The following is a 115,343-nucleotide window of genomic DNA, read 5'->3' as shown; positions in this document are numbered from 1 at the left end:
AAGCGTCTGGATCTGCTGATCGTAGTGAACCAAATGCTGACCGGCTTCGACTCGAAGTGGGTCAACACGTTGTACTGCGACAAACTGCTGGAGTATGAAAACATCATCCAGGCGTTCTCACGTACGAACCGACTGTTCGGGCCAGACAAACCGTTCGGCACCATCCGCTATTACCGCAGCCCGCACACGATGAAGCGAAACGTGGAGGCCGCGGTGAGGCTCTACTCAGGTGACAAGCCTATCGGTCTCTTTGCCGACCAACTTCCCCGGAACCTGGAGCGCTTGAACGACTGCTTCACCGAGATCGGCGCCATCTTCAGCGCGGCGTGCATTACAGATTTCGCCAAATTGCCCGACGACTTGGCGGCGCGGGCAGCTTTCGCCAAACAGTTCAACCAGTTCAGCGCCATTCTGGAAGCCGCGAAGATTCAGGGCTTCACCTGGGACAAGACAGTCTATGAGTTCGATCCTGAGCCCAAGCAGTCGATAGGGGTGACGATCACTCAGCAGCAGTACCTCACACTGCTGCAGCGCTACAAAGAACTGGGAGCAGGCGGTGGTGGTGCCGGTGAAAGCATCCCATTTGACATTAACAGCCACATCACCGAGATCGACACCGGCAAGATTGACGCCGACTACATGAACTCGCGCTTTGCAAAGTACCTCAAAGAGTTGCAGGATGGCGACGGGCCGTCTAAGGAGGCAACTTTAACCGAGCTGCATCGGTCTTTCACGTCGCTTTCGCAGGAGGATCAGAAGTTCGCCGAGATCTTCTTGCATGACATCCAGCGCGGCGACGCGCAAATCGATTCGTCGAGAACCTTTCGTGACTATCTGACGGACTACAAGATGGCGGCCAAGGACAAAGAAGTGGCGGCTATTGTCTCAGCTTTCGGGCTGGATGCTTTGAAGCTGATTGCTTTGATGAGCACTCATCTCACGGAGGCAAATCTCAATGAATATGGTCGATTTGATGATCTTAGGGACACAGTAGATCAGGAAAAGGCTAAGGTTTACTTTGAACGCCTTGAAGGTCATTTACTACCGAATTTCAAGATTAGGATCAGGACTGCTAAGGTTTTGAGTGAGTTCCTCCTACACGGGACCGTGGAAAAAGGTATTGATGCCGGAGAACTCTAACTAGCGTTTAATAAAATGGTCAGTCGTTCACCCGGTGTACGGTTGAGAACAAGGCAAGCACTCGGCCGCGCACAGTTGTGATGTGCCGCAACTGGGATATAAGAATCGGTGAATAAATTTTCCGAACGATGAATGGTAGCCCATCGACCTTGACCTTATATTTCTAGGACTTCGGTGTCTACTAACTGCAAGAACGTCGTCGTGGCTTGCGCACTGGCCCAGCATTTCATCGCGAGCGAATCAGCAGGGTTGACAAAACAGTGTGTTTAAGGGGGTGACGACAATGTCTTTCTGTCACCCCTCTAAGTCAGCTCGTTTCGTCACCCCTTGTGTGAGCGGTTTCTCCGGGCGTCGCTGCATCATTGATGGGTGACAGAGACAATGGGAAGTCAGGGTCAGGTCTGACATTGAGACACGACCTCAACAATACAACCGCTCCGTCGCCAATTAACGGAGCGTACTAAGCCTCAATAGCCAGTGGGCACGCACCGCGCGCCCTCGGCGCGCAGGGCTGTCGCCTTCGGCGACAGCAAAGTGGCGATTCGGAGAGGGCTGGGCGAGTACGCCCAGCCCTTCGAATCCCCCACGCAGGGCCCGCAGGGGCCCTGCTTCTCTCCGCGAGGCAACAAAAAAAGGCCACCCGAGGGGTGGCCTTTTCTTTGTTTCCTGGCGGAGAGAGGGGGATTCGAACCCCCGGTAGGCTATGAACCTACACACGCTTTCCAGGCGTGCGACTTAAACCACTCATCCATCTCTCCTGATGGCGCTCGTGTATCCACGAAGCCGCCTATTATAGCAAGGATTCTCTTCTATACAAGACCCGTCATGCCCGGCCAGCGCCGGCGCCAAGGACGCAGCACGTGGCGAACAGGATTCACCTGCGTCCCAACTTCGTCCTCGCCCACCAGCCCACGCCGCTTCAGATGGCGCAGCGCCACTTGTACCGCGGACTTGGACAGGCCGGTCTTGATGGCGATAGTCTGCAGGCTCGCGGGCACCTAGTCCCGGCCAAGCGTCTCCGTGCTGTGAAGCAGGAACAAGTAAACGATGAACGCGGCAGGACGACGGTCATGGCCGATCAGGTCCGGCATCAGGACCTCGAACACATAGGCATCAAGCGTGGACTGGCGGGTAGTCATGATTACTATAATCGTTAAAATTACATAGACAACCCAGTCTGCCACGATAATGCCCGTCATGACAACCACGCCAGAACGCCCATGATCACCCAACTGAAATTCGTCAGCATCCCCGTCTCCGACCAGGACCGCGCCCTCGCCTTCTACACCGAACAGCTCGGCTTCGACATCGCAACCGACCAGCCCATGGGCCCAGGCAAGCGCTGGATCGAGCTGCGCATCGCCAGCTCGGGCACGCGGGTCGTTCTGTTCACGATGGATGGCCAGGAAGACCGCATCGGTACCTTCTTCAACGGTGCCTTCGCCTGCGATAACGTCGAAGCGACCTATCGCCAGCTAAGCCAGCGCGGCGTCGAGTTCATCGAACCGCCGACCGCGCAGCCGTGGGGCACCTTCGCGAAGTTCCGGGATCCGGATAGAAATACGTTTGTGCTGTCATCGTCATGACGGATCACACGCGCTTGCCTGCAAGCCTGGTTTGAACGCGCCGGCGAGAGACTCGCCCACCCCACCCGCATAGATATGCCGCCATCGTGCGGCATTGTCGTTTTTGGCGCGCATTTTCGCGGTTTTGCGCAAGCGGCGCCGGCGGGCCGATGTTATCGTTGCGCGGATATAACTTCTCTGAATCTATACGCCGTGAAACGCAAAGCCCTCTACTCCATCGTTTTCGCCATCGCCGCGGTTGGCGCTGCCGCCGGTAGCTGGATCGTCAGCCTCCAATCGCCATCCGCACCCGCCGCTAGCGCACCGGCCAGCCCGGCGCTGGATGTCAGCACCATGTCGGCCGACATGCGGACCCTGCTCGCGTCCTACCGCAAGATCATCGTGCTGACGCAGGATGAAGCGACCTTGCCGGCCGACGAACGCGCCCAAGCCAACCGTGTGGGCCAGCAGCTGTTCCACGAGAACCAGGAGCGCATCGGCAAGATCGACGCGGCACTGACCCAGCTGGTCTCCTCGCCCAGCCCTGCCCGTTTCGATGCGCTCGGCACCCTGCTCGACTACATCGAATCGGGCGAAGGCCTGTATGACGCGGACCGCCTGGCCTTCCGCGAGCTGATGCAGTCATTGCTGGCCCAGGTGGCAAAGGATTCGTCGCTTCCGGCAATCAAGCTGCACAAGCGCATCTCGGAAGACCTCGACGCGCTGGCCGAGATCGAGCGCAACTACGAGAAGGAGATCCGCGCAGTGTTCGGGCGCTTTGAATCTCGCTCGATCATCCTCAAGCGCGAGAAATGGGACAGCTACGTCGCCTACCTGAAAACGCTCTACCAGCGCGAGCGCATCCTGAAGGAATATGGGGTCGTCATGCCCTACCCGGCCAAGCCGGAGCCGCAGGGGCCGTCCCTGCCTTCGCCGCCGGGCAAGGAAGAGGAAGAGATCTTTGGCAAGACGCTACCGAAGAAGACCGTCGTTCTCACCTTCGACGACGGCCCGCACCGCCGCTACAGCGACGAGATCGCCGCCATCCTCAAGCAATACAACGCCCCCGCGATCTTCTTCAGCGTGGGCCGCAACATCGGGTCGATCGATGCGCAGGGCAAGGCCAAGCTGGGTGGCGGTGCGGACGTAATGCGCAGGCTCAAGCAGTCTGGCTACACCCTCGCGAACCACAGCTTTTCGCACGCCCAATTGTCCAAACAGTCGGGCGACAACCTGAAGGCGGAAATCCTGAGTACGGACACCCTGCTCAAGGCGGTCGATCCGCAGCGCTCTTCGCTGTTCCGTTTCCCGTATGGCGCGCGCAACCGCGAAGGCATGCAGGCGCTGGAAAATGCGCAGCTCAAATCGATGATGTGGAATATCGATTCGCTCGACTGGGCCGATCCGGTGCCCTCGTCCATCGCCGACCGCGTGCTGCGCACCGTCGACAAGGAAGGCCGCGGCATCATCCTGTTCCACGACATCCATGAGCGCACCGTCAAGGCCCTGCCGGCCATCCTTGATCGCCTGATCGCCGAGGGTTACCAGTTCGCGGGCTGGGAAGACGGGAACTTCAAGGTATCCGGCGCCTCCTCCCCTGCGCCGGTGCAGCGCTCGGCCGCGGCCGGCTATGCCAATTCGTGGGCGATCGTGGTCGGCATCGACAAGTACCAGAAATGGCCGCAGCTCCAGTACGCGGTGCGCGACGCGGAAGGCGTGGGCCAGATGCTGGTGCAGAAGTTCGGCTTTGCGCCACAGCGCGTGATCACGCTCAAGAATGAACAGGCAACGCGGACCGGCATCCTGGCCGCCTTCCACGACAAGCTCGCCCACGGCAACCTGCAGCCGAACGACCGCATCTTCGTGTTCTTCGCCGGCCATGGCGCCACGCGCAAGCTCAGTTCCGGGCGCGACCTCGGCTACATCGTCCCGGTCGACGCCGATCCGAACAACCTGGCGACCGACGCGATTCCGATGACCGAAATCCAGAACATCGCGGAAAGCCTGCCCGCCAAGCACGCGCTGTTCGTGATGGACGCCTGCTACAGCGGCCTGGGCCTGACGCGCGGGGCGGCGAATGCGTCCTTCCTGCGCGATAACGCGAAGCGGCTGGGGCGCCAGATGCTCACGGCCGGCGGCGCCGACCAGCTGGTGTCGGATGGCGGGCCGAATGGGCATTCGGTGTTCACCTGGACGCTGCTGCAGGGGCTGGGCGGCAAGGCGGATTTGAACGGCGACAGCATGATTACCGGCACCGAGCTGGCAGCCTACGTGGCGCCGGCGGTGTCGAGCGTGTCGCAGCAGACGCCGGCGTTTGGGAGTTTGCCGGGGTCCGAGGGTGGCGAGTTCGTGTTTGAACTGCCGGAAGAGAGCGAGTTCCTCAATACCGGGACGGCGCAGCTGTCGAACGATGCGATTGCGCTCAATACCAAGCTCGATGCGCAGGCATCGGCGCCTTCCACGACCGTGGTGGTGAAGGATTTGCAGGGCGGTGAGACCAAGATCACGGCGCCGGCGGCGGTGCCGGTATCGGCCCGCCAGCAGGCGCAGCGGGCCAATGACCAGGGCCTGCTGCTGTACAAGGAGAAGCAGTATGCGGCGGCGGAGGCGCAGTTTACCGAGGCGCTGAAGCTGCGGCCGAACTTCGCGCTGGCGGCGAATAACCTGGGGTTTGTGTTTTACAAGCAGGACAAGTTCAGCGAGGCGGCGCGCTGGTTCGAGAATGCGGTGAAGATGGATCCGTCGCGGGCGATTGCGTATATGAACCTGGGCGATGCGTACTCTCGGGCGGGGGAGAACGGGAAGGCGAAGGGGGCGTACAAGACTTACCTGGAGCTGGCGCCGGGGGGGACGCAGGCGGGGTATGCGAGGCAGCAGATGGAGAAGTTATAAGCAATGGCCCTGACATTACGTGGATTCGTTAGTACCTCTACCCTTTGAGTCGTCATGCGCGCCACTGGCGCCCATGACTCCCGGCGCAGGCCGGGATCCAAGTCCGTCGCGCAGAGGTAGCGCGCGAGTTCACCGTTGGCGACTGCGGAAAAAACTTGGGTTCCGGCCTGCGCCGGAACGACGTGCGTGTTATGTGGTTGAATGAAGAGCTGTTGGTTCGCTACTCGTGCAGCACAACGCAAAATAAAAAACGCCCGCTCCTCTCGCGAGGAAACGGGCGTTTCTCTTGAATCCGACCAGTCTTAAGCAGATTCCTTCAACTGCTCCAGAATCGCCGGATTCTCCAGCGTCGACACATCCTGCGTAATGGTCTCGCCCTTGGCCAGCACACGCAGCAAACGGCGCATGATCTTGCCCGAACGCGTCTTCGGCAGGTTGTCGCCAAACCGGATCTCCTTCGGTTTGGCGATCGGGCCGATTTCCTTGCCCACCCAGTTACGCAATTCCGTCGCCAGCTTCTTGGCATCTTCCCCGCTCGGGCGCGCCTGCTTCAGCACGACGAAGGCGCAGATCGATTCGCCGGTGGTCTCGTCCGGCTTGCCCACCACGGCCGCTTCGGCCACCAGCGGGTGTCCCACCAGGGCCGATTCGATTTCCATCGTGCCCATGCGGTGGCCCGAGACATTGAGCACGTCGTCGATGCGGCCGGTGATGGTGAAGTAGCCGGTGTCCTTGTTGCGGATCGCGCCGTCGCCGGCCAGGTAGTATTTACCACCCAGTTCGTCAGGGAAGTAGCTGGTGCGGAAGCGGTCGGGGTTGTTCCAGATGGTGCGGATCATCGACGGCCATGGACGCTTGACGACCAGGATGCCGCCCTGCCCGTTCGGCACGTCGGCGCCGGATTCGTCGACGATGGCGGTCATGATGCCCGGCAGCGGAAGCGTGCACGAGCCCGGCACCAGCGGCGTCGCCCCCGGCAGCGGGGTGATCATGTGGCCGCCGGTTTCGGTCTGCCAGAAGGTGTCGACGATCGGGCAGCGCTCTTCGCCCACGTTCTTGTAGTACCACATCCAGGCTTCCGGGTTGATCGGCTCGCCCACCGAACCGAGCAGGCGCAGGCTGGAGCGGTCGAAGTTCCGCGGGTGCACTTTCGGGTCGACGTCGGAGGCCTTGATGAGCGAACGGATCGCGGTCGGTGCGGTGTAGAAGATGGACACCTTGTGCTTGGCGATGGTTTCCCAGAAGCGGCCGGCGTGCGGGAAGGTGGGCACGCCTTCGAACACGACCTGGGTGGCCCCGACGGCCAGCGGGCCGTAGGCGATGTAGGTGTGGCCGGTAACCCAGCCGATGTCGGCGGTGCACCAGAACACGTCGTCCGGCTTGATGTCGAAGGTCCACTTCATGGTGAGCGCGGCCCACAGCAGGAAGCCGCCGGTGGCGTGCTGCACGCCTTTCGGCGTGCCGGTGGAGCCCGAGGTATAGAGGATGAACAGCGGGTGCTCGGCGTCGACCCATTCCGGCTCGCATTCGGCGCTCTGACCATCGACCAGCTCGTGCAGCCAGGTGTCGCGGCCTTCCTGGAAGGCGATGTTGCTGCCGGTGCGTTTATAAACGATGACGTCGCGGATGGTGGTGATGCCGCCCAGCGCCAGCGCCTCGTCGACGATGGATTTCAGCGGCAGCGATTTACCGCCACGCAGTTGCTCGTCGGCGGTAATGACGGCCACGGCGCCGGCGTCGATGATGCGTTCGTGCAGCGACTTGGCCGAGAAGCCGCCGAACACCACCGAATGGGTGGCGCCGATGCGGGCGCAGGCCTGCATGGCGGCCACGCCTTCGATCGACATCGACATGTAGATGATGACGCGGTCGCCCTTCTTGATGCCGCGGGACTTGAGGCCGTTGGCAAACTTGCAGACGCGCGCGTGCAGCTCGCGGTAGGTGGCGCGCGTGACGGTGCCGTCGTCCGCTTCGAAGATGATGGCGGTCTTGTCGGCGTTGCCGTTCGTCAGGTTGCGGTCGAGGCTGTTGTACGAGGCGTTCAGCTGGCCGTCGCCGAACCACTTGTAGAACGGCGCATTGGATTCGTCGAGGGTGCTGGTGAAGGGCTTGTGCCAATCGATGTTTTCGCGCGCCAGGCGCGCCCAGAAGCCTTCGTAGTCGCTGGCGGCCTCGGCGCACAGCTTATCATAAGCTTCCATGCCGGAAATCGCGGCCTTGGCGGCGAACGCGGCCGGCGGTGCGAACACGCGGCTTTCCTGCAGGGTGAATTCTTCAGTCTTGGACTCGTTCTCGGCCATTGTCGTCTCCATAATAGTAAGGTTTTTACTGGACACCTTAGGGGCGCTCGCTTACTGAGCCCTTACACCAGGCTTCTCATGAAGTGCCATTCTACCAACCTTGCTGCAAAGCGGCGAAGAACCGGCAAGGGCGCGGCGACGGGTGTAAAATGCTCGGCTGTATTTGTCCCCGCATCCCTGGAGTCAACACCCGATGGCGCAGTCAATCCCCCCGAACGAAGTCAAAAAGCTTACTCCGCTCAACAACCTGATTTTCGCCAGCCGCTGGCTGCAGTTGCCGCTCTACCTCGGCCTGATCCTGGCGCAGTGCGTCTACGTATTCCACTTCTGGGTCGAACTCAAGGACCTGATCGGCGCTGCGATGGGCAACGTCGCGTCGCTCCAGCACATCCTGGACGCCGTCACCGTGCCGGGTGCACCGCGTCCGACCAAGCTGACCGAAACCACCATCATGCTGGTGGTGCTGGGCCTGATCGACGTGGTGATGATCTCGAACCTGCTGATCATGGTGATCGTCGGCGGCTACGAAACCTTTGTCTCGCGCATGCACCTCGAAGGCCACCCGGACCAGCCGGAATGGCTGTCGCACGTGAATGCCTCGGTGCTGAAAACCAAGCTGGCGATGGCGATCATCGGCATTTCGTCGATTCACTTGCTGAAAACCTTCATCAATGCGGCCAACTATCCGAATACGGACACGATGATGTGGCAAACGCTGATTCACTGCGCCTTCCTGGTGTCGGCCATCGCAATCGCCTACACCGACCGCATCGTCATGACCACGCACGCAAAACATTAACTTCCCCTGATCGAGAACTTCCATGGCAACCGTTATCACCCAGAGCGACCTCATCGAATCGGTCGCGGCAGCCCTCCAGTACATCAGCTACTACCATCCGGCTGACTATATCCAGCACCTGGCGCGCGCGTATGAGACCGAGCAAAGCCCGGCCGCAAAAGACGCCATCGCCCAGATCCTGACCAACTCGCGCATGTGCGCGGAAGGCAAGCGCCCGATCTGCCAGGACACCGGCATCGTCAACGTGTTCCTGAAGATCGGCATGGGCGTGCGCTTCGAAGGCTTTACCGGCACCGTCACCGACGCCGTCAACGAAGGCGTGCGCCGCGCGTATGCGTTCGAGGACAACAAGCTGCGCGCCTCGATCGTGGCCGACCCGCACTTCGAGCGCAAGAACACCAAGGACAACACCCCGGCCGTGGTCCACATGGAACTGGTCGAAGGCGAGACCGTCGACGTCAAGGTTGCGGCCAAGGGCGGCGGTTCGGAAAACAAGACCAAGTTCGTCATGCTCAACCCGTCCGACTCGCTGGTGGACTGGGTCATGAAGACCGTGCCGCTGATGGGCGCCGGCTGGTGCCCGCCGGGCATGCTGGGCATCGGCATCGGCGGCACCGCCGAAAAGGCGATGCTGATGGCCAAGGAATCGTTGATGGAAGACATCGACATGTACGAGCTCAAGCTGCGCGGCCCGCAAAACAAAACGGAAGAGCTGCGCATCGAACTGTGCGACAAGATCAATGCGCTGGGCATCGGCGCCCAGGGCCTGGGCGGCCTGACCACCGTGCTGGACGTCAAGATCAACATGTACCCGACCCACGCGGCTTCGAAGCCGGTGGCGATGATCCCGAACTGCGCCGCTACCCGCCACGCCCACTTCGTGCTGGACGGCTCGGGCCCGTCGTACATCGAACCGCCGGCGCTCTCTACCTGGCCGGACGTGCAGTGGATGCCGGACACCGAGAAATCGAAGCGCGTCGACCTGAACACCCTCACGAAGGAAGAAGTCGCTTCGTGGAAGCCGGGCCAGACCCTGCTGCTCAACGGCAAGATGCTGACCGGCCGCGACGCCGCGCACAAGCGCATCCAGGACATGCTGTCCAAGGGTGAGCAACTGCCGGTGGACTTCACCAACCGCGTGATCTACTACGTCGGCCCGGTCGACCCGGTGGGCAGCGAAGTCGTCGGCCCGGCAGGCCCGACCACCGCGACCCGCATGGACAAGTTTACCGACATGATGCTGGAACAGACCGGCCTGATCTCGATGATCGGCAAGGCCGAGCGTGGCCCGGCGGCGATCGAATCGATCCAGAAGCACAAGTCGGCCTACCTGATGGCGGTGGGCGGCTCGGCCTACCTGGTGTCGAAGGCGATCAAGTCGGCCACCGTGGTCGGTTTCGCCGACCTGGGCATGGAAGCGATCTACGAGTTCGACGTGACCGACATGCCGGTGACCGTCGCCGTGGACTCCACCGGCACCTCGGTACACAACACCGGCCCGAAGGAATGGTCGGCCAAGATCGAATCGCTGAAAGGCATTCCGGTCAACGCACTGTGATGATGCGTGGGCGGGGTTAATACCCGCCCATGTTGTCGACCATGACAACTCCCCTCTTCCTCCCTGGCGCCCCGGTCGGTATTTTTGATTCGGGCGTCGGCGGCTTGTCGGTGCTGCGCCATATCCAGGCGCAACTGCCGGACGAACACCTCCTGTATTTCGCCGATACCAGCTTCGCGCCCTATGGCGACAAGCCTGAACACGTGGTCATCGAGCGCGTGCTGGGCGTTGCCGCCTTCCTGGTGGCGCGCGGCGTCAAGGCGCTGGTGGTGGCGTGCAACACGGCCACCGTGGCCGCCGTGCGCGTGCTGCGCGAACGCTATCCCCACATGCCGATTGTCGGCGTCGAACCGGGCCTGAAACCCGGCGCCGCCGCCACCCGCAATGGCACGGTGGGCGTGCTGGCCACCGAGCGCACGCTGGCCGGGGATAAATTCCTGCTGCTGCGCGACCAGATCGTGGAAGCCAGCGGCGCACGCTTCCTGCTGCAGCCCTGCGTGGGCCTGGCCGACCAGATCGAGTTCGGGGAATCTGGTGCGCCGGCGCTGGACGCGATGCTGGAGGGGTATATCGCGCCGCTGCTGGCCCAAGGGGCCGATACCCTGGTGCTCGGGTGCACCCACTACCCGCTGGTGCAGGCGTCGATCGAGCGGGTGATCGAGCGGCATACGTGCGCCAGGGTCGCCCTGATCGACACCGGCGAGGCGGTGGCGCGCCAGCTGGCGCGGCTGCTCGAGGCGGAAGGGCTGCTGCGGATCCCTGGTGGCGAGGCGGCGCGCCTGGACGGGTTCACCACGGCCAGCGCGGCGGCGCTGTCGGCGGCGTTTGCCGGCCTGCTGGGGCAGGATCCGCCTGTGAACGAGGTGGAACCCGGCGCTCACCTCCCCGGCTCATCCGCACCGCACAATTAAATTTGCCAGTTGGTGAAGACCTTTGTATAATCTTGTTCTGTCGCAGCAACAACGCGGCAAATCAGTAAGTCAGTGGTGGCTGTAGCTCAGTTGGTAGAGTCCAGGATTGTGATTCCTGTTGTCGTGGGTTCGAGCCCCATCAGCCACCCCAAAAATTCAAGCATGAGCCCAGTCCTGTGACTGGGCTTTTTGCTTTTCGGGCGTCGCCATCCTGGCATCGCCGTGACTCCCCTCCCCTCGTAATCGCCAGCTGCCGGCCTCTCCCAAAGGCGCTATTCCGTCGCAAATTGGCAACGTTTCCAGAATTATTTTCTGCGCGCTCAATCAGGTTATCCCAGCACTTAAAAACAGCGGCAAAACGTTTTCTCCCATAGCGCCTTCTTGTGGGCGCCGCCCCTACCAAAGGACGGGCTAAGGGCCGCATTTCAGTCTAGTTAAGCGTTTTCCTAAATCTGTTGACTTTGCTTCATCTTCTGTCTAGGATTTGCTCAACCACAAAAAATATTCAGGAGACGATGCATCATGCGCCACTCCCTGCCCCAGGTTTCTGCCCTACGCACCCTCGGCGCGCTGGCCCTCGGCCTCGCGTTCGCCAGCGCCGCCAGCGCCGCGACCGACGAATCCACCGCCAAACTGATCAGCCGCAGCATGAACGCTGCTTCCACCCAGTACAGCGGCATGCTGGCCAGGGTCCAGCCGAAACCCGGCTTCCCGCGCACAGTGGAAAACGGCGACGTGAAGCAAGTGGAGGTGAAGGACTGGACCTCCGGTTTCTTCCCCGGCTCGCTGTGGTACCTGTATGAAGCCACCGGCAACAAGACATGGCGCGCCGCCGCCGCCGACTACACCGCGCGCATGGCGCCGGCCAAGTTCGACAAGTCGCACCACGACCTCGGCTTCATGCTGGGAGCAAGCTACGGCAACGGCTACCGCCTGACCAGGGACCCGGCCTACCGCGACGCCCTGCTGGCCGGCGCCACCACCCTGGTCACCCGCTTCAACCCGAAGGTCGGCAGCATCCAGTCCTGGGAGCTGTGGAAGAACAGCAGCTGGGCCTTCCCGGTCATCATCGACAACATGATGAACCTGGAGCTGCTCACCTGGTCGTCGCGCGCGTCGAACGAACCGCGCTATCGCGAGGTCGCCATCCTGCACGCGGACACGACGCTCAAGCACCACTTCAGGCCCGATAACTCGAGCTACCACCTGGTCGATTACGACCCGCAGACCGGCGCGGTGCGCGCCAAGGTGACGGTGCAGGGCAATGCCAACGAATCGGCGTGGGCGCGCGGCCAGGCCTGGGGCCTGTACGGCTACACGATGATGTACCGCGAGACCAGGAAGCTTGAATACCTGCAGCAGGCGCACAAGATTGCCGCCTTCTTCATGGACCACCCGCGCCTGCCCGCCGACAAGGTGCCTTACTGGGACTTCGACGACGCCGCCATTCCCGCGGCGCCGCGCGACAGTTCGGCCGCGGCCATCACGGCGTCGGCCCTGCTGGAACTGGCCGGATTTTCCGACAAGGCCGCGGCGCAGCGCTACCGCGCCTTTGCCGAAGCCCAGCTGCGCAGCCTGGCCTCCCCGGCCTATCTGGCGGCGCCGGGCGAAAACGGTGGCTTCCTGCTGATGCACGCCACCGGCCACAAGCCGGCCGGCAAGGAGATCGATGTGCCGCTGAATTACGCCGATTACTACTTCCTGGAAGCGCTGCTGCGCCTGAAGGCGACGCTGCCGAAACACTGACGGATCCGGCCGGAGCGCGGGATCAGCTGCCACGGCAGCCGCTACCCGGGCCCGGCCTCTTTTTAGAAAATCAAGGAGACAAGCTTGGACAAGAACAGAACCGAAGGCCGCATCATCGCCGTCAAACCGCTGGCGGCCGTGGTCGCGCTGGCCGTCGCGCAGTGGGCAGTGCCCGTCTATGCGCAGGAAGCACAAGAAGCGCAACCGGACCCGAACAAGCTGCAGTCCGTGATCGTCACCGCCAACAAGCGGGTCGAGAAGCTGGAAAGCGTGCCGATGGCGATCTCCGTCATCTCGGAAGAGGAGCTGCAGCGTAACAACGTGCGCGAGATCGAGGACATCGTCGCCCTCACCCCGTCGCTCACGCAGGCTTCCGGCACCACCGCCGCCAACAACGCGCTGTTCATGCGCGGCATCGGCACCGTCTCGGTGGGCATCGGCGTGGAATCGGACGTCTCGGTGATCATCGACGATATCCCGATCGCGGTGCAGTTCCAGGCCTTCCGCGACCTGGCCGACGTGGCCCGCGTGGAGGTGCTGAAAGGCCCGCAGAGCACCCTGTTCGGCAAGTCGGCGGTGGCCGGCGCGATCAATATCGTCACCAAGCCGATCAGCGGACCGATGGTCTACCGCGGCAGCGCCTACTACACCAACGACCACGAGTACCGCCTGGCCGCCTCGATGGGCGGGCGCCTGACCGAGACCTTCGGCATCCGCATCGCCGCCAACAAAAGCGACATGCCGGGTAACTTCACCAACCTGACAACCGGCGAGAAGGTCAACGGCTCGTCCGGCAAGACCATGATGGCGAAGATTTCCTGGACCCCGATCCGGAACCTCGACGTCGACATCATGCCGCAGTATAACGAGCAGACCAACACCCGCGGCGTGACCGCGGTGAACGGCTTCTATCGCACCACCGGCAGCGCGGCCGCCGGCAACCTGACCCGGGTCCCGGTCGACATCAACACCGCTTACATGAACGGCAACCCGCTGCTGCCGGCGTCCCTGGTGCTGGCAGGGATCGACCCGACCGACCCGGGCAACCGCCTGGTGCGGCGCGACTTCCCGACCGGGATCAGTTCGAAGACCACCGGCACCGGCCTGAAACTGTCTTACACGCTGCCGAACGACGCGACCCTGATGTCGATCTCGTCCTACCAGCGCTACAAGGCCAACGACTCGCGCGACCAGGATTTTACCGACCAGCCGACCATCGCCCGTCCGGGCGAGACCAAGCTCACGGTCGGCAACAACCAGTTCGGCACCTACGACATCCGCTCAAAGACCCAGGAATTGCGCCTGGTCTCGCCGGACAACAACGGCCTGCGCTACGTGGCCGGCCTGTGGTGGGCGCGTAACGAAATCGACCGCCACTTCATCCGCGGCTTCTGCGTGGCGCCGACCCGCTGCGCATCGAACTCGCCATCGAGCCCGACCAACTACTACACCGACATCTATAACGTCAACAAGGCGGCGTTCGGCCAGGCCACCTGGGACTTCGCCCCGACCTGGACCCTGGTGGCCGGCCTGCGCCGCAACCTGGAAGAATCGGGCTTCAACTACGAGCGCAACTTCTTCACCGACCAGCTGGACCGCTCCACCTTCGTCCCGGGCCCGGTCGGCGTCGACGTGTTCGGCAGCAGCGGCAACGAAGACTGGTCGACCACCGGCAAGCTGAGTATCCAGAAGCAGATCAACCGCGACCTGATGGTCTACGCCATGACCGCCACCGGCCACAAGGGCAAGGCCTACGACGTAACCAGCGGCCTGCGCGCCTCGGCCGCCTTCCCGGTGGACCCGGAAACCAGCCGCACCTATGAGCTGGGCACCAAGGCGAACCTGTTCAACAATCGCATGTCGGTCGCCGCCGTCGTCTACAAGACCGACTTCGAGCACTACCAGCAGAACACCTCGTTCGTGCTGCCGAACGACCCGACCATCTACACCCAGCTCAACTCGATCCCGAAACTGCGCACCAAGGGCTTCGAGCTTGACGCCAACCTGCTCATCACCCCGAACTGGTCGATGAACGCCGCGCTGGCCTACACCCGCCCGAGCATCGAAGACTGGAAGAACGGTCCCTGCTACCAGGACAACACCAACCCGGCGATCGGCACCACTGGCCTCGGTGAAGGCGGCTCGCTGGGCGGCTGGAACCGCAACTGCTTCCCGATCCGCGCCGGTTCCACCACCGGTATCCAGGACCTGTCGGGCGGGATCTTCCCGGGCACGCCGAAGGTCAAGGTGAATATCGGCAGCCAGTACGACCTGCGCTTCACGTCGCTGCCCTTCCGCGCCTTCATCAATGGCAACGTGCGCTACCAGAGCGATTACCAGACCGCGATCAGCAACGATCCGCGCGCGGTCAACAACGCCTACACGATTGCAGACCTTGGCTTTGGCATCCGCCAGAACAAGGACCTGTGGCGCCTGAGCTTCCGCGTGAACAACCTGTTCGACCGCTTCTACATCCCGAACGCGAACGCCAGCGGCCCGAGCTTCCGCGCCGGACCGACGTCGACCTCGCCGAGCATCACGGTGGACAGCTGGGTGCCGCCGCGCGATGTGTTCCGCTACTTCAGCGTGAAACTGGATGTGAAGTTCTAAGCGCGCGTTGATGTGATGTGAAGAAGGGCGGCCAGTTGGCCGCCCTTTCTCGTAGGGCGGACGGCATAGCCGTCCACCCTACGAGAAAAAGCGCCTTCCGCGTGAACGCAAGGCGCCGTGATTGGCAACAACGCGGGAATTCAGTCCTTGTAGATCGGCCCCGCCAGCACGAAGGGCCCGCCCTGGTAAGTGGCGGCGATGTCGTCCGCCGCCGGCCGCACGCTGCTGGCCGGGAAGCGCTCGGCGAATTCGCTCGAGCTGCGCTGCGGCGCGTAGCCCAGGTGCGCAGCCAGGCGGTTGTCCCACCAGCGAGTCTTGTTATCGGAAACACCGAACGTGATCGTGTGGCCGACCTTGGGCGTGAACAGCGCGCAGCGCACCAGTTCCACCAGGTCGTCGTGGGCCAGGAAGGTGACCATCATGCGGGCGTTGCGCGGCTCTTCGAACGAGGAGCCGATGCGCAGGCAGACGGTCTCGATGCCGAAGCGGTCGTAGTAGTAGCGCGACAGCGCCTCGCCGAAGCACTTCGAGACGCCGTAGATGCAGTCCGGGCGCAGCGGCGCGCCGGCGTCGATGACTTGCGTGGTGGGGTAGTAGCCGACCACGTGGCTGGAACTGGCGTAGATCACGCGCTTGATGCCCTTCTTGTGCACCGCCTCGTACAGGTGGTGCAGGCCGACGATGTTGGCCTGGACGATGTGGTCGATTTCTTCTTCCACCGAGACGCCGCCGAAGTGTAGCACCGCGTCGACGCCGTCGAGCAGGGACAGCACGGCATCGCGGTCGGCCAGGTCGCACAGCATCACCTCTTCGCCCGGACCGGCCGGTGCGATCACGCGCACGTCGGAGAGGCGCACGATATCGGCCCAGGGCTTGATGCGCTCGCGCAGCATTGTTCCCAGGCCGCCTCCGGCGCCGGTGAGCAGCAGACGGTGGAAGGGCTTGCGCGGTGTCGCTTCGTTCATGGATGGGCTCCGGTGTGAGTTAAACGTTTAACTCAAGTATAGCCGAACCAGCCCTTGCGTCAATGCCGATACTGCCTGAATTGATGCAAGCTGCCCCCGCAGGCCGTCATCTTTTACCGGTGCACGCGTGATAAGATGCTCTGTCAAATAACGATTACCCGATCATGAAAAGCTCCGCCCCGACCATCCGCGACGTCGCCGCTGCCGCCCAGGTGTCCACCGCCACCGTTTCCAAGTACATCAACGGTGCCCAGCGCTTCTCGCCCAAGGTCGAGGCGGCGCTGGACGTGGCCATCGCCAACCTGGGCTACAAGTCCAACCCGCTGGCCAAGTCCATGATCACCGGGCGCACCAACACCATCGGGCTGTCGGTGCTGGACATCACCAACCCGCACTTCAGCTCCATCCTGAAAGGCGCCAACCGGGTCGCGCACGACCATGAATTCTCGGTGCTGCTGGTCGATACCGAAGAGACCCCGAGCCGCGAGCGCCGTACGCTGGAAGAACTGAGCCGGCGCGTGGACGGCATGATCGTGTTCTCGCGCCTGCGCGAAAAGGACATGGGCTGGATGGCCGACATCGACAAGCCGCTGGTGTTCTTCGGCTCCCTCAACGAGCTGCCGATTCCCACCGTGGCCAGCGACGACCATGGCGGCGCCTTCATGCTGGCCCAGCATCTGCGCATGCTCGGGCACAAGCGCATCGCCTACCTCGGCTTTTCCAAGTCGCGCCGCGACGAGGAACGCCTGGGCGGCATCTATGAATGCCTGAACGCGGCCGGGATGGAACTGGCGGTGTTCGATGGCGAGGCGCCGTCCAGCGCCGAGGGCGAACGCATGTGCTCGAGCATTGTGCTGGGCGCCAGCCGCCCGGATGCCGTCATCTGCTACAACGACCTGATGGCGCTGGGCTTCATGAAGGAGGCGGCCAACCTGGGCCTGTCGATCCCGCGCGATCTGTCGGTGGTCGGCTTCGACAATATCCCCTACGGGAAGTATGTGAGCCCGGCGCTGACCACGGTCGACCTGCAGAGCGAGCGCATGGGCGCCACCGCCATGACCAAGCTCTTGGCGGTGATCCGCGGCGAGCCGGTCGAGAAGCTGACCAAGGTGGCGCCGCAGCTGGTGCTGCGTGCCTCGACCCTGGCTAGATCTTAACGCCGCTGCCACACAATCTGGCCCAGCAATACTTTACATTCCGGGAACGTTGCCCTATGCTTAGGAAAACGTTTAACAAACCCGGAGACCCCATGCGCCACGCCCTTCCCCTGCTGGCGGCAGCATCCCTGCTGGCCGCCCCCGCCCATGCCACGCCGCCCCTGCAGCGCAGCGTAGCGCAGGCTTACCCGCAGCTCGAGACGCTGTTCCAGAAGCTGGTAAAGGAACGGGAAGGCACGACCATCGAAGGGCGGGAATCGTTCAAAGCCAAGGACAAGTTCCTGCCCGGTAAAGTGGCGACCGGGCTGGCCGACCTGCTGCTGCACCTGCCGAAGGACGACCCGCGCCTGCCCGGCATGCTGCGCGACTATGCCGACCTGGCCGACCTGACCGTCGGCATGGACAACGAGACCTGGGGCATCTATTACTACATCGGCGCGCTGCACCGCCTGAAGCAGGCCGGCCTGCTGGAACGCGCGGTGCGCCCCGCTACGCTGGACAAGCTGCGCAAGCAGCTCGACTGGCGCAGCTTCGTGCGGGTGCCCAGCTACGAGCTGGTGAGCCTGCCGACCAACTACTATGGCGTGGCCTTCAGCATCGCGCGCCTGCGCATGCTGATGGGCTGGGAAGACACCGCCGGCAGCGAGGTCCTGCTCGACAAGATGATGAAGCACTACGCCGCCTATTCAGGCGAGTACGGCTTCAGCGACGAGACCGACGGCCAGGGCCGTTTCGACCGCTACAGCATCCTGCTGGCAGCCGAGATCTGCGAGCGCTTCATCGAGACCGGCCTCGAAGTCACGCCCGAACTGAAAGCCCTGCTGCGCCGCTCGGCCGAAGTCGCGCTGAACAGCGCCACCGCCGACGGCACCGGCTTTACCATGGGCCGCAGCCTGGGCCCGTACGGCGAGACGGCGATGCTGGAAATCCTGTCGACTGCCGCCTACCTGGGCGTGCTCAGTCCCGAGGAAAAGGAGTACGCCTACGCCTACTCGGCGCGCATCGCCGAGCGCTACATGCGCTTCTGGTACAACCCGGCGATGCGTTCGGTCGACATGTGGAATGGCGGACGCCGCACCGATACCTACCGCGGCAAGCACCGCATCCTGGGCGAGAACTTCTCGCTGCTGCACCAGCTCATCGCCACCAACGAAATGTGGAACAAGGCCGGCATGAAGGACGTCGTGCCGCGCAAGGACCTGGCAGCCTGGCTGGAACGCACCCGCCCCGCATTCAGCCTGACCCGCTTCGCGCGCGGCGAACATGACCGGGCGCTGGCCATCTGGCGCGACAAGGGCCATGTGTTCAGCCTGTCGGTGATCAACGGCGGCCAGAGCCAGCATGCGAACAGCCCGTATTACCCGCTGCCCTTCGCCCACAACATCGTGGCCGGCGTGGCCGACAGCGGCCATGCGCACCCGCAGCTGATGCCCAAATTTACACTCGCCGACGGCAGCGAACTGATGGCCACCGCATGGATGAAGGACATCCAGGCCGCGCCGCGCGGTCGCGGCCAGGTGCTCAGCTATCGCCAGGATGCCTTGACCCTGCTGGGCAAGAACCTGCCGGTGAAGGATGCGCGCATCCGCGTCGAGACCGAATACAGCCTGCAGCCGGGCGCCATCACGCGCACCGACCGCTACACGCCGAGCGCACCGCTCGAGGTGTCGAAGCTGACGCTGGAATTCGGCTCGTTCTCGAGCGGCGCCACCATCGAGGGCGGCAAGGTGCGCTTCAAGGAAGGTGCCGTGCAGGCCTTCGAGGTGGACGGACTGGCGGCATGCACGGCGCAGCCGGCGGCGGGGAGCGAGCTATATCGCGCGCCCTACGGCCAGATGAATACCGTGGTGAGCTGCAGCAGCGGCCCGTTCAGCATGCGCGAGCCCCTGGTGGTCAGCTGGACCATCCGCTACCAGTAAGCCGGACAGTCTCTCTATGCGGGGGGTCTCCCGCTTTTGCCCGGACCTGCGGCCCTGCCGCGGTCCGGGCACTTTTTTTTACCGCGTGGTAAAAAATCAGCCGCGTGGCTGGCCCCGCAGGTGTTCCAGCGGATTGGCCAGGCTGCGGTCGCCCCCCATGCGGGCGTCCCAGTTGTTGGCCGGCGGCGCGGCGCTGGACAGCGGCTGCGGCGCATGGCGGTCGTGGATCGCGATCCAGCCCGGCATGCGCGACGGCCGTTCCTGCGCTACGCCGGCCATGCGCTCGAACACCGCCGGGTCCTGGATGCCGTCGGCCGAGAAGCGCAGCAGCCGCTCCAGCGCCGGGTGCTGCACATCGAGGATCGAGGCCATCATGACCAGTGGCGCAGCTGCGTACAGGTGGTAATGCAGGGCCTTGGCGGCGCGCGCCATTTCCAGCGGCAGCGCGCCGTCCGGCTGCACCTGCAGCATCGCATCGTCGAACACCTTGCGGCCCCAGGCCAGGTAGCGCGCGTCACCGGTGACCGCGCCGACCGCGGTTACGGCCAGCCCTTCCCAGTAATAGTGGTTGTTGCGCACGCCCTTGTGCGCGTCCGAGTGGGCGATGGTGGCGTCGGCCAGGCTGCGGAACCAGGCTTCGATGGCCTGGCGCTGGGCCGGCGCAGCCGCCGCCCGCACCCGCGCGTAGCTCAGGGCCAGGCCGCCCAGGGTCCACTTGCGGGTGTAGTAGGACTGGTTGGTCGTCATCTTGCCGAGCAAGGCGCCCTGGTCCGCCCAGGCTTGCAGCCAGCCGAGCGCGCAGCGGGCCTCGGCCGGGTCCTGCTTGCGCTGCCAGGCGTCGGCGGCGCGCGCCACCACTTCCAGGTAGTCGTTCACCGGCTTCACCGCCGCCTCGTTGCGGGCCTTGAGCACCGGGTCGATGATCGAGCTGCGTGCGTCCGTGTAGTAGCGGTTGGCGTCGATGTCGCGCACCGGGGGTGGCGGGGCTTCGCAGGCCAGGGCGCTGCCCTGCCCCAGGGCCAGCAGCAAGGCTGCGGCGATGCCGGAGATCCGGCCATGAAAGCGGCTGTTTGAAATGGGGTGATGACAAGGCATCCGGGTCTCCTTGGAAAACGTTTAACCCATTCTAGTCAGATTGGCACGGCGAGTAAACAACGGTAGAGTGAGGCAGCTCCTCCTTCACCCGTCCAGATCCTTCCGATGAAACTGAAAGCATCCTTCTTCCCCTGGCTCGTCCTCGTTTTCTTGCTCACCAACCTGGTCCACGAATCCGCCCACTGGCTCATGGGCGCGGCATTCGGCTTCGAGATGCGCTTCGGCCTGAACGCCGTCAGCTACCTGTCGGCCACCGAGCCCTGGCAGCGGGCGCTGGCCGACGGCGCCGGGCCGGTCGTGACCATCATCCAGGGCATCGTCGCTTACCTGCTGGTCATGCGCGGCGGGTCGGCGCGGGTGTTCGCCTTCCTGTACGTGGCCTTCTTCATGCGCCTGGTGGCAGGCCTGGTCAGCGTGATGCATCCGAACGACGAGGCGCGGGTGAGCCTGTTCCTGGGGATGGGGAAGTGGACGCTGCCGGTGCTGGTGGCGGCCGGCCTGGCCGTATTGGTGGTCAAGGGCAGCCGGCGGCTGCAATTGACGTGGAAGGACCAGCTCGCGTGCTACGCGGTGGCCTCGCTGGCCGTGACGGCCATCGTCGGGCTGGATCGCTTCATGCGCTGACGCGCACGCCGCCCGCCAAAGCAAAAACCCGCCAATTGGCGGGTTTTTTCGCTGCGGCCTCGCCCACGCTATCTGCGTGGTGCGCGCCGTCAATCAGGCTGGCTGATTAGATCGCGCGGATATTGCCGGCTTTTTCGCCTTTAGGACCCGTCGAGCGCTCGAACGAAACGCGCTGGTTTTCGGCCAGGCTCTTGAAGCCTTCCGACTGGATGTCCTGGAAGTGAGCGAACAGGTCGCCACCGCCTGCATCAGGGGTGATAAAGCCGAAGCCCTTGGAGTCATTAAACCATTTGACGGTGCCAGTTTGAGTAGTCATTTTACATTCCTTGTATTTGCATGGGCAAAAACGCCCGGGTGCACATCCGACCAAGAGGGGGTGAAACAGGAGGACATCAAACGGGACCGCCGAACGGCGAGACTGGAGAGAAAGACCAACAATAACAACGACTTGATGTAGTGCGAGATGGAAGATACAGGCTTTTCTGCGATTCACCTAATTATTTCGGATTTCATTTCATTTCCGTGCATTCAGGCGCATTTCGATGAATACGGAGAATGACTGTTAATATGAAGAAACCCATCCGATGCAATTCTGCGGATCTGGGGCATATAAGGTGTTAATGACTACATATCGATTGGGCAGTTTCATACGCGAGAATATGGAGCCGATCCTCCAAGCCTGGGAAGATTTCGCACGTACTATTGAACCACCAGCCCTGACGATGGACGACACCGAGCTGCGCGACCACGCGCGGCAAATGTTGCTGGCCATTTCGTCCGACCTGGGGACGCCACAATCGGACATCGAACAGGATGCCAAGTCTAAGGGGCTCGGCGAGCGTGGCGAGGGCGAAAGTGCTGCTGAAACCCACGCCGAAGCGCGCCTGCTGTCCGGCTACACCGTGGTGCAACTGGTGTCCGAATACCGCGCCCTGCGCGCCAGCGTACTGACCTTGTGGGCCGCCAGCATGCGCGACGACCAGCCCACCGACATGAACGACGTGACGCGCTTCAACGAATCGATCGATCAGGCGCTGGCCGAATCGATCGCGCGCTACGAAACCATGGTCAAGCAGTCCCAGAACATGTTCCTGGCGATCCTGGGCCACGACCTGCGCAATCCGCTCGGCACCGTGGTCACGGGATCGAGCTACATCATGCAGTCCAACGATATCCCGCCCAAATACGTGCTGGTGGCGACGCGCATGTTCAACAGCGGCAAGCGCATGAGCAAACTGATCAATGACCTGATCGACTTCACCCGCACCCACCTCGGCCCCGGCATCCCGATCCGGGTCAAGCAGGGAAGCCTGGTCGCGCTGTGCGACGAGGTCGTGAACGAGCTGCGTACCTATCATCCGGAAAAGCTGATCGAACTGCAGGCGCCGCCGCAGCTGGACGCGATTTTCGATGAAGCCCGGATTGCCCAGGTCATGTCGAACCTGATCGGCAATGCGCTGCAGTACGGTAATGCGGAGGTGCCGGTGCGGGTCCATCTGAAGGCCGCAGGCGACGATATCGTCATCACGGTCAACAACCATGGCGCCCCGGTGGCGCCGGACAAGCTCGGCGCGATCTTCGACCCCATGGTCCGTATCGCCGCCAACGCCAGCAGCGACTACACCGAACGCACCAGCCTGGGCATTGGCCTGTTCATTTCGCGTGAAATCGTCCACGGCCACGGCGGACACCTGCGCGTAGCCTCGGATGAGGTCGACGGCACGACCTTTACCCTGACCATGCCGCGCCTGCCGGCAGGCTTCCAGTCGGCGGACGCGGCCGCGGCCGCGGCCCGATGAGCGCGCACCCAGCGCGGATGCACAAGATCCTGGTGGTCGACGACATGGCCGACCTGGCCGATATTGCCGCCTCGCTGCTCAGCTACCATGGGTTCGACGTCATCGTCGCGTATTCGGGCGCTGAAGCGCTGCGGATGCTGGCCAGCCCGGCCGGCGCCGGGGTCGACGCCGTGTTCTCCGACGTCATGATGCCGGGGATGAACGGGCTGGAACTGGCGCAGGCCGTCGGCCGGCTCTACCCGGGGATCAAGCTCGTGCTGACTTCGGGCTTCACGGCGCCCGACCTGCTTGCCGCCAGCGGCGCCAGCTATCCTTACGCCGCAAAACCCTACGCGATCGACACCGTCATCGGTTTGTTGCGCGGCCCGGACGTTTCCAGGGGCCCTATCGCGCACTAATGGTTACAGCGTTCTCGCGCTGCGCCGTGCTCGACTTTTTCATGCACGATGGCTATTCTCAAGGCTCCGGCAATCTCAGCGCCGCCAGCGGCCTTATTGATGACCCACAACCAGCCTGCCCATACCCCGATTACCCGCCTGCGTGCGAAGAAGCGCCCTGCCGTGCGCTATGCGATCCGGCTGCTGGCCCTGTTCTGCGTGCTGCTGGCGGCGGCGCAGGCCTGGAGCGCCTGGTCCTCGCGCCAGAGCCGGCTGGCCGAGAATGCCGCGGCCACGTCGAACATGGCGGGAGCACTGGCTGCGCAGGCCGAGAGCACCATCCGGATTGTCGATACGGTCCTGGCCGGCGTGGTCGAGCGTGTCGAGCACGATGGCATGGCGCCCGTCTCCGCCGACCGCCTGCGCGCCCATATCCACACCATGGTCAAGGAAGTGAAGGAATTGCACGGGCTGTTCGTGTACGGGGCCGATGGGAGCTGGCTGGTATCCTCGAATCCGCTGCAAATTGCCGGCAACAATGCCGACCGCGAATATTTCCAGTATCACTTGAACAATCCCGGGCGGGGCCTGCACGTCGGCACGCCGGTGCGCAGCCGCTCCACCGGGGTGTGGGTCCTGCCGGTGTCGCGCCGCCTGCAGCATCCTGACGGCAGCTTCGCAGGCGTGGCGCTGGGAACGATCCGGATCGACTTCTTCGCCGACCTGTACGACAGTTTCGACGTCGGCAAGGACGGCGCCATCCTGCTGGGTCTCGACGACGGCACCGTGGTGTACCGGCGGCCCTTCAATGAAAAACTGATCGGCAGCAGTATCGCGGGCGGCCCGATTTTTCAGCGGTACAAGACTTACGGCCCGGTGGGCACCGCCACCGCGCGTTCCAGCATCGACGGCGTGGTGCGCCTGTACAGCTACCGCAAGGTGGACCAGCTCCCGATGCTGGTTTCCACGGCCCAGTCGAAACGCGAAATCCTGGCCGAGTGGCGCCAATCGACGCTGCTGATGTCGGCCGCGACGCTGCTGGTTGTTATCCTGCTGGGCATGGTGGGAGCACGGCTGGTGCGCCAGATCATGATCCGGGACGAGCTCGAGGACGCCTTGGTAATTGCGAAGGAGCACTTGCAGGCGCGCAACCAGGAATTGACGGTGCTGGTCACCAAGGACGGGCTGACCGGCATCGGCAACCGTCGCCATTTCGAGGACATCCTGCGGCTGGAACTCAACCGCGCCAGGCGCACCGGTGCCCCGTTGTCGCTGGTGCTGGTCGATGTCGATTTTTTCAAGAAGTACAACGACCGCTACGGTCACGTGAGCGGCGACGACTGTTTGCGCCAGGTCGCCGGCGCCCTGCGCAACAGCCTGGCGCGCCCGAGCGACCTGGTGGCCCGTTATGGCGGCGAGGAATTCGCGGTGCTGCTGCCGGCCACCGGCCAGGTGGGCGCCCGCTACGTGGCGGAACGCCTGCGCCTGGCCGTCATGGACCTGAACATCGTGCACGCCGAGAGTCCTTTCGGCATTGCGACCACCAGTGCCGGCGCCTGTACCTACCATGCGGCGCCAGGCGAGGACGGCAGTCCGGAGAGTTTCGTGCGCCAGACCGACGCCCTGCTCTACCGCGCCAAGGCGAATGGCCGCAACCGTGTATGCAGCGACCTCGACAGTACTGGCGAGGCGCAGGCGCCATCCCTTGCCATGTGACGAAAAAAAACCGCCTGCAAAGCAGGCGGTTTCGGTCAAGCCGCGAACCCTTGATTAATAGCGGTTCGGATTGTTCGGACGGGCATCGTGGCGGTTCGGGACGCCGTCGCCGTCACGGTCGCGACGCACCACACGGTCGGCACGGTCGCCGCGCTGCCAGCCGCCGCGCTCGAAGTACCAGCCATTACGGTCCTGGCGCCATACTGGCTGCTGGTAGACGTAGCCGGCACGCACACGCTCGTGGTGGCCACGTTCCCAGGTGTAGCGGCGGCCGTTCCAGACCCAGTGGCCAGGCACCCACTCGTAGCCGCGGCGTGCGGCCGGGATGGCTTCGCGGCGCGGGGCCGGCGGCGCCTTGTGCACCACGATCACTTCAGTACGGCCCTGAGCCTGGACCTGGGCCGGTGCGAAGGCGGCGGTGCTGATCAGGACTGCGGCGGTAGCGGCGAGAATGCTTTTCATGGTGATTCTCCTTCTTGGTTGTGTTGAAACCACTATAGCCAAGCCCATCCGCGCACGATTGAATTGAAAGAACTTCTTACAATCGATACATGCTGTGATGAAAATGTAACGTCACCATGAAAAAAACAGCCGGCGTAGGCCGGCTGCTTTTCTTTACTGCAGGAAAAACCGGATTAGTCCAGTTTCCACGCGTAGTCGACCTTGGTCCAGGTAGCCGCTGGTGCGCCATCCTTGGTGCCCGGCTTGAACTTGCACGACGACAGGCCTTTGAGAGCTGCCTTGTCCAGGTTCTTGAAGCCGCTCGACTTTTCCAGCTTCGATTCAGCGACGGTACCGTCAGCGCTGACCAGGAACGATGCCGAGGTGGTGCCCTGCTCTTCGTTCATCAGCGATGCCTTCGGGTATTCGACCGAGCACTTCTTCGGGTCGAACGAAGCCGGCACTTCGGCTGCGAAGGTGGCGCCGGCTGCGGTGGCGAGGGTCATTGCTGCGATCAGTTTCATGGTCAGGTTTTTCATTGGTTTCCCCATCAAGGTTTTGTTTAAGTTGGCAGTCTCTACTGCTGCCAGCCCGGAGGCCGGCACTTTCTCTCTCTTAGAATTCTTCCCACTCGTCGTTACCGGCGGTGGCTGCTTTCTTTGGCTTGGCCGGCGCGGCAGGTGCATCGTGCGATGCCGCTGCGGCTGGCTTCTTTACGACCGGCTTTTTGAGGGCCGGTGCCGGGCGCTTCGGTGCTGCCGGGCGCACCACGACGGCGGTGCTGGTTGCTGCGACCGGCGCCGGGGCGTCGGCCTGTTGCTCACCCTCGGTCAGCTTGAAGATGCTGACGACGCGGGTCAATTCACTTGCCTGGTCTTGCAGGCTCTGCGCTGCGGCAGCGGCCTCTTCGACCAGCGCGGCATTCTGCTGGGTCATGCTGTCCATCTCGATGATCGACAGATTGACCTGTTCGATCCCGGCGCTCTGCTCGGCGCTGGCGTTGGCGATTTCGCTCATGATGTCGGTCACGCGCTTCACGCTCGCCACCACTTCATCCATCGTCACGCCGGCCTGGCCGACCAGCTTGCTGCCGCGCTCGACCTTCTCGACCGAATCGCCGATCAGGGTCTTGATTTCTTTCGCCGCTGCAGCCGAACGCTGGGCCAGGTTACGCACTTCCGATGCCACCACCGCGAAGCCGCGGCCCTGTTCACCGGCACGGGCTGCTTCCACCGCGGCGTTCAGCGCCAGGATGTTGGTCTGGAACGCGATGCCGTCGATCACGCTGATGATGTCGGCGATCTTGTTGGCCGAAGCGTTGATCTCGCCCATCGTGCCCACCACCTGCGACACCACTTCGCCACCCTTGAGCGCCACGTTCGACGCGGTTGCGGCGAGGGAGTTGGCTTCACGGGCATTGTCGGCGTTCTGCTTGACGGTCGAGGTCAGTTCTTCCATCGCCGAGGCGGTCTTTTCCAGCGAGCTGGCCTGCAGTTCGGTACGCGAGGACAGGTCGATGTTGCCGGCCGCGATTTCACGCGAGGCGGTGCCGATGGTCTCGGTGCCGCGGCGCACCTGGTCAACGATGCCGACCAGGCTGTTGCGCATTTCTTTCATTTCAACCAGCAGGCTGCCGCGGTCCGACGAATCGGTCTCGATGGCGATCGACAGGTCGCCATGGGCGATGCTGCTGGCGATGCTGGCGGTGTAGGCTGGCTCGCCACCCAGTTGCTTGCGCAGGCTGCGGCTGATCACCCAGGCCGCCGCCATGCCCATCCCGACTGCCACCAGCAGCAGGACGATCATGAAGTTACGGGCATTGACGAACTCGGCTTCCGCATCGGTCTTGCTCTGGGCGTTCTGCTTGTCTTCCAGGGCGGCCAGCTGGTCCAGTGCTTCCGTCCACTTCTTTTGCACCGGACGCACTTCGCGGATCATGACGCGGGTGGCGTCCATCGCGTTATTGGCCAGGTACAGTTCCGACGCCTTCTGGATCGCCGGCATTGCTGCGCCTTCGAATTCCTTGATCTGGCCCAGCAGCGCCTTTTCCTTGTCGCTCGCATGGGCGGCGAAGATCGCCGACAGCTTCTTCTGGGCTTCGTCGTATTTGCGGGTCTGTTCCTTGAACTTGACCATTTCCGGTTCCATGTCGGCCGGGTCGGTCATCAGGGTCAGGACGCGCAGCGAGGCAACGCGTTCGCTGACGTTGTTGCGCATGTCGATCACGAGGCCGGTGCTCACGTTGCTCACGCTAATCACCTGGTCAAGGCGGTCCTGGATCTGCGACATGCGCAGGATACCCACCACCGTGACGGCGACCAGCAGGACCAGCACCAGCGCAAAACCGAGCGCGAGGCGGGTACCGACCTTCAACTTGTTCAAAAAAGCCATTCGTGTTCTTCCCTGTATCTATTGATTGAATTCGCCCGGATCGCTGGCGCCGTGCGACGCATCACGCACCGTATGCAGGATGCGTTTATTTCCGACAGGATAAATCAAAAATTCTGCCCGGAAAGTCACAAATCGACTGCAGCACCCGAACTGTTTCAGCTCAACAACAGAATTGATGTGACTCAATGTGTGGGGAGCGGAAGAAATTATCTCTTTAGACTTGCCATTGGGCAAGCTTTGCACGTCTTGGTACTATGTTTTGAACAACAAACTGTATCTATTTGCCGACAAGAAACACAAAAGGCGCACCGAAGTGCGCCTTTTGGCAGAGAAAACTGACGACTCGTCTAGGCTGCGACTGGCATGCGCGCTGCCGCTTCCAGCAGCAGGGCCGGGTCGGCGCCCGCCAGTTTTTTCGGGTCGGACAACATCTGGCGGAACGCGCGCGCGCCGGGCAGGCCGGTCATGATGCCGAGCATGTGGCGTGTGACGCTGTTGAGCTTCATGCCATGCTGGCCGTACTGGCGCAATTGCTCGGCAATGTAGGGGACCATGGCTTCCAGCACCTGCTGGCGGGTCTTCACGGGCGCCGATGCGTCGCCATAGAAGCGCCGGTCCCAATCGGCCATCACCCAGGGGTTGTGGTAGGCCTCGCGGCCCAGCATGACGCCGTCCACGTGCTCCAGGTGCAGGGCGATCTCGTCATCGGTCTTGATGCCGCCGTTGATCAGGATTTCGAGCGCCGGGAATTCGCGCTTGAGCTGGTAGGCGATCTCGTAGCGCAGCGGCGGGATTTCGCGGTTTTCCTTGGGCGACAGGCCCTTGAGCACGGCATTGCGGGCATGCACGATGAAGGTCGTGCAGCCGGCGTCCGCGATGGTGCCGACGAAATCGCGCACGAAACCGTATTCCTCGTTGTAGTCGATGCCGATGCGGTGCTTGACGGTGACGTCGATCGACACCGCGTCGCGCATCGCCTTGACGCAATCGGCCACCAGCTGGGGCTCGCTCATGAGGCAGGCGCCGAACGCGCCCTTCTGCACCCGCTCGGATGGGCAGCCGCAATTGAGGTTGATTTCGTCGTAGCCCCACTGCTGGCCCAGCTTGGCGCTCTTGGCCAAGTCCACGGGGTCGCTGCCGCCCAGCTGCAGAGCGACCGGGTGTTCCACCTTGTCGTAGCGCAGGTGGCGCTCGACGTCGCCGTAGACCAGGGCGCCGGTGGTGACCATCTCGGTATAGAGCCATGTGTGGCGCGTGATTTCGCGGTGGAAGACGCGGCAGTGGCGGTCAGTCCAATCCATCATGGGGGCGACGGAGAGGCGGCGCGATGGCGTTACTGCGGGCGCGGTGGAAGACAGTTCGAGAGACATGGGTGCGGATGCTTGCGCGGCGGCCGGGCAGCGCGGAAAGAAACGAAGGGCGACATGATAGAACAGAATGTGCGAGCGTGCTGCGCGGTGGAGAAGCTTCAGCCAGCCAAACGCCTCGCTGGAGGGTCCAGACGAGAGGTGTCGGGATCCATGCTGGTGGGTGGCCGCAGGCACTTATGGCTGAGGCCGTGTCTAAATGTCAAACCTGACCCCGGATCCCTGCTGGTGGGTGGCCGCAGGCACTTATGGCTGAGGCCGTGTCTAAATGTCAGACCTGACCCCGGATCCCCGGATCCACGATCAACAACCTGCGCGTGCTGCACTACCTCGGCAAGGAACTGGGCGCCGGCCAGGAGCAGAAGAACGCCTGGTACCGCCATTGGGTCGGCCTCGGGCTGGCCGCCCTCGAGCGCCAGCTCGCCGGCAACCCGGCGACAAGCCTGTTCTGCCACGGCGACACGCCGACCATGGCCGACTGCTGCCTGGTGCCGCAGCTGTACAACGCGCGCCGCTTCGACTGCGACTTGTCGGCCTATCCCACCATCGCCGCGATCGAGGCGCGCTGCGCCGCCCTGCCGGCGTTCGACGCTGCGCGCCCGGAACTGCAGCCGGACGCCGACTAGGCGGCCGGCTTACCACCTCAGGCCGGCACGATGTCGAGCACCGGCACGGTCAACGTGGTGGGCTACACGGTGGCGGCGCTGGCCTTTGTCGCACTGGCCACGGTGGCTGGCGGCGACTACGCGGCGCTGCTGGCGCTGACGATGGTCGACGGCATCATCGGCCGCAGCGACAATCCGCACCGCATGTTCGCCTATACAGGCGTGGCGGTGGCGGTATTCGGCATCGTGGTGCTCGGGAGCGGACCGGCCATCATCGGCCAGGCCGGCGGTACCGCCTTGTGGTACGTGTTCGCCGGCGTGATGGGACCGGCGGCCGTGCTGGCGCTGGTGGCGTTTCCGGCCTGCACATGGTGCTGGTGCTGCTGGTGACCCAGGTCGCGCGGCTCGAGGTGTACGCGCCCGTGGTGGCGATCCTGACCGCGCCCATGCTGTTCGTGCACACCTTCCTGTTCGGCCTGGTGGCCCGCCTCGACCCGAGCGGGCGCGCGGTGGCGGCGATCTTCTTTTTCACGGATCCGCAGCATCCGCTAGCGCGGGCGGCTGTGTCGGGCAAGGCATTTGCCAAGCTGTGCAAATTTTCTCGAGGTCGGCGCAACATTCTCAGTACGCGGAAAGGCCACCCGATTTACAATCGCGAATAATTTCCGCACAGAAACCGATCCAGCACCATGACCCAACCTGCCCGCCCGGCCGCCCCCGACCCGCTCGCCCAGCACCGCCTTGCGGTGCAGCGCAACCCGCGCGACGCCAATGCCCACGCCCTGCTCGGGTTGTCGCTGCTCAAAGCGCGCCGCCTGGAAGACGGCGTCGCCAGCCTGCGCCGCGCGCTCGAACTGAACCCGAAGGCGCGCGGCATCCACGCCGTGCTGGCCGCGGCCCTGTTCGAACTGGAGCGCTTCGAGGACGCGGCCGGCGCCTACCGCAGCGCACTGCGCTTCCAGGACGATGCCGACCTGCACCAGGGCCTGGCCGATGCGCTGCTGCGCCTTGGCCGGACGGACGAAGCCGAGCCGGCCGCGCGCCGCGCGGTAGCGCTGGCGCCGGGCAACACCGGCTGCCTGCTCAGCCTTGCCGCCGTGCTGCACAAGGACAAGAACATGGAAGAGACCGTCCTTGTCCTGCAGCAGGTGCTCGCGCTCGAGCCGGACAATTTCGACGCCCGCGCCGATCTGGGCAACCAGTTGTACCAGCTGCACCGCCATGAAGAAGCCGCGGCCTGCCTGGGCGCCGTGCTGGAGCAACGCCCCGACAACCTGGCTTCGGTCATCCGCCTGGCCCAGTCGCACCGCGTCCTGAAGCGTTTCGCGCAAGCCGTCGAAGGCTTCCGGCGCGCCGTCGCGCTGGCCCCCGACCGCATCGACCTGGTGGTCGACCTGGCCAATACCCTGCGCTCGGACGGCCAGCTGCCGGAAGCGGCCACCCTGCTGCAGGGCGCGCTCGCGCTGGAGCCGGACAACGTGGAGGTGCTGCACGCCATCGTCGGCCTGAGCTTCGGCTTGGGCGAGTGGGAAGAGGCGCTGCGGCTGGCGCGCCGGGCGCTCGAGCTGGCGCCCTCGCCGGCGGCCCACAGCGTGATGCTGTTCATCCTGAGCCACTACTGCATGGACGCCGGGGAACTCACCCGCGAGCACTTCGCCTACGGCCAGCGCTGGGAGCCGGAGTTGCAGGCCCTGCAGCAGCCGCACGCCAACGACCGCGATCCCGAGCGCAAGATCCGCGTCGGCTTCGTTTCGGCGGACATGTACGAGCATGCCGTGACCCGCTTCGTCACGCCCGTTTTCGACGAGCTGCGTGGGCACGAGCGCGTCGAGCTGTATGTCTATTACAACAACAACGTCCACGACGCCATGACCGCGCACCTGCGCGCCTGCACCACGGGCTGGCGCTCGATCTCGCTGGTCGACGACGCCAGCGCCGAGCGCATGATCCGCGAAGACGGCATCGACATCCTGGTCGATCTGTCCGGCCACTCGTCGCTGAACCGGCTGCCGCTGTTCATGCGCAAGCCGGCGCCGGTGCAGCTTACCTGGATCGGCTATGCCGGCACCACCGGGATGCGGACGATGGACTACATCGTGTCCGACCCGTTCGTGCTGCCGGCCGGGCGCTACGACGACCAGTACACCGAACGGGTGCTGCGCCTGCCGCTGGCGGCGCCCTTCCTGCCCGACCCGGGCGCGCCGCCCGTCAACGAGCTCCCGGCAGCGCGCAACGGCCACCTGACCTTCGGCAGCTTCCACCGCGCGAGCAAGCTCAGCCGGGAAGTGATCGCCCAGTGGGCCAGGCTCCTGCATGCCGTCCCGGACGCGAAAATGCTGCTCGGCGGCCTGCAGCCGGGGGTGGACGACGTGCTGGTCGACTGGTTCGCCCAGGAAGGCGTGCCGCGCGAGCGCCTGCTGCTGCGCCAGCGCACCAATGTGCACGGCTACCTGAAGCAGCACTACGAGGTCGATGTCTGCCTCAGCCCCTTCCCCTACAGCGGCTCGACCACCATCGGCCACGCGCTGTGGATGGGCGTACCGACGCTGGCCACCGTCGGCGCCACCAACCCGAGCCATGCCGCGGTGTCCTTCCTGGCTCACCTGGGGCTGCGCGATTTCATTACCGAGGACGAAGACACGTACGTGAAGCTGGGCGTGTTCCTGTCGCAAAACACCGGCGCCCTGGCCGCGATGCGCGCCACGATGCGCGAGCGCTTCGTCAATTCGGTGCTGGGCTACCCCGGCGTGACGGCAGCCGGCCTCGAGCACGGCCTGCGGCTGGCGTGGCGGCGCTGGTGCGCCGGCCAGCCGGCGGCCGACCTGCAGGTGCGGCTGGCGGACCTGGCGCAGGCGCCGGCCTGACAAACGCCGGTACGCATGCGCGCCGCATGGACAGTCCGACAAGGTTTCACGGCCCTGGAAAACATTTCAAATAATTTCCTTGCGGAACTTAATGCCGGAGTGAAAGCTGTCGCCTTGTACTTGTGAGAGCGAGTGACGCACTCGAAACCGAATACACTAATCAGGAGCCCACCATGCTGAGCCTTCACACCAACAACGCTGCACTGTCCGCGCAAAACTCGATCAGCCGCACCCAGAGTTCGCTGTCGACCTCGATGACCCGCCTGTCGACCGGCTACCGCATCAACTCGGCAATGGACGACGCTGCCGGCCTGCAGATCGCATCGCGCCTGAAAGCCCAGACCTCGGGCATGAGCGTCGCCATGCGCAACACCCAGAACTCGACCTCGATGCTGCAGACCGCCGAAGGCGCGCTGGACGAAGTCGGCAACATGCTGGTCCGCATGAAAGACCTGGCCACCCAGTCGGCCGATGCTTCGTCGACCGCCGACGACAAGAAGGCCATGCAGGCCGAATACGACGCACTGGGCCTGGAACTGGGCAACGTGCTGAAGAACACCACCTTCGGCGGCACCAAGCTGCTGGTGGCCGGCACCGTCGCGTCCTCGATGACCTTCCAGATCGGCGCATCGTCGAGCGAAACCATGGCCGTCAACCTGGGCACCGACATGACCTCGATGGTGACCGACGTGACCTCGGCGACCGTCAACTACGCATCGGCCGCGACCGGCACCGAACTGACCAGCACCGCCAACGCCTCGATCGCCAAGCTCGACACCGCGCTGGCATCGGTCAACAAGGTCCGTTCGGGCCTGGGCGCTGCCGCCAACCGCCTCGAGCACGTGTACAATAACTTGTCGAACATCAGCACCAACAGCAAGGCAGCAACCGGCCTGATCATGGACGTGGACTTCGCCAGCGAAAGCGCCAACATGACCTCGAACCAGATGTTGCTGCAAGCCGGCACCGCCATGCTCAAGCAGTCGAACAGCATGTCGTCGATGGTGATGTCGCTCCTGCAGTAATGGTCTTCTCCCCGGGCTCGTCCAGCCGGGAATAGCCAAGGGCCAACCGTACGCGAGGTTGGCCTTTTTCGTTTGTCCTTCCTACCGAGTCGACCATGGTCAGCATCGTCTCCCCCGCTTCCGCCCTCCCCGCGCTCCTGCCTGTCACCCAGCCGCTGCCCAATGGCAGTACCGGCAACCTGGGCGTGCTGCCGGCTGCCGCCGCGCTGGCCGCCGCCGAGGCCGAACTGGCCCTGCCGGTCTCGCAGGCGCTGGCCGCCCCGCCCCAGGCCGCCGCGGCGGACGCCGCCGACCAGGCCGCGCTGCGGCCGGACCAGGTCTTCATGGCACGCCAGATGGGCTTTCCGGCACTCGACGGGCGCAGCCTGGCGTCGAGCTGGCGTTCGATGGTGCGGACCTACGGCGACCAGCAGGCGCGCCGCGACCTCCAGGCACGCGCCGGCACCATCGCGCCGATGCAGCTGGCGGCCGGCCAGCAGGGCCAGGTGCTGGCGCCGGCCGATGCCCGCGTGCTGCCGGCCGACGCCTGGCGCTTCACGGTGCATGCGGGCAGCGCGCAGGCGCACCACCTCGAAATCGTGGCCGAAGACCAGGACCAGCCGCCGGGACGGCGCAAGCGCGCCCGCTTCGGCCTGCGGCTCGAACTGAGCCTGGCCGACGGCACCCGCATCGTCGTGCAGGTCGAACCGGTGCCGGGCGGGATCGTGCTGGAACTGTGCGCGCCCGACGCCCCGGCGCTGGCGCGCCTGCGCGAACTGCAGCCGATGCTGGAAGCGGCGGTGGCCCAATCGGGCATGCAGGTGCTGCGCTGGCGCTTCCGCGATTCGCTCCCGCCCGGGAACGTGCACGCGGCCCTGGCGGCCAGCGAAGCGGCGAGCGCCCTCAGCCTGCCGGTGTTCCGCGCGCTGGCGGAAATGGCGCTGCTGCTGCCGCTCGGCGCCAAGGCCGAGGACGCGGCCTGACTCAGCCGGGCGGAGCGGCCGGGCGCAGCAGCGCCGCGGTGCCGTGCAGGGCCAGCGGCATCGCGCGCGCCCAGCGGTTGGCCGACAGCGAGAAGCCCAGCGCACGCACCTGGTGGTACCAGCCGGCCGGCACATACAGCATGTCGCCCGGCCCGACGATACATTCGATCATCGAGGCCTGGCGCGCCAGCGGGAAACGCGCGAAATCGGGCGCTTCCGGGTCCACCGGGGAACCGAACAGCACGGGATTGGCTTCGCGCGTGTAGAGGAAGGCGTCGTGGTGGGGCGGGACCAGGAAGATGCGCTTGCTGCCCCAGACCTGGGCGAAGATATTGTCGTCGAAGTCGCAGTGCAGCGGCGTCACCGTGCGCGCCGGACCGATCCAGAAGCGGGGCGGTCCCATCTTCGCAAAGTAGCCGGGCCAGTGGCACAGGCGGTTCAGTTCGCGCAATTCGAGGTTGCCGACGTAGGGCGGCAGCTCCCCTTCCCCGGTAACCAGGCCGAGGTAGTCGGCCATCGCCATGTCGCGCATGGCGCGGTCGCGCGCGAAGGCGGTGTTGACGTAGTCGCCGATGCGTGCCCGCACCGGCACGGCGCCGTACTGCTCGCGCAGCACCTGCGGGGTGAGGGCCGACAGCGGCCAGCGGTCGACGATGCCGGTCATGACGAAGGGCAGCCCCTGGGCGGCGCGGGCCAGGAATGCGGCAGCCGTCGGGCGGCGCACGCGCGCGACCTCGGCCAGCGCCGGCAGCGCGCGCGACGCCGCGCGCACCGCATCGCGCATCGCCCCGATCGAGCTCACGCCGCGCACCAGCGCGTCGCGCGCTTCCTGCGCGCGCCGGCGCGCGGCCGGGTCGTCGTGCCCGGGCAGGTCGGCTGGCCGCGGCGGCAGTTCCGGGCGGCGCAGTGTCGGTTGGTCGGCCATGGGCGCTAGCTTTCCAGCCAGCCGCGGCACGACTGGCGAAAGTGCGCGATCTTGGCTTCGGAGGCGGCCGGGTAGGCCAGCGGCGCCGGGCTCCAGCTCGATTTCGGCACCCGCCGGCAGACCTCGTGGTCTTCCTCGAAGACCTTGCGGTTGATCCCGGCGGTCGAGGCGAACAGTGGCGCGAGCAGCTGGGCGCTGCGTTCGTTGGCCAGGTGGGCGCCCAGCAGCCGGCTGCTGAAGTGGGTTTCCTCGGCGCCGCCCGCAGCCGGGAAGAAGTGCTGCAGCGAATACGAATAGCCGAAGGTCGACGAGATCATCGTGAACGGGAACAGGTAGATGCTCATGTAGCCGTCGTAGCCGTAGTCGATCGCGAAGTGGCGCCTGAGCCCATGCAGCTGCTTGTTCACGCGCTCGTTGCCGAGCGGGGCGTACCACACCGAGTTGGACCCGAGATAGTGGTTGGCGCCGGCCTGCAGCGCCAGCGTGCCCAGGGTGTCGGGATGGACCATCGCGATGTGGTAGGGCTCGAGCGCGTTCTCCACCGCCACCGGCCAGTAGCAGTGGAAGGACCCGGCGTTCAGGTCGATCCGGCCGGCGATGTTGAAGCCGATGTTTTCGAGCAGTGCCGCGGCCTCGCCCAGCTGCTGGTACAGCCCCTGGCGCGGGGCGAGCCCGACGAACAGGAAGTCGCCGCACCAGTCGAGCCGGTAGGTGTTCAGGCGCGCGCTCGAGGTGTCGCAGCCGGCGAAGTCCTCGACCAGCGGCACGATCACCCTGCCCTTCTGGTAGCTCCAGCCGTGGTAGCGGCAGGTGGCGGGGCCGTTGCCGGCCTCGCCGTCGAACATGCGCGCGCCGCGGTGCGGGCACAGGTTGTCGAAGGCCACCAGCTCGCCGCTGTCGTTGAACACCACCAGGTCGCCCAGCGGCGTGCGCATGCGCAGGTAGTCGCCGGGCGTGGGCAGCTCGTTGCGGTGGCAGGCCAGGTGCCAGTGGTCGCGGAACAGGCCGGCGTCGAAATCGGTCGTCGAATCGGGCATTACAGTTTCTTGGCCGGGGCGGCGTACATGGTGGCGCCGTCCGGCACGCTGCGCATTACGATGGCGCCGGCGCCGATGCGCGCCGCGGCGCCGATGCGCACCTTGGGCAGCACGCGCGCGCCGCTGCCGAAGAAGCAGGCCTCGCCCACCCTGACCCAGCCGGTCAGGTCGACGTGGCAGCTCAGGGTGGAAAACGCGCCCAGGTCGACGTCGTGGCCGACGCTGCTGAGCGCATTGACGACGCTGAAATCGCCCAGCACCGCGTCGGCCGAGACCAGCGCCTGCGGGCACACCACCACGCCCTCGCCCAGCCGGGCGCTGCGCGCGACCACGGCGCTCGGGTGCACCAGGCGGGCGAACTGCGCGCCCCTGGCCATGAGCTGGAGCGCCAGGCGGCGCTTGGCTTCCGGTTCGCCGACCCCCATCACCAGCAGGTCGCCCGCGCGCGGCTGGAAGTCGTCCGGCGTGCCGAGGTAGTCCAGCGCGTAGCCGAAACCGGCCAGCGCCTCGGCGCTGCTGTCGAGGAAGGCTGTGAAGGGCGTGCCGCAGTCTTCGGCCCAGTTGATCAGCTCACGGCCGAAGGCGCCGGCGCCGGCCAGGATGAAACGCGCGTCGTTCATTTGCACAAATAGCCTCCATCGACCACCATGGTCGTTCCGGTCACCCAGCGGCCGGCGGGGCCGAGCAGGAAGGCGGCGGCGTGCGCCACGTCCGCCGCCGCGCCGAAACCGAGCAGGTGCTGCTGTTCGTAGGCGTCCATCGCCGCGCCGGTGGCGCCGCGGGCGAGCCGTTCATGCATCGGCGTGCGCACGGCGCCGGCGGCGATCGCGTTGACGCGGATGGCGCGCGGCGCGAACTCGCAGGCCAGCGAGCGCACCATGCCGTCGATCCCGGCCTTGGCGGCCGAATAGGCGGCCATGCCGGCCTGCCCGGCCGCCCCGGCCACCGAAGACATGAATACCAGCGCGCCGCCGTCGAGCATGGCGCCTTTCGCGGCCATGGCGCGGGCGATGCCGAGGGCGGCGAACAGCGAGGCGCCCATCACGTCCTGGACCTGCTGCTGGCGCAGCAGGCGCACCGGGCGGATGGCTTCCACGCCGGCCGCATGGAACACGCCGCTGAACGGGCCGTGCTGTACGGCCAGCGCCTTGAGCCAGTCGGCGGTGGCGTCCACGTCGTGCAGGTCGAAGCTGACGGCCAGGTGGCCGCTGCCGGGCAGCGCGGCCACGGCCTCGTCGATACGCGCGGCGTCGCGGCCCGCCGCGATCACGCGGCCGCCGCAGGCCGCGACCAGCATCGCCGTTTCGCGGCCGATCCCGGAAGAGGCGCCGGTGACCAGCCAGGTGCCGCCGGCCAGGTAGGTGTCGGAATAGACCGTCATCGTTGTATCGTCTCACAGACTTGCAGGGGACCGGCCGTGAGCGAGGCCGAGGCCCAGGAATAGCCGACGCCGAAGCCGAACATCGCCAGCTTGCGCGGGGCGCTGCGCAATGCCTGGGCCAGGTCGGTCGTCATCAGCAGCGGGATCGAGGCCGAACTGGTATTGCCGTAGCGGTCGATGTTCATCGGGGTTTTCTCGAGCGGCAGCCTGGCTTTCTTGGCGAGGTGCTTGAGCATGAACAGGTTGGCCTGGTGGAACAGGAAGGCGTCGTAGGATTCCATCGGCGCGTCCGCGTGCTCGAAGCTGCGCGCCACCAGCGGCGGCACCGCGCGCAGCGTGAAGTTGAAGATCTCGCCGCCATCCATGTACAGGGTGTCGAGCTTGCGGCCATCGAGGCGCGCGTCGCCGCCCGGCACCGGCGCGCGGAATGCGCCCTGCGGCACGATCAGGTTGGCGGCGCCGCGCCCGTCGGTGCCGAGGATGAAGTGGGCGGCATCGGCCGGGCCGCCCGCTTCGATCGCCGTCACCGTGCCGGCGTCGCCGAACAGCAGCGCGGTGGCACGGTCCTGCGGGTCGACGATGCGGCTGATGGTGTCGCCCACCGCCAGCAGCACGCGCCGCGCCGCACCGCCCTGCACCATCGTCATGGCCAGCCACAGGCCATAGGGATAGCCCGAGCAGCCCAGGTTGACGTCGAAGGCGATGCAGGCCGGGGACACGCCCAGTTCGGCCTGCAGGGCGCAGGCGGTGGCCGGCAGGCGGTAGTCCGGCGTCTGCGACACAAAGACGATGGCGTCCACCGATTCCGGCGTCCAGCCCAGGCCCGCCAGCAGGCGCGCGCCGGCGTCGCGGCACAGGTCGCGCGTGGTGTCGCCCGGCGCGGCGCGGCGGCGCGACTGCACGCCGATCAGCTTGACCACGTCCTCGACCGCCTTGTCGCCGAAGCCGGCAGCGAAGCTGGCGTTGTCCAGCGCCTGGCGCGGCAGGCAGGACACCACCCCGGCAATGCGCGCGCCGCGGGTGAGCGCTTCCCGTCCGCTCGAGCTGGCCATGTCAGCCTTTCGCCTGCCGGACCAGCGCCTCGATGTCGCCGATCGTCCTGCAGGCCGCCAGCGCGGTCCCGTCGAGCATCACGTTGTAGCAGTCGTCCACCAGCGCGATGGTCGACACCAGCGCCAGCGAATCCCACTGGGCCTCGGCCGTCGTCAGGTCGAATTCGGGGGTGATCGCGGCCGGTTCGACCTCGAAGATCTCGGCCATCCCTTCGTAGAATGTGCTCATGGTTTGTCCTGTTCTAGAGTTAAAAGGCACCCGGCCCACGAATAGCCTACGCCGAAGCCGAGCAGCATCAAGGTTTTCCGGGTGCGCAAGGCGCCCGCTTCGCGCATGGCCACCAGCGCCAGCGGAATGGTCGACGAGACGGTGTTGCCGCACTCCTCGACATGGATCGGAAAGCGCGCCGCGTCCACGCCCAGCTTCTTGCGCAGCGATTCGAGCATGAAGCGGTTGGCCTGGTGCAGCACGAAGTAGTCGATGTCGCTTTTCTCCATGCCCGCCTTGTCCAGCAGCGCAGCGGCCGCGCGCGGCACTTCGCGCAGCGAGAAAGCCATCACGTCGGCGCCGGCCATGTACAGGTGGTCGCGCGAGCGCACGTTGCCCGAATCGTCCGTGTACTCGGCCGCCGTCGCATCGCTGCGGCGCCGGCGGAAGCCTCCGGTTTCGACGATCAGCTTGTCGCTGCCGCGGCCGTCGGTGCCGAACACGAAGGGGCCGATGGCCGCGCCCTCGCCTTCGCCGGCCACCACCGCGGTGGCGGCGGCGCCGTCGCCGAACAGGGTGCGCACGCTCTTGTCGAGCGGGTGGATGTATTTCGAATAGGTGTCGGCCGTGAGCACCAGCACGCAGCGGGCCGCGCCGGTTTCGATCAGCCCGCGCGCCAGCGACAGGCAATACACGAAGCCCGAGCAGCCCAGGTTGACGTCGAGCGCCCCGGCGCTGGTACGGATGCCGAGCCGGTGCTGCAGGATGCAGCTGGTGGAAGGTAGCACGTGGTCTGGCGCCTGGGTGCACAGGATGATGAAGTCGACATCGCCGGCGCTTACCGCGCCGCGCGCGAACAGCGCTTCGGCCGCGCGTGCGGCCAGGTCGCCCGCGGTTTCGTCGGGCCCGGCGATGCGGCGCTGGCGGATGCCGGTCTTGTCGAAGATCTTGTCGGCGCTCCAGCCGGGATACAGGCTGCCCAGTTCCTCGTTGCCCAGGATGGTCTCGGGCAGGTAGCCCGCGATGTCGGCGATCCGTGCGATGGGCATGGCGTCAGGCTCCGGTGACGAGGTCGATGATGCGCTGCTGGTCGCTGTCGGCCAGCGCCGGGTAGATCGGCAGGCACAGCACCTGTTCGGCGGCGCGGCTGGCCACCGGCAGGTTGCCCTCGGCCGCCGACTGCAGGCCACGGTACATCGGGAAGCTCGAGATCAGCGGATAGAAATAGCGCCGTCCGGCGATGCCGTGTTCCTTCAGGCGCGCGTAGAGCGCGTCGCGGCTCTCCGGGTAGTCCGGGCCGACCAGGATCGGGAAGTAGGAGTGGTTGCTGGCACCGCCGTCGGCCGGGCGCACGCAGGTGATGCCGGCCAGGCCGGCGAAGGCCTCGGTGTAGCGGCGCGCCACCGCGCGCCGGCCTTCCATGGCGGCGTCGATGCCCTTGAGCTGGAGCAGGCCGAAGGCGGCGTTGATCTCGCTCATCTTGCCGTTGATGCCGGCGGCCACCACGGTGGTCTCGTCGACGAAGCCGAAGTTCTTGAGGCGGTCGATGCGCTGCTTGGTGCGCGCGTCCGGGCTGATGATGGCGCCGCCTTCGAAGGTATTGAATACCTTGGTGGCGTGGAAGCTCAGGACCGACAGGTCGCCGCAATTGAGCACGCTTTGGCCATCCTGCTCGACGCCGAAGGCGTGGGCCGCGTCGTAGATGACCTTCAGGTTGTAGTTGTCGGCAATCGCCTGGATCGCCCGGGTGTCGCAGGGCTGGCCGTAGCAGTGCACCGGCATGATGGCGGTGGTGCGCGGCGTGATCGCCGATTCGATCCGGGCCGGGTCGAGGTTCAGGTTGACCGGGTCGACGTCGACGAACACCGGCGTGATGCCGTTCCACAGCAGCGAGTGCGAGGTGGCGACGAAGGAGTACGGCGTGGTGATCACTTCGCCCGTGATGCGCAGCGCCTGCAGTGCGGTCAGCAGCGCCAGGGTGCCGTTGGTGAACAGGCTGATGTATTCGACCCCGAGGTGGCGGCACAGCGCCGCTTCCAGCTGCTGGTGGAAGGGCCCGCCGTTGGTCAGCTGGCGGTTGTCCCAGATCTGCTGCAGGTAGGGCATGAACTCGTCCAGCGGCGGCAGCTCCGGCTGGGTGACGTAGATCGGTTGGTGCTTGCTCATGGGGCCTCGCTGTGCTGGGAGTGGGATCAGCCCACCGTGCCGACGATCGACACGTCGCGGTTTTCCGGGATTTCGTTATACGACAGCACATGCAGGCCGGGCGCGAACAGGCGCGCGTAGCGCGCCAGCAGCGGGCGCACCTGCGGCAGCACCAGCAGCAGCGGCGGCGTGTGCTGCTGCTTCATCTGCTCGCGCGCCACCGGCATGTTGATCTGCAGTTGCGACAGCAGCTGCGGGTCGATCGGGTAGTTGTCCAGCGCGACCTTGCCGCCGCCGTTCTGGCGCGCCTGGTTCAGGGAACCGAGCAGCATGTTCTCCAGTTCGGCCGACAGGTTAAAGGCCGGCATGTCCTTCTTCTTGCCGAACATGCCGGAGACGATCTGGCGCCGCAGCGCGCAGCGCACTTCGGCCGCCAGCAGGATCGGATCCTTGGTGGTTTCCGAGCTGTCGAGCAAGGTAGTGGCGATCACCACGATGTCCTTGAGCGACACGCCCTCGCCCAGCAGCACGCGGAACACGCGCAGCAGCTGGGTGTGGGTGAGCGACTTTTCCAGCGCCGCCGCCAGTTTCGGCGACAGGGCCGTGAGGCGCTCGAGGATGGCCGGCACGTCTTCGTGGCGGAACAGCTCGTGCATGTATTCGCGCACCACCTTCGAGGCGTGGGTGGCGATCGCGCTCGACACTTCCACCACCTGGTAGCCCAGGCCCAGCGCATCGGCCTTCTGCTCCGGCGCGATCCAGGTGATGGCCATGCCGTAGGCCGGCTCGATGCCGGGGATGCCATCGAGTTCGCCATACACATTGGGCGACGGGATCGCCATCAGGTGCTCGGGCATCACTTCGGCTTCCGCCACCACCGTGCCCGACAGGCTGATCGCATACTGCGAGGGGCGCAGCGCCAGGTCGTCGCGCACGCCGATCGCAGGCAGCAGCATGCCCATCTGCTCCGACAGGCTCTGGCGCACGCCCTTGATCCGTTTGGTCAGCGGCTCGCCCTGGGCGCGGTCGATCATCGCCACCAGCTTGTAGCCCACCGCCACCGTCACCGGCTGCACCACGGGCAGCGCCTGCCAGTCCAGTTCCGGCGCGCGCTCGTCGCGCAGCGCCGCCTCGATCGCGGCCACGCCGGCGGTGTCGGGCGCCTTGACGCGCTTGGTGAGCTTCCAGCCGACATAGGCCACCACCGCGGCGAACACGAAGAAGGTCAGGGTCGGCATGCCCGGCACCAGGCCGAGCACGAACATCACGCCGGCGGCCGAGAACAGCACGGCCGGCTGGGCCAGCAGCTGGCCGCCGACCTGCTGTTCGAGGTCGCCCGATTCGCCGATGCGGGTCACCAGGATCGCCGCCGCGGCCGACAGCAGCAGCGCCGGGATCTGGGCCACCAGGCCGTCGCCGATGGTCAAGAGCGCGTAGACCTTGAAGGATTCGCCCAGCGGCAGGTCGTGCATCAGCGCGCCGATGGCGATACCGCCCACCAGGTTGATGATCAGGATCAGGATCGAGGCCACCGCGTCGCCGCGCACGAACTTCGAGGCGCCGTCCATGGCGCCGTAGAAGTCGGCTTCGGCCGCCACGTCCTTGCGGCGCTGGGTGGCCTGTTCCTGGTTGACCAGGCCGGCATTGAGGTCGGCGTCGATCGCCATCTGCTTGCCCGGCAGCGCGTCCAGCGTGAAGCGCGCCGACACTTCCGAGATCCGCTCGGCGCCCTTGGTGACGACGATGAAGTTGATGATCATCAGGATCACGAACACCACCAGGCCGACCACGAAGTTACCGCCGATGACGACGTTGGCGAAGGATTCGATCACGTGGCCGGCCGCGTCCGGGCCCTCGTGGCCCTTGAGCAGGACCACCCGGGTCGAGGCCACGTTCAGCGCCAGGCGCATCAGGGTGGTGCCCAGGATCACGGTCGGGAACACCGAGAAGTCGAGCGGGCGGCGCGCCGTCACCGACACCAGGATCACGATCAGGGCCAGCACGATGTTGAAGGTGAACAGCACGTCCAGCAGGATCGGCGGCAGCGGCAGCATGATCATCGCCAGCAGCGCGATCAGGAAGACCGGTGCGGCGAACTTGTGGCGCTTCATTTCTACGATGAAGGCGGTGATGGAATTCATGCTGGAACCTCACTCAAATGCGATGGAACGACTACCTCGTTGGGGAAGCGCGGCGGCGCCGGGCGCCGGCCTGCACGGAAGGCGTTCAGTTGCAGGACATAGTTCAATACTTGCGACACCGCCTGGTAGAGCTGCGCAGGGATCTGCTGCTGCACCTGGCTGGTGTTGTAGATCGCGCGCGCCAGCGGCGGCAGCGACAGGGTTTCGATCTGGTGCTCGGCGGCGACGCGGCGGATGAACAGCGCCATCTCGTCCACGCCCTTGGCCACCACGTAGGGCGCCTCGGCGCGGTTGGTGTCGTACTTGAGCGCCACCGCGTAGTGCTCCGGGTTGACGATCACCACGTCGGCCGTCGGCACGCTCTTGCGCACGCTGCGCTGGGCCAGCTGGTTCTGCAGCTGGCGGATGCGCTGCTTGACTTCCGGGCGGCCCTCGTTGCCCTTGTGTTCTTCTTTCAGCTCCTGCTTGCTCATGCGCTGGTTTTTGGTGAACATGAAGGCCTGCACCGGCACGTCGAGCAGCGCGAAGATGATAAACACCGTCACCATCGCCATCAGGCCGTCGAGCATCAGCGCGCTGCCGCCGGCCAGCGCGTCCGGCAGCGGCAGGCGCTGCAGCTCCACATAGGCTTTCATGCTCGAGCGGCACACGTGCACCAGCACGAAGCCCAGCACCACCGCCTTGCCGACCGAGGTGGCGAAACCGACCCAGTGCTTTTGGGAGAACAGGTTGCCCAGGTTGGTCGCGGGGCTCATGCGGCTGAACTTCGGCGCCATGTTCTTGCTTGAAAAGACCAGCCCACCGGGGAACAGGCCGGCCAGCACGATCGCGAACGGCACCGCCGCCAGCGGCAGCACCATCTTCACCAGCAGCAGCAGCGCGCCGCTGAACACCACCGACATCGCGTTCTCGATCGCGCCCGCTTCGCCCAGCGGCACGTAGACCATCCGGAACAGCGTGCGGAAGGATTCCAGGTAACCCGGCAGCAGCATGGCGAACACCTTCAGGCTGACCAGGATGCCCACGGCGGTGGCGAGGTCGCGCGAACGCACCACCTGGCCCTCGTCGCGCGCTTTCTTGAGCTTTTGCGCTGAGGGCTTTTCGGTCTTGTCGCCACCGGTGCCGCTATCGGACATGCGCACTCCTCATCTGTTCCTGCAGCATTTCCAGGATCTGGTTGGTCATCGCGATGTAGTGCTCGGGGATGAAACGCACCACCTGCACCAGCATCAGGAGGCCAAAGATCGTCACCAGCGAGAAGCCCAGCGAAAACAGGTTCAGGCTCGGCGCGACCCGGTTCAGGAAGCCGAACCCGACCTGCACCACCATGGTCGAGAACACGATCGGCAGCGCCAGCAGCATCGCCGCGGAAAACACCCAGGCCAGGTTCAGCGCCACGCTTTCCAGCAGCAGCGGCCCGTAGCCGGCGCCCACCGGCCAGGCCTTGAAGCTCTGCGCCACCACACCCATCAGCACCAGGTGGCCGTCGATCCCGAAGAACACCAGGATCGCCACCAGCGACAGCAGGCCCGAAATCACGTCCGAGGCCTGGCCGTTCATCGGGTCGTTCATCTGCGCCATCGAAAAACCGACCTGGCTCGAGGCCAGGAAGCCGAGCAGCGAAATCACGGCCATCGAAAACTGCAGCGCCAGCCCGAGCACGCCGCCGATCACGGCCTGCTCGAACATCGCCACCACGCCGGCCAGCGAGAATGGGTCAGGCGTCACGCCGGCTTTCGTCAGCGGCAGCATCATGAAGCTCAGCGCCACCGACAGCAGCGCGCGCACCGGGATCGGGACCGAGCCCTCGCCGATCGCGGGCGCCAGCGAGAGCATCGCCATGATGCGGCAGAACGGCCACCACAGGGCGCCGATCAGCGGCAGCAGGAAGCTGACCAATTCCACCGGGTCCCTGCCCTCAGCTCGCGAGCGTGGCCGCGCGCTGGAACACCGACACGCAGTAGTCCATCAGCGTGCTGGTCATCCAGTGCCCGGCAACGATCAGCGCCACCAGCGTCACCAGCAGGCGCGGCAGGAAGCTCAGGGTCTGCTCGTTGATCTGGGTGGCGGCCTGGAACAGCGCCACGACCAGGCCCATGACCAGGCCCGGCACCACCAGCACCAGGACCAGCAGCATCACCACCTGCAGGGCTTCGACCACCAGGTCGACCGCGATATCGGGACTCATCGTTGTCCGCCTCTAGTAGCCGTGGATACTGCCCACCAGCGTGTTCACGGTCAGGGTCCAGCCATCGACCAGCACGAACAGCAGCAGCTTGAAGGGCAGCGAGATCACCAGCGGCGAGAGCATCATCATGCCCATCGCCATCAGCACCGAGGACACCACCAGGTCGATGATCAGGAAGGGGATGAACAGCATGGCCCCGATCTGGAACGCGGTTTTCAGTTCCGACAGCACGAAGGCGGCCAGCTTGACGGTGAAGCCGCGCTGCTGGGGCGCCAGGTTGGCCGGTTCGCCCGCCAGGTGCGCGACCTGGGCCAGCGAGGTCTTGCTGGTCTGGGCCAGCATGAAGCGCGAGATGGGCACTTCGGCGATCTTCAATGCCTGCTCGAGGCCGATCTTGTCCTTGTCATAGGGCAGGAAGGCGTCGCGCCACACGGCTTCGCCGACCGGGCGCATGACCAGCAGGGTCAGGATCAGGGCGATGCCGGTGATGATGCGGTTCGGCAGGCCCTGCTGCACGCCGAGGGCCTGGCGCAGCAGCGACAGCACGATCACGAAACGGGTAAAGCTGGTCATCATCATGACCATCACGGGCAGCAGCCCGAGCAGGGTCATGAGGACCAGGATCTGCGACTTGACGGTCATGCCCTGGGTCGAGCCGGGAATGATCCCCGGCAGCACGCTCGGGCCCTGCTGGGCCGCGGCGGGCAGCGCCAGCAACAGCAGCGGCACCAGCAGCAGGCCGGCCAGCAGCGGCGCGGCGCGGCGCAGGCGCGCGCCGCGGACGGCGCACATCATTTGGTCAGCGCATCCAGGTTCAGGCCATCGAGGTCGATGACCTTCAGGCCGTACTGCTCGCCGGCGACGACGACTTCGGCGCGGCCGATCGGCGCGCCATTGACCTTGATGACCAGCGGCTCGCCGGCCAGGGCGTCCAGCGGCACCACCGACGAGGGGCCGATCGCCATCAGTTCCTGCAGCGAGATGCGGGCCGAGCCTACTTCGAGGGTCAGGGTCACCGGGATCCGGCGCATCATCTGCGGCAGCTGGCGCGCGGCGTTCTTGCCGGCCACCGCGGTGGCGGCTTCGACGCCGTCGAGGTCGTCGATGATCAGGTCGGCGCCATTGAGTTGCTCGTTGATGTTCATATCCATTTACTCGGCATCTTCAAAAGAGGTTAAACAGAGCTTGCCCTTGTGCTCGGCCACGGCGGCCGTGAACAGCCGCGATTCGTCCAGCAGGACGTCGGCGCGCCCGACCGACACCGGGATGATATCGCCAACCTTCATCTCGAAGAGTGCGGCAAGCGTGACTTCCTTGCTGACCAGGCGCCCGTCGAGCTTCACGAACAGGCCCGAGGACAGGCCGTCGCCGGCGGCGCGCTGGCTGCGTCCGCCGCTGCGCTCTTCCTTCAGGCCCTGCAGCACATGGGCCATCAGTTCCTGGTCCAGGCCGATCCAGCAATGGCAGTCGGCGCCGCCCTGGGCGGCGCGCAGCGTGACGCGGATGACCCAGCCGGCCTTGCCCGGGGCGCTGGCAGCCACCGGCGCTTCCAGCGCGGCCGCAGGCGCCGCATCGGCCGGGGCGTCGGCCGCGGCCAGGCCCTCGGCCACGCGGGCGTGCAGCTGTTCGGCCAGTTGCGTGGTCAGGGTCGCGGCGAGCCGCTCTTCGGTGGTGGTGACGCGTTCCAGCGACGGGTCGCGCCGCTCGAGCGCGACCGGCGCGTTCTTGCGGCCGTAGCGCCCTTCCAGCAAGCCCAGCAACAGACTGCGCTCGAAGGCCACCGCGGCGGTGCCGAGCGGACCCGGCACGGCCAGCCAGCGCAGGCCGTCTTCGTCGGGCGCGCGCTCGAAGGCCAGGTTGTCCAGCCGGTAGGCGCCCCAGTAGCGGCGCCCGCCGGGCCCGGCCATCGCCGTGCCGAGGGCGTCGGCGAAGCGGCGCGCGAACTTCGGCAGCAGGTGGACCGGCCGTCCCAGCAGGCTGGGATCGAGTACCTGGTAGCTGCCGGGGTTGGTGCGCGCACGGTCGGGTGGATTCATCGGCATGTTTTATTGGTCACAGGGAAACGGCGAATGACTTTTTTTCATTCCCCAAGGAAACTATTATACATGGAGATTTGCAGCGAAGACTTTGACATTCACCTTTGATTTCCCACTTGCCCTACGGTAATATCACTCCTATCGCACTGCGGCAAACGGCTTCACCCCCAGTACGACCACAGGGTGGACCCGGCAAAAGGGTCTGCAATCCCCCCGCCGTTTGTAGTCACATATTTAACAATTTAAGCTCTTCAGGGGGCTGTCTGTCGACAAAACAAGCCACATTTTGTCGTCTCCGCACAACAAACGCAACACGAAATTCGTACAGGGAATGACGCATGGGAACTGAACTTGCCGGTCTGATCAAAGCCGATCTTGCCGCACTGACAAATGACGCCAACCGCCTCGCGATCGCCCCTGCCACCGACCTGTCGGCCCAGGGCGCATTTAACAATTCCCCGGGCGGCTTTTCCTTCACGCAGACGATGAAGGACGCGCTGGCCAGCGTCGACAACGAAGACCGCGCCGCCGGCGAGCGCATGGCGGCGGTCGATGCCGGCAAGAGCGATGACCTGGTCGGCGCCATGCTGGCCAGCCAGCAAGCCAGCCTGTCCTTCTCGATGTTGATGCAAGTTCGCAACAAAGTCATGGGCGCCGTGGACGAACTGATCAAGCTTCCGGTTTGACCTCCCTCTTATTGAAGAGCATTAGCGAGACCACCCTGTGATTTCTTCCCTGAAGGCCGCCTTCGGCGGTAACAAGCTGGCGCTGCCGGCGCTGCCGCCGGCCCTGCGCAACAATTTCACCCTGCTGCTCGGCCTGGCCATGGCCATCACGGCCGCCGTGATGATGTTCCTGTGGCAGGACCAGTCCAGCTACAAGCCGGTGTTCGGCGCGCGCGAGAAAGTCGCCGCCAGCGACATGATGAGCGTGCTCGAAGCCGAAGCCATCCCCTACCGCATCCACCCGGACAGCGGCCAGGTGATGGTGCCGTCCGGCGAGCTGGGCAAGGTGCGCATGCTGCTGGCCGCCAAGGGCGTGACCGCCAAGCTGCCGGCCGGCCTCGAACTGATGGACCGCAACGACCCGCTCGGCGTGTCGACCTTCGTGCAGGACGTGCGCTTCCGCCGCGGGCTGGAAGGCGAACTGGCGCAGAGCATCCTGGCGATCGACGCCATCGCGTCGGCGCGCGTGCACCTGGCCATCGCCAAGACCAGCTCCTTCGTGGCCGGCGCCGGCGACCAGTCCTCGGCCTCGGTGGTGGTGGCGGTCAAGCCGGGCCAGAACCTGTCGAACGAACAGATCGCCGCCATCGTCAACATGGTCTCGAGCAGCGTCGCCAACCTGAACCCGGCCCGGGTCTCGCTGGTCGACCAGGCCGGCAACTACCTGTCCTCGCGCGTCGACCTGAGCGACGGCTACGACGGCCTGGCCCAGGGCCAGGGCGACAACAGCGCCGCCAAGCGCTACACCGACACGGTGCGCAGCAACGTCAACGAGCTGCTGGCGCCGGTGCTGGGCGCAAGCAACTTCAAGCTCTCCGTCACCGCCGACGTCGACAACGACAAGATCGAAGAAACCCAGGAAAAATACGGCGAAGCTCCGAAGGTCACCAGCGAAGCGATGCGCGAAGAGATGGAGCGCAACCGCGTGGCGATGGGCGTGCCGGGCACGCTGTCGAACCGCCCGCCGCAGGCCGCCGACCCGGCTGCCGATGCCCAGAACCCGGACGGCGCCGACGCGGCCAAGGACAACGGCAGCGCGCGCAAGAACGCCACCACCCGCCAGTATGCGTATGACCGCGCGATCACCCAGATCAAGCGCTCGCGCGGCCGCCTCAAGAAGCTGTCGGTGGCGGTGGTGCTGAACAATGCCAGCGCAGCCAATCCGAAGCTCGGCTACACCCCGGCCGAACTGGCCAATATCGAAAAAATCCTGCGCGGCGGCCTGGGCATCGACACGGCGCGCGGCGACGTGCTGACCGTCTCGAGCCTGTCGTTCCCGGCCGCCCCGGTGGCCCAGGAATGGTGGCAGGAGCGCGACAACGTGGTCGACATGGCCGGCTACGCGATGAGCGCGCTGGCCGCGCTGCTGGCCTACTTCCTGCTGGCCCGCCCGCTGCTGCGCGCCGTCACCGCCCGCCTGGCGCCGCAGCCGCCGCTGTTGCCCGCGCTGCCGGCCTTGCCGGGCGCGCCGGGCAGCGCCGCCGTTGCCGCCGGCGGCGCCGCCTTGCCTGCGGGCGCGCCGAACGCCGCGGCGCTGGGCGCACCGGCGGCCAGCGCCCCGGGTGCGATGCCTGTCGTCCCGCTGCTCGAAAACTACGACCTCCCGCCGGCTGGTTCCGCCGTGGACGTGATGGTCGACCACCTGAAAGTCCTGGCCGGCAAAGAGCCTGAGCGCGTTGCCGAAGTCGTCAAACAATGGGTACAGAAAAAACATGGCCGAACTGAATAACCTCGACGACGCCGACGGCGTCCTGACCCCGGTCGAGCAGGCCGCCATCGTGCTGCTGTCGATCGGCGAAGAAGGCGCCGCCGCGGTGCTGCGCTGCCTCGAGCGCGAAGAGTTGCTGGAGCTGACCCAGGTCATGTCGCGCATGAGCGGCATCAAGGTCGACGCCGTGAAGTCGGCGGTCCAGAACTTCTTCGACGACTACCGCCAGCAAAGCGGCCTGCATGGCGCCTCGCGCAGCTACCTCAAGCGCTCGCTCGACATGGCGCTGGGCAGCGACATCGCCAACAGCGTGCTGAATACGATCTACGGCGACGCGATCCGCCCGATGATGGCGCGCCTGCAGTACGCCTCGCCCAAGTGGCTGGCCGAATTCGTCTCGACCGAGCACGTGCAGATGCAGGCCGTGTTCCTGGCCTTCCTGCCCCCTGCCCTGGCCTCGCAGATCCTGGAAGCGCTGCCGGCCGAGGGCCGCGAACTGGTGCTGCTGAACATGGCGCGCCTGGACGAGATCGACCGCGACGTGCTGCACGAACTCGAAGAGCTGGTCAACCGCTGCCTGTCCGCGCTCGACACCCAGAGCGCCAGCGTGGAAGGGGTGCGCCAGGTCGCGGAGATCCTCAATCGCCTGCAGGACAACCGCGCCGGCATGGTGGAGCTGCTGCGCGCGCATGACCCGGACGTGGTGTCGCAGATCGAGATGTCGATGTACGACTTCTTCATCCTGTCGCGCCAGACCGAACAGGTCATCACGCGCCTGCTCGACGAAGTGCCGCTCGAGCAGTGGGCGGTCGCGCTCAAGGGCGCCGAGCCGCTGCTGCGCGACGCCATCCTGAACGCGATGCCGAAACGCCAGGCGCAAAGCTTCGAAGACCTGATGCGCCGTTCCGGCCCGGTGCCGATGTCGCGCATCGAGCAGACCCGCCGCGAGATCATGGCCACCGTCAAGGCCCTGGCCGACGCCGGCGAGATCGACATCGCGCTGTTCGCCGAGGCGACCGCCGAATGAAGCAGTTCCGGCCCTATCACTTCCCGCCGCTGTACCAGTTCGCCGGCGCCCAGATCCCCGGTGCGCCCGGCCCTGCCGGCACCGCCGCCGTCTCCGGCGAAGAATGGCAGAGCGCCCTGGCCGACGGCTACCGCCAGGGCCAGCGCGAAGGCTACGAGGCAGGCCTGGACCAGGGCCGCGCCGACGGCTTCCCCATGGGCCAGTCCGAAGGCCTGCAGCGCGGTGTGGAAGAAGGCCGGCAAATGGCGATCCAGGGCTTCGAAGACCTGGCCAAGCCGGTCGACGCCATGCTCAAGAGCCTGAAAAAACTGAAAACCGACATGCGCGCGGCGCAGCGCAAGGAAGTGGTGGACCTGGTCGGCAAGATCGCGCGCCAGGTGATCCGCGCCGAACTGGCGCTGCAGCCGGTGCAGCTGCTCGCGCTGGTGGAAGAAGCGCTGTCCGTGATGCCGCCGTCGCGCGACGCGGTCGAAGTGTTCCTGAACCCGGAAGAACTGCGCCGCGTGCTGGAGCTGGACCCGAAGCGCGCCAAGAAATGGACCCTGCTGCCCGACCCGGCCCTGGAACCCGGCGAATGCCGCGTGCGCTCGGGCGACAATGAAGTCGACGCCGGCTGCCAGGGGCGCCTGACCGCCGTGATGGACCAGGTGCGCGCGCAGCTGCTGGACGAGGAGGACGGCGAATGACGGCCCTCGCCGCCCGCCTGCGCTCGGTCGAACTGGGCGCGGTCCCGGTCGCCACGCCGACCGGGCGCCTGGTCGGCGCCCAGGGCCTGCTGCTGGAAAGTGTCGGCTGCCCGCTGCACACCGGCCAGCGCTGCCGCATCGAAACCATCGACGGCGGCTGGCTCGATGCGCAGGTGGTCGGCTTCAAGGAAAAAGTCTCCTACCTGATGCCGTTCAAGAAGGCCAGCGGCCTGGCCACCGGCGCGCGCGTGCTGCCCACGCCGGTGCAGTCGGACCTGATGATCGGCCCATCCTGGATGGGCCGCATGGTCAACGGCATGGGCGAGCCGATCGACGGCCTGGGTAAACTCGGTGGCGACGAAGTGCTGTCGACCACACCCCCGAAGGTCAACCCGCTGCGCAAGACCCCGGTCGAGGAACCGCTCGACGTCGGCGTGCGCGCGATCAATTCCATGCTCACCATCGGCAAGGGCCAGCGGGTCGGCCTGATGGCCGGTTCCGGCGTCGGCAAGTCGGTGTTGCTGGGCCTGATCACGCGCCAGACCGTGGCCGACGTGATCGTGGTCGGCCTGATCGGCGAGCGTAACCGCGAGGTGCGCGAATTCGTCGAGAAGTCGCTGGGGCCGGAAGGCCTGAAGCGCGCCGTGGTGGTGGTGGCCCCGGCCGACGAATCGCCGCTGATGCGCGTGATGGCCACCGAGATGTGCCACTCGATCGCGGCCCACTTCCGCGACCGCGGCCAGAACGTGCTGCTGCTGTGCGACTCGCTGACCCGCTACGCAATGGCGCTGCGCGAAGTGGCACTGTCGCTGGGCGAGCCGCCGGCCACGCGCGGTTATCCGCCGTCGGTGTTCTCGAACCTTCCGCAGCTGGTGGAATCGGCCGGCAACGGCGAGAATCCGAAGGGCAGCATGAGCGCAATCTATACCGTGCTGGCCGAAGGCGACGACCAGCAGGACCCGGTGGTCGACTCGGCCCGCGCCATCCTGGACGGCCACATCGTGCTCACGCGCGAGCTGGCCGAGCGCGGCCACTATCCGGCGATCGACGTGGCCCAGTCGATTTCGCGCTGCATGGCGCAGGTGGTGGGCCCCGAGCACACGCTGGCCGCGCGCAAGCTCAAGGCCGCGCTGGCGAAACACGCGCGCGTGCGCGACCTGATCCCGCTGGGCGCCTATGTGCCCGGCGCCGACCCGGAAACCGACAAGGCGGTGCGCCTGCATCCGCACATCGAAGCCTTCCTGTGCCAGGGCACGCGCGAAGAAGCGCCGATGGCCGGCTGCGTGGAACAACTGACGGCGATGATGGCATGAGCAAGCAGAACACGATCGACAGCCTGGGCACGCTGGTGCAGCTGCGCGGCCTCGACGTGGACCGGCTGCAGGCCGACATGACGAGCCAGGAAGCGACCCGCACGCGCTACCAGAACAACCTGGCGCGGATGGACGCGCTGACGGCGAGCAGCGGCGCGACCGGGGCCCTGCCCCTGGCGCTGGCCCTGAACTGCGGCGCCTACAAGCAGAACGTGATGGCGATGGCCGACCTGCACCGCACCGACCTGGCCCTGCACGAAGCCAATATGGCGGTCTCGCAGCGCAAGCTCAGCGAAGCGTGGATCAAAAAGGAATTGCTGGGCAAGGTGCTCGACCAGCAGCAGCAACAGCTGTCGCGCGAGCAGGAACGCGCGCTGCGCAAGCGCGAAGACGATATGGCCACGCAATCGTGGATGGCAAACCGGACCGCGTAAGCGGCCCTCGAAGAAGAGCAAGGAGAACGACATGGCATCGGCAATCACCGCACCAACCTACGACCCGGTCAACACCGCCAACTCGCTGGCCGACAAGTACGTGATGGCGCGCCAGCAGATCCTGGACACCCAGCGCAAAGCCGCCACGGCCACCGAGAAGGGTTTGAGCGAACTGGGCTCGGCGATGTCGGCCTTCCAGACCAGCCTGGCCGCCCTGACCGGCACCAACAAGAGCATGTATGCGCAGTCGGCCGTCTTCAGCGACACCTCGGTGGGCAGCGCCACCGCCAGCGCCACCGCGGCGGCCGGCAATTATTCGTTCTTCGTCAAGAAGCTGGCCACCGCCAGCCAGGTCTCGTACACGGGCCTCACCGACAACGCGGGCGTGGCCGGCACCCTGCAGATCAACATGGGCGGCGCGAGCGCGTTCACGGTCAACCTGGGCGCGGCCGACACCGACGCCAACGGCACCCTGTCCACGCGCGAGCTGGCGGCGGCGATCAACAGCGCCACCGGCAATACCTCGATGATCACGGCCTCGATCGTCACCACCGGCGCCACCTCGGAACTGGTGCTGACCGCGAAGAACACCGGCGCGGGCACCGCGATCACGATCGACACCAGCGCCGTCACCGGCGCCTCCAGCCTGAAAGCCGCGAATGCCGACCCGGCCCGCGTGCGCACGCTGGCGCTGGCCCAGGATGCCGAGATCCGCATCGGTTCCGAGACCGGCACCGCGATCACCCAGGCCAGCAACACCTTCACCAACATCGACGGCGTGAAGATGACCTTCACCAAGTCCCAGGCTCCCGGCAGCGCGCCGGTGACGATCGCGGTCGGCGCCGACAGCGCCGGCACCACCGCCAACGTCCAGGCGTTTGTCGACGCCTACAACAAGCTCAAGACGGTGCTCAACAAGCTGACCGATGCGGGCGACCCGTCCAAGGGCGCGGCCGGCGGCGCATTCGCGCACGACGGCGGCATCCGCGCGCTCAACGATCGACTGGTCAGCCTGCTGCGCCCGACGACGAGCGGCGACACCCTGGCCTCGTTCGGCATCATCGCGACCAAGGACGGCACGCTGGAGCTGCGCAGCGACCGCCTGCAGCGCCAGCTGGCGCTGAAACCCACCTCCCTCGACGGCCTGATCGGCGTGGCCTCGTCGTCGGCGCCGACCGGCATCGCCGGCGCGCTCGACAAGTTCATCAAGGGCTGGAGCAACAGCGCCGACGGCCAGATCAAGCAGCGCAAGGAAGCCACCACCAACACCCAGAAGACCCTGGCCGACCGCCAGGCCTTCCTCGAACAGCAGCACGAAGCGGCATATAACCGCTACCTGCGCCAGTTCACATCCCTGCAGACCCTGCAGGGCGCCATGACCAACAACCTGTCGATGTTCGATGCCCTGTTCGGCAGCGACAAAGACTGAACCGACCTGGATCAACATGTCCTATCAAGAAGCCTACGGCAGCTACCACGCCGTCAACCTGGATACCCAGACTTCGCGCGCCTCGCCGGTGGAGCTGGTCCTGCTGCTCACCGACGGCCTGCTCGACGAGCTGGCGCGCGCCCGCGCCCACATCGCCGCGCGCCGCTACGAAGCCAAGGCTGCCAGCATCGACAAGTGCGTCGAGATCATCAACGGCCTGTCGAGCTCGCTGGACTTCGACCAGGGCGGCGAGACCGTCGCCAACCTGGCCCGCATCTATGATTTCTGCGCCCAGCACCTGCACGGTGCCGGCATCAAGCAGGACCCGGCGATGGTGGACGAAGTGATCCGCATCCTGTCCACCATCCGCCAGGGCTGGAAAGGCGTGCAGGAGCGCAATGGATAGGTCGCGCAGCATCGAGGCGCTGGCCACGGCGCTGCAGGATGCCGGCGCGCGCGCCGACTGGGACGCGCTGGGCCGCGCGGTGCGCGAGCTCGGTCCGCGCCTGCAGGCGCTGTCCGCCGGCCGTGCCTGGAGCGCGCCCGAACGCGCCGCCGTCGCACGCCTGCGCGGCGCCCATGAAGGCGCCCAGGCCGCCGCCGCCGCCGCCTCGGCCCAGCTGCAGGCGCGCCTGGACGACATGCGCGTCAACAAGGAAGGCTGGATGGCCTATGCCCTCGCGGGCGAACCCGATTCTGGACACAACGCCCAATGAATATCATGATCAACAGCGCTCCCCTGCCCGCGTCGAGCGAGGCCGCCCCGGTCGCCGGCGCCGCCCCGGCCGAGGGCCTGCCGATGGACCCGGCGCTCGCCGGCGCCCAGACGGAACCGGCGTCGCCGCTGGCCTTCCTGCAATTCATGGCGCTCGACGCCGCCGCCGCGCCGGCCGAGCCGCTGCCGGCGCCGCAACTGGACGACGCCAGCGCCGTATCGACGCCGCTAGCAAGCCTGCCTGCCGCCGCAGCGCCGGAAGAAACCAGGGAAGCCGCGGCTGAAGAGCCGCTGCTGGCGGCCATGGCGATGCCCCTGATGCCGTCGATGATGATGGCGGTGCCCGCCGCCGTGCGCCTTGCCGCCGGCGTGCAGGACCACCCGCGCGCAGGCGGCGCGGCCCCGCTGGCGGCGCAGCCGGCGCAGGCCGCCTCCGCCGGCAGCGCCGCATCCGCCACGCTCGCCGCGGCGGCCGGCGCGATCGCGCTGCCGGGGGCCGCCGCGATCCCGGCCGCGGCCGCGGCCCGCACCGATATCGTTGTCGACGCCGCGCCGCAGGCGGCGACGCCCGCGCCGGACGCGGCGCCGGCCCAGCTGGCCCGCGCCAGTGCGGCCGTGGCCCAGCCGGCCGCAACGCCGCAGGCAACTGGAGCCGCCGTGCCGGCCGCCAACCCTGCGCCGGCGCGCGACAGCGCCGTGGCAGGCGCCGACACCCAGGCCGCAGCAGCCGGCAACAGCGCCGGCTTCGGCGTGGCCGCCCCGGCGCCGGCTGGCGCCGCGCCGCGCGAGACCAGCACGCTGGCCCTGTCCGGCCCGCCGACCGCGTGGCGCCAGGGCCTGCAGGAAGCGCTCGGCGAGCGCCTCAACCTGCAGCTGACGAAGAACGCCGAGCAGGCCGTGATCCGCCTCGAGCCGCCGATGCTGGGCCGGGTCGAGATCTCGATCCGCCACAGTGGCGGCAGCCTGGAAGTGAACATCACGGCCACCCACAGCGAAGTGCTGCGCCAGCTCAACACCGTCAGCGACAACCTGCGCAACGACCTCGCGGCGCGCCAGTACAGCGACGTCTCGGTCAACGTGAGCCAGGCCACGCCGCGCGCCCAGGCAGCCGCCCAGCAGGGCGCCGGCTTCGGGCCGGACGCGCAGGGCCGCGGCCGCCAGCAGGGCCAGGACCAGGACGAACGCGCCCCGGGCGCCGCCCTGGCCGAAGCCAACCAATCCAACACTGCGTTCTCCCTGAGCGGACGCGCTTGATCCGGACACCATGAATAGCAAAGTCAAACTGATCGCCGCCTTCCTCGGCGTGGCCATCCTCGCTGCCGGCGCCGCCGGCGGCGCGATGTGGTACATGGCCCCGGCCGCACAGGCCGGCGCAGCGCCGAAGAAAGCCGAGCCGGAAAAGAAGCTGACCAAGTACGTCACCCTCGACAAGGTGATCGTCATGCTGCGGCGCGCCCCGAACGAGGCGGCGGCCCACTACCTGTCGGTCGACCTGGTGCTGGCCACCACGCCGGAACAGGAAAAGGAAGCCAAGGAACACCTGCCGCTGCTGCGCAGCATCGCGGTGTCGGCGCTGTCGCCGCACACGCTCAGCGAGGCGTCGGCCATGACGGTCGACCAGTACGCCGCCCAGCTGAACCAGACCTTCAACGCCAGTTATGAAAAGGAAAACCACGTCAAGCCGTTTTCCGAAGTCATGATCGGCAAACTCATCATTGAGTAAACCGGGGCGACCACCGTGGCCTACCTAGCCGACTACGCCGATTCCAGCGCCGCCGCCATGTACGGGGAAGCGCCAGCCAACGCGGGCATGACCCCGGGCGAGGAGCAGCGCCACCTGCTGGCCTATGCGCCGCTGGTCAAGCGCATCGTGCGCCAGCTGAACTCGCAGGTGTCCGGCGCGGTGTCGCGCGAGGACATGGAGCAGATCGGCCTGATGGGCCTGCTGGAAGCGCTGCGCCGCTACGGCGAGCCGGACAATGGTTTCGGCAGCTACGCGAGCCTGCGCGTGCGCGGCGCCATCCTCGACGAGTTGCGCCGCCAGGACTGGCGTCCGCGTGCGGTGCGCCAGGACAGCCACCGGGTGCGCGATGCGCTGCGCGCCCTCACCCGCAACCTCGGCCGCGAGCCGACCGAGAAGGAGGCGGCCGCCGCCCTGGGCGTGACGCCGGAAGCATTCCGCCAGCACGTGCTGGACGACGTCGCCGAAGAGATGCTCAGCTTCGACGAAGTGCTGCAGGAATCGGTCGAGCACGCCCACAGCGCGCCCAGCCCGGAAGAAGCCTTCCTGGTGCGGCGCAGCCTGGAGCAGGTGCTGGGCAGCCTGAACGACAAAGAACAGCGTGTGATCCAGATGATCTACGAGTTCGAGCTGAGCTACAAGGAAATCGCCGCCGTGCTCGACCTGTCGGACGCGCGCGTCTGCCAGCTCAACAAGAGCGCGCTGGCCAAAATGAAGGCTGCGCTGCAGCGCGCCTGACCACTCATAGATAAGCAATAAGAAAGGCAGCAAGCCATGCAGCAATTACTTGGACTGGCCATCGTGCTCGGCGCCGTGTTCGGGGGGTTCTCCCTGATGGGCGGCACCTTCGCCTCGATCTTCCACCCGATCGAGCTCCTGATCATCGGCGGCGCCGCCTTCGGCGCGCTGGTGCTGGGCAACCAGCGCCACGTGCTGGCCGAGATGGCGCACCAGCTGAAAAAAGTGATGGCGCGCTCCAAGCACGATTCGGAATTCCAGCGCCAGCTGCTGCTCTTGATGTACGAACTGCTGCAGACCGCCGCCGGCGGCCTCAAGGCGCTGGACGCCCACGTCGAGGCGCCCGCCGAAAGCCCGCTGTTCCAGCGCTACCCGCGCATCCTGGACGAGCCCAAGCTGCTCGCTTTCATCGTCGACAACTTCCGCCTGATGGCAATGGGCAAGATCAACGCCCACGAACTCGAAGGCGTGCTGGAGCAGGAACTGGAAGCCATCCACGAAGAACTGACCCAGCCGGCCAAGTCGCTGCAAAAGATCGCCGAAGCGATGCCGGGCTTCGGCATCCTGGCCGCGGTGCTGGGCATCGTGATGGCGATGTTCTCGGTCTCGGGCGGCGCCGATTCGGGCGAGATCGCCGAAAAGATCGGCGCGGCCATGGTCGGCACCTTCATCGGCATCTTCTTTTGCTACGGCCTGCTGGAACCGCTGGCCAACATGATGAAGCAGCTGGTCAATTCGGAAGCCTCGACCATGGAAACGGTGAAAGTGGTGCTGTGCACCCACGTGGCCGGCAAGCCGGCGCTGCTGGCGATCGACGCCGGGCGCCGCCTGATCCAGCTCAACACCAAACCCAGCTTCGCCCAGCTCGAGCAATGGATCAACGCCATGGGCGGCGAAGATGAATCGCAGAACAAGCGGCGCCGCACGGCCGACCGCATGACGGGGTAACCGTGTCGAAACCGAACGAAAAGCACGAATCGACCATCGTCAAGCGCGGCGGTGGCAAGCACGCGCATGACGAACACGGCGGCGCCTGGAAAGTCGCGTTCGCCGATTTCTGCCTGGCCCTGATGGCGCTCTTCCTCGTCTTGTGGCTGATTGCTTCGCGGGAACAACAGAATCTCAAGAAAATCGTGCGCGACGCCACCGACAGCGGTATGCTCGAGGGCCTCGGCAACAAGCCGGCGGTCGCGTCCGAACCGAGCGGCAGCCTGATCGAGCGTTTCGAGCTGCCGATCTCTGGCAATGGCGGCAACGCCGGCGACAAGGGACCGGGCACGCCAAGCGCGCCGCGGGTGGCCTACGAATCGCCCGCCGAGCTCGCTGCACTGTCGAAAGCCCTCGGTGAAATGAGCCAGGAAGCCGGCCTGGCCGCCAACCTGGACACCGTGATCACCCCCTACGGCCTGCGCGTGATGCTGCACGATACCGAGCGCCAGGGCATGTTCATGCGCGGCAGCGCGCTGCCCACCGGGCGCTTCGTCAGGCTCTTGGGCAAGATGGGCCCGCTGTTCGCCCAGATGAAGAACCAGATGCTGATCGTGGGGCACACCGATGCCTCGCGCTTCGCCGGCTCCGACAAGGGCGGCTACTCGAACTGGGCGCTGTCGACCGACCGCGCGCTGTCGGCCCGCCGCGAGCTGCTCGACGGCGGCATGCGCAGCGACAGCGTGCTGCAGGTGGTGGGCATGGCCGACCGCGCGCCGCTGGAAATCAAAGAGCCGCTGGCCGGGGTGAACCGCCGCATCGAGCTGATGATCCTGACCACCGCCCAGTCGCGCATGGTCTCGGCGATGTTCGGCAAGCCCGGCGCCATGACGCCGCTGGGCAAGGATGCGTCGATCAGCGTGCCCGACGCGGCGGCGTTGGAAAAGCTGCGCAGCCAGCTGCCCAGGTAAGGTGCGAGACAAGGCCAGCTTATGAGTGTTCAATCGAAAACCCGAGGTAACCGCATGAAAATCACCGGCGCCATCGCTCCAGGCGTGACCATCGGCACCCAGCGTGTCACGGTATCGGAAACCGCCGAGACCGGACCCGCCGTGACGGCCGGCGCCAGCGCCGCCGCCCCTGCCCTGCAATCCGAGGTGCTGCAGCCGGCCGCCCAGGCCCTGCGCGCCATGCCCGATTTCGACGCCGCCCGCGTGGCCGAGCTGCGCGACCTGCTGGCCAAGGGCGAGCTGCCCTTCGACCCGGGCCGCCTGGCCGGCCTGATCCAGCGCTTCCACGGCGGAGGCCGGGGATGAGCCGCATGACGCGCCAGCAAGCCAATGCGCTGCTCGCCGACGGCGTCCAGGCCGACGTGCGCGACAGCGCCGAAGTGCTGGCCCTGCTCGAGCGCCAGTTCGAGGCCGCGCTGCGCCACCGGAGCAGCGAACTGACCGGGCTGGCCGAATTGCTCGCGCCCCTGCTCGACGCCATGGAAGCGCGGCGCCAGCAGCGCGTGGCGCTGGTGCGCGCCCTGCTGGGCGAGAACGCCACCATGGCGCAGTTCATCGCCACCCTGGCTGAACCGGCGCGCGGCGCGCTGGCGGCCGCCTGGGGCGACCTGGAAACCACCGTGCTGGCCTGCAAGACGGCCAGCACCCGCAATGGTGGCTTGTTGGCGGAACAATTTACCGTGATGCAGCGCGTGCTGCACGGCGAGGACCATACTTATGCGCCACGCTGATTTCTCGACCCCGGCGCTGCAGCCGCTCGCGCCCACCGCCAGCACCCGCCCCACCGCCGCGATCGGCGGCGGCAGCGGTTTCGGCAGCATGTTCAGCGAGGTGGCAGGCGAAGTGGCCAGCTATATCCAGAACGGCGATGGCGGTTCCGGCGCAGCGGCGAGCCTGAGCGCGGAAGGCGCCGTATGGCGCGCCCGCGCCGAGGGATTGATCAGCGGCGACACCGAAGTCGATGGCGTGGGCGGCGTGGGCGGCAGCAGCACCCCGGAACAGCAGGCCTTTTTGGAAAGCATCGCCCCCTGGGCCCGCCAGGCTGCCCAGCAGCTGGGCGTGGCGCCAGAACTGGTGTCGGCCCATGCCGCGCTCGAATCCGGCTGGGGGCAGCGCCCGCTGCGTAATGGCAGCGGCGCATCGAGCCACAACCTGTTCGGCATCAAGGCAGGCAGCAACTGGGAAGGTGCGGTCACCGAGTCGGCCACCACCGAATACGTGGGCGGCGCCGCGATCAAGACGCGCGAACGCTTCCGCGCCTATCCGGACGGCGCCAGCGCCTTCCGCGACTATGCCCAGATGCTGGCCGATAACCCGCGCTACAAAGGCGCGCTGGGCGTGGGCAGCGATGCGCGCGCCTTTGCCCAGGGCCTGGCCAAGGGCGGCTATGCCACCGACCCGGGCTATGCGGCCAAGCTGACGCGCCTGGCCACCAAGCTGCAAAACGCTAGCGATTGACGCCGGGCAGGTCGGCCGGCTCGACGGTGCCGGCGCCGGACACGCGCATCCGCAGCACCTGCCCGCTGGCCGCATTGCGTACCCGTACCATGGCGCCGCGCGCGCCGGCGTCGAGCGCCTCGCCGGCCATGCTCACCTCGACGCCTTCGTAGCGCGCCTGCATCAGCACCTGGTCGCCGCGCTTGACCATGATGGGCGCGGCCAGCTGGCTGCTGCGCAGCACTTCGCCGGCGCGCAGGCTGCGCCGGCTGGTCTGGCCGACCGCGCTTTCCGGCGCGCCGATGGCGTCATTGACGGCGGTCACGTCGCGCCGCTCGAGCGTGATGTGGTCGTCGGACAACACTTCGCCCGCACGCAGCGGCATCGCGGTGACGGCCACCTGGGCCGAAACCCTTGCCCGAACGACAAAATCGTGGCGCCAGCCGCGCGGGTCCGGACAGCGCGCCACGAAACGCATGCGCGCGTATTGACGCGCGTCGAGGGCCTCGATTTCCACTGGGGCGCCGCAGGCCGGCGCCGGACGCGCACTGACGACGCTGAGTTCGACTTGCGGATCCGACAGGCCGCTATTCGTGAGCTGTTTGTCAATATGCTCGCGGGCGGCTTGTTCTATCCGCAAGGAAATAGATTGCGCCGCCTCGGTTGTGGCGCACAAAAGACAGGATACAATGACGACGGTTGCCGTACGGAAAGCAATCATTGTTAAATAGAGGGTCGCGGAAAAGTCATAAGCGGCCATTTTACAGAAACAAACTGCAGACCACCGACAGAGGATGCCATGACGATCAATTTTAAGGACGCAATGGGCGTACACGCCGACGCGCTGCACCTGCGCGCCGAACGTACGCGCGTGCTTGCCGCCAATATCGCCAACGAAAGCACGCCCGGCTATACGGCGCGCGACATCGACTTTGCCTCGGCCCTGCAGGAGCAGATCGACGCCGAGGCCGGCGAGCCTACCCTGTCGGGCGAGGGCCCGCTGTATCGCGTGCCCTTCCACCCCAGCGCCGACGGCAATACGGTGGAAATCGGCGTCGAGCAGGCGGCGTTCTCGCAGAACGCGTCCGACTTCCAGACCAGCCTGACCTTCATCAACATGAAGCTGCGCGGCCTGAACAAAGCCATCAACGGCCAATAATCCGGGACGATAGAACATGGGTTTCAAGGATATTTCCAACATCGCCGGTTCAGCCATGGCCGCGCAGACCGTGCGCCTGAACACGATCGCCAGCAACCTGGCCAATGCCAACGCCGTGGCCGGCTCCGAAGCCGAAGGCTTCCGCGCCCGCAAGCCCGTGTTCGCTTCGGTCATGGGCGACGAGGGCGGCGCCCGCGTGCAGGTGCTGGACGTGGTCCAGTCGAGCGAGCCGCTGCGCAAGATGTACGAGCCGGACAACCCGGTGGCCGACGCCGACGGCATGGTGTACTACGCCAACGTCAACGAAGTGGCCGAGATGGCGGACATGATGTCCGCGTCGCGCGCTTTCGAGACCAATGTCGAGGTCATGGGCCGCATCAAGAACATGCAGGCCTCCCTGCTGAAACTGGGCGAGGGCTGATTCCATGGTCACCACCACCAATTCCTTCGGCTTCACGGCCAACAACACGCCGGCCACCGACCGGGTCGCCACCAGCACCGCCACCAGCGAGAACAAGGACATGTTCACCAAGCTGCTGGTGGCGCAGATCCGCAACCAGGATCCGCTGGCGCCGTCGGACCCGAGCCAGTTCGTCAACCAGCTCTCGCAGCTTTCCCAGACCGAAGCGCTGCAGCAGCTGGCCCAGACCCAGAGCGCCAGCGCCAGCATGCTGCAAAGCCTGCAGGTACTGGCGATGGGCGGCCAGGTCGGCACCGAAGTGTCGGTCGCGGCCAGCCGCGTGCGCCTGGGCGAAGACAGCATCAGCGGCAGCGTGCAGCTGGGCGGCGCCAGCAGCGCCACCAGCCTGGTGCTGACCGGCGTGGACGGCCAGCAGCACCGCATCAGCCTGCCGACCCATGGCGCCGGCGCCCTGCCCTTCACGATCGATCCGGTCGCGCTCGGCCTGGCGCCGGGCAACTACAGCATCAGTGCCGAAGCATCGGACGGCACCAAACCGGCGGTCGAAGTGTCCGGCCGCCTCGACAGCGTGCGCATGTCCGCCAGCGGCGGCATCGTGCTGCAGGTCGCCGGCATCGGCGAGGTCGACCCATCGAGTGTCACCGGCTTCAACGGCAAGGGCAAGCGCCTGGCCGCTACCGATAACTGAAAAAAGGAATTCTCATGAGCTTCAATATCGCACTGTCCGGCATCCAGGCCATCAACGAGCAGCTGGAAGCCGTCTCGAACAACATCGCCAACGCCGGCACCTTCGGCTTCAAGAGCAGCCGCGCCAACTTCGCCTCGGTGTATGCCGGCGACCAGGCCAACGGCGTCGAAGTGGCTTCGCTGACCCAGAACATCGGCCAGAACGGCAGCCTGCAGAATACCGGCCGCGGCCTCGATGCCGCGATCCAGGGCCGTGGCTTCTTCACCAGCCGCGACGCCCAGGGCGTGATGCAGTACACCCGCGTCGGCATCTTCTCGGCCAACAAGGAAGGCAACCTGGTCGATGCGGCCGGCCGCAACGTGCAGGGCTATGGCCCGACCGTGGGTGGCGTGCTGGGCGTGATGGGCGACATCAAGGTCCCGACCGGCCAGATCGCGGCCAAGGCCAGCACCGGCGTGACGTTCGTGGGCAATATGTCGGCGGACTGGAAAGTCCCGACCACCGCCACCCTCAACCCGGCCGACTCGAGCAGCTATAACATGGTCAAGCAGTCGGTGGTGTACGACTCGCTGGGCAACCAGCACACCGTGTCGCAGTATTTCGTCAAAGCCGCCACCCCGGCCAACACCGTGACCGTGCACTACGCCTTCGACGGCGCGGCGCCGATCGCCGGCACCTCGACCCTGACCTTCGATACCAACGGCCAGCTGCCAGCGACCTCGTCCAAAAGCGCCTCGATGACCGTGCCGGCGCCGGGCGCTGCTGCGCTGGCCTTCGTCGTCGACTACGCCGGCAGCACCCAGTTCGCCGGCGAAGCCACCACCACCACCAACCGCAGCGACGGCTATGCCTCGGGCAGCTTCGTGGGCGTGGAACTGGCCGAAGACGGCTCGGTCGTGGCCAAGTACAGCAACGAGCAGCAGCAGGTCGTCGGCACCCTGGCGATCGCCACCTTCCCCGACGAAGGCAGCCTGATCTCGACCAGCGACACCAGCTGGGCCGCCAACAACGGCTCCGGCGCGCCGCTGTACAGCACCCCGGGCGTGGGCCTGGCCGGCAAGCTGTCGAAAGGCACGCTGGAAGGCTCGAACGTCGACATCACCTCGGAACTGGTGGGCCTGATGACCTCGCAGCGTAACTACCAGGCCAATTCGAAGGTCATCACGACCGAGAACCAGATGATGCAAGCGCTGATGCAGGCGCTGTAATGGACAAGCTGATCTTCACCGCCGTCAGCGGGGCCGAGCGCACCCTGCGTGCGCAGCAGGTGCACGCCAACAACCTGGCCAATATCGAGACCTCGGGCTTTCGCGCCAACCTCGCGATCGCCGCCACCCAGGCCCAGCAGAATGGCTACGGCTACGACAGCATGCACCTGGCCAGGACCGAAGCCGACACCATCGCGACCCGCTCCGGCGCGGTGCGCGAAACCGGCCGCCCGCTGGACGTGGCCATCAATGGCGGCGGCTACCTGGCGGTGCAGTACGGCGACGGCGAAGCCTATACCCGCGCCGGCGCGATCGACATCGATGCCGACGGCGCCCTGTCGGTGCACGGCCACCCGCTGATGGGCGAAGGCGGCCCGATCACCCTGCCGCCGCACCAGGCGGTCGAGATCGGCACTGACGGCACGATTTCGGTGATGACCGAAGGCGCCACCACCATGCAGACCATCGACAAGCTGCGCCTGGTCAATGCCGAAGGTGCGGAACTGACCAAGAACGAAGCCGGCCTGATCGTCTCGCGCGCGGGCGCCCCGCTCGAAGCCGACGCCAACGTCACCGTGCGCGGCCGCGCCCTCGAGGGCAGCAACGTGTCGGCGGTGGAAGAGATGGTCGCCGTGATGAGCCTGAACCGCAGCTTCGAGATCCAGATGAAGCTGTTCAAGGCCAGCGACAGCATGAATGAAGTGGGCAACCGCCTGATCGGCGCGTAATTTACGCCACCTTGACCAAATAAGGGAGTACCCATGAATCCAGCAATGTGGATCAGCAAGACCGGCGTGCAGGCACAAGATGCCAAGCTGCAGGCGATCGCCAACAACCTGGCCAACGTCAACACCGTCGGCTTCAAGCGCGACCGCGTCGTGTTCGAAGACCTGTTCTACCAGGTCGACGCCCAGCCGGGCGCCCAGAGCGCGGATAACACCGTGTCCAACGGCGTCCAGCTCGGCAACGGCACGCGCATCGTCGGTACCCAGAAGGTCTTCACCAACGGCAACATGCAAACCACCAGCCAGCCGCTGGACGTGGCCATCAACGGCGCCGGCTTCCTGCAGGTGCGCCGCCCGAACGGCGAACCGGCCTTCACCCGCGCCGGCCAGCTGCAGGTCGATGCCAACGGCACCCTGACCAATGCCCAGGGCCTGGCCCTGGTGCCGCAGATCACCGTGCCGCAGAACGCCACCGCCATCACCATCGGCGAAAACGGCATGGTCTCGGCCACCGTCGCCGGTTCCACCGCCCCGACCGAACTGGGCCAGCTGACCCTGACCGGGTTCGTGAATCCGGCCGGCCTGCTGGCACTGGGCGAGAACCTGTTCCAGGAAACCGCCGCCTCCGGCACCGCCAACGAAGGCCGTCCGGGCGATGGCGCCCTCGGCAAGCTCAAGCAGGGCGCGCTGGAAGGCTCGAATGTGCAGGTGGTCGAGGAAATGGTCGACATGATCGCCGCCCAGCGCACCTACGAGATGAACACCAAGGTGCTGTCGGCGGCCGACAACATGCTCCAGTACCTGGCACAGGCTGCCCGCTAATCCAATGAAACTGTTTACCGCGGCGCTCTGCGCCCTCCTCCTGGCCGGCTGCGCGTCAACCGCGCCGCGCCAGGCCCCGAACGACGACGACCAGGTGCCAATGACCCGGGCGGCGTCGCGCGGCGTCTCCGGCGGCGTGTTCACGGGTGACACCGTGTCGCTGACCTCGGACAGCCGTGCCTACCGCGTGGGCGACGCGGTCACAGTGATCCTGCAGGAAACCACCCAGGCCAGCAAGCGCGCCGGCACCAGCTTCTCGAAGGGTTCGTCGGTGGCGGTCGCCCCGATCGGCGCGCTCGGCAAGACGTTTGGCAAGGCGGCGATCGACATGTCGGCCGACCGGTCGTTCGAAGGCGACGCCACCAGCACCCAGCAGAACGCCCTGTCCGGCGCGCTGACCGTGATCGTGCAGGAAGTGCTGCCGAACGGCTTGCTGCGCGTGGCCGGCGAAAAGAACCTCACCCTGAACCAGGGCGAGGAATTCGTGCGCCTGAAAGGCTTCGTGCGCGCCGCCGACATCGACAACGACAACCAGGTCTCCTCGCTGCGCGTGGCCAATGCCCGCATCGCCTATTCGGCGAAAGGCGCACTGGCCGACGCCAACACCCCAGGCTGGCTGACCCGCTTCTTCAACAGCCCGCTGATGCCGTTCTGAGGACAACATGATTCAATTTAATAGTGTTGCCCGCGTTTTTCGAATCACGTTATGCGTATTGATCGTCGGCACCGCCCTGCCAGCTTCGGCGGCGCAAGCCTTGCGCAACCTGGTCAGCGTGGAAGGCGTGCGCGAGAACCCGCTGGTCGGCTACGGCCTGGTGGTCGGCCTGAACGGCAGCGGCGACTCGACCCAGGTCAAGTACGCCAGCCAGTCGGTGGTCAACATGCTCAAGCAGTTCGGCGTGCGCCTGCCGGAAGGCGAAGACGCCAAGAACAAGAACGTGGCCGCCGTCATGGTGTCGGCCGTGTTCCCCCCCGGCTATCGCCGTGGCCAGGCGATCGACATCACGGTGTCGTCGCTGGGCGACGCCAAGAGCCTGCGCGGCGGCACCCTGCTGCTGACCCAATTGCGCGCGGCCGATAACGAAATCTACGCGCTGGCCCAGGGCAACCTGGTGGTCGGCGGCCTGAACGCCACCGGCAAAAGCGGTTCCTCGGTGACGGTGAATACCCCGACCACCGGCCGTATCCCGAACGGCGCCATGATCGAGCGCGAGATCGCGTCGGACTTCTCGACCCGCCCGCAAGTGATGCTGCGCCTGCGCCAGCCGCATTTCGAGACCGCCACCAACGTGGTCGAGGCGATCAACAAGCGCTACGGCCAGATCGCCACCACCGCCGACGGCACCAGCGTCGAAGTGGCCGCGCCATCGAACCCGACCGAGCGCGTGGCCTTCATGGCCAAGCTGAACAATCTGTCGATCGAATCGGGCGTGGAAGTGCCGAAGGTCGTGTTCAACTCGCGCACCGGCACCGTGGTGATTGCCGACGGCCTGCGCGTGAAGGCGGCCGCGGTCACCCACGGCGCGCTGAAAGTGATCATTTCGGAAAGCGCGCGCGTGTCGCAGCCGGGCCCGCTCTCGCGCGGCCAAACGGCCGTCACGCCGGAATCGAAGCTGTCGGTGGACCAGGGTTCCGGACAAATGTTCCGCTGGCCGGCCGGCGCCAAGCTGCAGACCATCATCGACGTGGTCAATAGCCTGGGCGCCTCGCCCGACGACATCATGGCGATCCTGCAGGCGCTCGACCAGGCCGGCGCGATCGAAGGCGAACTGGTGGTGATCTGATGAAGATCGAACAACAGCAGGCGATGCTCCTCAAGCCGGAACTCGACGCGCCGGTCGCGGCCGCCGCCCAGCCGGCGGTCGACCCGGTTTACGTGGCCAAGGCCACCAAGGCCGCCGTCGAGTTCGAGCGCTTTTTTGTCTCGCACATGCTCAAGGAAATGCGCAATTCCACCCGCGCCATGGCCACCGAGGATAGCGTGTTCAACAACAAGGTCAACCAGGACATGCAGGACATGGCGGACGACCTGCTGGCCGGGAACATGGCCGGCAATCGCGCCTTCGGCATCGCCGATGCGATCCTGCGCCAGCTGGTCCCCACGGCCAAGCCTGGAACGAAAGCTTAACGAACAGCTTAACAAGCGGCCGTAAACGGTCGCCTTGTTTCAGTTGTAACCCGCCTCGAGGAAGAACCAGCACCATGGCCATCATCAATAACGCACTGTCGGGCGCGCTTGCCGCCCAGGTGGCGCTCACCACCAGCAGCCAGAACATCGCCAACCTGCAGACCAAGGGCTATACCCGCCAGTCCGCCCTGTTGTCCACCATCGGCCCGGGCGCCAATCCGCAGTCGGCCGGCAGTGGCGTGCAGGTGAGCTCGCTGCTGCGTTTCTCGGATGGCTACAAGAGCCAGGCCATGTGGCGCGCCGCCTCGGACCTGGGCTCGAATAGCCAGACCCAGCCCTACCTGAGCCAGCTTGAGAACGTCATGGGCGACGATACCGCCAGCCTGTCGGCCGGCATCGACCAGTTCTTCGGCGCGCTCAACGCGGTCGCCGGCGACCCGGGCTCGACCCCGCTGCGCCAGCAGGTGCTGACCTCGGCCGCGCTGATGTCGGAACGCTTCAACGGCCTGAACAACGTCTTCAACAGCCAGCTGCAATCGGTGCGCAACCAGCGCGGCGCGATCGTCGATTCGGCCAACGCCCAGATCGCCTCGATCGCGCGCCTGAACCAGCAGATCAGCGAAGCCCAGGCCGGCGGCGTCAGCGCATCGAGCATGATCGATGCGCGCGACCAGGCCATCGACGAGCTGGCCGGCAAGATGGCGCTGGAAGTATCGGACAATGCCGACGGCACCCGCGACGTCTCGCTCAAGACCGGCCAGGCGCTGGTGCTGGGCAGCCTGCACGGCACCCTGAAAGCGGCCCCGACCGCCACCTCGCCCCAGGAATTCTCGCTCAGTTTCGCCGGCACCACCTACGTGCTCGACGCCGCCAAGCTGGGCGGCCAGTTGGGCGGCCTGAGCAAGTACGAAACCGAAAAGCTGGTGCCGCTGCAAAACGACATCGCCGACATCGCGCGCCAGGTGGCCAGCAAGACCAACGCCCAGCTGGCGCTGGGCTTCAAGCCGGACGGCAGCGCCGGCGCCCCGCTGTTCGTGTTCACCGCGGGCGGCAACTCGGACATGCTGAAGGTCTCCAACAGCTTCATCGCCGAAGACCTGGCCTTCTCCAGCGACGGCACCCCGGGCGACACCGGCAACCTGCAGAAGCTGGTCGCCATCAAGAGCCAGCCGATCACGGTCGGTTCCATCGGCACCGTGCTGCTGAGCGACGCCGACACCCAGATCGTCGGCAAGCTTGGCGTCGACAGCCAGCTCAACAAGGCCGCACTGAAGACCACCCAGACCGTGCGCTCCCAGTCGGTTGACGACTGGCAGTCGACCAGCGGCGTGAACCAGGACGAGGAAGCGGTCAACCTGGTCGAGTACCAGAACATGTACCAGGCGAACATGAAAGTCATTGCCATCGCTAACCAGCTGTTCGACGCCACCCTGGCGATGATGGGCTAAAGGACACCGCCATGCGTATCGCGACCACCCAGTACCAATCGACGATGAACCAGTCGCTCCAGGCCAACCAGGAGCGTATCACCACCCTCACCCAGCAGATGGCGAGCAACAAGCGCATCCTGGTGCCGTCCGACGACCCGGTCGACAGCGTGCGCCTGGCGCGCCTGTCGCGCGAGGAAAGCACGGTCCAGCAGTATCGCGACAACATTGCCTCGATCAAGATCCGCCTGACCAAGACCGAGGGCTACCTTAGCAATATGTCCAAGGAAATGGTCAACGGCCGCGACCTGCTGGTCTGGGCCTCGGACGGCAGCAATGCGCCGGACGACCTGAAGGCGATGGTCAGCCCGCTGGAGTCGCTGCGGGAAAGCGTGTTCTACAACGCCAACTCGATCGACCAGGAAGGCCACTATATTTTCTCGGGCACCCTGACCAAGACCGCGCCGATCAAGTACGACGCGACCGCCCCGGTCGGTTCGCGCTACACTTATGTCGGCAACACGAATTCGCAGAATGTGGTCGTCGGCAATGGCATCACCCAGGCCGCCAACCAGAACCTGCAGGGCCTCGAAAAGCTGCTGAATCACCTGGACCTGAGCATCGACACGCTCAAGAGCCCGACGGTATCGGCCAACGATCCGGCCGTGCGCATGGTGCTGGGCAATGGCCTGAAGGGCTTCGACGATGCGCTGGACCTGGTGACCGGCAAGATCGCCAACCTGGGCGGCTCGCAGAACATCATGGCCACGCTCGACGCCAACCATGCCAACGTCAGCCTGTCGAACCGGATGGCGATCACCGACATCGGCGCGCTCGACGTCGGCGAGGCAGCCACCGCGCTCAACGGTTATTCGACCGCCCTGCAAGCCACGTATAAAGCCTATAGCCGCATCGGCACGATGTCCCTGTTCTCGGTCCTGTAATCGCATATGGAAGCAGCCCTTCGCCCGGCCAACCCGGCCCTTGGCACCACCACCGCCGCCGCCAACAGCGCGGCGGTGCGCACGACTGCCGTCCGTCCGGCCGACCCGGACAGCCGCGTCGTCACCCAGGTCGCCCCCGCCGCGGCCCCGCTCAAGCGCGGCATCCGCTGGGACAACCAGATGCAGGGCAATGTTGCCCGCGCCCAGCAGGCGCTCGACTACCTCGAACGCGTCGCCTCCCAGCTCGAAGCCCTGAAAGCCGACCTGAGCGCCAAGATCACCGGCCGCAGCGACCCGGCGCGCCAGATCGAAGCGCGCTCGCGCCAGCTGTCCAGCGCGCTCGAGGCGCGCCGCAGCCAGGGCGGCGGCGGGATCGACGCCCAGCTCGACTTCAACGGCGGCGCACCGGCCGCCACGCGCTTCCGCATCCGCGGTTTCGACGTGGCTGCCCTGCAGTCCGCCGGCCAGCAGAACTACGCCTTCGCCATCGGCAGCAGCGGCGGCCCGCAGCTGAGCGCGACCATCGAAGCGGGCATGACGGCCCAGGAAATCGCCGCGCGCCTGGATCGCACACTGTCGCCGGTGAAGGTCCGCGTGGCCCTCGACAACCAGCAGCAGCTGGTGTTCAGCGCTCCGGAAGCGGAATGGGTCGGCATCAAGGATGCGATCGCGATCTCCGGCCGCGGCCGCGTGGATACGGTCGAAGAGCCTGCCGTGATCGCGCCCCAACAATGGACCGCTGGCAACCCGGACGCCCTGCGCCAGAGCCTGCGCGAAGTGGTGCAGGCGCTGGCCCGGGTGCGCCGTTCGCAGGATGCGGCCAGCGCGGCGCTCAGCGCGGCGATGATGGCCACGGCGACGGTCGCGCTGCCGGAAGCGGAAATGGCGGTCATTACCGGTGACTTCGCGGCGACGGCGGCGAGCCATGACTACCAGTCGCTGCTGGCGATCACGTCGGCGCTGGTGGGGGTGAGCCGGGAGCGGGTGCAGGCGCTGCTCGGATTACGTTAAAAAGAGCAATTTTCGTGAAAAAGCTCCCGTTCGCAGGTTTGCGGCGGGAGCTTTTTTCTTTGCTGTGCGATGGAATGAGGTTCCGGCCTTCGCCGGAACGACAGTTCAGAGGTCGTTAGATACGAACAGCTTTACCTCATATCAACGTCGTTCCGGCGAAGGCCGGAACCCAAGTGTGCCCGCGCACCGTTAGCCCATAAAAAAACCCGCTGCAGGCAGCGGGTTTTTCATTCGACCAGGAAGCAAATTACGCTTCGCGGCTGGCCTTCTTGCGCTCGTGTTCCTTCAGGTGGCGCTTGCGCAGGCGGATCGATTTCGGGGTGATCTCGACCAGCTCGTCGTCCTCGATGAACTCGACGGCGTATTCCAGCGACATCTGGATTGGCGGCACCAGGCGCACGGCTTCGTCGGTACCCGACGAACGCACGTTGGTCAGCTGCTTGCCCTTGATCGGGTTGACGACCAGGTCGTTGTCGCGCGAGTGGATGCCGATGATCATGCCTTCGTACACCGGATCGTTGTGCGACACGAACATGCGGCCGCGGTCCTGCAGCTTCCAGATCGCGTAGGCGACGGCGGCGCCGTCATCCTGCGAGATCAGCACGCCGTTGCGGCGGCCGGCCATTTCGCCCTTGCTGTTGTCCACTGGTGCGTACTCGTGGAACACGTGGCTCATCAGGCCGGTGCCGCGGGTCAGGGTCATGAATTCGCCCTGGAAGCCGATCAGGCCACGGGCCGGGATCAGGTATTCCAGACGGACACGGCCTTTGCCGTCCGATTCCATGTTCTGCAGGTCGCCACGACGGCGGCCCAGTTCTTCCATCACGCCACCCTGGTTGACTTCTTCGACGTCGACCGACAGGCTCTCGAACGGCTCCTGGCGCACGCCATCGACCATCTTGAACACGACGCGTGGACGCGACACCGCCAGCTCGAAACCTTCGCGGCGCATGTTTTCCAGCAAAATCGTCAGGTGCAGCTCGCCGCGGCCCGAGACTTCGAAGATCGTATCGTCGTCGGTTGGCGCCACGCGCAGGGCGACGTTGGCTTTCAGTTCGCGGTCGAGGCGTTCGCGCAGCTGGCGGCTGGTGACGAACTTGCCTTCGCGGCCGGCCAGTGGCGAGTTGTTGACCATGAAGTTCATGGTCAGGGTCGGCTCGTCGACGGTCAGCATCGGCAGTGCTTCCGGCACGTCCGGTGCGCACACGGTCGAACCGATGCCGATTTCTTCGATACCGTTGATCAGGACGATGTCGCCAGCGACGGCTTCATCGACCAGCACGCGTTCCAGGCCCTTGAAGTTCAGCACCTGGTTGATGCGGCCCTTGATCGGGGTCGAATCAGGACCGTTCAGGACGATGACGTCCTGGCCGGCCTTGATGCGGCCGCGCGAGATGCGGCCAATGCCGATCTTGCCGACGTACGACGAGTAATCCAGCGAGGTGATCTGCATCTGCAGCGGGCCGTCCGGATTGTCGTCACGGACTGGAACGTGTTGCAGGATCGCTTCGAACAGGGGCTTCATGTCGCCGCCGCGCACGTCTTCGGTCAGGCCGGCGTAGCCGTTCAGGCCCGAGGCGTAGACGATCGGGAAGTCGAGCTGCTCATCGGTGGCGCCCAGCTTGTCGAACAACTCAAAAGTCTGGTTGATCGCCCACTCGGCGCGCGCGCCCGGACGGTCGACCTTGTTGACGACGACGATCGGCTTCAGGCCCAGGGCCAGCGCCTTGCGGGTCACGAAGCGGGTCTGCGGCATCGGGCCTTCCTGCGCATCGACCAGCAGCAGCACCGAGTCGACCATCGACAGCACGCGCTCGACTTCGCCGCCGAAGTCGGCGTGGCCTGGGGTATCGACGATATTGATGTGGGTACCTTCGTACTCGACAGCGCAATTCTTCGACAGAATGGTAATACCGCGTTCTTTTTCGAGGTCGTTCGAATCCATCACGCGGGTTTCCACGGCCTGGTTCTCACGGAACGTGCCGGATTGACGCAGCAGCATGTCCACGAGGGTGGTCTTGCCGTGGTCAACGTGGGCGATGATTGCGATATTACGAATCGCGCGTTTAGTATCTGACATATGAGTTTCAACAGTGAATGTTGCGTGATGGATGGACACGGTATCGATGAATGGTGCGCAATACCGATTTCCGTAACCCGCTACTATAGCATGCTTATGCCCCCCTGCTGCTCTGCAACAACGGGAAAAGGCCGGAAATCTGATCGAATTGCCCCGCCGGAGCATTCCAGCGATGATAGCGGCGCAATATTGAAGAGTGATGACAGCCCGGACGCCGCCAGGCAGCGTGTCGCTGCCGGTTCCGGACCAGTGAGCAATATAGGGGCGGTTTGCGCTATTTCAAGGCCTTCGTGAAACTAGCGCGGGTTCGCCTTGTGGCGCGCCGCCAGTTCCCGCACACGCTCGCGGTAGCGCTGCCCGGCCGCGGCGATGGCGCGTTCCTGTTCCTCCACCTGGTAGAGCGACAGCAGCCGGGCGGCCTCGCGGACGGCGGCCTGGAGCGCCCTGCCCTCGGGCGTATCCTGCGCCGCCACGGCGCCCTCCATCTCAGCCTGGCTTAGCCGGGTCGCGAAGACCTTCGCATAGATTTTCCTGGCCGCTTCAGCCGTATTGCCGGCGCACACTTCGGCGCGGTAGCTGGCGTACAGTGCCTCAGCCTCCGGCCAGTAGGCGGACGCCGGCGACAGCCCCGCGTAATGCTGGCGGTTCGCTTCCCAGGTCTTGCGTAATTCCCCTGGCAGGTCGATCCGGCCGCTGCAGGCGGCGGCGACGTCCTGGTACAGCTCGTCGATCTGGAGCAGCGCGACCAGGCGCTCGGCCGTGGCCTGCTTGGGATCATCCGCGGCCAGGCAGGTAGACGCGAGCGAGGCGAAAACGAGGGCAAGAAAGAGGCGCATGCTGATCCTTGAATATAAAGCAATAATACTAGCGCATTATTGCTTCCAAGGAAATAATCAGGCTGTTTGCGGCGCCGCGATCAGGCGCTCCGGCGCCAGGATCGCGTATTCCTGCAGGTTCGCCGTGCCCAGCAGCTTGCCGTCATGGTAGACCCGCACCCGGCCCAGCTCGGCCGGCACCCTCACCTCTTCCTTGCCCAGCGCCAGGCGCTGGCCGTTCAGGAAGCGCTTGGCCAGTTCAGGCGTGAGCTCGACCGCCGGGAAGCTGGCCAGCAAGGCGTCGACCGGGGCCAGCAGCGACAGCGGCTCGGCGTGGGCCTGCAGGTCTTCCAGCGAAATCATTTTCTCGATCGACAAGGGCCCGACCTGGATGCGGCGCAGCGCGTTCAGGTGGGCGCCGACGCCGAGCGCCGCGCCGATGTCTTCGCCCAGCACGCGTACGTAGGTCCCCTTGCTGCAGGTAACCAGGATCTTCAGGAAAGGCGCCGTATAGTCGACCAGCGACAGGCCGTGGATCGTCACCGGGCGCGCGTCGCGCTCCAGCGTAATGCCTTCGCGCGCGTATTCGTACAGGGCCTTGCCGTCGCGCTTGAGCGCGGAGTACATCGGCGGGACCTGGAAGATGGGTCCGCGAAAACGCGCCAGCGCCGCCTCGATCTGCTCGCGCGTCACGTCGACCTCGCGCTGCTCGATGAGCTCGCCCTCGGTGTCGCCGGTGGTCGTCATGATGCCCAGGTGCACGGTCGCTTCGTAGGTCTTGTCGGCTTCCAGCAAGTCTTGCGAGAACTTGGTCGCTTCCCCGAAGCACAGCGGCAGCAGGCCGGTGGCGAACGGGTCGAGCGTGCCGGTGTGGCCGGCCTTCTTGGCGTTGAGCACGCGCTTCGCCTTGATCAGGGCGTCGTTCGACGACAGGCCGACCGGCTTGTCGAGCAAGAGGACGCCGTCGACCAGGTCGCGCGGCTTTTTCGGAGGCCGTGCGTTCACTCTGTATCCGACGGGTCGTCCGCGTCGGCCGCGCGCGTGGCGTTGGCCTGGTCGATCAGGGCCGACATCGCCAGCCCGCGCGAGGTCGACGTATCGTGCACGAAGTGCAGCGCCGGCAGCGTATGGATGTGCAGGCGCTTGCCGAGCAGGTTGCGCAGGTAGCCGGAGGCCTTGGTGAGGCCCTCGAGGGTGAGCTTGATCTCTTCCTTGCTGTCTTTCAGCAGGGTGAAGAAAACCTTGGCGTGGGCGTAGTCGGGGGTCAGCTGGACTTCACTGATGGTGACCATGCCAACGCGTGGGTCCTTGAGTTCGTAGGCGATCAGTTCCGAGAGGTCTTTCTGGATCTGGTCGGCGACGCGCAGGCCGCGCTGGGGGATGCTTTTGCTGTGTTTTGCCATGATTTACTGCCTGTGTTGTTCTTGTGTGTTTTAACGTGCTCGCGCACACGGTAGCGCGATTTCCGGCCACCAAACGATGAGTCGTCGTCCCGGCGCAGGCCGGGACCCAATTTTGCGTGCTTACCGCCTGTGCGTGAAGCCAGCGGCTGCGCATGGCAATTGGGTACCGGCCTTCGCCGGTACGACGGTCTTAGGGCTGGGGGCCCACAAATGGCGCCCGCGTCCAGCATCTAAATAAAACAAGGGCCAGGCCCCCCCGCGGCATTCGCCGCGAAGCGTCCTGGCCCCCATGGTACGCCAAGTGCGTGGATTACAGCGTACGCGCCACTTCGGTCACTTCGAACACTTCCAGCACGTCGCCGACCTGGATTTCGTTCATGTTCTTCAGCGACAGGCCGCACTCGAGGCCGGCGCGGACTTCTTTCGCGTCGTCCTTGAAGCGCTTGAGCGAGTCGATCTCGCCGGTCCACACAACGATGTTGTTGCGCAGCAGGCGGACCGAGGACGAACGCTTGACCACGCCATCGGTGACCAGGCAGCCCGCGATCGCGCCGACTTTCGAGACCAGGATGACCTGGCGAATCTCGACCTGGCCGGTGATGGTCTCGCGCTTTTCCGGAGCCAGCATGCCCGACAGTGCGGTCTTGATCTCGTCGATCGCATCGTAAATGATGCTGTAGTAACGGATGTCGACGCCGTTGGCTTCCGCCAGCTTGCGGGCCTGGCCGTCGGCACGGGCGTTGAAGCCGATGATGACTGCCTTCGAGGCCACTGCCAGGTTGACGTCCGATTCGGTGATGCCGCCGACCGCCGCGTGGACGATCTGGACCCGCACTTCCGAGGTCGACAGCTTCTGCAGCGAACCGACCAGCGCTTCCTGCGAACCCTGCACATCGGTCTTGACGATGAGCGGCAGGTTCTTGACTTCGCCTTCGGCCATCTGGTCGAACATGTTCTCCAGCTTGGCGGCCTGTTGCTTGGCCAGCTTGACGTCGCGGAACTTACCTTGACGGAACAGGGCGATTTCACGCGCCTTGCGCTCGTCGGCCATGACCATTACTTCTTCACCGGCGCTCGGCACTTCGGTCAGGCCCTGGATCTCGACCGGGATCGATGGACCCGCGCTAGCGATCGGCTTGCCGTTTTCGTCCAGCATCGCACGGACGCGGCCGAACGAGGAACCGGCCAGCACGACGTCGCCGCGCTTGAGGGTACCCGACTGCACCAGGATCGTCGCGACCGGGCCCTTGCCCTTGTCGAGGCGCGCTTCGACCACCAGGCCGCGTGCCGGCGCTTCGGTCGGGGCTTTGAGTTCCAGCACTTCGGCCTGCAGCAGCACTTGTTCCAGCAGGTCGTCGATACCGGTACCCATCTTGGCCGACACCGGCACGAATGGCGATTCGCCACCGTATTCTTCCGGCACCACGCCTTCGGTGACCAGTTCCTGCGTCACGCGGTCGGCATTCGCACCCGGCTTGTCCATCTTGTTGATCGCGACTACCAGCGGCACGCCAGCAGCTTTTGCGTGGGCAATTGCTTCCTTCGTTTGCGGCATCACGCCGTCGTCCCCCGCCACCACCAGGATGACGATGTCGGTGGCCTTGGCGCCACGGGCACGCATGGCGGTGAACGCCTCGTGGCCCGGGGTATCCAGGAAGGTAATCATGCCGCGCGGGGTATCCACGTGGTATGCACCGATGTGCTGGGTAATGCCGCCGGCTTCGCCCGACGCCACCTTGGCGCGGCGGATGTAATCCAGCAGCGAGGTTTTACCATGGTCGACGTGACCCATGACGGTCACCACCGGGGCGCGCGACGTCGATTCGAACTCGGCGTGCTCGCCCTGGTCGGCCAGCAGCGCTTCCGGATCGTCCTCGGCAGCCGCGAATGCCTTGTGGCCCATTTCTTCCACGAGGATCATCGCGGTTTCCTGGTCCAGCACCTGGTTGATGGTGCACATCTGGCCCAGCTTCATCAGTTGCTTGATGACTTCCGATGCCTTCACCGACATCTTGTGCGCCAGTTCGGCGACCGTGATGGTCTCCGGCACGTGGACGTCCTTGACGATGGCTTCGGTCGGCGCCTGGAAATTGGTTTCGCGGTCATCGCTGTGCGAACGGCGGCCACCACTACGGCCACCGCTGCGCCAGCCGTCACGGCCGGTACCGGTGCTCGGGCCGCCACGGCCTTTCGGGCCGCTCGGTGCGCCGCGCTTCTTGGCGTCGTCCGACCAGGTCGACGACACATTGGCCGACTTGATCGATTTCTTGTCGCCCGGCTTCTTGTCGTCGGCTTTCTTGACCTCGCCCGGCTTCTTGTCGGTGGTCGCTGGCTTGTGCAGGGTACCGGTCGGGGCAGCAGGGGCGGCCGGCTTGGCGACCGGTTCCGGCGCCTTGATGACGCGGCGCGGTTGGCTCATCATGAGCTTGATCTGGGCGACTTCGTCGGCCACGGCCTTGCGCGCCTTCTCGGTCGCGGCAGCGCGCTCGGCGGCTTCGCGGGTGGCGTCCTCGGAACGCTTCTTGGCTTCCGCGGCGGCGGCCTGGGCCTTCTCGTCGGCGGCGCCGGTGGCGGCGGTGGCGGCAGCGGCGGCGGCCGCAGCTGCCTGGGCAGCGGCGTCACGCTTGCTCTGCTCGGCCGCTTCGCGCTTGGCCTGCTCTTCGGCGACCTTGGCTTGGGCAGCCTCTTCCGCTTCAAGCTTGGCCAGGCGATCCTGCTTTTCACGCAGGTCCGCTTCCTGGCGGGCGATCAGCTCGGTCTGGCGGCGCGCGTCTTCCTCGCGGCGCGCCAGTTCGGCGGCATCGATCACCGGTTCGGCTTCCACTTTCGGCGCCGCGACAGGGTCGTCGCGCTGCACGAAGGTGCGCTTCTTGCGCACTTCCACCTGGATGGTGCGCGATTTGCCGCTCGAGTCGGCCTGCTTGATCTCGGTGGTTTCCTTGCGGGTCACCGTGATCTTTTTCTTTTCGGTCGATTCCGCTGCGCCGTGGGTACGGCGCAGGTGGTTCAGCAGCTTGTCCTTATCATCCTTTGACAAGGGATCTGACGTCGAACTTTTTTCGACGCCGGCCGAGCGCAGCTGCGTCAGCAGCAGGTCTGCAGGCATCTTCAGTTCGGTGGCAAATTGGGCTACGTTGTTACTCGCCATTCAGTCCTCTTTTCTATGTGTCGCGGAGATGATAAAGATTTGCAAATTATGCCTTGGCCGTTTCTGCCAGGCTCCAGGCTTTCGCCTGCAGCGCCTTGGCGCGGTCATCATATTTGCTGTCGACCAGCTTCATCTCATCGTCGGTCACATCATTAAATTCGTTCTTGATCAGTTCACCGGCACGTTCCGACGACAAGGCCAGGATGGCGCCGAATTCGTCGTAGGCCAGGGCCGAGAAGGCCTCGACCGTCTTGATGCCCGCCAGGCCAAGCTTGCCGGCGGTGGTACGGTCCATGCCTTCGAGGTTGACCAGGCCTTCTTCCATGCCTTCCAGGCCTTCTTCCGAAGCGATCGCCTCAGTCACCAGGGCGTCACGGGCGCGGGTACGCAGCTCGTTGACGGTGTCTTCGTCGAAGGATTCGATCTCGAGCATTTCGGAGATCGGCACGTAGGCGATTTCCTCGAGGCTGGCGAAACCTTCTTCCACCAGGATGTCGGCCACTTCCTGGTCGACGTCCAGTTTTTCCATGAACAGCACGCGGATTGCGGCGGTTTCCTGCTGCACCTTGTTGGCCGATTCCTCGGCCGTCATGATGTTGATCTTCCAGCCGGTCAGTTCCGACGCCAGGCGCACGTTCTGGCCCGAACGGCCGATCGCGATGGCCAGGTTTTCTTCGTCGACCACGACATCCATGGCGTGCTTTTCTTCGTCAACCATGATCGACGACACATTGGCCGGGGCCAGGGCGCCAATCACGAACTGGGCCGGATCGTCCGACCACAGCACGATGTCGACGCGCTCGCCGCCCAGCTCGCCGGTAACAGCTTGCACGCGCGAACCGCGCATGCCGACGCAGGTACCGATCGGGTCGATCCGCTTGTCGGAGGTGAACACGGCGATCTTGGCGCGCACGCCGGCGTCGCGGGCGGCCGATTTGATCTGCAGCAGGCCTTGCTCGATTTCCGGCACTTCGAGTTCGAACAGCTTCATGATGAAGTCCGGCGCGGTACGCGACAGGATCACCTGCGGGCCACGCATATTGCGGTCCACGCGCAGGATGAAGGCGCGGACGCGGTCGCCGATGCGCAGGTTCTCTTTCGGGATCATCTGGTCGCGCGGCAGGCGCGCTTCGATCTTGCCCGATTCAACGATGGCGTCGCCCCGCTCCATGCGCTTGATGGTGCCGGTGACCAGCGAATCGCCACGCTCGAGGAAGTCTTGCAGGATCTGCTCGCGTTCGGCATCGCGCACGCGCTGCAGCACGACCTGCTTGGTGTCCTGCGCGAAACGGCGGCCGAACTCGACCGACTCGATCGGGTCTTCGATGTATTCGTCGACTTCGATGTCAGGAATTTGCTCCATGGCTTCGAAGTGCAGGATTTCCTGGTCGGGCAGCTGCAGGCCGGCCTCGTTCGGCACGACGTGCCAGCGGCGGAAAGTCTCGAATTCACCGGTGTCGCGGTCAATCGCCACGCGAATGTCGACCTCGCCTTCATAGCGTTTTTTCGTGGCCTGCGCGAGCGCGAATTCAAGCGCCCCGAAAACCACTTCTTTATCGACGTTCTTTTCGCGCGCAAGCGCATCCACCAGTAACAAAATTTCGCGACTCATGCTTTGCGACTCCTAAAATCCACCTGCGGCACCAAACGTGCCTTGTCCAATTCGGCCAGCGTAAATTCCAACAACGCTGCGCCATCTTTATTTTCAATTTCCAGACCAACCTTGTCGCCTTCGACGCCGCGCAGGATACCGGTAAAGGTTTTCCGGTTCGCAGTGCCCGGCATGGCGACGCGCAGCTTGACCGTGCATTCGTGTCCGGCAAAGCGCGCAAAGTCGGGCAGGGTCCGTACCGGGCGATCGAGGCCCGGCGACGAGATTTCCAACCGTTCATAATCCACGTTTTCCACCGTGAACACGTGCGACAGCTGGTGGCTGACCGTGGCGCAGTCCTCGACCGTGATCGGGCCCTTCTCTTCCACGGTATCAGCAGGAAAATCGATATACACGCGCAGGATCCCGCGCTCGCCCCGCTCGACATCCACGAGTTCGTAGCCAAGGCTACCCACTGTTTTTGCGATGAGTTCAAACTGCTGCACGGCACTTCTCCAGGGCTTCTAAAACGATTTACCAAAAAAAAAATGGGCATCTGCCCATCTTTTTGTATTTACAACCCAACCAGATGAAAGCACTTGCACCAAAAAAATAATGGGAAGAACTTCGATTAGGCTGCAAATTATACAGTGATACTGCCTCTCTCGCAATCGCCGGGCCAAAAATGACCAGAGAATAGAGCAAAAAGCAACAGTTGGCAGGATGACCACATCAGGGCATGGGCTGCATTCTACGGCATTGCCGCATCGCGTGCCCGGCGCCGCGGAAATTTCTCTCGCGCGTGCGCCGCCTGCCCCGCCAAGCTTAGCCGCGGCGGCCGCGCCGCGGCAGGCCGTGCTCGGAACCACGCGGACCCTGGCCGCCACGGCGTCCACCGCCGGTGCCGGCGAAGCCGAAGGTGGTCTGCAGCGGATCGGGCTGCTTCGGCCGGCTGCTGCTGCCCTGCTTGTTGGCGAAGCTGTTCGGGTTGCCGCCACGGCCCTTGCCGCCGCCGGCGCCACCGCCACCCCCCTGAGGACGGCCGCCCTGGCCGCCGCCGAAGCCGGCCGGGCCCTGCCCTTGCGGACGGCCACCGACCCGCGCCACCGGCGGCCCGAACGGGTCGACGTTGCGGTTGGCGTCGGCGCGGTCGATGCGGTTGCCGTCGCTGCGGCGGCTATCGTCGCTGTTATTGCGCGGGCCGCCGTGCGGCTTGCCGCCGCCCTTGCCGCCCCTGCCCTGCTCAGGGGCTGCGCCCTTCTTCTCGACGCCGAAGGCCGTCATCAGCGAACGCACGTCGTTTTCTTCCAGCTCTTCCCAGCGGCCGCGCTTGAGGGCGGTCGGCAGGGTCATGGCGCCGTAGCGGGTACGGATCAGGCGCGAGACGGTCAGGCCGACCGCCTCGAACATGCGGCGCACTTCGCGGTTGCGGCCTTCGCCGATCACCACGCGGTACCATTTATTGATGCCTTCGCCGCCGCCGTCCTGGACTTTGGTGAACGAGGCCAGGCCGTCTTCGAGCTCGACGCCGGCGAGCAGCTTCTGGCGCATGCCTTCTTCCAGCTCGCCCAGGGTGCGCACCGCATATTCGCGGTCGATGTTGTAGCGCGGGTGCATCAGGCGGTTAGCCAGGTCACCCGAAGTGGTAAACAGCAGCAGGCCTTCGGTATTGAAGTCGAGGCGCCCCACGGCCAGCCACTTGCCGGTCTTCATGGTCGGCAGGCGGTCGAACACCGATGGACGGCCTTCCGGATCGTCGTGGCTGACGATCTCGCCGGCCGGCTTGTGGTACACCAGCACGCGCGGCGGCTTGCTGCTGTTGACGCGGCGTTGGATCAGCTTGCCATTGATGCGCACCGCATCGGTCGGCAGGATGCGCTGGCCGATGTGGGCCGGCTCGCCATTGACCGACACGCGGCCGGCGACGATCAGGTCTTCCATGTCGCGGCGCGAACCGAGGCCGGCTTCGGCCAGCACCTTGTGCAGTTTCGGCGCGTCGTCGTCGGCGGTCAGGTCGCGCCGCACGGCCTTGGCCGGCTGCTGGCCACGGCCGCCTTCGGTGGCGTCGAAATCGTCCGAGGTGACGAAGGAGAACACGGCGTCGGCTTCATTGCCCTTGGCGCCAGGCTTGCCCTGCGGCCGGCCCTGCTGCGGCTTGCCGCCCTTGCCCTGCTGGCGGCCGGCTTGCGCGCCCGGCTGGCCAGGCTGCCCCTGCTGGGGACGCTTGCCCTGCTTTTGCTGGCCGCGCTGGCGCGGTTCGCGCGTTTCGCGTCCGGCTTCGCCCTCGGCATCGGCCGGCTGGCCGGCTTCCAGCGGGGCCGCTTCGGCGGTCTCGGCAGCGCGCAGCTGCTGGTGCGCTTCGCGTTCCTGGCGCTTTTCGCGCATCTGGCGCGGGCCGCGCGGCTTGCGCTGCTCGCCTTCCGGAGCGGCGGCGGCGGCGGGCGCTGCGGCGGCGGCTTCAGGCGCGGCGGCGGGCGCGGCCTCAAGGGCAACCGGCTTGGCGGCGCGCGGCTTGCGGGCCTTGGCGACCGGCTCGGCGGCGGCGTCGGCGGCAGCGGCCGGCGCGTCGGCGGCGGCCTTGCGGGTGCGCTTGGGCTTGGCTGCCGCTTCCGGCGCTGCGCCTTGCGCGACGTCGGCGACGGCGGCGGGCTTGCGGGTGCGTTTCGGCTTGGCCGCGGCGTCGAGGGCGTCGACAGGCTTGTCGTTCGGTTCAGTTGGATTCATCGTTCGTATCTTTATTGTGCTGACCCGGCCCAGCGGCAGATGCCGTTTCCTGGTCAAAAATCGGGACTTCGACAGGCTCGGCGCCGGTCGCAGTGTCTGTCTCGTCGGCGTGCGCTGCCGCGTCCGCCTTGTCAAAGTTTTCTTTCAGTGCCGCTTCCAGCGCTTCCAGGCTGCGGCTGTCCGGTCCGTCGGCCACCGCCTGCAGCGGCGGCAGTTGCGACAGCGAGGCCAGGCCCAGGTCGTCGAGAAACTGCTTCGTCGTTCCCAGCAGCGCCGGGCGCCCCACTACCTCGCGGTGGCCGACCACGTCGATCCAGCCACGGTCTTCGAGCATCTTGACCGTCTGCGAGTTCACGGCCACGCCGCGGATCTCTTCGATGTCGCCGCGCGTCACCGGCTGGCGGTAGGCGATGATCGCCAGCGTCTCGAGCGTGGCGCGCGAATACTTGGGCGGCTTCTCGGGCGCCAGGCGGTCGAGGTAAGGCTTCATCTCGGGCCGGCTCTGGAAGCGCCAGCCGGAGGCCAGGCTGACGACTTCGATGCCGCGCCCCTGCCAGTCCTGGCGCAATTCTTCCAGCAAAATCTTGATCGTGTCGGAACCGACGCCGGCATTGAGCTGGCGCCCGTTGCTGTCGACCTCGGCGAACAGCTTCCTCATGCCGTGGATCGTCATGGGCTCGCGCGCGCACAGCAGGGCGGCCTCGAGGACGCGCTTGGCCTCGTCAGTATTCATGTGGCGGTGTCGTCACGCTTCGCATGCAGGAACATCAAACAAAACTGTTATCGGGTAGCAGCAGGGATGCCAGCCACGGGCAGGATGAGCCGCGGTGCAAAGGTGCTGCGTGCAAAATCTGGATCCGTAGGCCCGGGCGGGATGCGCCGGACTGACAAAAGGTGGTGGGTTTGGTACCCGCCACGACTGCCCGCGTGCCAGGCGGGCGGTAGCTGTTGGTCGTTCAGGCTGGACGGATGGCGCACGTGGACGACATCGTTTCTGACGATTGAGGACCATTGTAACCGATAAAACCGGCGAACGGACAAGCCCCGCCCGCGGCGCGTCGGGGATGCGACGCTATTTTGTCAAGCCGCGTCCAGTTTTTCCGACAAAATCGCCGACACGCCGAGGAAGGCCGGGTACTCGGCCGTGATCACATAGGTCGGCACTTGCGCCAGGTAGGCGCTGAAACGGCCCTTCTGCTCGAAGCGGCTGCGGAAGGACGAGGCCACGAAGCGCTCGCCCAGGCGCGGCACGATGCCGCCGCCGATATACACGCCGCCCTGGGCGCCGAGGGTGATGGCCAGGTTGCCGGCGGCGGTGCCGAGCATGCCGCAGAAGGCTTCCACCACCGCGTCGCACAGCGCGCATTCGCCGCTCAAGGCGCGGCGCGAGATTTCCGGCGCCGCCAGGCTGCCGGGACGGCCGGCGCGCTCGGCGAGCGCGCGGTAGATCAGTTCCACGCCGGCGCCCGACAACAGGCGCTCGCTGGAGACATGCTCGAACTCGCGCCAGGCGTACTGGAGGATGGCGACTTCGGTCTCGTTGACCGGAGAGAAGCTGACATGGCCGCCTTCGCTGCGCAGCGCGGTCCAGCCCTGCCCCGCCGGAACCAGGCCCGAAACGCCCAGGCCGGTGCCGGCGCCCAGCAGGCCGAGCGGCGCATCGGACTCCGGCGCGCCGCCGCCGACCTGGCGCTTGTGCTCGCCCAGGTGGGGCAGCGAGCGCGCCAGCGCCGAGAAATCGTTCACCACCACCAGGGTGTCGAACCCGCATTCGCGGCGCAGCGCCTCGATCGAGAAGGCCCAGTGGTGATTGGTCATGCGCACCTGGTCGCCGCTGACCGGGTTGGCGATGGCAATGGCCGCATGGCGCACGCCCCCGTGCAGGGCGGCGGACTGCGGCAGCGCCAGGTAGGCGCCGATGGCGTCGCCCAGGGTATCGTGGGCGTGGCAGGACAGCACCTCGATCGCTTCGAAACGCCCTGGCCCGGTTTCCAGCGCGAAGCGGGCATTGGTGCCGCCGATATCGGCAAGCAGGCGCGCGCCGCCTGGGTGGGAGGAGGAATCGGAATCGGGGCGGGAAGCGGAAGCGGTCATTGCAGCTATTGAATAGGCGATGACCAAGCTTACTAAACTTTGTAGTGGTATTACAAGAACATTCTGTAGTTTAGGTACAGCGCGTGGCACTTACCACCCGACCCGCATTGCAACACTCATTTAAATCACGTAGTAGGACTACCTAATTCTAACAAATGACGGGTTTGAGCTCAGGACCGGGGTTCTGGTGGGCATTCCAGGCATCGAGCCCGCCCCTGAGCGGTCGGGCACGGTGGAAACCATTGGCCAGGAACTGCTTCGCCACCTCGGCGGCGGTGACATCGTTCGGGCAGCTGCAGTAAACAACAATATGGCGGTCGCGGTCGATGCTGGCCATGAGCTGGGACGGCTCGCAGGACCGGAACACGAGCGCGCCGGGAATCGCGGCTTCGAGTTCCAGGGCCGTCAGGCTGCGCGCGTCGACGATGACCGGGTTGTGGCCGCCGTCGATCAGCGATTTGAGCTCCTGGATCTCGATGCTCGGCAATGCGATGCGGGCGCGGTGGCGGCGCCGCTCGACAAATTTGACGGCGATGAACAGCGCCAGCAGGCTGCCCAGCACCATGATGGCGGTGCCTCCCATGGTCTCGAGCCAGTCCAGCAGGTTCTCGACGCTGTCGTGGAACAGCACGCCGAGCAGGATGCCGCTGCCGCTCCACAGCAGCGCACCGGTGGCCGAAAAGGCCAGGAACTGCGGGGTCTGGGTGCCGATCGCCCCCGACAGCGGCGCAGCGATGGTATTGAAACCGGGGACGAACTTGGAAACCAGCAGCGATTTCGCGCCAAAGCGGCGAAAACGGTCTTCGGTCTGGTTGACGCAGGAATCGGGAGAAAGGGAAATCTTGCACAGCAGCCGCAGGATGCGCTTGCCGTAGAAGCGCCCGGCGCGGAACCAGAACATGTCGCAGATCAGGCAGGCGCCCACCGCCGCCGCCAGGCACAGGGGCCAGCTGACATCGCCGTCGACCGACAGCGCGCCGGCCACGACCAGGATCGGGAAAGCGGGAATGGGCAGGCCGAACTGTTCGACAAGAACGATGCCGAACACAATCAGCACACCGTAGATCTGGAGCAGGTCGACTAGCTGGGACATTGATTCAGTGTAGCGCAAATTTCGCCCCCCCACAGGACGCACTGCCCTGTCCTTCGGTAGGGGCGGCTGGGCCAGCCTTTTACGGATCGTCGACTTGCCTGGTTTTCAACTGGGACACTTTGTCCCAATGATTCGCAGTCGCTTTTGCGTAGAATGGGCCGGCAAGTGCAGCATGAGCCTCCGTGCATGGCTATCGCGGACGCCTCCTCCTCTCCCTCCTCATGGCCTGGAAATACACACAATCATGGAATGGTTCCCCGTAGTCGCCGGTACGTTCAAGGGTGTTGCCCTGGGCACCGGCATGTTCTTCGCTATCAAATGGCACTACGACCAGGGCAAGAAAGAGCAGGACAAGGCGCTGGAGAAGCGCGCGGTGCTGCGCGCAGCCGGCAAGGTGGCCGCGATCTTCGCGCTGTCGCTGCTGGGCCTGGGACTGCTCACCTTCTTCGTTCTCAGCAAACTCAGCCTAGACCTGGGCTTGACTTGATGGTCCGCCTTCAGGCGCCGCGCGGAATCGCCGCCAGCAGGCTGCGGGTGTAGGCGTGCTGCGGATTGCGGTACAGCTCGTCCGAGTCCGCCATCTCGACCACGCTGCCGTGGTGCATCACCATCACCTGGTCGGCGATGTATTTCACTACCGACAAGTCGTGTGAAATAAAGATGTAGCTCATCCCGAATTCGTCCTGCAAGTCCTGCAGCAGGTTCAGCACCTGGGCCTGGACCGACACGTCCAGCGCCGACACCGACTCGTCGCACACCAGGATTTCCGGTTTCATGGTCAGACAGCGCGCAATCGCGATGCGCTGGCGCTGGCCGCCGGAGAATTCGTGCGGGTAGCGCTGGAAGGCCTGCTCCGGCAAGCCCACGCGCTTGAGCAGCTCATGCGCCATGCCGATCCGCTCGGCATCGTTGGCGCCGATCCGGTGGATGCGCATCGGCTCGAGCAGGATCTGGCCGACCGTGAAGCGCGGGTTGAGCGACGCATACGGATTCTGGAAAATGATCTGGATGCGCCGTTTGTAGGCCTGGTACTCGCGGTCGGGCATGGCGAGGATGTCACGGCCGTCGAACAGCGCGCTGCCGCCGGTGGCGCGGTGCAGGCGCAGCAGGCTCAGGCCCACCGTGGTCTTGCCCGAACCGGATTCGCCCACCACGCCCAGCGTCTTGCCGCGCGCCAGCGTGAAGGACACGTCCTTCACCGCCTTGAACTCGCGTTTCCTGAACAGGCCGTCGGCCACAAAAAAACTCTTGGCCAGGTTCTTCACCACCAGCACCGGCTCGTCGCCGGGTGCGCTGCCGCGCGTGCGCTGCGGCAGCTGTTCGTCGGGCAGGAAGCGGCCGCCCAGGTAATCGTCGATCACGGGCAGGCGCAACGGGCGCTGGTCAAGTTTCGGGCGGCAATGCAGCAGCGCGCGCGTGTAGGCGTCGCGGGGCGCCGCGAACACCTGGGCGGCCGCGCCCTCCTCCCGCACCTCGCCATGGCGCATCACGATCACGCGGTCGGCGATCTCGCCCACCAGGCCCAGGTCGTGGGTGATGAAGAGCACCGCCATCTGGTGCTTCTTCTGCAGCGACGCGATCAGTTCCATGATCTGCTTCTGGATCGTCACGTCGAGCGCCGTGGTCGGCTCGTCGGCGATCAGCAGTTTGGGTTCGCAGGCGATCGCCATCGCGATCATCACGCGCTGCTGCTGGCCGCCCGACATCTGGCTCGGGTAGGCGTCGATTTTTACCAAAGGGTCGGGAATCCCGACCTCGTCCAGCAGTTCGAGGGTGCGCGCACGGGCCTGGCGCCGGTTCATGCCCATGTGGCGGCGCAGCACTTCGCCCACCTGGAAGCCGACCGTGAACACCGGGTTGAGCGAGGACATCGGCTCCTGGAAGATCATCGCGATGTCCTTGCCGCACAGCGCGCGCCGCTGCGCCAGTGGCAGGTCGAACAGCTCGCGCCCGTCGAAGCGCGCGCTGGAACCGGGATGGATGATGGTGGTATCCACCGGCAGCAGGCCCATCACCGCCAGCGAGCTCACCGACTTGCCGCTGCCGGATTCGCCCACCAGCGCCACCGTGCTGTTTCTCGGCACGTCGAAGGACACGCCCTTGACCGCCTCGACGCTGGTCTTCCGGTCGAGGCGGAAGGAGATGCGCAGGTCGCGTACCTGCAGCAGGATGTCGGGATTGGTGTGGGTCATTTGAGTTTCGGGTCCAGGGCGTCGCGCAAGGCGTCCGCAAACAGCGAGAAGGCCGTCACCAGCAGCGCCATGGCGCTGGCCGCCGCCGCCAGCTGCCACCATTTACCAAGGATCAGTTCGTTCTGCGCCTCGTTGAGCATGCTGCCCCAGGACACCACGCCGACCGGCACGCCGAAGCCCAGGAAGGACAGGATCACTTCGGCCTTGATGAAGCCCACCACCAGGATCGACACCTGCACCAGCGCCACGTGCGAGACATTGGGCAGGATGTGGCCGAACATGCGGCGCGCGCTCGAGGCGCCGATGGCGTCGGCCGCCATCACGTATTCGCGGCCCTTGTGCTTGATGTACTCGGCGCGCATCAGCCGGTAGGGGCCGGTCCAGCCGGTCAGGCCGAGGATCAGCACGATCGTCATCACCCCTTTCTGTTGCAGCACGGCGGCCACCGTGAGGATCATCAGGATCGAGGGAATCGAAGTGAAGATGCTGTAGAACCAGTTGAACAGGTCGTCCACCACGCCGCCATAAAACCCCGACAGCGCCCCGAACAGCGTGCCCAGCCCCACCGCGACAAAGGCCGCCACCAGGCCGACCACGATCGAGGTCTGGCCGCCCTTGATGGTCTTCTTGACGATGTCGTGGCCCCACTTGTCGGCGCCGAAGGCCAGGGTGGTGGCCTTGGCCACCGGCGGATGGCTGGCCCTGAGCTGCGCCTTGAGTCCGGCCAGTTCGGCGGCCAGCGGGTCGAAGGCGTTCGGCGGCGTCTCGCGCGGCAGCTGGGCGGCCGCGAGCGCGCGGGCGCCGGCGTCGGCCCCCACGAAGCCGGGCGGCGCGTAGTTCACCGCCACTTCGTCTTCCCAGTCGGCCGCCACCAGGCCGGCGCCGGAGAGCAGCACCATCAGCAGGAAAGCGGCGACCACCGCCAGCGCGGCCATCGCGATGCGGTCGGCGCGCAGCCGGCGCCAGGCCAGCGCCCACAGTCCCGGGGAGTGTGCGTAAGTCGTCATCGGGGTCGTCAGGTGAGTTGCACGCGCGGGTCGACCGCCTGGTACAGCAGGTCGGCCAGCAGGTTGAACACCATGGTGGCCGCGGCCACGTAGACCGTGATCGCCTTGATCACCGGGAAATCGCTGCGCTCCACCGCCAGGATCACTTCGCGCCCGATGCCCGGGATGCCGAAGAAGCGTTCGAGCAGGAAGGCGCCGATCAGCAGCGCCGGCAGGTTGGCCATGACATGGGTGATGATCGGGATCGCCGCGTTGCGCAGCACGTGTACCCAGACCACGCGCCGTTCGCCCAGCCCCTTGGCGCGCGCGGTGCGCACGTAGTCCTGCCCCACTTCGTCGAGCACGAAGCTGCGGTACAGGCGCAGGGTGGGCGCGATCGACACCGCCAGCCCGATGATGATCGGCAGCAGCGCATAGCGCAGCAGGTTCTCGCCCAGGCTGTCGCCCCAGCCCTGTACCGGGAACAGGCCGAGCTGGTAGGCGAACACATACTGGAACACGATGATGTAGACCAGGATCGAGATCGACATCCCCACCGTGCACGCCACCATCACGGCGCGGTCGGTCAGCGAGCCGCGCACGAAGGCGATCGCCAGCGCCAGCGCGATGCCCAGCGCGGTTTCCAGGATGGTCAGCGGCACCAGCACCGTGAGCGACGGCCCCAGACGGCTGGAAATGATGTGCGACACCGGCTCGCCGGTGCTCCAGGCATTGCCGAAATCAAAGCTCACGATCTGCTTGATGAAAATCCACAGCTGCTCCGGCATCGGCTGGTCGGTGCCGAGCTGGCGCCGGATGTTCTCGATGGCGGCGGTATCGGCCATCTTCCCGGCCAGCAGGTAGGCCGGGTCGCCCCCTACCCAGTTGAACAGCACGAACACCAGCAGCACCACCCCGAGCATGGTCGGCAGCATCTGCCACAGCCGGCGGACGATAAAACTCAGCATGCAGCTCCTCAGGGGTGCGGGCAAAAGAGGCGTAACGATAACGCATATTGGGCCGCGTTGGCAGTGTGCCATGGTGCCCGGGGATTATTCCAATTGATGTCTGTCCCATAACCCACCCGACATGATTTGTAAATACCGCCGGGCGAGAGTTGTATTTTTAGCTTGTACATACATTCCAATTGACAACGTATGTACGCGAATGTTTTTATTGCCAAGCAGGAAAAGATGCCGTTTTTTTATTTGCACGGCAATGTGATCGAAACCTCTCTGCGGACGACGTCAAAACAAGAGCCGCGGAGCCTACCTGGGAAATTCGCCATGATGGTTGAAACAGTAATATCTCGCTCGGTCCGACTGATGTTTGCAGGCGGGATGGCCTTTGCCGCCTCGGCCTATGCGCAGGACGCGCAGCAAGCTCCGGCGGCCGAAGGCCAATCGCTGCAGCGCGTGGAAGTGACCGGTTCGCGTATCGCGACCGCCAACCTGGAAAGCGTCAGCCCGGTCACCGTGGTGGGCGCCAAGGACATCAAGCTGGAAGGCACGCGTTCGGTCGAGAACCTGCTCAACAACCTGCCGCAGGTCTTCGCCGACCAGGGTGGTTCGATCTCGAACGGCTCGTCCGGCACCGCGACCGTCAACCTGCGCAATTTCGGCGCCGACCGCACCCTGGTGCTGGTCAATGGCCGCCGCCTGCCGGCCGGCTCGCCACGCAATACCGCAGCCGACCTGAACCAGATCCCGGCGGCGCTGATCAAGCGCGTCGAGGTGCTGACCGGCGGCGCATCGGCCATCTACGGCTCGGACGCGGTGGCCGGTGTCGTCAACTTCATCATGAACGACAATTTCCAGGGCGTGCAGCTGGAAACCAACTACGCGTTCTACAACCACCAGCAAAACGGTGGCCCGGCCGCCGAGGCTTCGCGTCGCCGCAACTTCCCGGTTCCGGATGACAAGGGTGCGGACGGCAAGATCAAGGATGCCAACCTGCTGTTGGGTGGCAACTTCGCTGACGGCCGCGGCAACGCCGTCGCGTTCTTCGGCTACAAGAAGGAAGATGCACTGCTGCAGTCCGAGCGCGATTTCACCGCCTGCTCGCTAGGCGGCTTCTCGTCGGCCGAGCGCTTGAACTGCGGCGGCTCCGGCACCAGCTTCCCGGGCCGCTTCTTCACCGATGCCGGGCAGCGCACCGTGGCCGACGCGTCCGGCAACACCCGCCCCTACGTCGGCGCCACCGACCAGTACAATTTCGGCCCGCTGAACTACTTCCGCCGTCCATCGGAACGCTTCACCTTCAGCAGCTTCTCGCGTTACGACATCAGCGAGCAGATGCGCCTGTACACGGAAGCGAGCTTCCACGACGACAGCACTGTTGCCCAGATTGCGCCCTCGGGACTGTTCGGCTTCGATGCCTCGGGCGCCAATGCGATCCGCTTCGAAAACCCGTTCCTGTCGCCGGCATGGAAACGTGACCTGGGCCTGACCGGTCCGGGCGACACCGCCGACGCCCTGATCTTCCGCCGCAACGTCGAAGGCGGCGGCCGCCGCGACGACCAGCGCCACACTTCCTACCGCGGCGTGGTCGGCCTGAAGGGCGATGTCGGCAACTGGACCTACGACGCCTTCCTGCAGGCCGGCAAGGTGCTGTACTCGGAAACCTACTTCAATGACTTCTCGAACCAGCGCATTGGCCGCGCCCTCGATGTCGTGAGCAATGCAGCCGGCCAGCCGGTCTGCCGCAGTGTGGTCGACGGTACCGACCCGAATTGCGTCCCGTACAACATCTGGGCATTGGGCAAGGTCACACCAGAAGCATTGAAATACCTGCAGACCCCTGGATTCCAGAAAGGCAGCACCTCCCAGACCGTGCAGGGCATCAACCTGTCGACCGACCTGGGCGAGTATGGCATCAAGCTGCCGACCACCAGCCGCGGCGTCGGCATCGCGCTGGGCTGGGAACACCGCACCGAGAAGCTTGACCTGGCAACCGACACCGCCTTCGAGACCGGCGACCTGGCCGGCCAGGGCGGCCCGACCCTGGGCGTGGCCGGCCAGTTCAGCGTGCGCGACTACTACGCGGAAGCACGCATCCCGGTCCTTGAAAAAGCGCCGTTCGCGGAATCCCTGACCCTGAACGGTTCGTTCCGTCGCTCCGACTATTCGACCGGCCAGAAGACCGATTCATACGGCGTGGGCGCGGAGTGGTCGCCGGTGAGTGCCGCCAAAGTGCGCTTCAGCTACCAGCGCGCGGCCCGCGCGGCCAACGTGGTTGAGCTGTTCACCCCGCAGGGCCTGAGCCTGTACGGCATGTCGGGCGACCCCTGCGCCGGCACCAGGCCGACCGCAACGCTGGCGCAGTGCGCCCGCACCGGCGTCACGGCAGCGCAGTACGGCAAGATCGAAGATAGCCCGGCCCAGCAGTACAACCAGATCACCGGCGGCAATACCAACCTGGCGCCGGAGGAGTCCGATTCCTACACGCTGGGCCTGGTCCTGACACCGATGCGCAACCTGAGCCTGACCATCGACGCCTTCGACATGAAAGTCAATGGCGTGATCGATGGCCTGCCGGCCTCGACCACCCTGACCCAGTGCCTGCAGACCGGCGACCCGAAGTTCTGCGCGCTGATCACGCGTGACCGCCTCGGCAGCCTGTGGGCGCTCAACAGCGCCAACATCATCGCCACCAACCAGAATCTCGGCATGCGCTCGACCAAAGGCATCGACCTGGGCGCCAACTATGGCTACAAGATGGGTGCATGGGGCGGACTGGACCTGTCCTTCATTGGCACCTATCTGAAGGAGTTCAAGCAGGAAGACTTCCCGGGCTCGGGCCAGTACGACTGCGCCGGCCTGCATGGCACCACCTGCGGGACCCCGCTGCCGACCTGGCGCCACAAGATCCGCGCGGTCTGGGCCACGCCATGGACCGGGCTGGAGCTGGGCCTGACCTGGCGCCACATCAAGAGCGTCAAGCTGGACGCCACCAGCGACAACGACCTTCTGGCGGGCACTTTCGTCAAGCCGGATGAAAGCCTGGCCGCGCGCGACTACATCGACCTGGTCGGCCAGTGGGCGTTCAACAAGCACCTGACCCTGCGCATGGGCGTCAACAATGCGCTGGACAAGGATCCACCCGTCAGCGGCGTGGTCGCCGCCACCCTGGGCAACGGCAATACCTACCCGCAGGTGTATGACGCCATGGGGCGCCATATCTTCCTGAACCTGACCGCCAAGTTCTAAAGGCTGGTCCAGGCAGCAGGGAGCGCCGCCGGCCGGGAGAGGCGGCGCCCCCGGCTGCGTGGCCGACACGGCGCGCCCGGGCAACCGGGGGCGCCGTTTTTCCTGGCCGCCGCGGCGCTGCCCGCAGCGAGGACGCAGCCGTCCTGCTCCTGTGTTACCCTGCCGGTCAACCATTCCTGCGGATGGCGTGGACCGCGACCGCGACGCCTCCCTCCTCGCACCATGAAATTCGAAACCAAGATCAAGGTCGCCGCCGGCGCGATCATCCTCGTCATGTTCACGGTGGCGATCCTGCCGCTGCTGGTCAAACGCCAAGTTGCGGTGGCAATTACCGAGCTGAGCAATGCCTCGAACATCGAGCGCCTCGAGTTGAACCTGCTGGACCTGCTGCTCGATGCGGAAACGGCGCAGCGCGGTTTCGTGCTGACCGGGGACGAGCGCTTCCTCGCCCCATACCACACGGCCGTCAATCGTATCCCCGTGGTGCAGCACGCCTTGCGCAAGGAAATGCCCGGCCCGGCAGAAACGACGCGCCTCGAGGCGATCGAGCGCGCCACGGCGGCCAAGATGCTCACGGTGGCGCGTGCGATCGAGCTGCGGCGCGGGCAGGGCCTGGCGCCGGCCGCCGCATTCATCGCCGGCGGTACCGGCAAGGCCCAGATGGATGCCTTGCGCACGCTGATCGACAGCGAGATCGAGCGCTACGCCGCGCGCCGCGCGGACCTGGGCGAGCGATTGCAGTCGGTCTCGAACTCGGCCGCCAATGCCAGCCTGGTGGCAACCCTGACCAATATCCTGGTGCTGGCTGGCGTGCTGACCGCCGCCACGCGGGTATTGCGCCAGCGCGACCTGGCCGAACACCGGGCCAACCAGGCCGCGCAGGAAACGCAGTCGACCAACGAGCGCATCTCGCGGCAGAACACCCTGCTGTTCCGCAGCGCCGACCTGATGCACTCCCTGGAGTTGTCCGAATCCAGCGACGAGGCGGCCGTCGTGGTCGCCAGCTACCTGCCGCAGCTATTGCCGGGACTGTCAGGCAGCCTCTACCTCTACAACAATTCACGCGACCTGCTGGAGCGCAAGGCCTCCTGGGGCGGCGCCGCCGGCGAGCCCGAGCTGATCGAGGCCGGCGACTGCTGGGCGCTGCGGCGCGGCAGCCCGCACCTGGTCACGCGCCAATCCGGCGGACTGGCCTGCCGCCATGCGGGCGCGGGCGGGGAAGACCGCCTGTGCCTGCCGCTGGTGACGCAGGGCGACGTGATCGGCTGCCTGAGCGCCACCGGTGCCGGCCTGAGCGAGGGCAAGGACGACCAGCGCGCGTGGATCGGCCAGCTCGCCGAACAGCTTGGCCTGGCCCTGAGCAACGTGCGCCTGCGGGTGTCGCTGCGCCAGCAATCGGTCATCGACCCGCTGACCCAGCTCTACAACCGGCGCTACATGGACGAGGTGCTCAGGCGCGAGCTGGCGCGTTCGGACCGCAACGGCGAGCCCTTGTCGCTGCTGGTGCTCGACCTGGACCATTTCAAGCGGATCAACGACAGCTATGGCCATGAAGGCGGCGACGCCGTCCTGCGCAAGGTGGCGCAGGTATTGCGCGACAACGTGCGCTCCTGCGATGTGGCTTGCCGCATGGGCGGCGAGGAAATGGTGGTGCTGCTGCCCAACTGCGGGATCGACGACGCGCTCAAGCGCGCCGACGCCCTGCGCCGGGCCATCGCGGCGGGCGACATCCTGCACGACGGCCGCCGCCTCCACGCTACGGCGTCGATCGGCGTTGCCGCCTACCCACTGCACGCGCGCAGCATGCAGGCGCTGGTCCACGCGGCCGACCTGGCCCTGTACCAGGCCAAGCACCAGGGCCGCGACCGCGTGGTGCGCGCCGCCGACGAAGCGGACGCCGGCGCCACGGCCGTACCGCACGGGTCCTGAAACGGGGGCTTACTCCGACCGCAGCCTGCGCTGCTTCACCGCCTCGGCCAGCCCTTCCAGCACGCCGATGCTGGTGTCCCAGTCGATGCAGCCATCCGTCACCGACTGCCCGTAGGTCAGTTCCTTGCCCGGCACCAGGTCCTGCCTTCCCCCCACCAGGTGCGACTCGATCATCACGCCCACGATGCGGTCGTCGCCGGCCGCGATCTGGCGCGCGATGTCGGCGCATACCGGCACCTGGTTCTGCGGGTTCTTGCTGCTGTTGGCGTGCGAGGCGTCGATCATCAGGCGGCCGGCCAGGCCGTTGGCGGCGAGCTGGCGGCAGGCTTCTTCCACGCTGGCGGCGTCGTAGTTGGGCGCCTTGCCGCCGCGCAGGATGATGTGGCAATCCTCGTTGCCGGCGGTCGACACGATCGCCGAGTGCCCGCCCTTGGTCACCGACAGGAAGTGGTGCGGCTGCGAAGCGGCCTTGATGGCGTCGGCGGCGATCTTGATATTGCCGTCAGTGCCGTTCTTGAAGCCGACCGGACAGGACAGGCCGGAGGCCAGCTCGCGGTGCACCTGCGACTCGGTGGTGCGGGCCCCGATCGCGCCCCAGCTGATCAGGTCGGCGATGTACTGCGGGCTGATCACGTCGAGGAACTCGGTGCCGGCCGGCAGGCCCAGCTCATTGATGTCGCGCAGCAGCTCGCGCGCCATGCGCAGGCCGTCGTTGATGCGGAAGCTGTTGTCCATGTAGGGGTCGTTGATCATGCCCTTCCAGCCCACCGTGGTGCGCGGCTTCTCGAAGTACACGCGCATCACGATTTCCAGTTCGCCGGCGAAGCGCTGGCGCAGCGGCGCCAGGCGGCGCGCGTATTCGAGCGCGGCCTTGGGGTCGTGGATCGAGCACGGGCCCACCACCACCATCACGCGGTCGTCCTGGCCGTGCAGGATGCGGTGCAGCGCCACGCGCGCGGCGGCGGCGGTCTGCTCGGCCGCCGGGGTGACCGGGAACTCGCGGATCAGGTGCGCGGGCGGGGTCAGTTCCTTCATTTCGCGGATGCGTAAGTCGTCGGTGCGAGGCATGCTGTACTCCGTGTGGTGGGCTGGGTCTGGAAATAAAAAAACCGCCATCGCTGGCGGTTTGTCTGGATTGCGTCGGACTGTTCTGATGTCGCGTGAACCTGCCGCTACTCCACCGCCAAGGGGCTGGAATGGCTAAAGTAAAAGTAGCAGGTAAAGAAAACGTGCTTGCGCATGGAATGTCCGGTGAAGTCGACAGGCCTGTCCTGGGCGACCTTGTTCGCTTGACTATAACGCCATTGTGCGAGGCTTGGCAAGGCTTTTGTCGGGCCGCGCCGCTGCTGATTACGACGGCGCGATCTGGCAAGCGGTTGCAGGAACCCCACACGAATTCCCCACCTTTCCGCACTCCTTGAGCTGGATCAGCCGCCGTTCATTGATCGGTGCAAAAGTCGCTTCAAGCCCCGACGCCACCGTCCTGCTCTTGCGTTCTCCCAAGAAAGGTCTCTCAGGCATTTGATTAAGCGCAACAGTAGCGACCGGGCGGAGGCTGAGGGAAAACCCATTCACCGGAGTCCGGACATGACTGAAACCCTGCTCTCGCGCGCCCTGCGGCGCATCTTCGCCGGCGGCGGTGCCGTTGGCCTCGTATCGGCCGGCTTCACGATGCTGGCGGCGCCCCCCGCCCTGCTGGCGCAGGAGGTCGCGCCCAAGCCGGTCGCCCGCGTCGAAATCACCGGCTCGAACATCCGCCGCGCCCAGGCCGAAACCGCCTCGTCGGTGCAGACCGTGAACCGCGCCGACATTGAGCGCTCGGGCAAGACCACGGTCGCCGAACTGCTGCAGACGCTGGCGGTCGACAACTCGGGCTCGGTGCCGACCACCTTCGGCGGCGGCTTCGCCTCCGGCGCCTCGGGCATCTCGCTGCGCGGCCTGGGCACGGCCTCCACCCTGGTGCTGCTCAACGGCCGCCGCATGGCGCCCTATGGCCTGGCCGACGACGGCCAGAAGGTGTTCTCCGACCTCAACGTCATCCCCACCGATGCCGTCGAACGGGTCGAGATCCTGAAGGACGGCGCCTCGGCCATCTATGGTTCCGACGCGATTGCCGGCGTGGTCAACATCATCCTGCGGCGCGACTTCCAGGGCAGCACGGTGCGCGGCATGCTGGGCACCGGGGAAGCGGGCGACGGCCGCCAGAACAACCTCGCGCTCACCTGGGGCAAGGGCGATATCGACGCCGACCGCTTCAACCTGCTGCTGAACTTCGAGTACAAGAAGACCGACGAGATCTGGAACCGCGAGCGCGGCAACCGCGACTGGGTCGGCAAGGGCGACCTGCGGCAATGGGGCTTTTCCGCGCAGGAAGCGCTGGGCGGCACCGGCGCCATCACCGGCAACAATGCCTCCGGCAGCGCCATCAACGGCAACGTGCGCAACCCGGACACGCTCGACTACTATAACCGCGGCAACCTGGCCGGGGCCGGCTTCACCCGCACCTTCCCCGGCGCGGCCTGCGGCAACTTCAGCAACCATCCCCAGGGCGACCCGGGCGGCGGCTGCCTGATCGACGCCCCCTTCCTGTACAGCCAGATCCAGCCCGACCAGGAAACCGTGTCGATGTTCGGGCGCGGCACCCTCAAGCTGTCCAAGGACATCGAGGCCTACACCGAACTGAATTTCTACAACAGCCTGAGCGAATCGGGCACCACGCCGTCGACCATCAGCGCGAACCAGGGTTTCCCGGGCGGACCGGTCAGCAACGCCGCAGTGGCCTTCGGTCCCGACCACCCCGACAACCCCTACTTCGGGCGTGAAGCGCGCCTGCGCTACCTGGCCGCCGACGCCGGGCCGCGCGTCTCGAGCATCGATTCGACCTTCGTGCGCGCGCTGGTGGGCGCGCGCGGCACCAGCGCCGGCTGGGACTGGGACAGCTCGCTGCTCTATTCGCGCAACAAGGTCACCAACGATCGCACCGGCTACCTCCAGCGCGACGCGGTGTTCGCCATGCTCAATCCCAGCGCCACCAACGTGGCGGCCGCCCTTGCCGGCAACCCGGGCTACCGCGCCCTGCCGGCCGGCACCCTGTGGCGCATCGGCGAGAACGCGGGCCTGAATTCCGCGGCGGTGTATGCCGCGCTGTCGCCGCAAATCACGAACGACGCCCGTACCGAAATCGCACAGGTCGACCTGCGCGCCACCCGCGAGTTCGGCAAGCTGGCGGGCGGCGCCCTTGGCGTGGCGGTGGGCGCCGAGTTCCGCCACGAATCGACCGAACTCGAACCCACCACCGGCACCGAACGCGGCAACATCATCGGCCTGGGCTATTCGGCCTATGAAGGCCAGCGCAACGTGTTCGCGGCCTACGGCGAGGTGCTGGCGCCGGTGCTGCCCGGCCTCGAAGTGACCGGCGCCATGCGCTGGGACCATTTCACCGACGTGGGCGATGCCTACACCCCGAAACTGGGCGTCAAGTGGACGCCGGTGCGCCAGCTGGCGCTGCGTGCTACCTGGGCCAAGGGCTTTCGCGCCCCCAGCGCAGCCGAGAACGGAGAAGGCGGCCTGGCCGCCTTCTCCACCGCCGAAGACCCGCTGCGCTGCGCCCTTGGCGTGACGACGGCCTGCAACCCGGCCAGCATTGCCCTCATCACCTCGCCCAACCCGGACCTGTCCCCCGAGCGCTCCAAGAGCTTCAACGTGGGCGTGATCTGGGACCCGCTGCCGCGCACCAGCGTCTCGCTCGACTTCTGGGAGATCAAGCGCAAGAACGAGATCAACCAGGAACAGGTCGATGCCGCCATCCTGGCCGGGCGCGTGGCGCGCGACCCCAGCACGGCGCAAGCCGGCATCCCGGGCGACCCCGGCGCCATCACGGCGGTGCTGGCCAGCTACGTCAACTCGGCCCAGACCAGGGTGCGCGGCGTCGACCTCGACGCCCGCCAAAGCCTCGCGCTGCCCAACAACCTGGGCAACCTGGTGTTCAACGCCAAGTGGACCCACCTGCTCAAGTGGCTGCGCACCGAGCAGGATGGCAGTTCGCGCGACTTCGCGGGCACCCACGGCAACTGCGACGTGACCAACTGCGTGGGCACGCCGGACAACCGCGCCAACCTGTCCGCCAGCTGGGAACGCCCCGACTTCCGCCTGACCGCCAACCTGCAATACCGCGGCAAGATCGACAACACGGCGTTCAAGGACGACCCGGACGGCTGCGCCACGCACTTCGCCAACGGCAACGACGCGCCGACCGACTGCAAGCTGACCTCGTTCACGACGGTCGACCTGGTGTTCCGCTGGAAGCCGCAGCCGCGCTGGGAAGTGTTCGGCTCGATCCAGAACGTGTTCGACAAGATCGCGCCGCTCGATCCGCTCACCTACGGCGCGGTAGCGTACAACCCGCTCGACTACGCCGGCGCGGTCGGGCGCTTCTTCACCCTGGGGGCGCGCTACACCTTCTGAGGCACCGGGGCGGGCCGCGCGGCCCGCCCGCTCCCCAACCACCAACGGATCCCGACATGAACCACACTACCCTGGCGGCAAGCCTGCGCCGGCTGTTCGCCGGCGGCCTCGTACTGGCCGCCTCCCCCCTGCTGGCCCAGGATGCGCCGCCGCCCTTGCCGGCCACGGCGCCGATGCAGCGCGTGGAAATCACGGGCTCGTCGATCCGCCGCCTGGCGGCGCAAACCTCGCTGCCGATCACCACCATGCGCGCCGCCGACTTCGCCAAGCAGGGCCTGGCCACGGCCCAGGAAGTGCTCAACGCCATCCCGATGAACCAGAGTTCGGAAGTGGGCGCCTCGGCGGTGGGCGCGGGCACCGGCGGGCGCTCCACGGCCGACCTGCGCGGCCTGGGCGGCGACAAGACCCTGGTCCTGCTCAACGGGCGGCGGCTCGCCAACCACCCGTATTTTGCCGATTCGGTCGACCTCAACATCATCCCGATCGCCGCGCTCGAGCGGGTCGAGGTGCTGCGCGACGGCGCCTCGGCCATCTACGGCACCGACGCCATCGGCGGCGTGATCAACTTCATCACCAAGCGCTCGGTGCAGGGCGCCGCCATCACCTTCGAAGGCTACGAGCCCTGGGCCAATGGCGGCGGCAACGAGCAGCGCCTGAACCTGTCGGGCGGCTGGGGCGAGCTCGAACGCGATGGCCTCAGCCTGTGGGGCGTGCTCGACTGGCACCAGCAAAGCCCGCTGCGCGCCACCGAGCGCAGCTTCTCGCAGACCGGCATCCGCCCGGAGCGCGGCATGTTCGAGGTCAGCGGCACGACCTTCCCCGCCAACTTCTTTTCCGACCTGGGCGTGAGCGGCAACCCGCTCTACCCGGCCTGCCAGCCGCCCGCCTCCGTGCCCCTGCCGGACGACCCGCTGTGCGCCTTCGACTACACGCGTTTCGTCGACAACATCCCCAGGACGCGCCAATTCAGCGCCATGGCCAAGCTCAACAAGAAGTTCGGCAGCCACATCGGCAGCCTGGAATTCGTCCACGGCCGCAGCACCAATACTTCGCAGGTGGCGCCGCCCCCGCTGTCGGGCATCGGCGTGATCATGACCGCCGACAGCCGCTACTATCCCGGCAACGGTGTGGTGCCGGCCTTCCCGGGCCTGACTGGCGAGCCGCTCGACGTGTCGTGGCGCCCGCTGGAAACCGGCCCGCGCAAGAGCTTCGACGCCAGCATCACCGACCGCCTGCTGGCCAGCCTGGAAGGCACGCTGGCCGGCTGGGACTACAATACCGCCATTTCCTACTCGCTGGGCAAGGCCAAGAGCCGCTTCACGGGCGGCTACGTCATCGACCAGCGCATCATCGACGGCGTCGGGTCCGGCATCCTGAACCCCTTCGGCATCCAGGACGCGGCCGGCGCGCAGTACCTGCAGGATTCGCTCCTGCTGGGCGAGTACCTGCACGCCCGCATCCACAGCGCCGCGATCGACGCCCGCGCCAGCCGCGACCTGCTGACCCTGCCCGGCGGGCCGCTGGGCTTCGCCATCGGCGCCGAATTCCGGCGCGACCGCGCCAAGTACTTCGTCGACCGCGCACTGGCCGGGCAAGCCTCCAGCTCCGGCTATGCCGACGCCAGCGACCAGGCCGGCGCGCGCAGCATCGGAGCCTTGTTCAGCGAAGTCAACGTCCCGCTCATCAAGGACCTCGAGCTCAATTTTGCAGCGCGCTACGACCACTACAGCGACGTCGGCGGCAGCTTCAACCCGAAGGTGGCGCTGCGCTGGCAGCCGAGCAAGCAAGTGCTGGTGCGCGCCTCGTTCAACAAGGGCTTCCGCGCGCCGACCCTGTTCGACCTGTACGGGCCGCAGGCCACCACCAATAGCTCGGACACCTACGACGACCCGCTGCTGTGCCCGGGCGGCGTGCCGGCGCCCGGCGCCAACCCGAACATCGCCTGCGGCCAGCAGCAATTCGTCCGCCAGGGCGGCAATCCCGATTTGTCGCCGGAGCGCTCGCGCACCTACAGCGCCGGCCTGGTCGTCGAGCCGCTGGCCAACCTCACGCTGTCGGTGGATTACTGGAACATCCGCCTGAAAGACCAGCTCAATGCGCTGGCCGAGCAGACCCTGTTCGGCAACTTCGAGAAGTACCGCGACCTGTTCGTGTACGACGCGGCCGGCACCAGCCTGCTGTACGTGCTGGCCATCACCGACAACCTGGGCGAAGTGAAAACCCGCGGCCTCGACCTGTCGCTGGCCTACCGGATGCCGAAGACGCGGTTCGGCAACTTCAGCGTCAACCTCGACAGCACCTACGTCAACAAATACGATTACCAGAACGAGCCGGGCGGCCCCTTCACCGAAAACGCCGGGCGCTACGCCGATGCCTCGCCAGTCTTCCGCTGGCGCCACAACCTGCTGTTCTCCCTGAGCCGCGGCGACTGGAGCTTCAACCTGGCCAACCGCTACATGTCGCACTACACCGACCAGAACACGGCGGTTGCGCCCGAATTCTTCAACAAGGTCGGCCACTATTCAACCTGGTCGCTGTCGACCACCTACAGCGGCAACAAGAAAGCCGAATTTACCGCCGGCATCAAGAACCTGTTCGACAAGGAGCCCCCCTTCACCAACCAGCTCACCAACTTCCAGCTGGGCTACGATCCGCGCTATACGGACCCGCTGGGGTTCACGGTGTACGCGCGGGTGACGTACAAGTTCAACTAGGGAGTCCGGATACCGCCGCAGAGCCAAGGGCGCCGGACAGGAGAAGCGCCGGGCCAGCCTAAGCTGCACCGTTGGCTTCAAGACCGTCGTCCCGGCGCAGGCCGGGACCCAATTGCGCTGCGTCACGCTGGCTTGAGCGCATGGACGCGAATACCCGGCGCGCCAGCGCCGACCAGCCCTGAAACAACACCTATAGACGACAACGCCCGGTCAAGACCGGGCGTTGTTTCACAGCAGAGCGGAGCAGGCGCAGGCGCAGGCGCAGGCGCAGCGTATCAGCCCGTCCCGCCCACCGTGACGCCATCGATGCGCAAGGTCGGCTGCCCCACGCCCACCGGCACGCTCTGGCCTTCCTTGCCGCATACGCCCACGCCCGAATCCAGGCGCATGTCGTTGCCGATCATCGAGATATTGTTCATCACCTCGGGACCGTTGCCGATCAGGGTCGCGCCCTTGACCGGATAGCTGATCTTGCCGTTCTCGATCATGTAGGCTTCGCTGGCCGAGAACACGAACTTGCCGTTGGTGATATCGACCTGGCCGCCGCCGAAATTCACCGCGTACAGGCCGTTCTTCACCGACGCCAGGATTTCTTCCGGATCCTTGTCACCGGCCAGCATGTAGGTATTGGTCATGCGCGGCATCGGCAGGTGGGCGAAGGATTCGCGGCGCGCATTGCCGGTGACCGGCATCTTCATCAGGCGCGCGTTCATGGTGTCCTGAATATAGCCCTTCAGGATGCCGTCCTCGATCAGGGTGGTGCACTGGGTCGGGTTGCCCTCGTCGTCCATGTTGAGCGAGCCGCGGCGGTCCTGCAGGGTGCCGTCGTCGACCACGGTCACGCCCTTGGCCGCGACCCGCTCGCCGATGCGCCCGGCGTAGGCCGACGAGCCCTTGCGGTTGAAGTCGCCTTCCAGGCCGTGGCCCACCGCTTCGTGCAGCAGCACGCCGGGCCAGCCCGGCCCGAGCACGATGGTCATCGGGCCGGCCGGGGCCGGACGCGCTTCCAGGTTCACGCAGGCCGATTTCACCGCCTCGGTCGCATACTGGTCGAGCAGTTCGTCGCTGAAGTAGCCATAATCGTAACGCCCGCCGCCGCCGGAGGAGCCGACTTCGCGCCGGCCGTTCTGCTCGGCGATGACGGTGACCGAGACGCGCACCAGCGGGCGGATGTCGGCCGCCAGCACGCCGTCGCTGCGCACCACCAGCACCACGTCGTATTCGCCGGCCAGGCCGGCCATCACCTGCACCACGCGCGGATCCTTGGCGCGCGCCATTTTTTCCACGCGCTCGAGCAGGTTCACCTTGGCGGTCGCGTCGAGCGAGGCCAGCGGATCATGCGGCAGGTAGAGCGAACGGCCACCGGTCGGGCGCGCCGCCGTGGCGATCTTGATCTTGCCGGAACCGGCGCGGGCGATGGTACGGGTCGCCGCCGCCGCATCGAGCAGCGCCGCTTCCGAAATATCGTCGGAATACGAAAACGCCGTGCGCTCGCCCGACACGGCGCGCACGCCAACGCCCTGGTCGATCGAGAAACTGCCGGTCTTGACGATGCCTTCTTCCAGGCTCCAGCCTTCACTCTTGGTGAACTGGAAATACAGGTCGGCATAGTCGACCTTGTGCGTGAACATCGAGCCCAGCGCCTTGAGGAGCTTGCCCTCGTCGAGGCCGAATGGCGTCAGCAGCACGTCGCGTGCGACCGCCAGGGAGGAAAGGTTCGGTTCGAATGGTTTCATTTTGCGTTCGATGTTCGTAGGGAGAAGGCATTGTGCCATATCCGGGCGGTCCGTACCGGACGGCAGCGGCTGGAAACGGGCCGGTCCAGGCCTACAGCTTGCGGTGCTTCAGGGCCGGCAGGCTTTCCCGCACGCCCGCCAGGAAGGCCTCGTCCAGCGCGCCCGCAATGACGCCCTCGCCTTCGCGCAGCACCGCTTTTACCTCGCCCCACGGATCGACCAGCATGCTGTGCCCGAAGGTGCGGCGGCCGTTGGCGTGCAGGCCGCCCTGGGCCGAGGCCAGCACATAGCACTGGTTTTCGATGGCGCGCGCGCGCAGCAGGATTTCCCAGTGGGCCAGGCCGGTCGTGTGGGTAAACGCCGCGGGGACCACGATCAGGGCGCATTCGCCCATCGCGCGGTAGAGCTCCGGGAAGCGCAGGTCATAGCACACCGACAGCCCGACCCGGCCGAACGGCGCCTCGAAGCTGCCGATGGCTTCGCCCGGCACGATGGTGCGCGCCTCGTCGTAGGATTCGCTGCCCTTGTTGAAGCCGAACAGGTGGATCTTGTCGTAGCGGCTCACGGCCTGGCCCTGCGGGTCGTAGACCAGGGTGGTGTTGAGCACCTTGCCTTCGCTGCCGGAGACCAGCGGCAGCGTGCCGCCGATGAGCCAGATGCCGTGCTCGCGCGCCAAGGCCGCCATGCAGTCCTGGATCGGGCCCGCGCCCTCGGCTTCCGCGTGGCGCACCTTGTCGCTGTCGCTCATGCCCATGATCGGCCAGTATTCCGGCAGCGCCACCAGCTGCGCGCCTTCACCCGCGGCCTGCGCCACCAGCCGGCGGGCGGTGGCCAGGTTGTCGCCAACCTGGGGCGTGGACACCATCTGCACTGCGGCTACGATTGTCATGTCAGTCCTTTTTGGCTGGGGGGCGCACCGCTGCGGGATCGCGGGCCGGCGGCGGCGGCGCGGGTGGGGGATTGTCGATCTTGACGATGGTCGGCGCCTTCCACGGCCCGGAAATGCGCATCTGGTAGGTGAGCGCCTTCATCACGGGCGCGCGCAGGAACAGCTGGGCCAGGTAGCTGCCGATGCCGATCACCGGGTTCACCGCCAGGCCGTAGACCAGCGGCCCGGTGCCGAGGTTGAACTCCGGGATCACCACCACCCGCAGGTTGGTCGTTTCGTTGGCGATGTCGGCGCTGCCGTCCATCAGGATGGTCGCGGCCACCCCGTGCATCTTGAGGTTCTCGGTGCGCAGCACGCCGCGCCCGATGATGGCGTTGGCGCTGATGCCATCGAAGGCCAGGCCTTCCGAGAACACGTCGTGGAAATCGAGCTTGAGCAGGCGCGGCAGTGCCTGCAGGCTCAGCACGCCGAGCAGCTTGGCCGCACCCGGGTCCTGGCGCAGGAACTGGCCCGACTCCACGTTCATCTCGATCTGGCCCGACAGGCTCGGGATGTCCATCGCATACGGCAAGCCGCTCCACGAAATATCGCCCGACATCTTGCCCTTGCCGCGGCGCAGGGTGTCGGGGAAGCCGAGGCGGTCCAGCAGCTTGCCGGCGTCGTCGATGTCGAGGATGAAGTTCAGGCTGGTGTTGCTCTTGCCATCCTTGGTCAGCCAGCGCCCGTTGGCCTTGAGCTGGCCGTCCGGGTTGTCGAGCTGCAGGCGGTTGATGCGCCATTCGCGCCCCGCCAGCGCCTGCACGTTGCTGGCTTGCAGCTCGAGGCGGCCGAGGCGCTTGTCGAACAGCTGGAACTGGTCGGCGACGATGTCGAGCGAAGGGATGGTGGCGCCGGCGCCGCGGTTCGATTCGAGCAGGTTCTTCACTTCCGCTTCGTCCGATTCCGGGATCACCAGCGAGGCCAGGCGCGCCGTGACCTTGCCCAGGCCCTGCCCGCTGCCCGACTCGGCCCAGGTCACGTAGCCGCTGGCGTGGCGCGAATGCAGGTTGGCCTGCCAGGTATCCTTCAGGTGGGTCGCGCCCAGCACCACGTCGGCCAGGCGCCGCTCGCCCACGGTCAATTCGCCCACGCGGCCGGCGATCACGGTCGGCACCACGTACTGGGTGAAGTCGCCGCCGGGAGCGGCGCCGGCAGCGGCGCCTTCGGCCCCGTCGCCCGCGATCGCCTTGCCGGCCGCGATCCAGCCATCGACGTTGAGCGCGCGCATGTTCACGTGGATCATCATGCCGCCGTCCGGTTCTGGCGCCGGCACATTCACCCCGACGCCGCCGCGCAGCACGGTCCAGGGCCCGCGCCCGGCCTTTTCGCGCAGGTAGCGCGCCGCCAGGTTCTCGCCCAGCGCCACCCGGATCTCGTCGCGCGCCACGCCGCCCACGGTAGGCTCGCCCGCCAGCACGAAACGCAGCGGCAGGCTGTCCGCCTGCGGCTTGTTCAGCGGCGCCGGCAATTCCAGCCCGAGGCCGGCCAGGTTCGATTCGAGCGTCACGGTGCGGCGCCCTTCGCGCACCACCACGCTGCCGGTATACGGCGTGCTGCCCGCCAGGCGCGCGGCCAGCCGGCCCAGCGCCGGCGCCGGCGCGGTGCGGCGCATGCCCTCGGCCGAGAGGGTGCCGCCGAGGCGGATCGCGATGCCGCCATCCTTCTGGGTGCCGCCCGACAATGCCAGCGGCCCGCCCAAGAAGCTGGCATTGATGCCGGTCAAGGCCACGCCGTGGTCCCAGAAATCGACCCGTCCGGTGGCCGCCTGCAGCGGCGGCAGTTCCGGGAACAGGCTCACGTCGTTGCCCAGCAATTGCAGGCTGCCCTGCACCTTGGTGTCGACCAGGTGGGCCAGCGGCATCTGCAGCTTCAGGCCCAGGCGCGCATTGCCGCTGCCGTGGGTTTCGTCGGTGAAATGGCCGATCCATTCCGGCACCGGGCTGGCCGCCACGTAGCGCAGGAATTCCTGCAGCGGAGCGGCAGCCACGCCGTCGATTTCCAGCATCTTCAGATCGCCCGCACCGAGGTCGGGGATCACGGCTTTCACGTTCGACAGCGCCACGCCCATGGTGCGCAGGCTGTCGCCGCGGATTTCCATGCGCGCGCGGTCGAACTCGATGCGCCCGTTGATGGCGTCGGCGAGCGGCCACTGCGGCGTGCCGTCCGGATGGCGGTGGCCGGGCGCGTACTCGAGGCGTGCGTTGTCCAGGCGGCCGGCGACGCGGAACTCGCCGCGCGCCCGTTCCAGCACATTGTTGGCGCGGAAGGGGAAGCCGGCCAGGTCGCCGCGCAGGCGGATGCTGGCGTCGCGCAGGGTGCCGCCCTGCAGCGCCCCTTCCAGCCAGTGGGCCAGGTGCTCGGGGGTGGCCAGCGGCAGGAAGCGGCCGGTAGACCCGATCGCGAAACCGTCGAGCTTGCCTGTGAAGTCGGCCGTGCCCGGGCCCTTGCCCGGCTCCAGCGGCAGCGTATGGCGGCCCGACAGCGAGCCGTTCAGGGCGCCCTGGGCGAACTGCAGCTTGTCCAGCTCGAGCAACAGCTGGCGGCCGGGCTCATGGGTCCAGCGCAGCTTGGCGGCGAACTGGTCGAAGGCCATCGAGGGCTGGGCGAACCAGGCCGGCATGTGCAGCACCATGGCGTTGGCGTCGACCGTCACGCTGCCGCTGCGCTCGTTGGCGTCGATGCTGCCGCTCAGGTTCTGGAAGCCGGGCGTGGCCGGGCGCGCCGGCAGCGCCGGCTGGTCCTCGCGTGCCGGCTGGGCGGCGCGGGCCGGCTGGGCATTGACGGCCAGGGCTTCGACGTCGCCGCGCAGGCGGAAACCGCGCAGCGCCGGGTAGCGCCCTTCCCACTCGGCCGACAGGTCGAGCAGGCGGCCGCGCGGCGCGTAATCCTGCAGCATCTGGCGCTGCTGCGGCGGCAGCGGCAGGTAATGGGCCAGGGTCGAGAGCGCCCCGATGTCGAGCTGGCGCGCACTCAGTTCGCCCTTTTCGGGCTTGCCGTCGCGCGCCGGGCGCCAGGATTGTTCCAGCGTGGCCGGCGGCAGCGCGCGGCCGTCGCGGGTGGTAACGGAGAAATCGGTGATGCTGATGGTGTGGCCATGGGCGCCGAAGGTGGGCTTGCCTTCGTCTTTGCCCGGCAGCATTTCCTCGCGCGCCGCCAGGCGTCCCTTGAGCGCTGCCAGTTCGAGCGGGGCGAGGGTGGCGCCGAGTCGGGCGTTGACGTCGGCCAGCGCCAGGTCGGCCGTGAAGCCGGCGATCCGGGCCTGGTCGACCGTCAGCCAGGCGCGCACCGAGCCGCGCCCGCTGGCGAGCTGGAACGGCAAGTCGACATGCCGATGCCAGGCCACCAGGTCGGCGTCGCGCAGGTTGGCGTACAGCTCGCCCTTCCAGCGCCTGACGTCGGCCGGGCGCGAACCGAAGCGGTGGCGGAACTGCGCGCGCACGTCGATCGGGCGCCCGAGCGCGCGCGGCGGCGTCGCGCGCAGGGCGAAGCGGTGGCCGCCGCCGAAGCGGTTCAGCAAGGCCATGGTGACCTTGTCCAGCACCAGGGTGGGCCGGCCGCGCAGCTCGTCGGTCCAGTCGATGCGGCCGTCGCGGATGACGATCTCGCGCTGGCGCAGCAGCCAGTCGGCGCCGCGCCCGTCGTCCTTCTTGTTGGGGTCGAGCCGCACGCCGGCCACGGTAAATACGCCGTCAAGCCCGCGCCGCACGTCCAGCTGCGGACGGGTGATCTCGAGCGCCTGCAGGCGCGGCTCGAAGGCCGCCAGGCTCCACCACGAGAGCGCGGCCGAGACCTGCGGCAGCACCAGCACCTGGCGCCCGCCGCGGTCGATCAGGCGCACGTCGCCCAGCGTGAGCACCGGGTGGATGCCCTGCCAGGAGGCGGCAAGGCGGTCGATGGTGACGCGGTTGCCGAGCGCGCGCCCGGCGGCGCGTTCGATGTCGCCCTTGTACAGGTCGATATTCGGCAGGATCGCGTAGCGCAGCGCCAGGAACAGCAGCGCCAGGGCGAAATACAGGAGCAGCACCAGCTTGACCGCGAAGCCGAGGAAGTGATGCGATGCCAGGTTCGCATAGCGATAGGCCGCGCGCAGCCGCTGCCAGCGCACGGCCAGCGGCAGGTGCGCTTCCAGCGCCTGCGGTTCCCGGTTGTCCATCAAGGTGCTCAAAAAGGCTCGCCGTAAATTGATTCTCTAATAACAGATCGCTTGCAACAGTCGCGGCGTCTACCTTACCATCGTGCAGGCCCCTGGCAGCACGGCGGGCAATTCTACCGCACGAACGTCCTGCCGGACGGCAAAACACACACTGGATCCCTGCCATGACCCCTGCTTCGCCAGCCTGCACCTCCCGCTTCCTGCAACGCTGGCTCGGCGCCGATCCGGCGCGCCAGGCCCAGCTCGACGAGCTGTCCCGATTATCGCTGGCCGGCGTCGACCTTGGCGCTTTGTTGGCCCGCGAACTGGACGCCGGACTGCCGCTGCCGCGCGCCATGCGGCGCCTGCGCAACCTGCTGGTCTGCGCCATCATCCGGCGCGACCTGGAGGGCCAGGCCAGCCTGGACGAAGTGGTGACCAGGATGACCAGCTTCGCCGACTTCGCCATCAAGACCCACGTCGCCGCCCTCACCGCCGAGCTGGTGGCCGCCCACGGCATGCCGGTCGGCGAGGAATCCGGCCGCCCCCAGCACCTGATCGTGCTCTCGATGGGCAAGGGCGGCGGCGGCGAGCTCAATGTGTCATCGGACATCGACCTGATCTTCGTCTACCCGGAAGACGGCGACACCGCCGCCGGTCCCGGCCAGCGCCAGCTGTCCAACCACGAATTTTTTGTCCGCCTCGGGCGCCGCCTCAGCGCCGCGCTGTCGGAAGTGATCGAGGACGGCTTCACCTTCCGGGTGGACATGGCGCTGCGCCCCAACGGCAACTCCGGCCCGCTGGCGGCCAGCCTGGCCATGGTCGAGGAATACCTGATTGTGCAGGGCCGGGAATGGGAGCGCTACGCCTGGGTCAAGGCGCGTGCGGTCACCGGCGAGCCGGAAGACATCGCGGCGCTCGACGCCGTGGTGCGCCCCTTCGTGTTCCGGCGCTACCTCGATTTCGGCGTGATCGATGCGATCCGCAACATGCACGCCCAGATCCGGGCCGAGGTCAAGCGCCAGGAGCGCCTGCACCCCGAGCGCAGCCACAATGTGAAACTGGGCCGCGGCGGGATCCGCGAGATCGAGTTCCTGGCCCAGGTGTTCCAGCTGATCCGCGGCGGGCGCGACCCGGCGCTGCGCGAACGCTCCACCCGCGCCACCCTGCGCCTGCTGGCCGAGCGCGAGCTGCTGACCCAGGACACCGTGGCGCGCCTGCTCGAGGCATATACCTTCCTGCGCAACCTGGAGCACCGCCTGCAATACCTGGACGACGCCCAGACCCACACCCTGCCGGCCAGCGAGGACGATCGCCTGGTCGTGGCCCGCATGATGGGCCTGCCGGATACCGCCACCCTCCTGCAGCGGCTGGAACAGCAGCGCACCTACGTCGCGGCCCAGTTCGACGCCATCTTCGCCGACAAGGCCGAGGGCGCCGACCCCGAAGCCACCCTGCTGGCGGATGACCCGGAAAACCGCGACGCCATCGCCGCCCGCCTGGCGCAGCTGGGCTACGACGACCCCGTTGCCGCCGCCACGCGCCTGGTCGCCACCCTGCAGGGCCCGCGCCTGGCCGCCCTGCCCGACGCCAGCCGCGCGCGCCTGCTGGCGTTGGGCGACGCCGCCCTTGGCCAGATCGCCACCGTGGTCAAGGAGGCCGGCATCGGCAGCCACGCCGCCACCCTCGGGCGCCTGCTCGACTTCTTCGAGGCCATCGCACGGCGCTCGGCCTACCTGTCGCTGCTGACCGAATACCCGCACACGCTCGAGCGCGTGATCCGCATGATCAATTCTTCGGGCTGGGCCGCCACCTTCCTGACCCAGCACCCGATCCTGCTCGACGAGCTGCTGGACGACCGCAACGAAGACGCCGGCAATCCCGGCCAGCTGGCCCAGCTGGCCGCCCAGCTCGACGCCCACCTGCAGGAGGCGGCCGGCGACACCGAACGCCAGCTCGACATCCTGCGCGAAGCCCACCACGCCCAGCTGTTCCGGCTGCTGGCGCTGGACCTGGCCGGCGAACTGTCGGTGGAGCGCCTGGCCGACCATTTGTCGGCCCTGGCCGACGCCATCGTCGGCGCCACCGTGCGCCACGCCTGGCGCGCCATTCCCAGCCGCCACCGCGAGGAGCCGCGCTTCGCCGTCATCGCCTACGGCAAGCTGGGCGGCAAGGAGCTGGGCTATGTGTCCGACCTCGACGTCATCTTCCTGTTCGACGACGACGACGACATGGCGCCGTCCAACTACGCCAAGCTGGCGCAGCGCTTCATCACCTGGAACACCGCGCACACGGCCGCCGGGATCCTGTTCGACATCGACACCGCGCTGCGCCCGGACGGCGCCAGCGGCATGCTGGTGTCTTCGGTCGGCGCGTTCGAGCGCTACCAGGCCAGCAGCGCCTGGATCTGGGAGCACCAGGCTCTCACCCGGGCCCGCTTCTGCGCCGGCGACGCCGCCATCGGCGAGCGCTTCGAGCGCATCCGCGAGGACGTGCTGCGCAAGGACCGCGGCAGCCAGGAACAGCAATTGAAGGACGAAGTGCTGGCGATGCGCGCGCGCATGCGCGGCGCCCATGCCAACCCGAGCGGCCTGTTCGACCTCAAGCAGGACCCGGGCGGGATGATCGACATCGAGTTCATCGTCCAGTACCTGGTATTGCGCCACGCCGCGAAATACCCGCAACTGACGGCAAACGCCGGCAACATCGCGCTGCTGCGCATGTGCGGCGACCTGGGACTGATCGACGCCGGCCTGGCCGGGGCGGTGGCGGACGCCTACCGGGCCATGCGCCGCCTGCAGCACCAGGTGCGTCTGCAGGGCCAGGAAAAAGCCCGGGTCGAGCCGCAGGTACTGGGCGCGCATCCGGCCCAGGTCGAGCGGCTGTGGGCGGCCTGTTTCGGAACCTGAGCAGCGCTAAAAAAAACGGCCGGCACCGCATTGGTGCAAATGCACTTTTCATAGGCGTTTTCCCCTATCGGCGCACAGCTTTCGTGCGCCTTTTTTCTATTGACTGGCGAGTCAGAGATTTCTTTGTATTAACTGTTGTTTTTCGTACATATCCGGCCTTTACGCATATTGACACTCGTCAACACGCGGTGATCTTATACACATGTGTATGCACTCAAAGCGTTACCGCTATCCGCGGTAAGCCAGTTCGCACAGGTTGTCCCTTTAAAACATAGAAACGTTGCCCTTCGGGGCGCAAGATGGAGAACACATGCAACAACGAACCAAGATCGCGGTGGCCGTCGCCGTCGCCCTCCAGTCGATGGTATCGATCGCGCAGGCTCAAGAGGCCCCTCAGCGCGTCGAGATCACCGGGTCGCGCATCCGCCAGGTCGACCTCGAGACCTCGCAGCCGATCCAGGTGATGACCCAGGAACAGATCCAGAAGTCGGGCCTGGTCACCGTGGGCGACATCATCGCGAACATGTCGTCCGCTGGTTCGCCTGCGTTCAGCAAGGGTGGCTCGCTGACCTCGAACCGTGAAAACGGCGGTCAGTACGCCAACCTGCGCAATCTCGGCTCGCAGCGCCTGCTGGTGCTGGTCAACGGCAAGCGCTGGACCCAGACCGTGGCCGGCCTGACCGACATGTCGACCATCCCGTCGTCGATGATCGAGCGCATGGAAATCCTGAAGGATGGCGCCTCGTCGATCTACGGCTCGGACGCGATCGCCGGTGTGGTCAATATCATTCTGAAGAAGTCGATGGAAGGCGGCCAGGTCAGCCTGTACGCCGGCCGCAATGAAAGCGTGGCCGACGGCCGCAACAAGGACTTCTCGCTCAGCTACGGCGCCGGCAATGAAAAAGCCTCGCTCATGTTCGGCCTGTCGCACACCGAAGCGGGCGCCGTCTGGTCGCGCGACCGCGAGTTCACGCGCTTCTCGCGCACCAGCGAATTCCCGCTCGAAGGCCTGGGCGGCGGTCCATGGGGCCGCATTCGCCAGGTCAGCGCCGCCGGCGGCGCCACCGGCTTCGACAAGATCCTGAACCACACCGGCGACCAGAACGCGCCGGGCGTCGGCCAGGATTCGCGCAATCCAACCAGCTACCACGATGTCGTCGGCGGTGCTCCGATCGCGGCGGACAACTTCAACACCACCTCGCAAATGGTGTTCGCAATGCCGTCCAAGCTGGACACCATCTTCACCAAGGGCGAACTGCAACTGCCCTACGACATGCGCCTGACCACCACCGCGATGTATGCATCGCGCAAGAGCCTGTCGACCGTCGCCGGTTACCCGCTGAGCTCGACGTCGCAGTCGAAGTACCCCGTCTACATCGACAAGGACAGCTACTTCAATCCGTACGGCAACCAGGTAGCCGGCGCCGGCCGCGGCCAGGACCTGTTCTTCTACCGCCGTACCATCGAGGTGCCGCGCACCACCGAGAACACCAACCGCACCCTGCACATCGACGCCACCCTGGAAGGTGATTTCGAGCTGCGCGGCATGCCGTGGAACTGGAGCGCAGGCTACAACCACAGCAAGGTCGACGGCAACACGGTTGGCGGCGGCAACATCAACCTGCTGAACCTGAAGAAGGCCCTGGGCCCATCGTTCCGCAATGCTGCCGGCACCATCCAGTGCGGCACCGCGGCAGCCCCGATCGCGCTGGCAGAGTGCACCCCGTTCGACATCCTGGGCGGACCGTCGGCCTCGACCCCGGCCGCGCTGAACTACATCATGTCGATGGGCGGCTACAACTACGGCAGCAAGGTCGACAGTGCCACCGCCGA

The 115,343-nt window shown here is 66.1% G+C and carries 98 protein-coding genes, 2 tRNA genes and 1 pseudogene (2 of these 101 running past the window's edge); 57 read left to right on the top strand and 44 right to left on the bottom strand.

What is annotated here, in order from left to right; translation table 11 throughout:
* Positions 1-1,140: the final stretch of a type I restriction endonuclease subunit R gene (locus BM031_RS04730; protein WP_091871784.1), read on the top strand. 2,013 nt of this gene lie to the left of the window's left edge; only the last 1,140 of its 3,153 coding nucleotides appear in the window; its start codon lies beyond the left edge, outside the window; it ends in the stop codon at positions 1,138-1,140.
* A gap of 667 nt (positions 1,141-1,807) precedes the next feature.
* Here the strand turns inward: BM031_RS04730 and BM031_RS04725 are convergent.
* Together BM031_RS04725 and BM031_RS25445 are read right to left on the bottom strand one after the other, a co-directional pair.
* A tRNA-Ser gene (locus tag BM031_RS04725) sits at positions 1,808-1,898 on the bottom strand.
* A gap of 240 nt (positions 1,899-2,138) precedes the next feature.
* A complete protein-coding gene (locus BM031_RS25445; RefSeq protein WP_091871783.1) occupies positions 2,139-2,339 on the bottom strand; it encodes a hypothetical protein in 201 nt (66 codons plus the stop codon).
* Positions 2,340-2,360: 21 nt separating this feature from the next.
* Here BM031_RS25445 and BM031_RS04715 point away from each other — a divergent pair, with 21 nt between their 5' ends.
* Positions 2,361-2,726 (top strand): VOC family protein, encoded by a 366-nt coding sequence (locus BM031_RS04715; protein ID WP_091871782.1) that lies wholly within the window; start codon positions 2,361-2,363, stop codon positions 2,724-2,726.
* A gap of 192 nt (positions 2,727-2,918) precedes the next feature.
* Positions 2,919-5,597, top strand: coding sequence for a polysaccharide deacetylase family protein (locus BM031_RS04710; protein WP_229408564.1), 2,679 nt, complete (start codon positions 2,919-2,921; stop codon positions 5,595-5,597).
* Positions 5,598-5,899: 302 nt separating this feature from the next.
* Here BM031_RS04710 and acs read toward each other — a convergent pair whose 3' ends face one another.
* Complete coding sequence (gene acs, locus BM031_RS04705) at positions 5,900-7,897, bottom strand: acetate--CoA ligase (protein WP_091871779.1); 1,998 nt, start codon at positions 7,895-7,897, stop codon at positions 5,900-5,902.
* A 193-nt stretch (positions 7,898-8,090) separates the two neighbouring features.
* On the opposite strand from acs, the gene BM031_RS04700 reads away from it, so the two are divergent.
* From BM031_RS04700 to BM031_RS04675, 6 genes are all read left to right on the top strand, one after another.
* Positions 8,091-8,696, top strand: coding sequence for a TIGR00645 family protein (locus BM031_RS04700; protein WP_091871778.1), 606 nt, complete (start codon positions 8,091-8,093; stop codon positions 8,694-8,696).
* 22 nt (positions 8,697-8,718) lie between these two features.
* A complete protein-coding gene (locus tag BM031_RS04695) occupies positions 8,719-10,254 on the top strand; it encodes a fumarate hydratase (RefSeq protein ID WP_091871776.1) in 1,536 nt (511 codons plus the stop codon).
* A gap of 41 nt (positions 10,255-10,295) precedes the next feature.
* The gene (murI, locus tag BM031_RS04690) at positions 10,296-11,165 is read left to right on the top strand and encodes a glutamate racemase (protein WP_091871814.1); all 870 of its coding nucleotides are present in this window, start codon (positions 10,296-10,298) and stop codon (positions 11,163-11,165) included.
* A gap of 75 nt (positions 11,166-11,240) precedes the next feature.
* Positions 11,241-11,316: transfer RNA gene (locus tag BM031_RS04685), tRNA-His, on the top strand.
* Between the two features lie 371 nt (positions 11,317-11,687).
* Positions 11,688-12,911: a glycoside hydrolase family 88 protein gene (locus BM031_RS04680; RefSeq protein ID WP_091871775.1), complete on the top strand. Its 1,224-nt coding sequence runs from the start codon at positions 11,688-11,690 to the stop codon at positions 12,909-12,911.
* A gap of 84 nt (positions 12,912-12,995) precedes the next feature.
* Entirely contained in the window at positions 12,996-15,521 is a 2,526-nt protein-coding gene (locus tag BM031_RS04675) for a TonB-dependent receptor (RefSeq protein ID WP_091871767.1), read from the top strand.
* Between the two features lie 140 nt (positions 15,522-15,661).
* On the opposite strand, the gene BM031_RS04670 is transcribed toward BM031_RS04675, so the two are convergent.
* Positions 15,662-16,486: an NAD-dependent epimerase/dehydratase family protein gene (locus BM031_RS04670; RefSeq protein ID WP_091871765.1), complete on the bottom strand. Its 825-nt coding sequence runs from the start codon at positions 16,484-16,486 to the stop codon at positions 15,662-15,664.
* Positions 16,487-16,650: 164 nt separating this feature from the next.
* Between BM031_RS04670 and BM031_RS04665 the strand changes: the two genes are divergently transcribed.
* On the top strand, positions 16,651-17,643 hold the full coding sequence (locus BM031_RS04665; protein ID WP_091871759.1) for a LacI family DNA-binding transcriptional regulator: 993 nt from the start codon (positions 16,651-16,653) through the stop codon (positions 17,641-17,643).
* Between the two features lie 92 nt (positions 17,644-17,735).
* On the top strand, positions 17,736-19,562 hold the full coding sequence (locus BM031_RS04660) for a hypothetical protein (RefSeq protein WP_091871758.1): 1,827 nt from the start codon (positions 17,736-17,738) through the stop codon (positions 19,560-19,562).
* A gap of 96 nt (positions 19,563-19,658) precedes the next feature.
* On the opposite strand, the gene BM031_RS04655 is transcribed toward BM031_RS04660, so the two are convergent.
* Positions 19,659-20,657, bottom strand: a complete 999-nt coding sequence (locus tag BM031_RS04655; protein WP_091871751.1) for an alginate lyase family protein — start codon at positions 20,655-20,657, stop codon at positions 19,659-19,661.
* A 105-nt stretch (positions 20,658-20,762) separates the two neighbouring features.
* Here BM031_RS04655 and BM031_RS04650 point away from each other — a divergent pair, with 105 nt between their 5' ends.
* Positions 20,763-21,281: a hypothetical protein gene (locus BM031_RS04650; RefSeq protein WP_091871750.1), complete on the top strand. Its 519-nt coding sequence runs from the start codon at positions 20,763-20,765 to the stop codon at positions 21,279-21,281.
* A 106-nt stretch (positions 21,282-21,387) separates the two neighbouring features.
* Here BM031_RS04650 and BM031_RS04645 read toward each other — a convergent pair whose 3' ends face one another.
* Positions 21,388-21,597 carry a cold-shock protein gene (locus BM031_RS04645; RefSeq protein WP_056443212.1) on the bottom strand — a complete coding sequence of 70 codons (210 nt, stop codon included), beginning with the start codon at positions 21,595-21,597 and terminating at the stop codon, positions 21,388-21,390.
* A 343-nt stretch (positions 21,598-21,940) separates the two neighbouring features.
* Between BM031_RS04645 and BM031_RS04640 the strand changes: the two genes are divergently transcribed.
* The 3 genes from BM031_RS04640 (at position 21,941) to BM031_RS04630 (ending at position 25,173) form a co-directional block, all read left to right on the top strand.
* On the top strand, positions 21,941-23,080 hold the full coding sequence (locus tag BM031_RS04640) for an ATP-binding protein (RefSeq protein WP_177207653.1): 1,140 nt from the start codon (positions 21,941-21,943) through the stop codon (positions 23,078-23,080).
* Entirely contained in the window at positions 23,077-23,478 is a 402-nt protein-coding gene (locus BM031_RS04635) for a response regulator (RefSeq protein WP_091871748.1), read from the top strand. Before BM031_RS04640 ends, BM031_RS04635 begins: the two co-directional genes overlap by 4 nt.
* 99 nt (positions 23,479-23,577) lie before the next feature.
* A complete protein-coding gene (locus BM031_RS04630) occupies positions 23,578-25,173 on the top strand; it encodes a sensor domain-containing diguanylate cyclase (RefSeq protein ID WP_091871747.1) in 1,596 nt (531 codons plus the stop codon).
* A 54-nt stretch (positions 25,174-25,227) separates the two neighbouring features.
* Here the strand turns inward: BM031_RS04630 and BM031_RS04625 are convergent, their stop codons facing one another.
* From BM031_RS04625 to dusA, 4 genes are all read right to left on the bottom strand, one after another.
* Positions 25,228-25,635 carry a YXWGXW repeat-containing protein gene (locus BM031_RS04625; protein WP_091871746.1) on the bottom strand — a complete coding sequence of 136 codons (408 nt, stop codon included), beginning with the start codon at positions 25,633-25,635 and terminating at the stop codon, positions 25,228-25,230.
* Positions 25,636-25,808: 173 nt separating this feature from the next.
* Positions 25,809-26,153, bottom strand: a complete 345-nt coding sequence (locus tag BM031_RS04620; RefSeq protein WP_091871745.1) for an energy transducer TonB — start codon at positions 26,151-26,153, stop codon at positions 25,809-25,811.
* Positions 26,154-26,229: 76 nt separating this feature from the next.
* Positions 26,230-28,005: a methyl-accepting chemotaxis protein gene (locus tag BM031_RS04615; RefSeq protein ID WP_229408541.1), complete on the bottom strand. Its 1,776-nt coding sequence runs from the start codon at positions 28,003-28,005 to the stop codon at positions 26,230-26,232.
* 347 nt (positions 28,006-28,352) lie between these two features.
* Positions 28,353-29,375: a tRNA dihydrouridine(20/20a) synthase DusA gene (dusA, locus tag BM031_RS04610; protein WP_091871740.1), complete on the bottom strand. Its 1,023-nt coding sequence runs from the start codon at positions 29,373-29,375 to the stop codon at positions 28,353-28,355.
* Positions 29,376-29,674: 299 nt separating this feature from the next.
* On the opposite strand from dusA, the pseudogene BM031_RS04605 reads away from it, so the two are divergent.
* The 6 genes and pseudogenes from BM031_RS04605 to BM031_RS04580 form a co-directional block, all read left to right on the top strand.
* Positions 29,675-29,998 (top strand): annotated as a pseudogene (locus tag BM031_RS04605) (glutathione S-transferase C-terminal domain-containing protein); the annotation flags it as partial.
* A gap of 30 nt (positions 29,999-30,028) precedes the next feature.
* Positions 30,029-30,367, top strand: coding sequence for a hypothetical protein (locus BM031_RS04600; protein WP_091871736.1), 339 nt, complete (start codon positions 30,029-30,031; stop codon positions 30,365-30,367).
* On the top strand, positions 30,346-30,639 hold the full coding sequence (locus BM031_RS04595; protein WP_091871733.1) for a hypothetical protein: 294 nt from the start codon (positions 30,346-30,348) through the stop codon (positions 30,637-30,639). The genes BM031_RS04600 and BM031_RS04595 overlap by 22 nt, the downstream gene beginning before the upstream one ends.
* Positions 30,640-30,666: 27 nt before the next feature.
* Positions 30,667-32,841 carry an O-linked N-acetylglucosamine transferase, SPINDLY family protein gene (locus BM031_RS04590; RefSeq protein ID WP_091871732.1) on the top strand — a complete coding sequence of 725 codons (2,175 nt, stop codon included), beginning with the start codon at positions 30,667-30,669 and terminating at the stop codon, positions 32,839-32,841.
* A 173-nt stretch (positions 32,842-33,014) separates the two neighbouring features.
* Positions 33,015-33,866 carry a flagellin N-terminal helical domain-containing protein gene (locus tag BM031_RS04585; RefSeq protein ID WP_091871731.1) on the top strand — a complete coding sequence of 284 codons (852 nt, stop codon included), beginning with the start codon at positions 33,015-33,017 and terminating at the stop codon, positions 33,864-33,866.
* A 95-nt stretch (positions 33,867-33,961) separates the two neighbouring features.
* Positions 33,962-34,828 carry a hypothetical protein gene (locus BM031_RS04580; RefSeq protein WP_229408539.1) on the top strand — a complete coding sequence of 289 codons (867 nt, stop codon included), beginning with the start codon at positions 33,962-33,964 and terminating at the stop codon, positions 34,826-34,828.
* 1 nt (position 34,829) lies between these two features.
* Here the strand turns inward: BM031_RS04580 and BM031_RS04575 are convergent, their stop codons facing one another.
* Genes BM031_RS04575 through BM031_RS04505 form a run of 15 tightly spaced genes read right to left on the bottom strand, consistent with a single transcriptional unit; the run spans position 34,830 to position 47,941 of the window.
* Positions 34,830-35,753, bottom strand: coding sequence for a cupin-like domain-containing protein (locus BM031_RS04575; RefSeq protein ID WP_091871728.1), 924 nt, complete (start codon positions 35,751-35,753; stop codon positions 34,830-34,832).
* Between the two features lie 5 nt (positions 35,754-35,758).
* Positions 35,759-36,790, bottom strand: coding sequence for an aromatic ring-hydroxylating oxygenase subunit alpha (locus tag BM031_RS04570; protein WP_091871725.1), 1,032 nt, complete (start codon positions 36,788-36,790; stop codon positions 35,759-35,761).
* Positions 36,790-37,410 (bottom strand): NeuD/PglB/VioB family sugar acetyltransferase, encoded by a 621-nt coding sequence (locus tag BM031_RS04565; RefSeq protein WP_091871724.1) that lies wholly within the window; start codon positions 37,408-37,410, stop codon positions 36,790-36,792. The genes BM031_RS04570 and BM031_RS04565 overlap by 1 nt, the downstream gene beginning before the upstream one ends.
* Positions 37,407-38,171, bottom strand: coding sequence for an SDR family NAD(P)-dependent oxidoreductase (locus BM031_RS04560; RefSeq protein WP_091871723.1), 765 nt, complete (start codon positions 38,169-38,171; stop codon positions 37,407-37,409). The genes BM031_RS04565 and BM031_RS04560 overlap by 4 nt, the downstream gene beginning before the upstream one ends.
* Positions 38,168-39,223, bottom strand: coding sequence for a ketoacyl-ACP synthase III (locus BM031_RS04555; RefSeq protein WP_091871722.1), 1,056 nt, complete (start codon positions 39,221-39,223; stop codon positions 38,168-38,170). Before BM031_RS04555 ends, BM031_RS04560 begins: the two co-directional genes overlap by 4 nt.
* A 1-nt stretch (position 39,224) precedes the next feature.
* Positions 39,225-39,452 (bottom strand): acyl carrier protein, encoded by a 228-nt coding sequence (locus BM031_RS04550; protein WP_091871721.1) that lies wholly within the window; start codon positions 39,450-39,452, stop codon positions 39,225-39,227.
* Positions 39,449-40,480, bottom strand: coding sequence for a ketoacyl-ACP synthase III (locus BM031_RS04545; protein WP_091871720.1), 1,032 nt, complete (start codon positions 40,478-40,480; stop codon positions 39,449-39,451). Before BM031_RS04545 ends, BM031_RS04550 begins: the two co-directional genes overlap by 4 nt.
* 4 nt (positions 40,481-40,484) lie before the next feature.
* Complete coding sequence (locus tag BM031_RS04540) at positions 40,485-41,597, bottom strand: DegT/DnrJ/EryC1/StrS family aminotransferase (RefSeq protein ID WP_091871719.1); 1,113 nt, start codon at positions 41,595-41,597, stop codon at positions 40,485-40,487.
* Between the two features lie 26 nt (positions 41,598-41,623).
* Complete coding sequence (locus BM031_RS04535; RefSeq protein WP_091871718.1) at positions 41,624-43,717, bottom strand: flagellar biosynthesis protein FlhA; 2,094 nt, start codon at positions 43,715-43,717, stop codon at positions 41,624-41,626.
* Positions 43,714-44,853, bottom strand: a complete 1,140-nt coding sequence (flhB, locus tag BM031_RS04530; RefSeq protein WP_091871717.1) for a flagellar type III secretion system protein FlhB — start codon at positions 44,851-44,853, stop codon at positions 43,714-43,716. Before flhB ends, BM031_RS04535 begins: the two co-directional genes overlap by 4 nt.
* Positions 44,843-45,622: a flagellar biosynthetic protein FliR gene (gene fliR, locus BM031_RS04525; protein ID WP_091871716.1), complete on the bottom strand. Its 780-nt coding sequence runs from the start codon at positions 45,620-45,622 to the stop codon at positions 44,843-44,845. Before fliR ends, flhB begins: the two co-directional genes overlap by 11 nt.
* Positions 45,623-45,635: 13 nt before the next feature.
* Positions 45,636-45,905, bottom strand: a complete 270-nt coding sequence (gene fliQ / locus BM031_RS04520; protein ID WP_091871715.1) for a flagellar biosynthesis protein FliQ — start codon at positions 45,903-45,905, stop codon at positions 45,636-45,638.
* A 12-nt stretch (positions 45,906-45,917) separates the two neighbouring features.
* Positions 45,918-46,700, bottom strand: a complete 783-nt coding sequence (gene fliP / locus BM031_RS04515) for a flagellar type III secretion system pore protein FliP (protein WP_091871713.1) — start codon at positions 46,698-46,700, stop codon at positions 45,918-45,920.
* Entirely contained in the window at positions 46,697-47,056 is a 360-nt protein-coding gene (locus BM031_RS04510) for a FliM/FliN family flagellar motor switch protein (protein ID WP_091871711.1), read from the bottom strand. Before BM031_RS04510 ends, fliP begins: the two co-directional genes overlap by 4 nt.
* Positions 47,057-47,941 carry a hypothetical protein gene (locus BM031_RS04505; RefSeq protein ID WP_218147562.1) on the bottom strand — a complete coding sequence of 295 codons (885 nt, stop codon included), beginning with the start codon at positions 47,939-47,941 and terminating at the stop codon, positions 47,057-47,059. It lies immediately after the preceding gene.
* 338 nt (positions 47,942-48,279) lie between these two features.
* Here BM031_RS04505 and fliE point away from each other — a divergent pair, with 338 nt between their 5' ends.
* Genes fliE through flgJ form a run of 17 tightly spaced genes read left to right on the top strand, consistent with a single transcriptional unit; the run spans position 48,280 to position 61,852 of the window.
* Positions 48,280-48,627: a flagellar hook-basal body complex protein FliE gene (gene fliE, locus BM031_RS04500; RefSeq protein ID WP_091871705.1), complete on the top strand. Its 348-nt coding sequence runs from the start codon at positions 48,280-48,282 to the stop codon at positions 48,625-48,627.
* Between the two features lie 37 nt (positions 48,628-48,664).
* Positions 48,665-50,395, top strand: a complete 1,731-nt coding sequence (gene fliF / locus BM031_RS04495; protein WP_091871702.1) for a flagellar basal-body MS-ring/collar protein FliF — start codon at positions 48,665-48,667, stop codon at positions 50,393-50,395.
* Entirely contained in the window at positions 50,379-51,401 is a 1,023-nt protein-coding gene (locus BM031_RS04490) for a FliG C-terminal domain-containing protein (protein WP_091871700.1), read from the top strand. Before fliF ends, BM031_RS04490 begins: the two co-directional genes overlap by 17 nt.
* A complete protein-coding gene (fliH, locus tag BM031_RS04485; RefSeq protein WP_091871698.1) occupies positions 51,398-52,087 on the top strand; it encodes a flagellar assembly protein FliH in 690 nt (229 codons plus the stop codon). The genes BM031_RS04490 and fliH overlap by 4 nt, the downstream gene beginning before the upstream one ends.
* Positions 52,084-53,400, top strand: coding sequence for a flagellar protein export ATPase FliI (gene fliI, locus BM031_RS04480; protein ID WP_091871696.1), 1,317 nt, complete (start codon positions 52,084-52,086; stop codon positions 53,398-53,400). The genes fliH and fliI overlap by 4 nt, the downstream gene beginning before the upstream one ends.
* The gene (locus BM031_RS04475) at positions 53,397-53,834 is read left to right on the top strand and encodes a flagellar FliJ family protein (protein ID WP_091871695.1); all 438 of its coding nucleotides are present in this window, start codon (positions 53,397-53,399) and stop codon (positions 53,832-53,834) included. The genes fliI and BM031_RS04475 overlap by 4 nt, the downstream gene beginning before the upstream one ends.
* A gap of 31 nt (positions 53,835-53,865) precedes the next feature.
* The gene (gene fliD / locus BM031_RS04470; protein WP_091871693.1) at positions 53,866-55,263 is read left to right on the top strand and encodes a flagellar filament capping protein FliD; all 1,398 of its coding nucleotides are present in this window, start codon (positions 53,866-53,868) and stop codon (positions 55,261-55,263) included.
* 16 nt (positions 55,264-55,279) lie between these two features.
* Entirely contained in the window at positions 55,280-55,669 is a 390-nt protein-coding gene (gene fliS, locus BM031_RS04465; RefSeq protein ID WP_091871691.1) for a flagellar export chaperone FliS, read from the top strand.
* Positions 55,662-55,979 carry a hypothetical protein gene (locus BM031_RS04460; RefSeq protein ID WP_091871689.1) on the top strand — a complete coding sequence of 106 codons (318 nt, stop codon included), beginning with the start codon at positions 55,662-55,664 and terminating at the stop codon, positions 55,977-55,979. Before fliS ends, BM031_RS04460 begins: the two co-directional genes overlap by 8 nt.
* A complete protein-coding gene (locus BM031_RS04455) occupies positions 55,976-57,232 on the top strand; it encodes a flagellar hook-length control protein FliK (RefSeq protein WP_091871680.1) in 1,257 nt (418 codons plus the stop codon). The genes BM031_RS04460 and BM031_RS04455 overlap by 4 nt, the downstream gene beginning before the upstream one ends.
* Before the next feature lie 10 nt (positions 57,233-57,242).
* On the top strand, positions 57,243-57,701 hold the full coding sequence (locus BM031_RS04450; protein WP_091871678.1) for a flagellar basal body-associated FliL family protein: 459 nt from the start codon (positions 57,243-57,245) through the stop codon (positions 57,699-57,701).
* A gap of 15 nt (positions 57,702-57,716) precedes the next feature.
* The gene (locus BM031_RS04445; RefSeq protein WP_307185586.1) at positions 57,717-58,457 is read left to right on the top strand and encodes a FliA/WhiG family RNA polymerase sigma factor; all 741 of its coding nucleotides are present in this window, start codon (positions 57,717-57,719) and stop codon (positions 58,455-58,457) included.
* 36 nt (positions 58,458-58,493) lie between these two features.
* Positions 58,494-59,405 carry a flagellar motor stator protein MotA gene (motA, locus tag BM031_RS04440; RefSeq protein ID WP_091871675.1) on the top strand — a complete coding sequence of 304 codons (912 nt, stop codon included), beginning with the start codon at positions 58,494-58,496 and terminating at the stop codon, positions 59,403-59,405.
* A gap of 2 nt (positions 59,406-59,407) precedes the next feature.
* Positions 59,408-60,355 (top strand): flagellar motor protein MotB, encoded by a 948-nt coding sequence (locus BM031_RS04435; protein WP_091871672.1) that lies wholly within the window; start codon positions 59,408-59,410, stop codon positions 60,353-60,355.
* Positions 60,356-60,409: 54 nt separating this feature from the next.
* Entirely contained in the window at positions 60,410-60,700 is a 291-nt protein-coding gene (gene flgM, locus BM031_RS04430) for a flagellar biosynthesis anti-sigma factor FlgM (RefSeq protein WP_091871669.1), read from the top strand.
* A complete protein-coding gene (flgN, locus tag BM031_RS04425; RefSeq protein WP_091871667.1) occupies positions 60,697-61,125 on the top strand; it encodes a flagellar export chaperone FlgN in 429 nt (142 codons plus the stop codon). The genes flgM and flgN overlap by 4 nt, the downstream gene beginning before the upstream one ends.
* Positions 61,112-61,852 (top strand): flagellar assembly peptidoglycan hydrolase FlgJ, encoded by a 741-nt coding sequence (gene flgJ, locus BM031_RS04420; RefSeq protein WP_091871665.1) that lies wholly within the window; start codon positions 61,112-61,114, stop codon positions 61,850-61,852. Before flgN ends, flgJ begins: the two co-directional genes overlap by 14 nt.
* Here the strand turns inward: flgJ and flgA are convergent.
* Positions 61,842-62,471, bottom strand: a complete 630-nt coding sequence (flgA, locus tag BM031_RS04415) for a flagellar basal body P-ring formation chaperone FlgA (protein ID WP_229408537.1) — start codon at positions 62,469-62,471, stop codon at positions 61,842-61,844. The two genes, flgJ and flgA, sit on opposite strands and share 11 nt — an antisense overlap.
* A gap of 159 nt (positions 62,472-62,630) precedes the next feature.
* Between flgA and flgB the strand changes: the two genes are divergently transcribed.
* The 12 genes from flgB to BM031_RS04355 all read left to right on the top strand — a co-directional run bounded on the left by flgB (position 62,631) and on the right by BM031_RS04355 (position 72,364).
* Positions 62,631-62,990 carry a flagellar basal body rod protein FlgB gene (flgB, locus tag BM031_RS04410; protein ID WP_091871661.1) on the top strand — a complete coding sequence of 120 codons (360 nt, stop codon included), beginning with the start codon at positions 62,631-62,633 and terminating at the stop codon, positions 62,988-62,990.
* Between the two features lie 16 nt (positions 62,991-63,006).
* Positions 63,007-63,411, top strand: a complete 405-nt coding sequence (flgC, locus tag BM031_RS04405; RefSeq protein ID WP_091871656.1) for a flagellar basal body rod protein FlgC — start codon at positions 63,007-63,009, stop codon at positions 63,409-63,411.
* A 4-nt stretch (positions 63,412-63,415) separates the two neighbouring features.
* Entirely contained in the window at positions 63,416-64,099 is a 684-nt protein-coding gene (locus tag BM031_RS04400) for a flagellar hook capping FlgD N-terminal domain-containing protein (RefSeq protein WP_091871654.1), read from the top strand.
* 14 nt (positions 64,100-64,113) lie between these two features.
* Positions 64,114-65,307 (top strand): flagellar hook protein FlgE, encoded by a 1,194-nt coding sequence (locus tag BM031_RS04395; RefSeq protein WP_091871651.1) that lies wholly within the window; start codon positions 64,114-64,116, stop codon positions 65,305-65,307.
* Entirely contained in the window at positions 65,307-66,035 is a 729-nt protein-coding gene (locus BM031_RS04390) for a flagellar basal body rod protein FlgF (RefSeq protein ID WP_091871649.1), read from the top strand. The genes BM031_RS04395 and BM031_RS04390 overlap by 1 nt, the downstream gene beginning before the upstream one ends.
* Before the next feature lie 33 nt (positions 66,036-66,068).
* Complete coding sequence (gene flgG, locus BM031_RS04385; protein ID WP_177207652.1) at positions 66,069-66,854, top strand: flagellar basal-body rod protein FlgG; 786 nt, start codon at positions 66,069-66,071, stop codon at positions 66,852-66,854.
* Between the two features lie 4 nt (positions 66,855-66,858).
* A complete protein-coding gene (gene flgH, locus BM031_RS04380; protein ID WP_091871643.1) occupies positions 66,859-67,509 on the top strand; it encodes a flagellar basal body L-ring protein FlgH in 651 nt (216 codons plus the stop codon).
* A 7-nt stretch (positions 67,510-67,516) separates the two neighbouring features.
* Positions 67,517-68,638 (top strand): flagellar basal body P-ring protein FlgI, encoded by a 1,122-nt coding sequence (locus tag BM031_RS04375; protein WP_177207651.1) that lies wholly within the window; start codon positions 67,517-67,519, stop codon positions 68,636-68,638.
* A complete protein-coding gene (locus tag BM031_RS04370) occupies positions 68,638-68,982 on the top strand; it encodes a rod-binding protein (RefSeq protein ID WP_091871641.1) in 345 nt (114 codons plus the stop codon). The genes BM031_RS04375 and BM031_RS04370 overlap by 1 nt, the downstream gene beginning before the upstream one ends.
* A 74-nt stretch (positions 68,983-69,056) precedes the next feature.
* Positions 69,057-70,430 (top strand): flagellar hook-associated protein FlgK, encoded by a 1,374-nt coding sequence (gene flgK, locus BM031_RS04365; protein WP_091871637.1) that lies wholly within the window; start codon positions 69,057-69,059, stop codon positions 70,428-70,430.
* A gap of 11 nt (positions 70,431-70,441) precedes the next feature.
* Entirely contained in the window at positions 70,442-71,353 is a 912-nt protein-coding gene (flgL, locus tag BM031_RS04360) for a flagellar hook-associated protein FlgL (protein WP_091871635.1), read from the top strand.
* 6 nt (positions 71,354-71,359) lie between these two features.
* Entirely contained in the window at positions 71,360-72,364 is a 1,005-nt protein-coding gene (locus tag BM031_RS04355) for a hypothetical protein (RefSeq protein ID WP_091871632.1), read from the top strand.
* Between the two features lie 247 nt (positions 72,365-72,611).
* Here the strand turns inward: BM031_RS04355 and typA are convergent, their stop codons facing one another.
* The 11 genes from typA to BM031_RS04300 form a co-directional block, all read right to left on the bottom strand.
* Positions 72,612-74,444, bottom strand: a complete 1,833-nt coding sequence (typA, locus tag BM031_RS04350; protein ID WP_091871628.1) for a translational GTPase TypA — start codon at positions 74,442-74,444, stop codon at positions 72,612-72,614.
* Positions 74,445-74,740: 296 nt separating this feature from the next.
* On the bottom strand, positions 74,741-75,280 hold the full coding sequence (locus BM031_RS04345; RefSeq protein WP_091871626.1) for a hypothetical protein: 540 nt from the start codon (positions 75,278-75,280) through the stop codon (positions 74,741-74,743).
* 57 nt (positions 75,281-75,337) lie between these two features.
* Entirely contained in the window at positions 75,338-76,264 is a 927-nt protein-coding gene (truB, locus tag BM031_RS04340) for a tRNA pseudouridine(55) synthase TruB (RefSeq protein ID WP_091871624.1), read from the bottom strand.
* Positions 76,261-76,662, bottom strand: a complete 402-nt coding sequence (gene rbfA / locus BM031_RS04335; RefSeq protein WP_091871622.1) for a 30S ribosome-binding factor RbfA — start codon at positions 76,660-76,662, stop codon at positions 76,261-76,263. Before rbfA ends, truB begins: the two co-directional genes overlap by 4 nt.
* 310 nt (positions 76,663-76,972) lie before the next feature.
* Complete coding sequence (gene infB / locus BM031_RS04330; RefSeq protein WP_091871620.1) at positions 76,973-79,810, bottom strand: translation initiation factor IF-2; 2,838 nt, start codon at positions 79,808-79,810, stop codon at positions 76,973-76,975.
* A 46-nt stretch (positions 79,811-79,856) separates the two neighbouring features.
* On the bottom strand, positions 79,857-81,422 hold the full coding sequence (nusA, locus tag BM031_RS04325; RefSeq protein ID WP_091871618.1) for a transcription termination factor NusA: 1,566 nt from the start codon (positions 81,420-81,422) through the stop codon (positions 79,857-79,859).
* Entirely contained in the window at positions 81,419-81,907 is a 489-nt protein-coding gene (gene rimP / locus BM031_RS04320; protein WP_091871616.1) for a ribosome maturation factor RimP, read from the bottom strand. Before rimP ends, nusA begins: the two co-directional genes overlap by 4 nt.
* A gap of 319 nt (positions 81,908-82,226) precedes the next feature.
* Positions 82,227-84,125, bottom strand: a complete 1,899-nt coding sequence (gene rluB, locus BM031_RS04315) for a 23S rRNA pseudouridine(2605) synthase RluB (protein ID WP_091871614.1) — start codon at positions 84,123-84,125, stop codon at positions 82,227-82,229.
* Complete coding sequence (gene scpB / locus BM031_RS04310) at positions 84,112-84,858, bottom strand: SMC-Scp complex subunit ScpB (RefSeq protein WP_091871612.1); 747 nt, start codon at positions 84,856-84,858, stop codon at positions 84,112-84,114. Before scpB ends, rluB begins: the two co-directional genes overlap by 14 nt.
* Before the next feature lie 347 nt (positions 84,859-85,205).
* Positions 85,206-86,219, bottom strand: coding sequence for a glucokinase (locus tag BM031_RS04305; RefSeq protein WP_091871610.1), 1,014 nt, complete (start codon positions 86,217-86,219; stop codon positions 85,206-85,208).
* Positions 86,220-86,367: 148 nt separating this feature from the next.
* The gene (locus BM031_RS04300) at positions 86,368-87,312 is read right to left on the bottom strand and encodes a rhodanese-like domain-containing protein (RefSeq protein WP_091871608.1); all 945 of its coding nucleotides are present in this window, start codon (positions 87,310-87,312) and stop codon (positions 86,368-86,370) included.
* Positions 87,313-87,556: 244 nt separating this feature from the next.
* On the opposite strand from BM031_RS04300, the gene BM031_RS04295 reads away from it, so the two are divergent.
* Complete coding sequence (locus BM031_RS04295; RefSeq protein WP_091871605.1) at positions 87,557-87,799, top strand: hypothetical protein; 243 nt, start codon at positions 87,557-87,559, stop codon at positions 87,797-87,799.
* Between the two features lie 10 nt (positions 87,800-87,809).
* Here BM031_RS04295 and BM031_RS04290 read toward each other — a convergent pair whose 3' ends face one another.
* Genes BM031_RS04290 through BM031_RS04280 form a run of 3 tightly spaced genes read right to left on the bottom strand, consistent with a single transcriptional unit; the run spans position 87,810 to position 91,458 of the window.
* Positions 87,810-89,504, bottom strand: a complete 1,695-nt coding sequence (locus tag BM031_RS04290) for an ABC transporter ATP-binding protein (protein WP_091871603.1) — start codon at positions 89,502-89,504, stop codon at positions 87,810-87,812.
* Positions 89,501-90,511 (bottom strand): ABC transporter permease, encoded by a 1,011-nt coding sequence (locus BM031_RS04285; protein ID WP_091871600.1) that lies wholly within the window; start codon positions 90,509-90,511, stop codon positions 89,501-89,503. The genes BM031_RS04290 and BM031_RS04285 overlap by 4 nt, the downstream gene beginning before the upstream one ends.
* Before the next feature lie 8 nt (positions 90,512-90,519).
* Positions 90,520-91,458 carry an ABC transporter permease gene (locus BM031_RS04280; protein ID WP_091871598.1) on the bottom strand — a complete coding sequence of 313 codons (939 nt, stop codon included), beginning with the start codon at positions 91,456-91,458 and terminating at the stop codon, positions 90,520-90,522.
* 372 nt (positions 91,459-91,830) lie between these two features.
* Here BM031_RS04280 and BM031_RS04275 point away from each other — a divergent pair, with 372 nt between their 5' ends.
* Both BM031_RS04275 and BM031_RS04270 read left to right on the top strand, forming a co-directional pair.
* Positions 91,831-94,698 (top strand): TonB-dependent receptor domain-containing protein, encoded by a 2,868-nt coding sequence (locus tag BM031_RS04275; RefSeq protein ID WP_229408535.1) that lies wholly within the window; start codon positions 91,831-91,833, stop codon positions 94,696-94,698.
* A 222-nt stretch (positions 94,699-94,920) separates the two neighbouring features.
* Complete coding sequence (locus BM031_RS04270) at positions 94,921-96,627, top strand: diguanylate cyclase (RefSeq protein ID WP_091871593.1); 1,707 nt, start codon at positions 94,921-94,923, stop codon at positions 96,625-96,627.
* A gap of 9 nt (positions 96,628-96,636) precedes the next feature.
* Here BM031_RS04270 and aroG read toward each other — a convergent pair whose 3' ends face one another.
* A complete protein-coding gene (gene aroG / locus BM031_RS04265; RefSeq protein WP_091871590.1) occupies positions 96,637-97,695 on the bottom strand; it encodes a 3-deoxy-7-phosphoheptulonate synthase AroG in 1,059 nt (352 codons plus the stop codon).
* A gap of 519 nt (positions 97,696-98,214) precedes the next feature.
* On the opposite strand from aroG, the gene BM031_RS04260 reads away from it, so the two are divergent.
* Both BM031_RS04260 and BM031_RS04255 read left to right on the top strand, forming a co-directional pair.
* Positions 98,215-101,091, top strand: coding sequence for a TonB-dependent receptor (locus tag BM031_RS04260; protein ID WP_091871588.1), 2,877 nt, complete (start codon positions 98,215-98,217; stop codon positions 101,089-101,091).
* 56 nt (positions 101,092-101,147) lie between these two features.
* Positions 101,148-103,805 (top strand): TonB-dependent receptor, encoded by a 2,658-nt coding sequence (locus tag BM031_RS04255; protein ID WP_091871585.1) that lies wholly within the window; start codon positions 101,148-101,150, stop codon positions 103,803-103,805.
* 275 nt (positions 103,806-104,080) lie between these two features.
* Here the strand turns inward: BM031_RS04255 and tldD are convergent, their stop codons facing one another.
* From tldD to BM031_RS04240, 3 genes are all read right to left on the bottom strand, one after another.
* Positions 104,081-105,541, bottom strand: coding sequence for a metalloprotease TldD (tldD, locus tag BM031_RS04250; protein WP_091871583.1), 1,461 nt, complete (start codon positions 105,539-105,541; stop codon positions 104,081-104,083).
* 91 nt (positions 105,542-105,632) lie between these two features.
* Positions 105,633-106,430, bottom strand: coding sequence for a carbon-nitrogen hydrolase family protein (locus BM031_RS04245; protein WP_229408532.1), 798 nt, complete (start codon positions 106,428-106,430; stop codon positions 105,633-105,635).
* Position 106,431: 1 nt separating this feature from the next.
* Positions 106,432-110,622 (bottom strand): YhdP family protein, encoded by a 4,191-nt coding sequence (locus tag BM031_RS04240; protein WP_091871581.1) that lies wholly within the window; start codon positions 110,620-110,622, stop codon positions 106,432-106,434.
* Positions 110,623-110,786: 164 nt separating this feature from the next.
* Here BM031_RS04240 and glnE point away from each other — a divergent pair, with 164 nt between their 5' ends.
* Both glnE and BM031_RS04230 read left to right on the top strand, forming a co-directional pair.
* A complete protein-coding gene (gene glnE / locus BM031_RS04235) occupies positions 110,787-113,510 on the top strand; it encodes a bifunctional [glutamate--ammonia ligase]-adenylyl-L-tyrosine phosphorylase/[glutamate--ammonia-ligase] adenylyltransferase (protein ID WP_091871578.1) in 2,724 nt (907 codons plus the stop codon).
* Positions 113,511-113,820: 310 nt separating this feature from the next.
* On the top strand, positions 113,821-115,343 hold the 5' portion of the coding sequence (locus BM031_RS04230) for a TonB-dependent receptor domain-containing protein (protein WP_091871576.1). Its footprint extends 1,375 nt past the window's final position; the window shows 1,523 of its 2,898 coding nt (coding positions 1-1,523); the start codon lies at positions 113,821-113,823; the stop codon falls past the right edge of the window.

The organism is Massilia yuzhufengensis (genome assembly GCF_900112225.1).
Taxonomy (GTDB): Bacteria; Pseudomonadota; Gammaproteobacteria; order Burkholderiales; family Burkholderiaceae_D; genus Telluria; species Telluria yuzhufengensis.
The sequence above is the reverse complement of the archived record's forward strand: the minus strand, read 5'-3'. Positions and strand labels throughout refer to the sequence as shown.

What these genes read in the sequence shown, in the direction of transcription:
- BM031_RS25445 (WP_091871783.1), bottom strand. Translation starts at nt 2,339, where the DNA reads ATGACGGGCATTATCGTGGCAGACTGGGTTGTCTATGTAATTTTAACG.
- BM031_RS04715 (WP_091871782.1), top strand. Translation starts at nt 2,361, where the DNA reads ATGATCACCCAACTGAAATTCGTCAGCATCCCCGTCTCCGACCAGGAC.
- acs (WP_091871779.1), bottom strand. Translation starts at nt 7,897, where the DNA reads ATGGCCGAGAACGAGTCCAAGACTGAAGAATTCACCCTGCAGGAAAGC.
- BM031_RS04700 (WP_091871778.1), top strand. Translation starts at nt 8,091, where the DNA reads ATGGCGCAGTCAATCCCCCCGAACGAAGTCAAAAAGCTTACTCCGCTC.
- BM031_RS04695 (WP_091871776.1), top strand. Translation starts at nt 8,719, where the DNA reads ATGGCAACCGTTATCACCCAGAGCGACCTCATCGAATCGGTCGCGGCA.
- murI (WP_091871814.1), top strand. Translation starts at nt 10,296, where the DNA reads ATGACAACTCCCCTCTTCCTCCCTGGCGCCCCGGTCGGTATTTTTGAT.
- BM031_RS04680 (WP_091871775.1), top strand. Translation starts at nt 11,688, where the DNA reads ATGCGCCACTCCCTGCCCCAGGTTTCTGCCCTACGCACCCTCGGCGCG.
- BM031_RS04670 (WP_091871765.1), bottom strand. Translation starts at nt 16,486, where the DNA reads ATGAACGAAGCGACACCGCGCAAGCCCTTCCACCGTCTGCTGCTCACC.
- BM031_RS04665 (WP_091871759.1), top strand. Translation starts at nt 16,651, where the DNA reads ATGAAAAGCTCCGCCCCGACCATCCGCGACGTCGCCGCTGCCGCCCAG.
- BM031_RS04660 (WP_091871758.1), top strand. Translation starts at nt 17,736, where the DNA reads ATGCGCCACGCCCTTCCCCTGCTGGCGGCAGCATCCCTGCTGGCCGCC.
- BM031_RS04655 (WP_091871751.1), bottom strand. Translation starts at nt 20,657, where the DNA reads ATGCCTTGTCATCACCCCATTTCAAACAGCCGCTTTCATGGCCGGATC.
- BM031_RS04650 (WP_091871750.1), top strand. Translation starts at nt 20,763, where the DNA reads ATGAAACTGAAAGCATCCTTCTTCCCCTGGCTCGTCCTCGTTTTCTTG.
- BM031_RS04645 (WP_056443212.1), bottom strand. Translation starts at nt 21,597, where the DNA reads ATGACTACTCAAACTGGCACCGTCAAATGGTTTAATGACTCCAAGGGC.
- BM031_RS04640 (WP_177207653.1), top strand. Translation starts at nt 21,941, where the DNA reads ATGGAGCCGATCCTCCAAGCCTGGGAAGATTTCGCACGTACTATTGAA.
- BM031_RS04635 (WP_091871748.1), top strand. Translation starts at nt 23,077, where the DNA reads ATGAGCGCGCACCCAGCGCGGATGCACAAGATCCTGGTGGTCGACGAC.
- BM031_RS04630 (WP_091871747.1), top strand. Translation starts at nt 23,578, where the DNA reads ATGACCCACAACCAGCCTGCCCATACCCCGATTACCCGCCTGCGTGCG.
- BM031_RS04625 (WP_091871746.1), bottom strand. Translation starts at nt 25,635, where the DNA reads ATGAAAAGCATTCTCGCCGCTACCGCCGCAGTCCTGATCAGCACCGCC.
- BM031_RS04620 (WP_091871745.1), bottom strand. Translation starts at nt 26,153, where the DNA reads ATGAAAAACCTGACCATGAAACTGATCGCAGCAATGACCCTCGCCACC.
- BM031_RS04615 (WP_229408541.1), bottom strand. Translation starts at nt 28,005, where the DNA reads ATGGCTTTTTTGAACAAGTTGAAGGTCGGTACCCGCCTCGCGCTCGGT.
- dusA (WP_091871740.1), bottom strand. Translation starts at nt 29,375, where the DNA reads ATGTCTCTCGAACTGTCTTCCACCGCGCCCGCAGTAACGCCATCGCGC.
- BM031_RS04600 (WP_091871736.1), top strand. Translation starts at nt 30,029, where the DNA reads ATGTCGAGCACCGGCACGGTCAACGTGGTGGGCTACACGGTGGCGGCG.
- BM031_RS04595 (WP_091871733.1), top strand. Translation starts at nt 30,346, where the DNA reads ATGGTGCTGGTGCTGCTGGTGACCCAGGTCGCGCGGCTCGAGGTGTAC.
- BM031_RS04590 (WP_091871732.1), top strand. Translation starts at nt 30,667, where the DNA reads ATGACCCAACCTGCCCGCCCGGCCGCCCCCGACCCGCTCGCCCAGCAC.
- BM031_RS04585 (WP_091871731.1), top strand. Translation starts at nt 33,015, where the DNA reads ATGCTGAGCCTTCACACCAACAACGCTGCACTGTCCGCGCAAAACTCG.
- BM031_RS04580 (WP_229408539.1), top strand. Translation starts at nt 33,962, where the DNA reads ATGGTCAGCATCGTCTCCCCCGCTTCCGCCCTCCCCGCGCTCCTGCCT.
- BM031_RS04575 (WP_091871728.1), bottom strand. Translation starts at nt 35,753, where the DNA reads ATGGCCGACCAACCGACACTGCGCCGCCCGGAACTGCCGCCGCGGCCA.
- BM031_RS04570 (WP_091871725.1), bottom strand. Translation starts at nt 36,790, where the DNA reads ATGCCCGATTCGACGACCGATTTCGACGCCGGCCTGTTCCGCGACCAC.
- BM031_RS04565 (WP_091871724.1), bottom strand. Translation starts at nt 37,410, where the DNA reads ATGAACGACGCGCGTTTCATCCTGGCCGGCGCCGGCGCCTTCGGCCGT.
- BM031_RS04560 (WP_091871723.1), bottom strand. Translation starts at nt 38,171, where the DNA reads ATGACGGTCTATTCCGACACCTACCTGGCCGGCGGCACCTGGCTGGTC.
- BM031_RS04555 (WP_091871722.1), bottom strand. Translation starts at nt 39,223, where the DNA reads ATGGCCAGCTCGAGCGGACGGGAAGCGCTCACCCGCGGCGCGCGCATT.
- BM031_RS04550 (WP_091871721.1), bottom strand. Translation starts at nt 39,452, where the DNA reads ATGAGCACATTCTACGAAGGGATGGCCGAGATCTTCGAGGTCGAACCG.
- BM031_RS04545 (WP_091871720.1), bottom strand. Translation starts at nt 40,480, where the DNA reads ATGCCCATCGCACGGATCGCCGACATCGCGGGCTACCTGCCCGAGACC.
- BM031_RS04540 (WP_091871719.1), bottom strand. Translation starts at nt 41,597, where the DNA reads ATGAGCAAGCACCAACCGATCTACGTCACCCAGCCGGAGCTGCCGCCG.
- BM031_RS04535 (WP_091871718.1), bottom strand. Translation starts at nt 43,717, where the DNA reads ATGAATTCCATCACCGCCTTCATCGTAGAAATGAAGCGCCACAAGTTC.
- flhB (WP_091871717.1), bottom strand. Translation starts at nt 44,853, where the DNA reads ATGTCCGATAGCGGCACCGGTGGCGACAAGACCGAAAAGCCCTCAGCG.
- fliQ (WP_091871715.1), bottom strand. Translation starts at nt 45,905, where the DNA reads ATGAGTCCCGATATCGCGGTCGACCTGGTGGTCGAAGCCCTGCAGGTG.
- fliP (WP_091871713.1), bottom strand. Translation starts at nt 46,700, where the DNA reads ATGATGTGCGCCGTCCGCGGCGCGCGCCTGCGCCGCGCCGCGCCGCTG.
- BM031_RS04510 (WP_091871711.1), bottom strand. Translation starts at nt 47,056, where the DNA reads ATGGATATGAACATCAACGAGCAACTCAATGGCGCCGACCTGATCATC.
- BM031_RS04505 (WP_218147562.1), bottom strand. Translation starts at nt 47,941, where the DNA reads ATGAATCCACCCGACCGTGCGCGCACCAACCCCGGCAGCTACCAGGTA.
- fliE (WP_091871705.1), top strand. Translation starts at nt 48,280, where the DNA reads ATGGGAACTGAACTTGCCGGTCTGATCAAAGCCGATCTTGCCGCACTG.
- BM031_RS04490 (WP_091871700.1), top strand. Translation starts at nt 50,379, where the DNA reads ATGGCCGAACTGAATAACCTCGACGACGCCGACGGCGTCCTGACCCCG.
- fliH (WP_091871698.1), top strand. Translation starts at nt 51,398, where the DNA reads ATGAAGCAGTTCCGGCCCTATCACTTCCCGCCGCTGTACCAGTTCGCC.
- fliI (WP_091871696.1), top strand. Translation starts at nt 52,084, where the DNA reads ATGACGGCCCTCGCCGCCCGCCTGCGCTCGGTCGAACTGGGCGCGGTC.
- BM031_RS04475 (WP_091871695.1), top strand. Translation starts at nt 53,397, where the DNA reads ATGAGCAAGCAGAACACGATCGACAGCCTGGGCACGCTGGTGCAGCTG.
- fliD (WP_091871693.1), top strand. Translation starts at nt 53,866, where the DNA reads ATGGCATCGGCAATCACCGCACCAACCTACGACCCGGTCAACACCGCC.
- fliS (WP_091871691.1), top strand. Translation starts at nt 55,280, where the DNA reads ATGTCCTATCAAGAAGCCTACGGCAGCTACCACGCCGTCAACCTGGAT.
- BM031_RS04460 (WP_091871689.1), top strand. Translation starts at nt 55,662, where the DNA reads ATGGATAGGTCGCGCAGCATCGAGGCGCTGGCCACGGCGCTGCAGGAT.
- BM031_RS04455 (WP_091871680.1), top strand. Translation starts at nt 55,976, where the DNA reads ATGAATATCATGATCAACAGCGCTCCCCTGCCCGCGTCGAGCGAGGCC.
- BM031_RS04450 (WP_091871678.1), top strand. Translation starts at nt 57,243, where the DNA reads ATGAATAGCAAAGTCAAACTGATCGCCGCCTTCCTCGGCGTGGCCATC.
- motA (WP_091871675.1), top strand. Translation starts at nt 58,494, where the DNA reads ATGCAGCAATTACTTGGACTGGCCATCGTGCTCGGCGCCGTGTTCGGG.
- flgM (WP_091871669.1), top strand. Translation starts at nt 60,410, where the DNA reads ATGAAAATCACCGGCGCCATCGCTCCAGGCGTGACCATCGGCACCCAG.
- flgN (WP_091871667.1), top strand. Translation starts at nt 60,697, where the DNA reads ATGAGCCGCATGACGCGCCAGCAAGCCAATGCGCTGCTCGCCGACGGC.
- flgJ (WP_091871665.1), top strand. Translation starts at nt 61,112, where the DNA reads ATGCGCCACGCTGATTTCTCGACCCCGGCGCTGCAGCCGCTCGCGCCC.
- flgB (WP_091871661.1), top strand. Translation starts at nt 62,631, where the DNA reads ATGACGATCAATTTTAAGGACGCAATGGGCGTACACGCCGACGCGCTG.
- flgC (WP_091871656.1), top strand. Translation starts at nt 63,007, where the DNA reads ATGGGTTTCAAGGATATTTCCAACATCGCCGGTTCAGCCATGGCCGCG.
- BM031_RS04400 (WP_091871654.1), top strand. Translation starts at nt 63,416, where the DNA reads ATGGTCACCACCACCAATTCCTTCGGCTTCACGGCCAACAACACGCCG.
- BM031_RS04395 (WP_091871651.1), top strand. Translation starts at nt 64,114, where the DNA reads ATGAGCTTCAATATCGCACTGTCCGGCATCCAGGCCATCAACGAGCAG.
- BM031_RS04390 (WP_091871649.1), top strand. Translation starts at nt 65,307, where the DNA reads ATGGACAAGCTGATCTTCACCGCCGTCAGCGGGGCCGAGCGCACCCTG.
- flgG (WP_177207652.1), top strand. Translation starts at nt 66,069, where the DNA reads ATGAATCCAGCAATGTGGATCAGCAAGACCGGCGTGCAGGCACAAGAT.
- flgH (WP_091871643.1), top strand. Translation starts at nt 66,859, where the DNA reads ATGAAACTGTTTACCGCGGCGCTCTGCGCCCTCCTCCTGGCCGGCTGC.
- BM031_RS04375 (WP_177207651.1), top strand. Translation starts at nt 67,517, where the DNA reads ATGATTCAATTTAATAGTGTTGCCCGCGTTTTTCGAATCACGTTATGC.
- BM031_RS04370 (WP_091871641.1), top strand. Translation starts at nt 68,638, where the DNA reads ATGAAGATCGAACAACAGCAGGCGATGCTCCTCAAGCCGGAACTCGAC.
- flgK (WP_091871637.1), top strand. Translation starts at nt 69,057, where the DNA reads ATGGCCATCATCAATAACGCACTGTCGGGCGCGCTTGCCGCCCAGGTG.
- flgL (WP_091871635.1), top strand. Translation starts at nt 70,442, where the DNA reads ATGCGTATCGCGACCACCCAGTACCAATCGACGATGAACCAGTCGCTC.
- BM031_RS04355 (WP_091871632.1), top strand. Translation starts at nt 71,360, where the DNA reads ATGGAAGCAGCCCTTCGCCCGGCCAACCCGGCCCTTGGCACCACCACC.
- typA (WP_091871628.1), bottom strand. Translation starts at nt 74,444, where the DNA reads ATGTCAGATACTAAACGCGCGATTCGTAATATCGCAATCATCGCCCAC.
- BM031_RS04345 (WP_091871626.1), bottom strand. Translation starts at nt 75,280, where the DNA reads ATGCGCCTCTTTCTTGCCCTCGTTTTCGCCTCGCTCGCGTCTACCTGC.
- rbfA (WP_091871622.1), bottom strand. Translation starts at nt 76,662, where the DNA reads ATGGCAAAACACAGCAAAAGCATCCCCCAGCGCGGCCTGCGCGTCGCC.
- infB (WP_091871620.1), bottom strand. Translation starts at nt 79,810, where the DNA reads ATGGCGAGTAACAACGTAGCCCAATTTGCCACCGAACTGAAGATGCCT.
- nusA (WP_091871618.1), bottom strand. Translation starts at nt 81,422, where the DNA reads ATGAGTCGCGAAATTTTGTTACTGGTGGATGCGCTTGCGCGCGAAAAG.
- rluB (WP_091871614.1), bottom strand. Translation starts at nt 84,125, where the DNA reads ATGAATCCAACTGAACCGAACGACAAGCCTGTCGACGCCCTCGACGCC.
- scpB (WP_091871612.1), bottom strand. Translation starts at nt 84,858, where the DNA reads ATGAATACTGACGAGGCCAAGCGCGTCCTCGAGGCCGCCCTGCTGTGC.
- BM031_RS04305 (WP_091871610.1), bottom strand. Translation starts at nt 86,219, where the DNA reads ATGACCGCTTCCGCTTCCCGCCCCGATTCCGATTCCTCCTCCCACCCA.
- BM031_RS04300 (WP_091871608.1), bottom strand. Translation starts at nt 87,312, where the DNA reads ATGTCCCAGCTAGTCGACCTGCTCCAGATCTACGGTGTGCTGATTGTG.
- BM031_RS04295 (WP_091871605.1), top strand. Translation starts at nt 87,557, where the DNA reads ATGGAATGGTTCCCCGTAGTCGCCGGTACGTTCAAGGGTGTTGCCCTG.
- BM031_RS04290 (WP_091871603.1), bottom strand. Translation starts at nt 89,504, where the DNA reads ATGACCCACACCAATCCCGACATCCTGCTGCAGGTACGCGACCTGCGC.
- BM031_RS04285 (WP_091871600.1), bottom strand. Translation starts at nt 90,511, where the DNA reads ATGACGACTTACGCACACTCCCCGGGACTGTGGGCGCTGGCCTGGCGC.
- BM031_RS04280 (WP_091871598.1), bottom strand. Translation starts at nt 91,458, where the DNA reads ATGCTGAGTTTTATCGTCCGCCGGCTGTGGCAGATGCTGCCGACCATG.
- BM031_RS04275 (WP_229408535.1), top strand. Translation starts at nt 91,831, where the DNA reads ATGGCCTTTGCCGCCTCGGCCTATGCGCAGGACGCGCAGCAAGCTCCG.
- BM031_RS04270 (WP_091871593.1), top strand. Translation starts at nt 94,921, where the DNA reads ATGAAATTCGAAACCAAGATCAAGGTCGCCGCCGGCGCGATCATCCTC.
- aroG (WP_091871590.1), bottom strand. Translation starts at nt 97,695, where the DNA reads ATGCCTCGCACCGACGACTTACGCATCCGCGAAATGAAGGAACTGACC.
- BM031_RS04260 (WP_091871588.1), top strand. Translation starts at nt 98,215, where the DNA reads ATGACTGAAACCCTGCTCTCGCGCGCCCTGCGGCGCATCTTCGCCGGC.
- BM031_RS04255 (WP_091871585.1), top strand. Translation starts at nt 101,148, where the DNA reads ATGAACCACACTACCCTGGCGGCAAGCCTGCGCCGGCTGTTCGCCGGC.
- tldD (WP_091871583.1), bottom strand. Translation starts at nt 105,541, where the DNA reads ATGAAACCATTCGAACCGAACCTTTCCTCCCTGGCGGTCGCACGCGAC.
- BM031_RS04245 (WP_229408532.1), bottom strand. Translation starts at nt 106,430, where the DNA reads ATGACAATCGTAGCCGCAGTGCAGATGGTGTCCACGCCCCAGGTTGGC.
- BM031_RS04240 (WP_091871581.1), bottom strand. Translation starts at nt 110,622, where the DNA reads ATGGACAACCGGGAACCGCAGGCGCTGGAAGCGCACCTGCCGCTGGCC.
- glnE (WP_091871578.1), top strand. Translation starts at nt 110,787, where the DNA reads ATGACCCCTGCTTCGCCAGCCTGCACCTCCCGCTTCCTGCAACGCTGG.